This is a genomic window from Acinetobacter sp. ANC 5045, from assembly GCF_004331005.1.
GTDB lineage: Bacteria > Pseudomonadota > Gammaproteobacteria > Pseudomonadales > Moraxellaceae > Acinetobacter > Acinetobacter towneri.
In genome coordinates this window covers 1-115,343 of the sequence record NZ_SJNS01000002.1, presented here as the reverse complement: position 1 = coordinate 115,343, position 115,343 = coordinate 1, and the positions used below count along the sequence as shown (strand labels likewise).

96 protein-coding genes and 1 pseudogene (1 of these 97 running past the window's edge) are annotated in these 115,343 nt (G+C 40.7%); 39 read left to right on the top strand and 58 right to left on the bottom strand.

The window, feature by feature from the left end; translation table 11 throughout:
* From E0H79_RS03495 to E0H79_RS03420, 16 genes are all read right to left on the bottom strand, one after another.
* Positions 1 to 390, bottom strand: partial view of an esterase/lipase family protein gene (locus tag E0H79_RS03495; protein WP_004973116.1) — the 5' end (the start) only. 1,605 nt of this gene lie to the left of the window's left edge; only the first 390 of its 1,995 coding nucleotides appear in the window; its start codon is at positions 388 to 390; its stop codon lies off the left edge, out of view.
* Positions 391 to 518: 128 nt separating this feature from the next.
* The gene (locus tag E0H79_RS03490; RefSeq protein WP_004973117.1) at positions 519 to 1,421 is read right to left on the bottom strand and encodes an ABUW_2363 family tetratricopeptide repeat lipoprotein; all 903 of its coding nucleotides are present in this window, start codon (positions 1,419 to 1,421) and stop codon (positions 519 to 521) included.
* Between the two features lie 174 nt (positions 1,422 to 1,595).
* The gene (cysE, locus tag E0H79_RS03485) at positions 1,596 to 2,393 is read right to left on the bottom strand and encodes a serine O-acetyltransferase (protein ID WP_004973118.1); all 798 of its coding nucleotides are present in this window, start codon (positions 2,391 to 2,393) and stop codon (positions 1,596 to 1,598) included.
* A complete protein-coding gene (locus E0H79_RS03480) occupies positions 2,386 to 3,234 on the bottom strand; it encodes an RNA methyltransferase (protein WP_004973119.1) in 849 nt (282 codons plus the stop codon). The genes cysE and E0H79_RS03480 overlap by 8 nt, the downstream gene beginning before the upstream one ends.
* A gap of 28 nt (positions 3,235 to 3,262) precedes the next feature.
* Complete coding sequence (gene dnaE, locus E0H79_RS03475) at positions 3,263 to 6,826, bottom strand: DNA polymerase III subunit alpha (protein WP_131260819.1); 3,564 nt, start codon at positions 6,824 to 6,826, stop codon at positions 3,263 to 3,265.
* Between the two features lie 244 nt (positions 6,827 to 7,070).
* The gene (locus E0H79_RS03470) at positions 7,071 to 7,766 is read right to left on the bottom strand and encodes a methionine ABC transporter permease (protein ID WP_004973122.1); all 696 of its coding nucleotides are present in this window, start codon (positions 7,764 to 7,766) and stop codon (positions 7,071 to 7,073) included.
* A complete protein-coding gene (locus E0H79_RS03465) occupies positions 7,763 to 8,788 on the bottom strand; it encodes a methionine ABC transporter ATP-binding protein (protein ID WP_004973123.1) in 1,026 nt (341 codons plus the stop codon). Before E0H79_RS03465 ends, E0H79_RS03470 begins: the two co-directional genes overlap by 4 nt.
* A 74-nt stretch (positions 8,789 to 8,862) precedes the next feature.
* A complete protein-coding gene (locus E0H79_RS03460; protein WP_004973124.1) occupies positions 8,863 to 9,735 on the bottom strand; it encodes a MetQ/NlpA family ABC transporter substrate-binding protein in 873 nt (290 codons plus the stop codon).
* A gap of 785 nt (positions 9,736 to 10,520) precedes the next feature.
* Positions 10,521 to 11,804 carry a phosphoribosylamine--glycine ligase gene (gene purD, locus E0H79_RS03455; RefSeq protein ID WP_004973125.1) on the bottom strand — a complete coding sequence of 428 codons (1,284 nt, stop codon included), beginning with the start codon at positions 11,802 to 11,804 and terminating at the stop codon, positions 10,521 to 10,523.
* 171 nt (positions 11,805 to 11,975) lie between these two features.
* A complete protein-coding gene (gene purH, locus E0H79_RS03450; RefSeq protein WP_096900914.1) occupies positions 11,976 to 13,550 on the bottom strand; it encodes a bifunctional phosphoribosylaminoimidazolecarboxamide formyltransferase/IMP cyclohydrolase in 1,575 nt (524 codons plus the stop codon).
* Positions 13,551 to 13,642: 92 nt separating this feature from the next.
* Complete coding sequence (fis, locus tag E0H79_RS03445; RefSeq protein ID WP_001086304.1) at positions 13,643 to 13,912, bottom strand: DNA-binding transcriptional regulator Fis; 270 nt, start codon at positions 13,910 to 13,912, stop codon at positions 13,643 to 13,645.
* 389 nt (positions 13,913 to 14,301) lie between these two features.
* Positions 14,302 to 15,156 (bottom strand): DUF3426 domain-containing protein, encoded by an 855-nt coding sequence (locus E0H79_RS03440; protein ID WP_004973129.1) that lies wholly within the window; start codon positions 15,154 to 15,156, stop codon positions 14,302 to 14,304.
* A 16-nt stretch (positions 15,157 to 15,172) separates the two neighbouring features.
* Positions 15,173 to 16,075 (bottom strand): 50S ribosomal protein L11 methyltransferase, encoded by a 903-nt coding sequence (gene prmA / locus E0H79_RS03435; RefSeq protein ID WP_004973131.1) that lies wholly within the window; start codon positions 16,073 to 16,075, stop codon positions 15,173 to 15,175.
* A 255-nt stretch (positions 16,076 to 16,330) separates the two neighbouring features.
* Positions 16,331 to 17,212 (bottom strand): bile acid:sodium symporter family protein, encoded by an 882-nt coding sequence (locus tag E0H79_RS03430; RefSeq protein ID WP_131260818.1) that lies wholly within the window; start codon positions 17,210 to 17,212, stop codon positions 16,331 to 16,333.
* A gap of 83 nt (positions 17,213 to 17,295) precedes the next feature.
* On the bottom strand, positions 17,296 to 18,207 hold the full coding sequence (locus E0H79_RS03425) for a bile acid:sodium symporter family protein (protein WP_004973134.1): 912 nt from the start codon (positions 18,205 to 18,207) through the stop codon (positions 17,296 to 17,298).
* A 184-nt stretch (positions 18,208 to 18,391) separates the two neighbouring features.
* Positions 18,392 to 18,748, bottom strand: a complete 357-nt coding sequence (locus E0H79_RS03420; protein ID WP_131260817.1) for a hypothetical protein — start codon at positions 18,746 to 18,748, stop codon at positions 18,392 to 18,394.
* A 242-nt stretch (positions 18,749 to 18,990) separates the two neighbouring features.
* On the opposite strand from E0H79_RS03420, the gene mnmG reads away from it, so the two are divergent.
* Positions 18,991 to 20,871 carry a tRNA uridine-5-carboxymethylaminomethyl(34) synthesis enzyme MnmG gene (gene mnmG / locus E0H79_RS03415; protein WP_131260816.1) on the top strand — a complete coding sequence of 627 codons (1,881 nt, stop codon included), beginning with the start codon at positions 18,991 to 18,993 and terminating at the stop codon, positions 20,869 to 20,871.
* A 340-nt stretch (positions 20,872 to 21,211) separates the two neighbouring features.
* Here the strand turns inward: mnmG and E0H79_RS03410 are convergent, their stop codons facing one another.
* Positions 21,212 to 22,210: a helix-turn-helix transcriptional regulator gene (locus E0H79_RS03410; RefSeq protein ID WP_131260815.1), complete on the bottom strand. Its 999-nt coding sequence runs from the start codon at positions 22,208 to 22,210 to the stop codon at positions 21,212 to 21,214.
* Between the two features lie 395 nt (positions 22,211 to 22,605).
* On the opposite strand from E0H79_RS03410, the gene E0H79_RS03405 reads away from it, so the two are divergent.
* Entirely contained in the window at positions 22,606 to 23,205 is a 600-nt protein-coding gene (locus tag E0H79_RS03405; RefSeq protein ID WP_131260814.1) for a hypothetical protein, read from the top strand.
* A 168-nt stretch (positions 23,206 to 23,373) separates the two neighbouring features.
* On the opposite strand, the gene E0H79_RS03400 is transcribed toward E0H79_RS03405, so the two are convergent.
* The 5 genes from E0H79_RS03400 to alr all read right to left on the bottom strand — a co-directional run bounded on the left by E0H79_RS03400 (position 23,374) and on the right by alr (position 29,282).
* Positions 23,374 to 24,552, bottom strand: a complete 1,179-nt coding sequence (locus E0H79_RS03400; protein WP_131260813.1) for an acetyl-CoA C-acetyltransferase — start codon at positions 24,550 to 24,552, stop codon at positions 23,374 to 23,376.
* A gap of 82 nt (positions 24,553 to 24,634) precedes the next feature.
* Positions 24,635 to 26,407 carry a class I poly(R)-hydroxyalkanoic acid synthase gene (locus E0H79_RS03395; RefSeq protein WP_131260812.1) on the bottom strand — a complete coding sequence of 591 codons (1,773 nt, stop codon included), beginning with the start codon at positions 26,405 to 26,407 and terminating at the stop codon, positions 24,635 to 24,637.
* 125 nt (positions 26,408 to 26,532) lie between these two features.
* A complete protein-coding gene (locus E0H79_RS03390) occupies positions 26,533 to 26,877 on the bottom strand; it encodes a phasin family protein (RefSeq protein ID WP_131260811.1) in 345 nt (114 codons plus the stop codon).
* A 51-nt stretch (positions 26,878 to 26,928) separates the two neighbouring features.
* Entirely contained in the window at positions 26,929 to 27,675 is a 747-nt protein-coding gene (locus E0H79_RS03385; protein WP_131260810.1) for a beta-ketoacyl-ACP reductase, read from the bottom strand.
* Positions 27,676 to 28,205: 530 nt separating this feature from the next.
* A complete protein-coding gene (gene alr / locus E0H79_RS03380) occupies positions 28,206 to 29,282 on the bottom strand; it encodes an alanine racemase (RefSeq protein WP_004973145.1) in 1,077 nt (358 codons plus the stop codon).
* Positions 29,283 to 29,749: 467 nt separating this feature from the next.
* On the opposite strand from alr, the gene E0H79_RS03375 reads away from it, so the two are divergent.
* A complete protein-coding gene (locus tag E0H79_RS03375; RefSeq protein WP_026438364.1) occupies positions 29,750 to 30,316 on the top strand; it encodes a hypothetical protein in 567 nt (188 codons plus the stop codon).
* Positions 30,317 to 30,337: 21 nt separating this feature from the next.
* Here the strand turns inward: E0H79_RS03375 and dnaB are convergent, their stop codons facing one another.
* The 11 genes from dnaB to ppsA form a co-directional block, all read right to left on the bottom strand.
* Positions 30,338 to 31,783, bottom strand: a complete 1,446-nt coding sequence (gene dnaB, locus E0H79_RS03370) for a replicative DNA helicase (protein ID WP_004973149.1) — start codon at positions 31,781 to 31,783, stop codon at positions 30,338 to 30,340.
* Positions 31,784 to 32,016: 233 nt separating this feature from the next.
* Entirely contained in the window at positions 32,017 to 32,463 is a 447-nt protein-coding gene (rplI, locus tag E0H79_RS03365; protein ID WP_004973150.1) for a 50S ribosomal protein L9, read from the bottom strand.
* 9 nt (positions 32,464 to 32,472) lie between these two features.
* Positions 32,473 to 32,700 (bottom strand): 30S ribosomal protein S18, encoded by a 228-nt coding sequence (gene rpsR / locus E0H79_RS03360; protein ID WP_004719336.1) that lies wholly within the window; start codon positions 32,698 to 32,700, stop codon positions 32,473 to 32,475.
* An 11-nt stretch (positions 32,701 to 32,711) separates the two neighbouring features.
* Positions 32,712 to 33,101, bottom strand: coding sequence for a 30S ribosomal protein S6 (gene rpsF, locus E0H79_RS03355; protein WP_004973153.1), 390 nt, complete (start codon positions 33,099 to 33,101; stop codon positions 32,712 to 32,714).
* Positions 33,102 to 33,455: 354 nt separating this feature from the next.
* Positions 33,456 to 34,334, bottom strand: coding sequence for a heme o synthase (gene cyoE, locus E0H79_RS03350; protein WP_004973155.1), 879 nt, complete (start codon positions 34,332 to 34,334; stop codon positions 33,456 to 33,458).
* 10 nt (positions 34,335 to 34,344) lie between these two features.
* Complete coding sequence (locus E0H79_RS03345; protein WP_004973158.1) at positions 34,345 to 34,671, bottom strand: cytochrome o ubiquinol oxidase subunit IV; 327 nt, start codon at positions 34,669 to 34,671, stop codon at positions 34,345 to 34,347.
* Positions 34,671 to 35,288 (bottom strand): cytochrome o ubiquinol oxidase subunit III, encoded by a 618-nt coding sequence (cyoC, locus tag E0H79_RS03340; RefSeq protein ID WP_004973159.1) that lies wholly within the window; start codon positions 35,286 to 35,288, stop codon positions 34,671 to 34,673. Before cyoC ends, E0H79_RS03345 begins: the two co-directional genes overlap by 1 nt.
* A gap of 3 nt (positions 35,289 to 35,291) precedes the next feature.
* Positions 35,292 to 37,280, bottom strand: a complete 1,989-nt coding sequence (cyoB, locus tag E0H79_RS03335; RefSeq protein WP_096900904.1) for a cytochrome o ubiquinol oxidase subunit I — start codon at positions 37,278 to 37,280, stop codon at positions 35,292 to 35,294.
* 3 nt (positions 37,281 to 37,283) lie between these two features.
* Positions 37,284 to 38,357 (bottom strand): ubiquinol oxidase subunit II, encoded by a 1,074-nt coding sequence (cyoA, locus tag E0H79_RS03330; RefSeq protein ID WP_004973169.1) that lies wholly within the window; start codon positions 38,355 to 38,357, stop codon positions 37,284 to 37,286.
* Between the two features lie 303 nt (positions 38,358 to 38,660).
* The gene (locus tag E0H79_RS03325) at positions 38,661 to 39,458 is read right to left on the bottom strand and encodes an RDD family protein (protein ID WP_004973172.1); all 798 of its coding nucleotides are present in this window, start codon (positions 39,456 to 39,458) and stop codon (positions 38,661 to 38,663) included.
* A gap of 74 nt (positions 39,459 to 39,532) precedes the next feature.
* Positions 39,533 to 41,911 (bottom strand): phosphoenolpyruvate synthase, encoded by a 2,379-nt coding sequence (gene ppsA, locus E0H79_RS03320; RefSeq protein WP_004973175.1) that lies wholly within the window; start codon positions 41,909 to 41,911, stop codon positions 39,533 to 39,535.
* 155 nt (positions 41,912 to 42,066) lie between these two features.
* Here ppsA and E0H79_RS03315 point away from each other — a divergent pair, with 155 nt between their 5' ends.
* Positions 42,067 to 42,903 (top strand): pyruvate, water dikinase regulatory protein, encoded by an 837-nt coding sequence (locus tag E0H79_RS03315; protein ID WP_004973178.1) that lies wholly within the window; start codon positions 42,067 to 42,069, stop codon positions 42,901 to 42,903.
* A gap of 114 nt (positions 42,904 to 43,017) precedes the next feature.
* Here E0H79_RS03315 and E0H79_RS03310 read toward each other — a convergent pair whose 3' ends face one another.
* The 4 genes from E0H79_RS03310 to E0H79_RS03295 form a co-directional block, all read right to left on the bottom strand.
* Entirely contained in the window at positions 43,018 to 43,572 is a 555-nt protein-coding gene (locus tag E0H79_RS03310) for a hypothetical protein (protein ID WP_004973179.1), read from the bottom strand.
* 244 nt (positions 43,573 to 43,816) lie between these two features.
* Positions 43,817 to 44,821, bottom strand: a complete 1,005-nt coding sequence (locus E0H79_RS03305) for an LLM class flavin-dependent oxidoreductase (protein WP_004973182.1) — start codon at positions 44,819 to 44,821, stop codon at positions 43,817 to 43,819.
* A gap of 223 nt (positions 44,822 to 45,044) precedes the next feature.
* A complete protein-coding gene (locus E0H79_RS03300) occupies positions 45,045 to 45,569 on the bottom strand; it encodes a hypothetical protein (protein ID WP_104852121.1) in 525 nt (174 codons plus the stop codon).
* A gap of 245 nt (positions 45,570 to 45,814) precedes the next feature.
* The gene (locus E0H79_RS03295) at positions 45,815 to 46,240 is read right to left on the bottom strand and encodes a glycine zipper 2TM domain-containing protein (RefSeq protein ID WP_004973189.1); all 426 of its coding nucleotides are present in this window, start codon (positions 46,238 to 46,240) and stop codon (positions 45,815 to 45,817) included.
* Between the two features lie 385 nt (positions 46,241 to 46,625).
* Between E0H79_RS03295 and prfA the strand changes: the two genes are divergently transcribed.
* Both prfA and prmC read left to right on the top strand, forming a co-directional pair.
* Positions 46,626 to 47,714 carry a peptide chain release factor 1 gene (gene prfA, locus E0H79_RS03290; protein WP_004973192.1) on the top strand — a complete coding sequence of 363 codons (1,089 nt, stop codon included), beginning with the start codon at positions 46,626 to 46,628 and terminating at the stop codon, positions 47,712 to 47,714.
* Entirely contained in the window at positions 47,714 to 48,544 is an 831-nt protein-coding gene (prmC, locus tag E0H79_RS03285) for a peptide chain release factor N(5)-glutamine methyltransferase (protein WP_131260809.1), read from the top strand. Before prfA ends, prmC begins: the two co-directional genes overlap by 1 nt.
* Before the next feature lie 114 nt (positions 48,545 to 48,658).
* Here the strand turns inward: prmC and E0H79_RS03280 are convergent, their stop codons facing one another.
* The 3 genes from E0H79_RS03280 to E0H79_RS03270 form a co-directional block, all read right to left on the bottom strand.
* On the bottom strand, positions 48,659 to 49,570 hold the full coding sequence (locus E0H79_RS03280) for a bestrophin family protein (RefSeq protein ID WP_004973196.1): 912 nt from the start codon (positions 49,568 to 49,570) through the stop codon (positions 48,659 to 48,661).
* A 203-nt stretch (positions 49,571 to 49,773) separates the two neighbouring features.
* A complete protein-coding gene (locus E0H79_RS03275; protein ID WP_004973198.1) occupies positions 49,774 to 50,124 on the bottom strand; it encodes a hypothetical protein in 351 nt (116 codons plus the stop codon).
* 260 nt (positions 50,125 to 50,384) lie between these two features.
* Positions 50,385 to 51,410, bottom strand: a complete 1,026-nt coding sequence (locus tag E0H79_RS03270) for an AraC family transcriptional regulator (protein WP_213072757.1) — start codon at positions 51,408 to 51,410, stop codon at positions 50,385 to 50,387.
* 142 nt (positions 51,411 to 51,552) lie between these two features.
* On the opposite strand from E0H79_RS03270, the gene E0H79_RS03265 reads away from it, so the two are divergent.
* From E0H79_RS03265 to E0H79_RS03225, 9 genes are all read left to right on the top strand, one after another.
* Positions 51,553 to 52,323, top strand: coding sequence for a 3-hydroxyacyl-CoA dehydrogenase (locus E0H79_RS03265; RefSeq protein ID WP_004973201.1), 771 nt, complete (start codon positions 51,553 to 51,555; stop codon positions 52,321 to 52,323).
* 148 nt (positions 52,324 to 52,471) lie between these two features.
* Positions 52,472 to 53,608: an acyl-CoA dehydrogenase family protein gene (locus tag E0H79_RS03260; protein WP_004973203.1), complete on the top strand. Its 1,137-nt coding sequence runs from the start codon at positions 52,472 to 52,474 to the stop codon at positions 53,606 to 53,608.
* Positions 53,609 to 53,884: 276 nt separating this feature from the next.
* Positions 53,885 to 55,531 (top strand): AMP-binding protein, encoded by a 1,647-nt coding sequence (locus E0H79_RS03255; RefSeq protein ID WP_131260808.1) that lies wholly within the window; start codon positions 53,885 to 53,887, stop codon positions 55,529 to 55,531.
* A 255-nt stretch (positions 55,532 to 55,786) separates the two neighbouring features.
* Positions 55,787 to 56,275, top strand: coding sequence for a hypothetical protein (locus E0H79_RS03250; protein WP_131260807.1), 489 nt, complete (start codon positions 55,787 to 55,789; stop codon positions 56,273 to 56,275).
* Positions 56,276 to 56,283: 8 nt separating this feature from the next.
* Entirely contained in the window at positions 56,284 to 56,526 is a 243-nt protein-coding gene (locus E0H79_RS03245) for a hypothetical protein (RefSeq protein ID WP_131260806.1), read from the top strand.
* Positions 56,527 to 56,658: 132 nt separating this feature from the next.
* On the top strand, positions 56,659 to 57,387 hold the full coding sequence (locus E0H79_RS03240; protein ID WP_131260870.1) for a HesA/MoeB/ThiF family protein: 729 nt from the start codon (positions 56,659 to 56,661) through the stop codon (positions 57,385 to 57,387).
* A 58-nt stretch (positions 57,388 to 57,445) separates the two neighbouring features.
* Positions 57,446 to 58,744, top strand: coding sequence for an ABC1 kinase family protein (locus E0H79_RS03235; RefSeq protein ID WP_131260869.1), 1,299 nt, complete (start codon positions 57,446 to 57,448; stop codon positions 58,742 to 58,744).
* A 152-nt stretch (positions 58,745 to 58,896) separates the two neighbouring features.
* Positions 58,897 to 59,277: a dihydroneopterin aldolase gene (gene folB, locus E0H79_RS03230; RefSeq protein ID WP_004973210.1), complete on the top strand. Its 381-nt coding sequence runs from the start codon at positions 58,897 to 58,899 to the stop codon at positions 59,275 to 59,277.
* Positions 59,234 to 59,671 (top strand): 2-amino-4-hydroxy-6-hydroxymethyldihydropteridine diphosphokinase, encoded by a 438-nt coding sequence (locus E0H79_RS03225; RefSeq protein ID WP_026438245.1) that lies wholly within the window; start codon positions 59,234 to 59,236, stop codon positions 59,669 to 59,671. The genes folB and E0H79_RS03225 overlap by 44 nt, the downstream gene beginning before the upstream one ends.
* Before the next feature lie 315 nt (positions 59,672 to 59,986).
* Here the strand turns inward: E0H79_RS03225 and coq7 are convergent, their stop codons facing one another.
* Positions 59,987 to 60,622, bottom strand: coding sequence for a 2-polyprenyl-3-methyl-6-methoxy-1,4-benzoquinone monooxygenase (gene coq7 / locus E0H79_RS03220; RefSeq protein ID WP_131260805.1), 636 nt, complete (start codon positions 60,620 to 60,622; stop codon positions 59,987 to 59,989).
* A gap of 4 nt (positions 60,623 to 60,626) precedes the next feature.
* Complete coding sequence (locus tag E0H79_RS03215) at positions 60,627 to 61,946, bottom strand: MFS transporter (RefSeq protein ID WP_131260804.1); 1,320 nt, start codon at positions 61,944 to 61,946, stop codon at positions 60,627 to 60,629.
* 175 nt (positions 61,947 to 62,121) lie between these two features.
* Here E0H79_RS03215 and E0H79_RS03210 point away from each other — a divergent pair, with 175 nt between their 5' ends.
* The 6 genes from E0H79_RS03210 (at position 62,122) to E0H79_RS03185 (ending at position 74,580) form a co-directional block, all read left to right on the top strand.
* Entirely contained in the window at positions 62,122 to 64,926 is a 2,805-nt protein-coding gene (locus E0H79_RS03210) for an autotransporter assembly complex protein TamA (RefSeq protein WP_131260803.1), read from the top strand.
* Positions 64,927 to 64,947: 21 nt separating this feature from the next.
* A complete protein-coding gene (locus E0H79_RS03205) occupies positions 64,948 to 69,459 on the top strand; it encodes a translocation/assembly module TamB domain-containing protein (RefSeq protein ID WP_131260802.1) in 4,512 nt (1,503 codons plus the stop codon).
* A 114-nt stretch (positions 69,460 to 69,573) separates the two neighbouring features.
* Entirely contained in the window at positions 69,574 to 69,933 is a 360-nt protein-coding gene (locus E0H79_RS03200) for a hypothetical protein (protein WP_004973219.1), read from the top strand.
* Positions 69,934 to 70,135: 202 nt separating this feature from the next.
* A complete protein-coding gene (locus E0H79_RS03195) occupies positions 70,136 to 70,405 on the top strand; it encodes a hypothetical protein (protein ID WP_004973220.1) in 270 nt (89 codons plus the stop codon).
* A gap of 296 nt (positions 70,406 to 70,701) precedes the next feature.
* Positions 70,702 to 73,341 carry a bifunctional aconitate hydratase 2/2-methylisocitrate dehydratase gene (locus E0H79_RS03190; protein WP_096900892.1) on the top strand — a complete coding sequence of 880 codons (2,640 nt, stop codon included), beginning with the start codon at positions 70,702 to 70,704 and terminating at the stop codon, positions 73,339 to 73,341.
* Positions 73,342 to 73,848: 507 nt separating this feature from the next.
* The gene (locus tag E0H79_RS03185; protein ID WP_004973230.1) at positions 73,849 to 74,580 is read left to right on the top strand and encodes a hypothetical protein; all 732 of its coding nucleotides are present in this window, start codon (positions 73,849 to 73,851) and stop codon (positions 74,578 to 74,580) included.
* Between the two features lie 114 nt (positions 74,581 to 74,694).
* Here the strand turns inward: E0H79_RS03185 and E0H79_RS03180 are convergent, their stop codons facing one another.
* Positions 74,695 to 75,852 (bottom strand): hypothetical protein, encoded by a 1,158-nt coding sequence (locus E0H79_RS03180; RefSeq protein WP_004973232.1) that lies wholly within the window; start codon positions 75,850 to 75,852, stop codon positions 74,695 to 74,697.
* 371 nt (positions 75,853 to 76,223) lie between these two features.
* On the opposite strand from E0H79_RS03180, the gene pepN reads away from it, so the two are divergent.
* Complete coding sequence (gene pepN, locus E0H79_RS03175) at positions 76,224 to 78,833, top strand: aminopeptidase N (protein WP_131260801.1); 2,610 nt, start codon at positions 76,224 to 76,226, stop codon at positions 78,831 to 78,833.
* A 78-nt stretch (positions 78,834 to 78,911) separates the two neighbouring features.
* Here pepN and E0H79_RS03170 read toward each other — a convergent pair whose 3' ends face one another.
* Positions 78,912 to 79,166 (bottom strand): hypothetical protein, encoded by a 255-nt coding sequence (locus E0H79_RS03170; protein WP_004973239.1) that lies wholly within the window; start codon positions 79,164 to 79,166, stop codon positions 78,912 to 78,914.
* 329 nt (positions 79,167 to 79,495) lie between these two features.
* Here E0H79_RS03170 and gorA point away from each other — a divergent pair, with 329 nt between their 5' ends.
* Together gorA and E0H79_RS03160 are read left to right on the top strand one after the other, a co-directional pair.
* Positions 79,496 to 80,848: a glutathione-disulfide reductase gene (gorA, locus tag E0H79_RS03165; protein WP_096900890.1), complete on the top strand. Its 1,353-nt coding sequence runs from the start codon at positions 79,496 to 79,498 to the stop codon at positions 80,846 to 80,848.
* A gap of 490 nt (positions 80,849 to 81,338) precedes the next feature.
* The gene (locus E0H79_RS03160) at positions 81,339 to 81,557 is read left to right on the top strand and encodes a hypothetical protein (RefSeq protein WP_004973244.1); all 219 of its coding nucleotides are present in this window, start codon (positions 81,339 to 81,341) and stop codon (positions 81,555 to 81,557) included.
* A gap of 63 nt (positions 81,558 to 81,620) precedes the next feature.
* Here E0H79_RS03160 and E0H79_RS03155 read toward each other — a convergent pair whose 3' ends face one another.
* The 3 genes from E0H79_RS03155 to E0H79_RS03145 all read right to left on the bottom strand — a co-directional run bounded on the left by E0H79_RS03155 (position 81,621) and on the right by E0H79_RS03145 (position 85,183).
* Positions 81,621 to 82,499, bottom strand: a complete 879-nt coding sequence (locus tag E0H79_RS03155) for an IS982-like element ISAba4 family transposase (protein WP_004972700.1) — start codon at positions 82,497 to 82,499, stop codon at positions 81,621 to 81,623.
* A 228-nt stretch (positions 82,500 to 82,727) separates the two neighbouring features.
* Positions 82,728 to 84,056 carry a hemolysin family protein gene (locus tag E0H79_RS03150; RefSeq protein WP_104852324.1) on the bottom strand — a complete coding sequence of 443 codons (1,329 nt, stop codon included), beginning with the start codon at positions 84,054 to 84,056 and terminating at the stop codon, positions 82,728 to 82,730.
* A gap of 137 nt (positions 84,057 to 84,193) precedes the next feature.
* Entirely contained in the window at positions 84,194 to 85,183 is a 990-nt protein-coding gene (locus tag E0H79_RS03145; RefSeq protein WP_004977282.1) for a LysR family transcriptional regulator, read from the bottom strand.
* A gap of 645 nt (positions 85,184 to 85,828) precedes the next feature.
* Between E0H79_RS03145 and E0H79_RS03140 the strand changes: the two genes are divergently transcribed.
* A complete protein-coding gene (locus E0H79_RS03140; RefSeq protein WP_004977281.1) occupies positions 85,829 to 87,430 on the top strand; it encodes an isocitrate lyase in 1,602 nt (533 codons plus the stop codon).
* A 127-nt stretch (positions 87,431 to 87,557) separates the two neighbouring features.
* Here E0H79_RS03140 and E0H79_RS03135 read toward each other — a convergent pair whose 3' ends face one another.
* Entirely contained in the window at positions 87,558 to 88,388 is an 831-nt protein-coding gene (locus E0H79_RS03135) for a copper resistance protein NlpE N-terminal domain-containing protein (protein WP_131260800.1), read from the bottom strand.
* A 356-nt stretch (positions 88,389 to 88,744) separates the two neighbouring features.
* Between E0H79_RS03135 and E0H79_RS03130 the strand changes: the two genes are divergently transcribed.
* Positions 88,745 to 89,371 carry a 1-acyl-sn-glycerol-3-phosphate acyltransferase gene (locus E0H79_RS03130; RefSeq protein ID WP_104852321.1) on the top strand — a complete coding sequence of 209 codons (627 nt, stop codon included), beginning with the start codon at positions 88,745 to 88,747 and terminating at the stop codon, positions 89,369 to 89,371.
* Positions 89,372 to 89,418: 47 nt separating this feature from the next.
* On the opposite strand, the gene ykgO is transcribed toward E0H79_RS03130, so the two are convergent.
* The 3 genes from ykgO to mrdA form a co-directional block, all read right to left on the bottom strand.
* Positions 89,419 to 89,541: a type B 50S ribosomal protein L36 gene (ykgO, locus tag E0H79_RS03125; RefSeq protein WP_131260799.1), complete on the bottom strand. Its 123-nt coding sequence runs from the start codon at positions 89,539 to 89,541 to the stop codon at positions 89,419 to 89,421.
* A 105-nt stretch (positions 89,542 to 89,646) separates the two neighbouring features.
* Positions 89,647 to 90,204: a 16S rRNA (guanine(966)-N(2))-methyltransferase RsmD gene (gene rsmD / locus E0H79_RS03120; RefSeq protein ID WP_004970724.1), complete on the bottom strand. Its 558-nt coding sequence runs from the start codon at positions 90,202 to 90,204 to the stop codon at positions 89,647 to 89,649.
* 3 nt (positions 90,205 to 90,207) lie between these two features.
* A complete protein-coding gene (gene mrdA, locus E0H79_RS03115; RefSeq protein ID WP_131260798.1) occupies positions 90,208 to 92,298 on the bottom strand; it encodes a penicillin-binding protein 2 in 2,091 nt (696 codons plus the stop codon).
* 255 nt (positions 92,299 to 92,553) lie between these two features.
* Here mrdA and E0H79_RS03110 point away from each other — a divergent pair, with 255 nt between their 5' ends.
* The 4 genes from E0H79_RS03110 (at position 92,554) to E0H79_RS03095 (ending at position 95,525) form a co-directional block, all read left to right on the top strand.
* Complete coding sequence (locus E0H79_RS03110) at positions 92,554 to 93,072, top strand: hypothetical protein (protein ID WP_004970721.1); 519 nt, start codon at positions 92,554 to 92,556, stop codon at positions 93,070 to 93,072.
* Positions 93,073 to 93,135: 63 nt separating this feature from the next.
* A complete protein-coding gene (locus tag E0H79_RS03105) occupies positions 93,136 to 94,452 on the top strand; it encodes a hypothetical protein (protein ID WP_004970719.1) in 1,317 nt (438 codons plus the stop codon).
* Positions 94,453 to 94,533: 81 nt separating this feature from the next.
* Positions 94,534 to 95,193, top strand: a complete 660-nt coding sequence (adk, locus tag E0H79_RS03100; RefSeq protein WP_004970717.1) for an adenylate kinase — start codon at positions 94,534 to 94,536, stop codon at positions 95,191 to 95,193.
* A gap of 128 nt (positions 95,194 to 95,321) precedes the next feature.
* Positions 95,322 to 95,525: a hypothetical protein gene (locus E0H79_RS03095; RefSeq protein ID WP_004970716.1), complete on the top strand. Its 204-nt coding sequence runs from the start codon at positions 95,322 to 95,324 to the stop codon at positions 95,523 to 95,525.
* 328 nt (positions 95,526 to 95,853) lie between these two features.
* Here the strand turns inward: E0H79_RS03095 and nth are convergent, their stop codons facing one another.
* Together nth and E0H79_RS03080 are read right to left on the bottom strand one after the other, a co-directional pair.
* Positions 95,854 to 96,543, bottom strand: a complete 690-nt coding sequence (nth, locus tag E0H79_RS03085; protein ID WP_131260868.1) for an endonuclease III — start codon at positions 96,541 to 96,543, stop codon at positions 95,854 to 95,856.
* Positions 96,544 to 96,635: 92 nt separating this feature from the next.
* Positions 96,636 to 97,430: an RnfABCDGE type electron transport complex subunit B gene (locus E0H79_RS03080; RefSeq protein WP_131260797.1), complete on the bottom strand. Its 795-nt coding sequence runs from the start codon at positions 97,428 to 97,430 to the stop codon at positions 96,636 to 96,638.
* 356 nt (positions 97,431 to 97,786) lie between these two features.
* Between E0H79_RS03080 and gdhA the strand changes: the two genes are divergently transcribed.
* Positions 97,787 to 99,130 carry an NADP-specific glutamate dehydrogenase gene (gene gdhA / locus E0H79_RS03075; RefSeq protein ID WP_004970711.1) on the top strand — a complete coding sequence of 448 codons (1,344 nt, stop codon included), beginning with the start codon at positions 97,787 to 97,789 and terminating at the stop codon, positions 99,128 to 99,130.
* Positions 99,131 to 99,201: 71 nt separating this feature from the next.
* Here gdhA and E0H79_RS03070 read toward each other — a convergent pair whose 3' ends face one another.
* The 3 genes from E0H79_RS03070 to rlmH form a co-directional block, all read right to left on the bottom strand.
* On the bottom strand, positions 99,202 to 99,984 hold the full coding sequence (locus E0H79_RS03070) for an META and DUF4377 domain-containing protein (RefSeq protein WP_004970709.1): 783 nt from the start codon (positions 99,982 to 99,984) through the stop codon (positions 99,202 to 99,204).
* A gap of 139 nt (positions 99,985 to 100,123) precedes the next feature.
* Positions 100,124 to 100,900 (bottom strand): dioxygenase, encoded by a 777-nt coding sequence (locus tag E0H79_RS03065; RefSeq protein WP_096901485.1) that lies wholly within the window; start codon positions 100,898 to 100,900, stop codon positions 100,124 to 100,126.
* A 150-nt stretch (positions 100,901 to 101,050) separates the two neighbouring features.
* Positions 101,051 to 101,533: a 23S rRNA (pseudouridine(1915)-N(3))-methyltransferase RlmH gene (gene rlmH, locus E0H79_RS03060; protein ID WP_026438445.1), complete on the bottom strand. Its 483-nt coding sequence runs from the start codon at positions 101,531 to 101,533 to the stop codon at positions 101,051 to 101,053.
* Positions 101,534 to 101,690: 157 nt separating this feature from the next.
* Here rlmH and E0H79_RS03055 point away from each other — a divergent pair, with 157 nt between their 5' ends.
* Positions 101,691 to 102,656, top strand: coding sequence for a M28 family peptidase (locus E0H79_RS03055; RefSeq protein ID WP_416224534.1), 966 nt, complete (start codon positions 101,691 to 101,693; stop codon positions 102,654 to 102,656).
* Between the two features lie 354 nt (positions 102,657 to 103,010).
* On the opposite strand, the gene lon is transcribed toward E0H79_RS03055, so the two are convergent.
* Together lon and E0H79_RS03045 are read right to left on the bottom strand one after the other, a co-directional pair.
* Positions 103,011 to 105,437 carry an endopeptidase La gene (lon, locus tag E0H79_RS03050; RefSeq protein ID WP_131260796.1) on the bottom strand — a complete coding sequence of 809 codons (2,427 nt, stop codon included), beginning with the start codon at positions 105,435 to 105,437 and terminating at the stop codon, positions 103,011 to 103,013.
* Between the two features lie 147 nt (positions 105,438 to 105,584).
* Complete coding sequence (locus E0H79_RS03045) at positions 105,585 to 106,181, bottom strand: 5-formyltetrahydrofolate cyclo-ligase (RefSeq protein ID WP_171458205.1); 597 nt, start codon at positions 106,179 to 106,181, stop codon at positions 105,585 to 105,587.
* Positions 106,182 to 106,935: 754 nt separating this feature from the next.
* Here E0H79_RS03045 and lldP point away from each other — a divergent pair.
* From lldP to E0H79_RS03005, 7 genes and pseudogenes are all read left to right on the top strand, one after another.
* On the top strand, positions 106,936 to 108,606 hold the full coding sequence (lldP, locus tag E0H79_RS03040) for an L-lactate permease (protein ID WP_171458203.1): 1,671 nt from the start codon (positions 106,936 to 106,938) through the stop codon (positions 108,604 to 108,606).
* 24 nt (positions 108,607 to 108,630) lie between these two features.
* Entirely contained in the window at positions 108,631 to 109,380 is a 750-nt protein-coding gene (lldR, locus tag E0H79_RS03035) for a transcriptional regulator LldR (RefSeq protein ID WP_004970689.1), read from the top strand.
* On the top strand, positions 109,377 to 110,531 hold the full coding sequence (gene lldD / locus E0H79_RS03030) for an FMN-dependent L-lactate dehydrogenase LldD (RefSeq protein WP_016659249.1): 1,155 nt from the start codon (positions 109,377 to 109,379) through the stop codon (positions 110,529 to 110,531). Before lldR ends, lldD begins: the two co-directional genes overlap by 4 nt.
* A 90-nt stretch (positions 110,532 to 110,621) precedes the next feature.
* Positions 110,622 to 112,337 (top strand): D-lactate dehydrogenase, encoded by a 1,716-nt coding sequence (gene dld, locus E0H79_RS03025; RefSeq protein WP_131260793.1) that lies wholly within the window; start codon positions 110,622 to 110,624, stop codon positions 112,335 to 112,337.
* 48 nt (positions 112,338 to 112,385) lie between these two features.
* Positions 112,386 to 113,285: a LysR family transcriptional regulator gene (locus tag E0H79_RS03020; RefSeq protein WP_004970549.1), complete on the top strand. Its 900-nt coding sequence runs from the start codon at positions 112,386 to 112,388 to the stop codon at positions 113,283 to 113,285.
* Positions 113,286 to 114,314: 1,029 nt separating this feature from the next.
* A complete protein-coding gene (locus E0H79_RS03010) occupies positions 114,315 to 115,202 on the top strand; it encodes a cache domain-containing protein (protein ID WP_228258763.1) in 888 nt (295 codons plus the stop codon).
* Between the two features lie 17 nt (positions 115,203 to 115,219).
* A pseudogene (locus E0H79_RS03005) lies at positions 115,220 to 115,343 on the top strand (helix-turn-helix domain-containing protein); the annotation flags it as partial.

Sequence of the window (115,343 nt, the reverse complement as noted above, 5' to 3'; positions counted from 1 at the left end):
ACATTGTTCATAATTGGCCTGATGAATTTTTTGTTGTTCTTCCGATCTTTTACTGTTCAGAATACTGATTTTACAGGACGATGAATTTTCCAGTTCAATCGCTTTCGCTAAATATAATTCACTGGCGGTTGAGAGCAGTTGTTCATCTTGAATTTGCGGGATTTGTTTGAGTGCACTTACACATTCTTCAGGTTTTTCGGCACAAATATTGGCTTCACGTCCTGTCATCGACAAGACATTTAAACTGGCTTCACTCAGTTTTTTGCGCGATAAAATACTATCACGTTCATTGGCAATACTAACTTTTAACGCCTGATTTTTAACACTGACCACCTGACAACCAGACAGCAGTGTTGTACTGAGCAATGCAGCAATCACAATTTTATTCATGGAAAGTCTGGCTTAATTTTTAAGATTTTTTTCCATCATACGTTTTTTTAAAGCTTTTTCAATTGCGTAGAAAGCAAAATAGACCGTCGAAACGGTCTATTTTTAGGTATTTTTGTATCGATTTTTTATTAAGTGCGTGGTGCGATCACTTGCCACACATTCCAGCGACCTTGCTTTTCAATTTCAGCAATCAAACGGTCAGCCACTTCGGCTTCTTGCGGGTATTTGATTTTATAGTTTTTCAAAGTTTGTACTGCATTTTTCTTTTGTTCCATGGCAATATAATTGTTTGCCGCAGACAAATAAGCTTCCTGCACACCTGCTTTCATGGCTTTGTCTAAATAAGGAATGGCTTCACGATGACCGCCACCTTCAGACAGACCGAAACCAAACCAGAAATTCGCTTCGGCATCTTCCTGATTAATTTTTAAGATACGCTGCGCATAGTTAAGTGAGCGTGTGGTGTAAACAGAGCCTAAGTCTAGGTTACGTGCCATAACACTGGCTTTAAATGCACGCATCAAAATATCAAAAGAGGCATTTTCATTGGCTGCCAAAGTGTCTAATTGTTGAGTCACTTCTTTGAGCTTTGCCTCGAAACCACGACGTTCCTGACGTTCGCTAAAACGTGGTGGATAGTGACGTGCTTTGCCTTCGACCAATTGTAAGAAGTCATCAATTTCGGTGATGTCAATTTCGTTTTCACCTGCCAAAACTGCAAACTTCAAGCTACGGGCATTGTTATTGACCGTAGGTACAATCAATTTGTTTTGATCTAAGGTAATGCTTTTGCTTGGATCATTTGGGTTAGTAACCACCATTTTAGTCACAGGCTGTGCTGCTGCTTTTTGTAGGTTAATTTCAAATGGTGGTGGGGCATCATAATTAAATGGATTTAAGGCATAGAATGGTGCACTTAATTCAGGTTCGGTAAATACGATAGGTGGTTTTACTTCTTGTTTTGGTGGTGCAACACAGGCGCTAACGAGCGTTGCGGCTAGAATACTGAGTGCCAAAGGCTTAAGGGTCATGGTGTTCTTCCGTTCAATTTATTTTAAAAGTGAGAGGTGATTGTGTCGGATTAAAATATTGCATGTCGGTCAGTCTAAGAAATCTGTTCCGAACATGCAATACAATTGAGGGGGCTTAGTTACACAGTGATACGAAGTTTTTTTAAGTATGTAGGATTGATCAAATAAACAGCCCTATTTACTTTGTGCTTCACACTCACGTCTAACATCTTCAATTATTTTTAATTCTTCTGCACTATAAGGTTGTTCATTTTGCTGTGGGTTTTTAAAGCTTGGGTCAAGTAAAGAGAGACGCTGACATAATAAATTCATACGTTTTTCATTTTGTTCCAAGCGATCTAGTAATACTCGCATGCCGTCCAATACTGGGTCAGATTGGTCCTGCGTTGCTGCATAAGGTTGGAAACCAATACTGGCAGCATAATCACGACGACGTGCTTCCTGATCATCGGCAGGTTTATTTTTCATAATAAAGCGCGCAGGGTTACCCACAGCAGTTGCGCCTTCAGGTACTTCTTTGGTCACAACCGCATTAGAGCCAACTTTGGCATTTTTATGTACGGTGAATGGGCCTAGAATTTTCGCGCCTGCACCGACTACTACGCCATCTTCCAAAGTTGGATGACGTTTGCCTTTATTCCACGTTGTGCCGCCTAAAGTCACGCCATGATATAAGGTGACATCATCACCAATTTCAGCAGTTTCACCAATCACCACGCCCATGCCATGGTCAATAAAAAAGCGACGACCAATTTTTGCACCGGGATGAATTTCAATTCCTGTAGCAAAACGGCTAAATGACGAGAGTAGACGTGCCGACCCCTTGCAGTCTTTGTTCCATAATTCATGCGCCACACGATGCATAATTAAAGCGTGAATTCCTGGATAAGTGGTTAAGACTTCAAGTGTATTTCGAGCAGCAGGATCGCGCGCGAAGACAGCTTGAATGTCTTCTTTGAGCTGTTTAAGCATTAGTTTGATCCTCGTCCTGTGTTGATGTAGATTTTTTCCATGAACCGTTATTCATTGCTTGTACGCGGCTAAAAATACCGCGAAGTAAATGGTATTCCATACGATCTAATTGTATACGTCCGAAAAGCCGACGCAAGCGCAAAGGCAATAATCGTGGATTTTTTGGATCCATAAATTCAATTTCTGCCAGCATTTTTTCTAAATGTGGATAGAACTGTTGCATTTGTTCATGGTTGACCAAAGGTTCATCCCATTGCATCGCTTCAGAATCTGTCACTTGCATCGTCGCTGCAGGATCGGCAATTTTTCCGACAATATCGATGGCAGCCATACGCATTTCATAGCAAATCACTTGAATGGCTTGAGCAACATTGAGCACACCATATTCTTCATTGACAGGAATCGTCACGTGATAATTCGCCAAAGCCAGCTCTTCATTGGTTAAACCACGATCTTCACGTCCAAAAATAATGGCAACATTTTGCCCATGCTGTGCCACAGCATTTAACGACTTTTCTGCCGCAGGGCGTGCATCTAAGAGTGGCCAAGGAATAGTACGACTACGTGCACTGGTGCCAAAGACCAAATGGCAGTCGGCAATTGCATCTTCGAGCTGTTCAACCACTTCAATCTGTTCAATTAAATCGGTTGCACCTGCCGCCAAAGCATCAATATCTGGATGCGGATAGGTTTTTGGATCAACCAAAACCAATTTACATAGCCCCATGGTTTTCATGGCGCGTAAGGCGCTACCGATGTTGGCAGGCAGGGTGGTATTCACCATGACAATACGCACGTGGGAGAGGTGTGCGGCAACAGCTGCATTGTCGGTTTGACTCATAACAAATCCAGATGGGTTAAATTTTTAATTAAGAATATTGATCAACTTCGGTATGGTATAAATCCATAGCATCATCCATGCTCATATCAGCAGGTGGTGGAGCAATCGATGCAGGTTTCGCCACATCGACAGCTTTCGCGGCTTTGGATTTCACTTGATATTCGATATGCAGGCTTTCTTTACCAAAATAGTCACGCAATTTGACCAAGGCTTCATCTAAGGGTGCGATTTTCCACTGAATGCCCAAATGTAATTCTGCAGTGGCATAAGCATAGTCAAGGTGCAATAAAACAGGAATATGCGTGCATAAATCCACATTACAATAAGGCAGCAACATATTTTGTAAGTCTTGACTCAAGGTCTTGCTTAAATGTTCTGCATGCAAGTGAATTTGAATACTATTGGCGCGTTTTTGACGAATTTCATTCAAGCTAAACGCTTTGGTTAAGCGTCCCATTGGGCGGTCAAAACCTTCACGTTCGTAAATTTCGCCTTCAATCACCACCACTTTTTCAGTTTGTACAATATCTTTAAAGCGTTGGAAGCGCTCATGGTTGGCAGATACTTCAATACGTGCCGTACCATCATCTAAAGTGACCACCATCCGATTTGGGAAGTTGGCGACATCCACCACCAAGCCTGCAAAGACGGTGGTCACGCCACGACGGGTTGGCGTCAGTTCATTAATTTTACTTGGAATAAAGGCTTTTAATTCATTGCGATAGACATCAATCGGGTGACCAGTGAGGTAAAGTCCAAGTGTGTCTTTTTCACCTTTAAGTCGGACTTCATCTGACCATGGTTTTACAGGTTTGGCAGGCTTACGTTGCACTTCTTCAACTTCGCCAAACAAATCCATGATGCCTGTTTCACGGTTGGAACGCGCTTGTTCCGCCGCTTGTACCGCTTCTGGTAATTGAGCCATTAAACTAGAGCGTTCGATGCCTAAGCAGTCTAATGCACCCGCACGAATTAAGGCTTCAAGGGTTCGTTTGTTGATTTTTTTCAAATCAATACGATGACAGAAGTCAAATAAATCGCGGTATGGGCCTTCTTTTTGGCGAGAATCAATCACCGATTGCATGGCTTGTTCGCCCACGCCTTTAATTGCGCCAAGTCCGTAGACAATGGTGCGTTCATCGCTGGCGTGGAAATGATACAAAGACATATTTACCGAAGGTGGTAAAACTTCCAGACCATTGTGGCGACAGTCATCAATCAGGAACACCACGTTATCGGTGTTTTGCATTTCCGACGACATGACCGCAGCCAAGAATTCGGCAGGGTAATGTGCTTTCAGCCATGCCGTCTGATAGGCAACGAGGGCATAAGCAGCCGCGTGGGATTTGTTAAAACCGTAGCCTGCGAACTTTTCCATATAGTCGAAAATATGGTTGGCTGTGGCGGCATCAATGTCTTTTTTCGCAGCACCTTCAATAAAGATTTGGCGCTGTTTCACCATTTCTTCAGGTTTTTTCTTACCCATAGCACGACGTAGTAAGTCCGCACCACCGAGGGTATAGCCTGCACAATACTGTGCCGCCTGCATTACCTGTTCCTGATAAACCATAATGCCGTAGGTTGGCTCAAGCACACCTTCTAGCAATGGATGCAGATATTCAAACTCGCCACCGTGCATACGGTGAATAAAGTCAGGAATCAGATCCATCGGGCCGGGACGATACAAGGACACGAAAGCAATAATTTCTTCAAATTTGCTTGGACGTGCTTCTTTCAGCATCTTTTTCATGCCCACGGATTCAAACTGGAATACCGCTGTGGTGTTGGCATTGGCAAAGACTAAATAGGCATCTTTATCGTCCAGTGGAATATGGGCAATATCTAGCGGTGTATCGGCTTGGATGCGTTTATTGATATTTTGTACAGCATCTTCAATAACTGTCAGGTTACGTAAACCCAAGAAGTCAAATTTGACCAAACCTGCCGATTCAACATCGTCTTTATCGTATTGTGCAACACGGGCGGTTCCATCAGCATCGCACATAACCGCAGAAAAGTCGGTGATTTTGGTTGGTGCAATGACCACACCACCTGCGTGTTTGCCTGTGTTGCGGGTAATGCCTTCAAGTTTTAAAGCCATTTCCCAAATTTCTGAAGCATCGTCATAGTCTGGGTTAGATGGATTGGTCACCACATCTTTCAGCTGTGGTTCGGCTTCAATTGATTCTTCCAAACTAAGCCCTAAAGGTTTAGTTGGAATCAGTTTAGAAATACGGTCTGCCAAACCATAAGACTTGCCCAAAACCCGTGCGACATCTCGAATCGCACCTTTGGCGGCCATAGTACCGAAAGTGGCAATTTGTGATACCGCATCACGTCCATAGGTGCGTGCCACATAATCAATGACTTTATCGCGTCCTGCAATACAGAAATCGACGTCAAAGTCGGGCATGGATACACGTTCTGGGTTTAAGAAACGTTCAAAGAGTAGTTCATAACGCAATGGGTCTAAGTCGGTAATTTTTAAGCTATAAGCGACCAATGAGCCTGCGCCTGAACCACGACCCGGCCCAACAGGTACGCCATTATTTTTAGACCATTGAATAAAGTCCATGACGATGAGGAAGTAACCCGGGAAGCCCATCGAGTTAATAATATTAATTTCGTATTCAATTCGTTCATCATAAGGTTTGCGAATTTCTGCCCAGTCTTCATCGCGCTGTGTGACAGGATAGAGCACATTTAGACGTTCTTCTAAACCTTGTTTGGATAGGTGCGCGAAGTAGGTATCAATGGTGTGTCCGTCTGGAATTGGATAATCTGGAAGGAAATATTTACCCAATTGCAGCGTGACGTTACAGCGTTTGGCAATGTGATAGCTGTTTTCAATAGCACTTGGAATGTCGGAAAATAATTCCGTCATTTCTGCAGTAGTTTTAAAATATTGCTCAGGACTATACGTTTTAGGACGACGGTTATCCCCTAAAACATAACCATCGGCAATACAAACTCGCGCTTCGTGCGCTTCATAATCTTCACGGCGGACAAAGTGCACATCATTATGTGCCACCACGCCAATATTATATTTTTTAGCTAATTTAACCGCTTCGGCAATAAAAGCATCTTCATCGGGACGATCTGTACGGGTCAGCGCCAAATAGACCCGATTACCAAATTTTTCTATCCATTCTTCTAGCAACGGTTCGGCTTTTTGTGGATTGGACGTGATCAGCATTTTGCCGACATCACTTTGAATGCCGAGTAACAGAATCAGATCATCGGCTTGTTCTAAAATCCATGCTTTATTGACGCAAGGGATATTGAGTTGCTGACCTTCAATATAGCCACGCGACACCAGTTCGGTCAGATTGCGCCAGCCGTGATTGTTCACCGACAATAGCGTCACACGATGATCGGCATCATTTAAACGCAGCACTGAACCTAAAATCGGTTTGATGCCTTGCCCCAAACATTTGCCATAAAACTTTACGGCAGCGTGCAGGTTAGAGAGATCGGTCAATGCCAAAGCAGGCATTTCTTCATTGACTGCAGCTTTAATCAAGTCAGGTACGCGTACAATCGACTCGGTAATCGAAAATTCTGTATGTATACCTAAATGAACAAAGCGCATGAATCAGTCCCTTAAAAAATCACGGGTTAGTTTAGCATGCTCTGCTCAAGACAAAACATGCTGCAAAGTTTTTCCTACGGTTTTCGATGATCTTGACCGTATATCAAAATTTCAGTTTTTTGGATGTTGATATGGCGTGAATCACGTATGCATGGAGAAGGAGTGTGGTTTTAACCCCTTACACACTCATACGAGTAGCAAGGAGTTAAATGGTGAATCTATTTCTGATGTGTAGATGAAAGATTTATCTGAGTTTAGATAACCAATCGCCTAAACTTTGCACCAATTGCACTAAAATTAATAAGACCACCACGGTTAGCATCACGACACTACTATCAAAGCGTTGATAACCATAAGAAATAGCAAGGTCACCAATGCCGCCTGCACCGACTGCGCCTGCCATAGCAGTTGCGCCAATTAAGCTAATGGTGGCTGTGGTTAGGTTCAAAATGAGTGAGCTACGTGCTTCAGGTAAAATAAATTTGAAGATAATCTGTAAGGGTGTAGCACCCATTGCCTGTGCAGATTCGACAATCCCTTCATTGACTTCAAGCAGTGAAGTTTCTACCAAACGACCAATATACGGGCCGACATAAATGGTCAGTGGAACAATGGCTGCCCAAGTTCCGATGGATGTACCCACTAACAATTTAGTCAGCGGAATCACCGCAATCAATAAAATAATAAAGGGTAGGGAGCGCAGTGCGTTTACAATCGGGTTAAGCCCGTGATAAATCACACGGTTTGGCAAAATACCTGTCGGACGAGTCACTACAAGGGTAATGCCCTGAATAAAGCCCCAGATACAACCAAACAACATGGCAAAGAACACCATGTGAAAGGTTTCTTGTAAGGCTGTAACAAACTGGTCAATAGATAAAGAGCTTTTCCAGAAAGGCGCAGTTACTGAGGTCAGCCACTGTACAATTAAATCTCTCATGCTTGTACTCCTGACTGTTCAACTTCAACACCATTGGCTTGCAGAAATTCAAGTGCTTGTTGAATGACGCTTGCATCACCGAGCAATTGTATAAACATTTGCCCAATCACAGCGCCATCAATTTCGGTCATATTGGCAAATAAAATATTCAGGCTGATATCAAACTGTTTAATGACGGCTTGAATTACGGTTTCCTGAGCTGATTTACCTAAAAACTTCAGACAATAAATGCTGTGCTGATTTTGATTTTCCAGATTATTCAAAATATTGATAGGCAATTGCTGCTGCAACACGGTTTGAATAAAGCTTTTGGTGGTCGGATGTTGCGGTTGACTAAATATTTCTAGGGTTGAACCTGTTTCAATGACTTTGCCTTGTTCCATCACCGCCACATAATCACAAACCGATTCAATCACATCCATTTCATGTGTGACCATTACAATGGTAATGCCTTGTTCGCGGTTAATTTTTTTCAGTAATTCCAGCACAGATTTGGTGGTTTGTGGATCAAGTGCTGAAGTTGCTTCATCGCAGAGTAAAATTTTAGGATGATTGGCTAGCGCACGCGCAATACCGACACGTTGTTTTTGTCCGCCTGAAAGTTCATCAGGGTAGGCGTCTTTTTTATGTTTTAAATCAATAAACTCAAGTAATTCATTTAAACGCTTTTCGCGTTCGGCTTTGTTCCAGCCTAACAGTTTCATCGGCATTTCAATATTGGCAGCCACAGTTTTGGTCTGCAATAAATTGAAGTGCTGAAAAATCATTCCAATATGGGCACGTTCTTGACGTAATTCGCGGGCATTGAGTGCAGTAAAATCTTTTTGATGAATGATGACTTGCCCAGCATTTGGACGCTCCAACAAATTGATCAAGCGGATTAACGTACTTTTACCTGCACCACTATAGCCAATAATGCCAAAAATACTGCCTGTTGGAATTTGTAGGTTAATTTGATCCAACGCACGCAGTGTTTGACCTTTGAGCTGATAGTGCTTTGAAATGTTTTTAAATTCAATCATATCGTCAAGAAATGTCCATAAATGAAAAAACAGGCAAAGTTCGCTTTGCCTGTTTTGTTTAACGCATTATATTACTATTTTGCTGCTTCAGTGAAATAGCTGACAGGTTTATTTACCGCAACTTTTGTTCCGCCAAAGTGCTGATCAATATATTGCTTCACCGCTTCGGTATGATACAACGCAGCTACTTTTTGCAAGATTGGGTCATTTTGACGATCTGCAGCAGTCGCGAGAATGTTGACATTCATTTTTGTGCTCTGGTCAATTGGCTCGTAATAAATTGAATCTTTAAGTACGTTCAAACCACCTTCCATTGCAAGAGTGTTGCCCAAAACAATTGCATCGACTTCATCTTTTACACGTACAGCCGTTGCCATTTGAATCGGTTTGATTTGAATTTGCTTCGCATTTTCTACGATGTCTGCAGGCGTGCCTTGAACATTGTCAAAACCATCTTTCAGTTTAACCAAACCAGCCGATTGAAGTAATAACAACGCACGTGATTCATTGGCACCATCATTTGGAATAGCAATGGTTGCACCTGTTTTGAACTCATCCAACTTTTTCACTTTGCTTGAGTAAATACCCATTGGCTCTAAGTAAGTTGTCGCTACTGGTGCAATTTGATCTTTATTGTTGGCATTAAATGCCACCATATAGGCATAAGATTGGAATGCGTTAAGATCAATTTCTTTATTTGCTACCGCCGTGTTCATTGACACGTAATCGGTGAAGTTTTTCACTTCAAGTTGAATACCTGCTGCTTTGGTTTCAGGTAAGTCGGCAATAAAACGCCAAATATCTGCATCTGAACCAGTCGATGCCATAGTGACAGTGTGTAGAGCAGAAGAATCTTTTTGTGCCGCGTCAGTCGCAGGCGCTTCTTGTTTGCCACAGCCAGCCAAGCCAACTGAAAGACCAAGTACAAGACCAAGGAGCTTTTTCATGAATATATCCCGAGCAAGTTTAAGCCGTGCCTAAAGTTGCCAATGATTGAGAAGAATCAAATCAGCACGATGGATGGAATCGCATGATGATGATTTTGTATGTTTCTCAAATATGTTGTAGGTATTGTTTGAGTACTGAAAAAGTCAGCCCACAGCTCAATCAATAATTTTGAGATGGATGGGCAATTCACTTTTTCAAAAGATGCACCATCATAACAATAAAAAATAATTCTATATAGTGCTGTGTATGTTATGCATATCACTGTTTTTACAACAGAAAGCGAATAAGTCAAAATAAGTTCTTATAAATAAATATATTCTGTAAAGATTAAGGATTTGAACAAGTGTTTAAATATTTAGGTGCTTTAAAATTTATTCTGCAATCGATAGTAAAAAACGAGATATGAAATTGTCGGTATGAAATCGGCTTAGTTACAAGAATCAGAACATGGCTGTAAATACATAAAAGAAGTTATGAATGATTTTTCCAACGATAATATATCGCCCATATATAAGGCAAACAGAGTAACAATGAACCTATCCCTATAAAAACATAAGCCAAATATATTAATCCTGCAAAAATAAAAAGTATTTGCAATGTAAACTCAACGAATATTGAAATTAAAAATTCTTTGAAGCTTTTTATTTTTTGCATGTTTATTGATCTAAAGTATTTTATAAACGTAGATCATCACAATGTACATGGGTTACAACCTGATAAACAAAAAGCTCGTACAGTGACGAGCTTTTTTATGGACTTAAATTTTTAGGCTAAACTAAAAATTTTAAGCATTTTCACGAGCAATGGCACGATAGCCAATATCTTTACGATATTGCACACCATCAAAGGTAACTTTTTCGCACAGTTCAAGGGCTTTAGCTTGCGCTTCGCCAATGGTATTACCGAGCGCAGTTACACACAGTACACGACCACCATTGGTCACAATCTCACCATCGGCATTGCTTGCTGTACCTGCGTGGAATACTTTCGCATCTGCCATTTGTGTTTCTAAACCAGAAATCACATCACCTTTGCCTGAAGTTTCAGGGTAACCCGCAGTCGCCAATACAATCCCGACAGTTTTGCGTTCATCCCAGTCTGCTTCGGCAGGTAAGTTGCCAGCAATACCTGCTTCAACCAAATCTACCAAAGATGACTTTAAGCGCATCATAATTGGCTGCGTTTCAGGGTCACCAAAACGGCAGTTAAACTCGATCACTTTTGGTTGACCTTTGTCGTCAATCATTAAGCCAGCGTATAAGAAACCTGTATAAACATGACCGTCTTTTTTCATACCTTCAACGGTAGGACGCATCACTTCATTCATCGTTTTTTCAAATACGTCTGCAGTCACGACAGGGGCAGGAGAGTAAGCACCCATACCGCCAGTGTTTGGACCTTGGTCGCCTTCAAAAATACGCTTGTGGTCTTGTGAAGTTGCCATAGGAAGGATGTTGTCGCCATCAATCATACAAATGAAAGAAGCTTCTTCACCGGCAAGGAATTCTTCAATAACTACACGCGAACCCGCATCACCAAATTTGTTGCCTGCTAGCATGTCATCAATTGCATCAAATGCTTCTTGATTGGTCATCGCCACGATCACGCCTTTACCTGCAGCAAGACCGTCCGCCTTGATCACGATTGGAGCACCATTTTTTTCAACAAATGCTTTTGCCGCATCAACTTCGGTGAATACGTCATAGAATGCAGTTGGAATGTTGTGACGTTTTAAAAAGTGCTTGGCAAAGGCTTTAGAACCTTCAAGCTGTGCAGCAAACTGGGTTGGGCCCCAAATTTTTAAACCCGCTTCACGGCAGGCATCTACTACACCATTGACCAGTGGTGCTTCAGGGCCAACAATGATTAAATCAACAGCATTATTTTTGGCAAAGTCGATGATTGCAGGGTTATTTTGAATATCTAACGCTACATTCTCGCATTTGTTTTCTGTTGCCGTACCTGCATTACCCGGTGCAACGAAGACTTTAGCGACTTTGTCATCTTGTGCGATTTTCCATGCCAACGCATGTTCACGACCGCCGCTACCTAAAACTAAAATATTCATCTAAAAATCCCTCAAAGAATAAAATCCCCCTAGCGAAGCTATGCTTTTCACCCTTGAAAAGGAAGGAGATTGTGCATAAAAACACAGTTCCCTTACGTGAAAAGTCCCCCTTTTATAAAAAAGGGGGATTTCGGAGGATTATTAAATACGACTTCTAATTAATGAGTTTAATTAGTGACGGAAATGACGCATGCCAGTGAAGACCATTGCAATACCAGCTTCATCTGCTGCTGCAATCGTTTCTTCATCACGCATAGAACCACCCGGTTGAATAATGCATTTGATACCAGCTTTAGCTGCGTTATCAATACCATCACGGAATGGGAAGAATGCGTCAGATGCCATTACTGCACCTTCAACCACTAAACCTGCATGTTCTGCTTTAATGGCAGCAATACGAGCAGAGTTTACACGGCTCATTTGACCTGCGCCAACACCAATGGTCTGACGGTTTTTCGCATAAACAATTGCGTTCGATTTTACGTATTTCGCAACTTTCCAAGCAAAGATCATATCGTCAATTTCTTGTTCAGTTGGTGCACGTTTGGTCACAACTTTTAAGTCATCTTTCGTGATCATGCCCAAGTCTTGGTCTTGAACCAATAAACCGCCGTTGACACGTTTGTAATCCATTTGTGGAGCGCGTGCATCAATCGCAGGAAGCTCACCACATACCAATACACGTACGTTTTTCTTCGCGCCAGTCACTTCAAGTACGCCATCTGCAATGCTAGGCGCAATGATTACTTCAACGAATTGACGGTCTACAATCGCTTGTGCAGTGGCAACGTCTAACTCACGGTTAAACGCAATGATGCCACCAAATGCAGATTCAGGGTCAGTTGCATAAGCAAGGTCATAAGCCGCTTGAATACCGTCTAAAGATACAGCAACACCACATGGGTTCGCGTGTTTTACGATCACACAAGCAGGTTTTGCAAATGATTTCACACATTCAAGTGCGGCATCAGTATCTGCAATGTTGTTATAAGATAATTCTTTACCTTGAAGCTGTTTCGCTGTAGAAACAGAAGCTTCAGTTGCAGCAGGGTCTACATAGAACGCTGCAGATTGATGCGGGTTTTCGCCGTAACGTAAATCTTGCGCTTTGTTCAATTGTGTATTGAATGTACGTGAAAATTGGTCAGCAGTACCTTCTTCTTTACCTACACGTGCACCTAAGTAAGAGGCGATCATGCCGTCATATTGTGCAGTGTGTTCAAATGCTTTCACTGCCAAATCAAAACGAGTTTCGTAAGACAATGCACCGTTGCTTTTCATTTCTGCAATAACAGTCGCATAGTCAGAAGCATTTACTACAATACCTACAGAAGCATGGTTTTTCGCTGCAGCGCGAACCATAGTAGGGCCACCAATGTCGATGTTCTCAATCGCATCTGCAAGTGAACAATTTGGTTTTGCAACAGTCGCAGCAAATGGATAAAGGTTAACAACAACCAAGTCGATGGCATCAATATTGTGTTCTGCCATGACTGCTTCGTCTAGACCACGACGAGCCAAGATACCGCCATGAATTTTTGGGTGTAACGTTTTTACACGACCATCCATCATTTCAGGGAAACCAGTATGCTCTGATACTTCTACGACAGCAATATTGTTGTCTTTAAGCAACTTATAAGTACCGCCAGTAGATAAAATTTCTACCCCAAGAGCAGCAAGGTCTTGTGCAAATTCAACAATACCTGTTTTGTCAGAAACAGAGATTAAAGCGCGTTTAATAGTCATGATCTTCGTCACAGTTTTCAATTACAGATTAAAACAAACTAGCAAAATGCAGGTAAAAAAAATGCCTGCGGAGGTCGCAAGCATTTTATCACTTATTCACTCATTAAACCGTGAGCTTTTAACTTTTTACGTAAAGTACCACGGTTTAGTCCAAGAATTTCAGCAGCGCGTGTTTGGTTACCGCGAGTGTATTCAAGAACAACAGATAAAAGAGGTTTCTCCATTTCTGCTAACACCATGTCATACACTTGTGAAGGTTGTTCACCTTGTAGTTGTGCAAAATAATGGCGAACTGCGCGATCTACGTGAATACGTAAAGCAACATCAGATTGTGCAGTAAAAATAGGAGATTTGCTATTCATGCGAATTAATCCGAAAATCAGATATCACTGGGATAAAGTGATATATCAATGTGGTCTATAAATTAAATGAACTCCGTTTTAGATCCTAAAACGGGAAGTTCTAAAACTGGAACATTTAGCTTGCCACAACTCTAGGCATTGGTCGAAATTTAAGCGTAACAATACATTAATAATTGTTACAGACCAAAATCAAAACAAAAAATCTACTCTGTACGCGATATATAAAAATAAAGCGCATTAGACAGATCTATATTTGTTGTGAATCTTGCGAGGAGTTTGCAGCACAAAGCTTTCGTGGCGCGTATGATACCATTGTATGAGAAAAAGTGAGCAAGAAAACTGCAATTTTTTTAATTTTTTTCGCTATTTTTTCACTATTTTTTTGTGAATTAAGGCTTGATAATTTCTAAAGTATAGGCATCGAAGTCGTTTCGTGATATTGGAACTAAAATGTCAAACTTAAATGGACTGTTTTTAGGAATACGTTGAATACTCGAAAGACTTTCGACCAAATACTCCTGTGGGGAATAGATGTAAGTCGATAATGTTTGTTGTTTTTCTTTTAAAGTGACTTTGATATTAGGCAAAGCCAAGCTTTTATCATAGTAATTGATCAGCTCACCCGTAAATTGTGTATTCATACGATCTACACGTTTAACCTTCACGCGATTTGCTGAAATTAAGCTATAGCGTTCTTCTAAACTGCTACAGTTAAAAAATTGACAGACTTGGGTAAACACAGAATTCAGTGCAGGGCTGCTGTTTAAAAACTTTGGGTTAAACCACAAAATTTGGAAGATCAACAAGCCAATCAATAAAAGATTAATAATTCCCCAAAGTAAGTAGTAACCATTGCCATGCTTTTTTTCACTTTCAAGATCAGGCGCAGACAACTTCATGGCAGGAATGTTGCCAATCGGTTCAGTACTGAAATAATTGAGGTTATTCAGATAGGTTTTCAGATCAATATTGGAATGTTCAACTTTACGCTGAAAAATATCTAAAATATGTTGCGGTTGCGCAAGTTCAGCAGTTGCCTGCATAAAACTGCGGTTTTGAATGTGATGTAATTGTGATGTGACTGAGTTTTTATTTTGAGGAAAGGCAAATACCAAATGCGAAAGAGCATTAAAGGTATTGTCGCATTTAGGACAACAAACCATCCCTTGCGCAACGGTCAGCTGCGCAACGGATACTTTATAAACAGTTTGGCATTCAGGGCACTTGGTTTGCTTGTCACTCATAACTCAAAAATTACAGTTAGTGGGGATGGCGTTTCCCAGAAATTCGACACCAGTTTTCTTCACGTTTTTCGACTTGTACTATATCAAAAAATTCAGAATAAACACTAGAAACTTCAGCAACTTGCTCTTCAATTACACCTGCAAGTGCGAACTCGCCCTCAGATTTAATTAAAGTTGCAAACTCTGGCGCAAGCATCATTAATGGGCCTGCCAAAATATTGGCAACCAAAATGTCTGCTTTTTCATTGCCAATGGTTTCATTGAACTCTTCTGGAAGTCCAACATATAAGTTTTTAAGTACACCGTTGAGTTCAGCATTTTGTTTGGTCGCTAAAACTGCTTGCGGGTCAATATCAGTCGCATAGACTTTTTTTGCACCGAGCAACAAAGCCGCTACTCCTAAAATACCTGAACCACAACCGTAGTCGATCACGACTTTATCTTTTACATTGGTTTTACCTAACCATTGCAGGCACAGGAACGTACTGGCATGGTTACCTGTACCAAAAGCCAAACCTGGGTCAAGTTTGATATTGACTGCATCTGCCTCAGGTGGTTCTAACCATTCAGGTACAATCCAGAATTTCTCTGCAATCTGGATTGGCTCGTAGTAATCCATCCATGAGCGTTCCCAAACCTGATCTTCCAAAAATTCACTGCGTAAAGGGGCATCTGGCATTTGCGCACGAATAAAGGTTTCTAAGGCTGCAACATCAATTTCTTCACCTTCGTCTTGTGCATAAATACCTGTCACAATGACTTTGTTCCAAAGTGGTGTTTCACCTGGTAGTGGCTCAAGTAAGTCCTGATTTTCCGCATCATCTAAGGTTACGCTGACTGCGCCCAATGAACTGAGCAGGGTTTCAGTAAAATCGACTTGCGCTTGATCAACAGTAATATGTATTTGTAACCACTTCACGGAGATAACCTAAAATTTAATGCGTAAGCGCTATTGTAACTGAACTGCTGCAGGCGCTGTTATTTTTTATTAGGATTGCGAAAGGGAAAACTCTATACGATTGGAAGTTTCAAATTCGCTTTATGCTTATAGTCGAATAATGTGACAAAAATATAACTCTAAAAAATATAAGTTAAGAATTTGTTTGAACCATCATCGCTCAATCATCCCCAAAACAGTCAAATTGCTGGATTGGGGATGATTGAGAGACTTGTTTTAGGATGCAGATTGCTCCGATGCAGGAGTCGGCACAAATTTATTTAGTAATGTGCCTAAAATTGCGGCAAAAATATACATGAAAATAGAATAAACCGCAGCAGGCATGGCAATGGTTGAGCTTGCCATAACGGTTAGGGCGATGGTCATTGCAAGGGTACTGTTGTGAATGCCAATTTCAAAGGCGCAGGCACGGGCTTGTTGGCTGTTCACACCAAAGAAACGCGGGACAAAATAACCAATCAATAAACTGCAGGCACAGAACAGGGCAGTGGCAAGTCCTACATCTGCCAAATAAAGCATGATGTTATTTCGCTCTTTGGCAATCGCGCCAATAATAATCACTATCAGAAAAACCACAGCAAAAATACGCACAGGTTTGTTTAAACGGTCTGCCGTTTGCGGGCTAAAATGGCGTACCAACATCCCCAAAGTGACAGGGATAATAATAATTAAAAACACCTGTAATACTTTGGCAAACTGTAAGCCGACTTGTTGCCCATCCTGCATAAAATGTTGAATGGCAAAGTTGACAATCAGGGGCAAGGTAAATGCTGCAATCACGGAATTCACGGCAGTGAGGGTGATGTTTAGGGCAATATCACCTTTATATATGTAGCTAAATAAGTTGGCTGTTGGCCCACCTGGAGATGCTGCTAGTAGCATGAGTCCGACTGCAAGCAGTGGTGGTAAATTCAGCAGTTTACAAATAAAGAATGCAATTGCTGTCAGGACGACCAATTGACAAAATAAAGCAATAAACACTGCTTTGGGGTGTTTGCTCACCCGTTTAAAGTCGTTAGGAGTGAGTTCTAAGCCAAGTCCAGCCATGACCACGGCCAAAGCCAGCGGCAAAAATATTGTGATTAATCCTGAATCCATAAAGACTCCTTTGTTTTTACATCTACAATAATTTATTTGATATTTAACTGTTTGTTTAATATGTAGTTAATTTTGCTCACGTTTTAAATTGTATTTTTATTGTGGTTTAAACTCTGCTCCTGTTTGTGTTGATGGGCAAGTTTGGCCGATTGTCTAGCTAACATACTCCCTAAAATAAAGCTGAACATATACATAAAAATTGTGTAAATCGCAGAAGGAATGGCAATTTCAGTGCTTTGCAAAACCGATAGCGCAACGGTTAAAGAAACAGCAGTGTTATGAATGCCAATTTCAAAACAACAAGAGCGTGCTTGTTGATCAGGCACACCCGCCAAATACGGCACAAGATAACCAATAAGTAAACTTAAAAAGCAAAAAAGCGCTGTGGCGATACCAATCGCACTGAAATAGTCAAAGACATTGGCGCGTTCGCGGAAAAGCGCATAAAAGAATAAAGCGAAAATGAAATAAATGGACATCAAACGCATAGGTTTGCCCAACTGTAATGCAATTTGTGGCATTGCATTACGCACCGCCATTCCTACACAAACAGGCACAATAATCAGTAAAAAAACCTGTGCCATTTTTTCAATTGGCATGCCAATTTGTTGTTGATCGGTCATAAAATACAGAAAAGACAAATTAACAATAAAAGGCAGCGTAAAGGTCGCCATCACAGAGTTCATTGCGGTTAGGGTAATATTTAGGGCAACGTCACCTTTATAAACATAGCTAAATAAGTTAGCAGTAGGCCCCCCTGGTGAGGCAGCAAGCAGCATTAAGCCAATTGCCAAGAGCGGTGGCAATTCTAAAAATAAACAAATTGAAAATGCTAAAACAGGCAAAATGACCAATTGTGAAAAAAGCGTTAAAAAAATGACTTTAGGAAATTGATTGACCCGAATAAAGTCTTTAGGCGTGAGTTGTAAGCCTAAGCCCATCATCATCACAGCTAAGGTCAGTGGTAGAAAAAAGGTAAAAAAGCCTGAATCCATAGCACATCCTTTATTTTTTTCTTATGGGTATAATTTTCCCTCTCTTTGCAGTGTAATTGTTTTTTGAGCTTGTGCAATAAACAAAGCAGTCACTTCTTATAAATGACTGCTTTGGTGTTATTTTCATGCTTTCAGTTTGAATGAATACCCGATCTGTTCATGAAAATATAGATTAAGTGATTGATCACATTGCAGCAGGGCGTGGTGGCGTAAAGCCTAAGGCACATTTGCCTTTTAACTCAGTACTATTGACTGTAATGACGGTGCTTTGCGCATCTGCCATACAAGAACGGTATAATTCAGGCTCATTGCCTTGTAATTGCACTGCTTTAGATGAACTAAAGAATTGTGGTTCACAGGTACCATTCCAGATAATCCCACGATAAGCAAAGCTTACAGGTGCGCCCTGAGTTTTACCTTTACAGACTTGCTGGAATTTTTGCGCGTTATAGACGGTTTCTACTTTATCATTTGCCTGCACTGCAAATGGACTGAAAAATAAGCCACAAAGCATAGAGGACAGCAAAATTTTCTTATTCATGATGTTTCCCTTTGTTTCTCATATCTGTGTTATTAGGATAAAAAATAGACAAATTAAAACAACGGTGATCTGGTTAATTTTTAGGTCTAAATGTTTTTATGTACAGTAAAAATGCAAATTTGGATTACAAAATATTAATTTTGTAGCGCGGTTAAGCCAATAAAATCGACTGAATCTGTCAACTTATGCCACAAGTTTTGCTATAATATTCCGTCTTTATTTTTTATCTCTCATTGACCATTATGCACTATCCTAAAGTTTACGATGTCATTGTTATTGGTGGCGGTCACGCAGGCACCGAAGCGGCGCTTGCAGCAGCACGTATGGGTCGTCAAACCTTACTCTTAACTCATAACATTGAGACTTTAGGGCAGATGAGCTGTAACCCTGCAATTGGCGGGATTGGTAAGTCGCATTTGGTACGTGAGATTGATGCCTTAGGCGGTGCAATGGCATTGGCTGCCGATAAAAGCGGGATTCAATTCCGTATTTTAAACTCGCGTAAAGGTGCTGCTGTTCGTGCAACACGTGCGCAGGCAGACCGTGTTCGTTTTAAAGCTGCGATTCGTGCCACTTTAGAAAACCAAGCCAATTTAGATATTTTCCAACAAGCAGCCGATGACCTGATTGTAGAAGGCGATACTGTAAAAGGTGTAGTCACTCAAATGGGGATTCGTTTTGATGCGAAAACCGTGGTATTGACCACAGGTACATTCTTGGGTGGTGTGATTCACATCGGTTTAGAAAAATCGAGCGGTGGTCGTGCAGGCGATCCTCCATCAATTGCTTTGGCGGCACGTTTACGTGAATTAAATTTGCCTGTAGGGCGTTTAAAAACAGGTACGCCACCACGTATTGATGCACGCTCAGTCGATTTTTCGGTCATGATTCCGCAGCCAGGTGATTTCCCATCACCAACCATGTCATTCATGGGTGATGTGTCGATGCACCCTGAACAAGTGAACTGCTATATCACCCATACCAATGAACGTACTCACGAAATTATTCGTGGTGGTTTAGATCGTTCACCGATGTATACAGGTGTGATTGAAGGTGTTGGCCCACGTTACTGCCCATCGATTGAAGATAAAATTCACCGTTTTTCTGATAAAGACTCGCATCAGGTATTTTTGGAGCCTGAAGGTTTAGATACACATGAATTGTATCCAAACGGGATTTCAACCTCTTTACCGTTTGATGTGCAGTTCGAGTTAGTTCGTTCAATTCGTGGTATGGAAAATGCGCATATTTTGCGTCCAGGTTATGCGATTGAATATGATTACTTCAATCCACAAGCCTTGAAATTCACTTTGGAAACCAAAGCCATTAATAACTTGTATTTTGCAGGTCAAATTAATGGTACGACTGGCTATGAAGAAGCGGGTGCGCAAGGTGTGTTAGCTGGTTTGAATGCGGCACGTCGCGCTTGGGATCAGGAACAATGGACACCAAAACGTGACGAAGCTTATATTGGTGTATTGGTTGATGATTTGATCACGCTAGGTACTAAAGAACCGTACCGCATGTTTACCTCACGTGCGGAATACCGTTTGATGTTGCGTGAAGATAATGCCGATCAGCGTTTGACGCCAATTGGTCGTGAGCTTGGTTTGGTGGATGACACTCGTTGGGCGGCTTACTGTGAAAAAATGGAAGCAGTAGAACGTGAAACAGGGCGTTTACAGCATTTGTGGGCTGCACCAAACAACCCAATGGGCAAAAAATTTGTTGAAATGACAGGTGCAGATTTATCTAAAGAATGTTCTGCGATTGATCTGTTAAAACGTCCAAATATCAGTTTTGCGCAAATTGCAGAATTAACAGGCTCAGAAGTTTCTGCACAAGTGGGCGATCAAATTGAAATTGCAGTGAAATATGCTGGTTATATTAACCGTCAGCATGAAGATGTCGCACAGTTAAAACGCTTGGAAGAAACTAAAATCCCTGCCGATTTTGATTATGATGCAGTGTCAGGTTTATCGCGTGAAATCACGCTAAAATTGAAGCATGTTTTGCCTGAAACTTTGGCACAAGCCAGTCGTATTCCAGGTGTGACACCTGCCGCAGTTCAATTGGTGATGATCACCATTCGTAAAAATGCACAGTCACGTAAATCTGCTTAAGGTTTGATGGATTGATGAAGAAGCCCACAATTTAAATTGCGGGCTTTTTTATGCGCCAAAGTAAATCAGATGCTAAGCAAAGAAGAAGTTGCGTATAAGAATAAATCTGATTTCGACTGCATATCTTATGATTTCACAGCTAGATCAGGAGCATTTAAAGTGACACTTATCAACACAGATAGGAGCAAAATATGACTTTAAAAACCATTCGTTATAATACAGCCGAGCTAGCATGCCTACGTTGTATGATGCCGAGTCAATGTTAACTTTAACTTCAATCACAATAATTAGATTTGAACAAGAACGATAATGCGATTGCCCCAATATCTTTGGGGCTTTTTTATTCCTGAGTTTGATTCACCACATTGGCAACGTCTACAGGTTCAATCTGAATCAGCTTTTTGCCAAAACTACGCAACCACCAGACCAATTGTGAGGTAAAAGGTACAGTGGCTGTCACCAACACATCACCATTTTCCAGCGTTTCCATAGTTTGATCTTTGCTTAATTGGCTTTCATCGAAGTAAATGGCATCAGCTTTTTGCATGGTGAGTTTGAGCTGAATATTTTCTGTGGCTTTGCTGAAATCGACTCTAAAACCTAATTCGCCAGATTCAATATAAGCATCAATATCAAAATTAACAGGATGCAAGGCGCGTGAATCTAAAACTTTGGCTGCTTTAAAACGATGCAGAGCAAAGGTTTGAATGTCGGTTTTATCAAATCGGGTACAAATTAAATAAATCACCGCACCTTTTTGAACTAAAGCCAAAGGATTCAGCACATAAGTTTTTTCTTCGCCTGAGCTGCTGCGTGATTGATAAATACATTCCAGTTGTTTGTCTTGGAGTAAGCCTTCATAAATCGCCTGTTGTGCATTGCGGTCTACGACTGGTGGAATTAAAGGTTGTGTTGCAGGCACAATCCGCACACGGTTAATCCATTGACGGACATTGTTTTGGGTCGATAGACTGCGTCGAGCCAAATCAAACCATGGGTTCATTTCTTCAATTAGACTTGGCGGTAGCAGATGTTTTAAATGTTCCTCGACCATCATAAACGTTACCGCTTGAGAGCTGGTCATGTGCGGTAAACTTTGAATCGGTGCATCTGAACGCCAGCGCCAACCTTGTGGCACGGTACCATTACTTTCAATTGGAAAGCGCTGAGAAATTTGATTTAAGTCACGTTGAATCGTACGCAAACTAATGTCGATACCTTCACGTTGCAAGACATCGTGTAATTCGCGTGTGCCCATCCATTTACCTGTAGAAAGGCACGATAAAATTTGCCATTGGCGATATAAACTATTCGATGTTTCTTTTTCTTGTATAGACATATTCAATATTTACTAGGTCAATTCATACGGATGAAAACTTGTTCTTCCACACAATAAGAAAACTCGGAATGATTAGCAAGTTTTTTACTGAAAAGGGCAGCATATCACTGCAGATTTTGCAGTAAATATCACAAAATTTGGACAGGCAAAGTTAATCAAATAATAGAAACGAATCAAAAGCCATGACTTCAAACCATACTTGGATCAATTAGAAAAGCAAGACCTAACAGTTATATTTAAGTGAAAACACGTCAGCATTTTGTATGGTAGATACAGGTTTATGTAAATAAAAGCGGTCTGAGTGGATGAGTGCTGTAGGTTAATTAGGCAAGGCGATTGAGGTACTTTATCGTGATGAATTGTCAATAGACTAGAATCCGGAGGATGAAACAACCATGAATTTATCTAGCAGCGATGCGCGAGAAATTTTTTGGTTAGCCCGTTATTTAACCCGTATTCAATATGTATGTCAGCAATTTCCGTTTAAACAAAATGATGCTGCTTTGACTTATGCACATGCCTTTTGTTTGCCTGCATTTGATGCAGCTTCTTTAAATGAATTGATTTTAAACGAAGAACAGCCTGCCTCATTTGCGATGCAGTTTGAGCAAACACGGACAAAAATTCAAAACTTGGCACAGGTTTTCTCTAAAGCCACTTATGTTGAATTACAGCAATGTATTCAAAATGCGTGCGATAACGCGAGTTATATTTGTGATGTAGTACAAGACTGTGAAGCATTATTAGATGCTGAACCACAGCAGATATATTTATTTTTCCAGTTGGGGCAAAAAATTGAACAATTAGACCGACAAATTCGGTTAAAACAATCGACTGAAAAGACTTTGTCGCAATTGGAAATGATTGTGCAATGCCTAAAAGATTTAGGTTGGACGTCGCTTGTAGATGCATGGCAACAACTGAAACAGCAACCCGATACCATGCATTTTTATCACTTTAGTGATCATATTCAGCACTTGCTTTCGGTGGATTAAGTCGTACTTGTCATATAAAACTGATCGGCAACAATGTTATTTATAAGCTCTGCGTAGCTAAAAAATAATGGAAGCCGAAGCTCCCATTAGGTCTAAAATTTATTGCTGGCATTGAGTAGCTGCCAAATTTTACAGATTTGACTCGTGCTGTACTTTCGGCTCGGTTACTTAGTCGCGTTCAACCGCAAGTGCAACCTCCATGCCACCGCCTACGCAAAGCGTTGCGATGCCTTTTTTCGCATCACGGCGTTGCATTTCGTGTAGTAACGTCACGAGGATACGGCAACCTGAAGCACCAATCGGGTGACCGAGGGCAATTGCGCCACCATTCACGTTTACTTTATCTAGGTCTAAGCCTAATTCTTTGGCAACACCTAGTGCTTGTGCGGCAAAGGCTTCGTTGGCTTCAATTAAATCGACCTGATCTAAGCTCCAGCCTGCTTTATTTAAGGTTTTCTTAACCGCTTCAACAGGGCCAAGACCCATAATTTCAGGCTCAATACCCGACATTGCATAGGCTTTAATACGTGCTAAAGGTTGTAGGCCTAATGCTGCAGCTTTGTCTGCGCTCATCATTAACACTGCTGCTGCACCATCGTTAATACCAGAAGCATTACCTGCGGTTACGCTGCCATCTTTTTTGAACGCAGGGCGCAATTTATTCAAGCTTTCAAGGGTGGTATTGGCTTTGATGTATTCATCTTCAGCAAATACAATTGGGTCGCCTTTACGCTGTGGAATGCTTACAGCTGCAATTTCATCTTTAAATTTACCAGCCGCTTGTGCTGCAGCCGCGCGTTGTTGTGAAGTCAGTGCCAATTGGTCTTGTTCTTCACGGTTTAAACCAAGCTTTTCTACAATATTTTCTGCAGTAATACCCATGTGATATTGGTTATAAGCATCGGTTAAACCATCAGCCACCATACTGTCGATCAACTGGGCATTCCCCATTTTTTGACCGTTACGCAACTGCATATAGTGTGCGCTTTGTGACATTGATTCTTGACCACCAGCAACTACAATTTCTGCTTCATCACACTGAATCGCTTGTGCAGCCAAATGTACGGCACGTAATCCCGAACCACACACCACGTTTAGCGTTGATGCAGGCACTTGTACAGGAATACCTGCAGCAATTGCGGCTTGACGTGCAGGGTTTTGTCCTACACCTGTAGTGAGTACGTTACCCATAATCACCTGATCGACTTGTTCAGGCTGTACTTTAGCACTGTCTAAGACTGCACGAATTGCTGTTTGCCCCAATTGTGGTGCAGATAAAGAAGCGAGACTACCTAAAAAGCTACCAATTGCAGTACGTTTTGCAGCAACAATGACAACATCTTTCATTTTATATCCTTAAATTTTATGTTTACGTTTCTGTGGATGCACATGATATATAGCATGTGCATTGCTGTTGTTATATGACTGATTAAAATAAATTTACCAAAACATAGCGACCTGGTGCTGCTTCTATCATTGGATATTGCGCATTACCTAAGGCGCGGGCAGGGACTTGTTCGCCTGCATACGGTGTGACCCAAGCCTGCCAGCGTAGCCACCAAGATTCAGGATGATACTCTGCACCATCAAGCCATTGCTTGGTATTTTCAAACTTGGCAGTATTGGTATAGCAACCGTATTTATTACGACTTGGCGGATTCACAATGCCTGCCACGTGTCCAGATTCACCAAGTACCAGTGTAGATTCACTACCTAAGTAATCTGCACCACGGAAGCAGGTATCCCAAAGCGCGATATGATCTTCCTGCGTAGCAATAAAGAAGCTTGGAGTTTTGACACGAGAAAGGTTGAGTCCAACACCGTTCACTTTTACTGCATTTGGTGAAATCAATTCATTATTCAAATACAAATTACGCAATAAGAAATTATGAATTTTGGCAGGAATATTGGTGCCGTCGCTGTTCCAATACAAAATATCGAAATCTGAAGGCTCTTTGCCTTTTAAATAGTTCTCGATGTAGTAGTTCCAGTACAGGGTATTTTCACGTAACAAACTGAACGTGACTGCCAACTGGCGACCATCAAAATAACCCAATTGATTATTTAAGGTTTCTAAACCACTAATCACAGGTTCATTAATAAATACGCCTAAGCTGCCTGGGTTTTCAAAGTCGATAATGGTTGCCATATACGTGGCAGATTTCACATGACTTTTCAGGCGTTTTGCCAGGTAATAAGCCTGCGTTGCAGCAAGTAAAGTACCACCAATACAATAGCCGATACAGTTGGCTTCTTTTTCGCCTGTAATTTCTTCAATAACACGCAAAGCTTCAACTGCACCTGCGGTAATCAGATCTGCGAAAGTGAGTTCTTTTTGTTCAGCATTTGGGTTACGCCAAGACATTAAAAAGACCGTATGACCTTGCTGACGTAACCAGTTCACCAACGAGTTTTGTTCGCGTAAATCCAGCACATAATATTTATTAATAAATGGCGGCACGATTAGAATCGGAGTTTGATATACATTTTCTGTGGTTGCTTCATATTGCAACAACTGGAAAATTTCATTTTCAAATACCACTGCACCTGGCGTGTAGGCTAAATCTTTACCCAAGCTAAAAGAGTCACTATTGACCATGCGAATAGATAAATATTTTCCGCTATTGACCACATCATCATGGAAAATTTGCATGCCACGGACAAGGTTTTCACCTTGTTCGGTAATGGTTTGCTGAATCACTTCAGGGTTAGTCCAAAGAAAATTGCTTGGTGATAAAGCATTAATCATTTGGCGGGTAAAAAAGTGAAGGCGGTAACGCACTTTGTCTGGAATGCCTTCTACGACATCCACCATATTTTGTACCAGTTGGCTAAACAACAAATATGACTGCGATAACAGGTCAAAATTGGGTTGTTCTTGCCATAATGGGCTGTTAAAACGACGATCACCACTTTCAGGTTGAATGAATGGTTCGATGTCTTTTGCCACACTGCGCATCATCACATTTTGGTAGATTTGCATTTGACCTTGCCACCAGCTCCATTGCATTTCCATCAAGCGTGCTGGATTTTTAGACAAAGCTTCAAAGAACATCGACATATCTTCTTTGTTGAGCTGTGTTAAGGCGTCATTAATAGGGCTTTGCCCATAATAAAATTCTTGTAGTTTTTTCCAGATATCATCGTGGCTAGAGAAAAATTGTAATATATTTTCTTTGAATTGAAATGAGTTCTGTTTCATTTCATCGCTCCATGGCACATGGCTTTTAGCAATCAAATTGAGTGCAAGGCTGAAACTAAAACGGGGAAATTTTCACACTTCCCCGTAACATTCGTCCTGATAACGCATGGTTTTCAGAGCAGTGTTTATTTGTTATTTGGCATTGAATCGCTGACTAACTTTTCAAATTCAGCTTTGAATTCTGAAGTCAGTGTTGCTAATTTTTTGCCATCTTCAATCATTTGCTGACTGAGTTTGTTCATGGTTTCTAATTGCTTCGTGGTGCAGTTCACCATGCTTTGCATGTCTTTCACTTCGCTATTGGCAAACATTTGTGCTAAACCAATGTTGGCATAGTTGCGTGCTGCTTCTAATTGTAAGTTGGTTAAGTCAGCAAAATTTTTTGCAACTAAACTGTTGAATTTGGTGTACGGTTCAAACACGTTTTTGTATTGAGCATTCATGTTTGAAAATAAGTCGCCGTATAGCATGGGTGTCACTCCAGTAAATAAACTTGTAGATTCAAATGAGGTGTTACACGCTTAGTGCATGTATAAGCCGCCGTTGATTGATAAGGTTTCGCCTGTTACGTATGCAGCATGATCACTCACTAAATACATAACTGCTGCCGCAATTTCGGTAGGGGCGGCAAGACGTTGCAGAGGAATTTGTGCTTCAATGCTTTTAATTACTTCTTCGCGCATGGCTGTGACCATCGGGGTTGCGGTATAACCTGGTGCAACGACGTTCACGCAGATATTTGAACGTGCGCCTTCTTGCGCCAAAGCTTTGCTAAAGCCGATGATGCCTGCCTTAGTTGCAGAGTAGTTGGCTTGACCAAATTGACCTTTTAAACCGTTCACCGAACTAATGTTAACAATCCGACCAGATTTTTGTTCTAACATTTTGTTAAATACAGGCTGAGTCACTGTAAAAAGTGTTTTTAAATTGGTATCAATCACTTCAGACCACTGCGTATAGCTCATTTTTTTGAAAGTCGCATCGCGGGTAATACCTGCATTGTTGACCAACACATCTACACGACCTTCAGCATCAATCGCTTCTTGAATGGCTGCTGTAGCCGCTTCATGCTCATTTAAGTTGGTTAAAACAAAGCGCACATCGCTTTCTGTAAAGCCTTTGCTTTCAAGCCATTGTTTTTCGCGATCTTCTTCTCTTGGTACAACCGTTGCAATAATTTTATAGCCTGCTGTAACCAGTTGATGGCAAATCTCACTGCCAATACCACCTAATGCACCCGTCACTAAAGCTACTTTTTGTTCAGACATATTCTTTTCCTAAGCAGAATAAGGTTATAAAAATTAAGGAGTTTTTCCTCTTTATTCTTGTTTAGAAATTAAGCGTTTTATATTTCAAAGAGGCTGCAGTTTGATGATGCTTTGAAGTCAAAAGTAAACAAATATTGGTAATAGATTATTTTCTTATCATGTGGATGCTTTTATAAATGGCTTAAATAGTCGTGAAGTCATTGATTCATCGTAGCGCGCAGCACAAACTTCTGAGAACTGGTGAAATGTGATTAATCCATGAATTTGAAGCGATGTGGCAGTTTAAAGACAGTGCGCGAGCATATTGTTTTTTCTTGAGATTTTGAGTGTGATTTTCAGCTAAATATTTGGATGACTGTAAAGCGCTAAATGCAAATGTGGGTGACCACAAATTTTTATCAATATGAATGGAAATAAAGTGAATTTAAGAAAATAAAAAGCGAAAAGAAAAATATAAGAAAGAAAAAGAGAATGGCTTAGACGATTGCATGCAGCAAAACTGCTACATGCAACAGATCGAAAAAAGAAAGTTAAATGCTGGTTGCCTTGCGCTGTGGGCGAGGGCTTAAACGACACAACAACTCATAGCCAATCGTACCATTGGCTGTGGCAACATCATCCACCAAACGGTGTTTGCCCCATAGTTCAACTTGTGTGCCTAATTCAACGTCTAAACCTGTGACATCAATGGCAATCATATCCATAGACACACGACCAAGCACAGGCGTTAATTTTGCACCAATCGCAACAAAATTTGGCTGAACAAATGTACGTGGATAACCATCGCCATAGCCAATTGAAACAATCGCAATTTGCATGGCTTGTTCTGCAGTAAAGGTTGAACCGTAGCCGACGTGTTCGCCTGCATCAATTTCATTTAGTGCGATCACTTCTGCGCTTAAAGTCATCACAGGCTTTAAGTCGAGTGTATGCACATTATGTGCGGCAAAAGGCGTTGCACCGTAAAGCATAATGCCTGGGCGTACATAATCAAAATGCAATTCGGGATAACGATAGATTGCAGCAGAGTTGCAGCAAGAAGCAAGAATAGGGCTGCAATTGTCTTTGACATGCAAAAATTGTGCGACTTGTTGATCATTCAAAGCATGGTCGCCATCGGCATTGGCAAAATGCATGGTCAACACACAGGTAAAACCTTCGGCTTTGAGCATGTGAATCACATCAATAATTTCAGGAATTTTAAAACCTAAACGATTCATGCCGCTGTTGAGTTTGACCCAGACTTTTAAGCCTTGTGCGATATAATCAGCTTTATGTTGTAGTAGCCAATCGAGCTGTGCTTGATGATGCACTACACATTCCAATTTGTGTGCCAACACACTTTGCATTTCATCGGCAGAAAAAACACCTTCAATCAGGGTGATGGGCTGCGTATATCCCAATTCACGAATTTCTAAGGCTTCTTCAACGCAAGCGACACCAAAGGCATCGCTGTCTTTTAAAGCTGCTAAGCAGTCTTTTACACCATGTCCGTAAGCATTGGCCTTGACCATGCTAACAATTTTTGCTGTTGGGGCAAGTTGTTTGACACGGTTTAAATTATATTGCAGTGCCTGACTGTCAATATAAACTGTTGCTTGGCGCACCCTAAATACTCCTTGGGAATGACAATTGGTAATTTGTGTTAGATACACTGTGGAGTGATAAATAAATACTAAAAATAGTTCTATTTAAAAATATTCACTATTGTAGACCTATCAACCTCAAATAGACATGAACATTTAAGTTTTTGATCATAAATTAACTTAAGATCGAAAAATCTATTAGGTTATTGATTGCAAATAATTTGTAAAAGTTTCAGGCTTTATTTTTCATATAAAACTATACGTTCTAAAAGCTATTATGGCGTTAGATGCTCTCACTTAGGAAAATTCTGAACTGTACGAGTTATGGCAAGACTCAGAAGATTGTGGAGAGTGGGTTCGTAATTTAAATGAACTCAAAGAGAGATTAAACAATGCATTTTAAACTTGGATATGTTGAATAAATGATGAAAATATTTTGTTATCTGGGATGGAGTACTTTATTTTTTTGTCAGTCAGTTATGGCTTGTATGCCACATTCACCCAATGACGTTTTTATTGCCCGTTACCAAGGTTCACTGGCAGTACAGGAGAGTTCAGACTTCATTTTTGAACTCAGTTCAGGTCAATTTATTTTTCGCTCAATACTAGATGAGGTTAAATATAAAAAGCCTACTCAATGGTACAGTGGATTTTCAGGTAAAAGTACAGCTAAAAACCAATTAATTATTGGTTTAGCTTATGCACCAGATGGTGCTAAACCCCAGCAATATCAAGTAGTTTCATTTGCAACATTAAACTGTAAGAATGACCAGCTTGTTTTATCTAAACCGATTGTCCCATTTTTAGCTTGGAATAAGCAGACCTCAAATTGTTCTACAGTCGATAGATCAGAGGTTGGGATTTTAGATGGTTTTATAGACTATGATCAGACACATTATTTGGCGCAACTGCAACAAAAGTATCCGACATGCAAGCAATTAAATAAAGCATTTCCATCACTTGAAATGGAAGAAAATAGTCAAGATTATAATTTACTCTCAAGTTGGAAACTATGGTGGGCAAAGTTAATAAGTCAGATTAAAACATGGTTTTAATAAAAAAGAGCAATGCAAGCATTACTCTTCATCATCATACTGAGCATAATACTCAGGAGATAAGTTACTAAAACGCGTATATTGCCCTTCAAAAGCAAGACGTACCGTACCAATTGGGCCGTTACGCTGTTTACCAATAATAATTTCGGCAGTACCTGCTTCTTTAGATTCTTTATTGTAAACTTCGTCGCGGTAAATAAACATGATTAAATCCGCATCCTGCTCAATTGCACCAGATTCACGCAAGTCAGACATCACAGGGCGTTTATTAGGTCGGTTCTCTAATGAGCGGTTGAGCTGTGACAAAGCAATCACAGGGCAGTTCATCTCTTTGGCCAAGGCTTTTAAGCTACGTGAAATTTCTGAGATTTCGCCGACACGGTTATCGCCCATGCCTGGAACTTTCATTAACTGCAAGTAATCGACCATGATGCAGCCAATTTTACCGCCATGTTGTTTGGCAATGCGTCGTGCACGTGCACGTACTTCCGTAGGTGGTAGGGCAGATGAGTCATCAATATACAAATGCTTTTCTTGCAGTTGTAAAATCGTGCCTGTGACTTTTGACCATTCATCGCCACTGAGTTTACCTGAACGTAAGTTCCCTTGATGCACTTTGCCGTATGCAGAAATCAAACGCATTGCAATTGAGTCTGCAGGCATTTCCATAGAGTAGACAAGGGCAGGTAAGTCATTGTTAAACAAAACACTTTCAACCAAATTCATGGCAAAGGTGGTTTTACCCATAGATGGACGCGCAGCGACAATAATCAAATCACCCGCTTGCATGCCCGAAGTTTTATTATCTAACTCCACAAAGCCTGTGGTTAAACCTGTAATATTGCCTTCCATTTTAGAAAGTTCATCAAGTTTATCGAATACATCGGCAACCACACTCGAAATGGCTTTTGGGCCTTGTGCTTTGGCATTGTTATTGTGTTGTTCGGCAATTTGGAAAATATTAGTTTCAGCCAAATCTAAAATCTCACTTACACTACGCCCTTTGGTGTCATAGGCATTTTGTAAAATTTCAGAACTGACTTTAATCATGTTTCTGAGGGTTGAGAATTCTTTAATTTTCGTGGCATAGGTTTCTAGGTTATAAAAACTAGAAGGTGAGTCTGCCATGAGCTGCATTAAATATTCTTCACCGCCCGCAGCTTCGAGTAAATTTTGTTTAATCAGCCAGTCATTCACCAAAACAGCATCATAAGGTGAGTTTTCTTTAGATAAAGAATCAATAGCGCGGAAAATATATTTGTGGCGTGTCGCGTAAAAATCAGATTCTTGTAATACATCACCCACTTGTTCAAAAGATTCGGCTACAGTCATCAACGCAGCCAAAACAGCTTGTTCGATGGCTAAGTTATGCGGTGGGGTACGAAACTCTTTAAGCGGGCTGTTCTCATTTGGTTTTAGATCAGACTTTGCAGTATGTTGCTTTGCGCTAGCAGTCGCCTGTGACATATAAATCCCTGATTTTTAAAACAGTAAATGCTGAATAATGCACGGGGGATAGAACTTGAAACTCATATTCTTTCCACTTCCCGATGATACGCCCTCTAGAAAAAAAAGCGAGTAGATTTTGGTGAAGGATAAGTCAAAGCGTATAGATCGATTTAGGAAAATTGTACTAACTGTATATTCTAAAGACAAAAAAAGAGCATGCGATTAGGCATGCTCTTTTCTTTTGCAGAAAATTACTCAGATACGATAGTAACGAGAACTTCAGCAACAACATCATGGTGCAATTGGATTGCGATGTTGAATTCACCAGTGTGACGAAGCGCACCGTTTGGTAAACGAACTTCTGCACGGTCAACTTCAAGACCAGCATTCGTTAACGCGTCAGCGATGTCACGAGTACCGATAGAACCGAAAAGTTTACCTTCATCACCAGCTTTAGCAGTGATTACGATGTTAACTTCGTTCAATTGGTCAGCACGTGCTTGAGCAGCAGCTAAAATTTCAGCTTCTTGCTTCTCAAGTTCAGCACGACGAGCTTCAAATGCTGCAGTGTTTGCTTCAGTTGCAGCAACTGCTTTACCTTGAGGGATCAAGTAGTTACGGCCGTAACCAGCTTTAACTGAAACTTTATCGCCTAATTTACCAAGGTTCTTAATGCGTTGTAATAAGATAATATCCACAGCTCAACCTCACTTATGATTGTCAGTGTAAGGGATCAACGCTAAGTAGCGAGCTTGTTTAATAGCAAGCGCTAATTGACGTTGGTAACGAGCTTTAGTACCTGTAATACGGCTAGGAACAATCTTGCCATTTTCAGTGATGTACTGTTTTAGTGTATCGATATCTTTGTAGTCGATGTACGTAACGTTCTCAGCTGTAAAGCGGCAGAACTTGCGACGACGGTAAAAACGTGCCATTGATGTTCTCCTTAAGCTTCAGCAGAGTCTTGGTTAGCGTGTTGTGCTTCTTCACGTTGAGCTTTACGCGCACGTTTTTCTTCAGCACTCTTAGCCAATAATGACTCTTCAGTGATAGCGTTTTCACGACGGATGATCAAGCTACGAAGGATCGCGTCGTTATAACGGAACAATTCTTCTAACTCGTCAAGCGTAGTTTGACCACATTCAACGTTCATAAGAATGTAGTGCGCTTTGTGAATTTTGTTAATTGGGTAAGCCAATTGACGACGGCCCCAATCTTCTAAACGGTGAATTTGACCTTCAGCTTCTTTGATGTGAGTTAGGTAACGTTCTACCATACCCACAACTTGATCGCTTTGGTCTGGGTGTACCAAAAGTACGATTTCGTAGTGACGCATTGTCAGCTCCTTACGGTTTATGCAGCCCCTGACTAAATTGAGCCAGAAGCAAGGAGTCACAACCGAAGTTGTGTCGCAAAATTGCGAAGCGTGAATTTTAGAGCTTTTACCAAGTAAATACAAGGCTTGGTCTAAGAAAAGATCGGCTTGGGTAAAAAGGGAATGTAATATTTTGCATCTATGATTGGAATTTAAATTTTATACTTTGTATTTGTATGTCACTAACTTTTAGAGTGTTTAATTCGAAAATTATTAAGGACGAATAAATCAAAGACAGATAAATTGTTATTATTTAAATATTGAAGTGTGGAGAGGGTAGGCACTCCATTAAAAGATAGAGCTAAACTCTATCTTTTAAAAAAGTATGATTTGCGTGCTTGGTGCGGTTGCTGTAAAGCTAAAACATAAACTCACAACAGTAATTAAAATAACCGAAAATAGGAAAAAGCGTTTTGCCCATAATTGATCATTTTCTGCTTTGAAGCCAATGACGCCAATATAGAACCAATAAATACAAAGTGCATTCAAAATAACCAGATATAGCCAGTTTGCATAACCAAATACAAACAGTCCATTCATGGCAACGGTAAATAACACCACATAAATTAGTGATTCAATTTTCGTTCGTAAAATTGAACGAGCAACTGGCAAAATTGGAATCCCCGCATTTTTGTAATCATCAAAACGGTAAATTGCAATCGCCCAAGAGTGGGGCATTTGCCAAAGTGCATAACCTAAAAAGATAAGTAGTGCAGCTAAGTCAAATTGATTTGCAACAGCGGTATAACCAATGACAGGTGGGCTTGCGCCTGAAATACTGCCAATAATGGTTTGATGAATTGTTGTGCGTTTGGTCCATAGACTGTAAAAGCCGACATAAACCACGAAACCAATCAGTGCAAAAAGAAAAGCGTATGCGTTAACTCCAAACCATAAAATGCTAAAACCAATTATGCCCAATACCACTGAATAAATCAGCGCAATAGGAACAGAAACAGTTTTTTTCACTAAAGCACGGTTTTGTGTGCGTTGCATTTTTTGGTCGATGTCTTGGTCAATAATATTGTTGACCACACATCCTGAGGCGACAACAAGCGTTGTACCAAGCAGAGTAAGCAGTAGGAGAAGGAAATCTACAGAACCTTGGGCAGCTACAAAGTAGCCACCCAAAGTGGTAATAAAATTACCAAAGAGAATTCCTGGCTTTGTCAGGAATAAATACTTTTTCAGCATGACAACCAGTTTAGATCATCATGTTGTAGTGTAGGTAGTTCATGATCCATACAGAACCAACCAAAAGGATGGCAATGGTCAGAATGGTATACACGAATGCAATCACGTTCCAACGTTGCTCTGAAGAAGAATTCATATGCAAGAAATAAATTAATTGAATAAGAATCTGAGCAACTGCTGTAATCGAAATAACAGTAATCAAAATACCACGGCCAAAACCACCTGCCATAACCATACCAAAAGGAATAATGGTAAGGATAACAGAAAGGATAAAGCCAATCGTATATTGCTTAGTGTTACCGTGTGATGCACCAGCAGAGTTGTGATCGTGACTCATTAGAGAACTCCCATCAAGTAAACTACGCTGAATACACAGATCCAAACGATGTCAAGGAAGTGCCAGAACAAGCTTAGGCAAGCTAAACGACGCATGTTCGGAATAGTCAAACCATATTTCTTGATTTGAACCATTAACACGATCATCCAAACTAAACCTGAAGTTACGTGAATACCGTGCGTACCAACCAAAGTAAAGAACGCAGATAAGAACGCACTCGCACTTGGACCATGTCCAGCGTGAACTAAATGGTTGAACTCATAAAGTTCCATACCAATAAAGATCGCACCGAAAACCCAAGTCACGCCTAACCAAGTTAGAACTTTAGCAACATCTTTCTTGTAAGCAGCTAAAACGGCAAAACCGAAAGTTACAGAAGAAATCAACAGGGCAAAAGTTTCTGTTAAAACGAAGCCTAATGACTCGCCAAACAAATCTTTAGCTGTTGGAGTGCCTACTGGAACGTGGCTACTTAATACAGCGAACGCGATGAAAAGTGTACCAAAAATTACAAGGTCACTCATCAAGTAGGTCCAGAAACCAAAGACGGTGATGTCTGTATCATCGTGGTGATGATCATCATGTCCGTGGTTGTCGTGATGAAGTACTTCAGCCATGTCTTAGTCCTTCTTCAAGTGTTTTTCAAGGATCGCATAGCGTTCGTTTTCAATACGCTCAACTTCAGCAGCAGGAACATAGTAGTCCACTTTCTTCGTGAAAGAACTCACGATGAAGCTGATGATTGCCGCAATGAACGTAACGATTGCTAGCCACCAAATATGCCAGATTAATGCGAAGCCCATAGTTGTAATAAACATTGCAATTATGAAGCCAGCTGCACGGTTAGTTGGCATATGGACATCTTCATACTTAGTTGGACGAGCGTATGCAACACCATTTTCTTTGTCAGTCCAGAAAGTATCAATACCATTGATCTTTGGAAGGTGAGCAAAGTTATAGAACGGTGCTGGAGAAGAAGTAGCCCACTCAAGCGTACGGCCATCCCATGGATCTCCAGTAAGGTCTAAGCGTTGGTTGCGTTGTAGGAAGCCAACCACAATCTGCATAACGAAGCAGAATAGACCAATAGCAATTAACACAGAACCGAAGAACGCAATTGCCAAGTATGGATCCCATTCTGGGTTGTCATATGTATTCAAACGACGAGTCATACCCATGAAACCAAGGATATAAAGTGGCATGAATGCAAAGTAGAAACCGAAGAACCAGAACCAGAATGCTGCTTTACCCCAAGTTTCATTGAGTCTCCAACCAAACATTTTTGGCCAGTAGTAAATGATACCTGCGAACATCGCGAATACTACACCACCAATAATTACGTTATGGAAGTGAGCAATTAGGAATAAAGAGTTGTGTACAAGGAAGTCCGCTGGTGGAACTGCCATTAATACACCTGTTAAACCACCGATACCAAAAGTCACAAGGAAGCCAAGTGTCCAAAGCATTGGGGTAGTGTAGGTAATACGACCCTTGTACATGGTGAATAACCAAGAGAAGATTTTCACACCAGTAGGAATCGCAATAATCATGGTCATGATACCGAAGAACGCGTTAACGTTGGCACCTGCACCCATGGTAAAGAAGTGGTGAACCCATACAACAAGTGATAACACACCAATTGCAACAGTTGCGTACACCATTGATTTGTAACCGAACAATGTTTTGCGAGCAAAAGTCGCAGTTACTTCTGAGTAAATACCAAATGCTGGTAATACTAAGATATAAACTTCTGGGTGACCCCATGTCCAAATCAAGTTTACATACAACATTGGGCTACCACCCATGTCGTTCGTAAAGAAGTGGAAACCGAAGTAACGGTCAAGCGTTAACATTGCAATTGTCGCAGTTAAAACTGGGAATGTTGCAATGATAAGTACCGCAGTAACTAATGTTGTCCAAGTGAAAACAGGCATGTCCATAAGTTTCATGCCAGGCGCACGCATTTTGATGATGGTAACGAAGAAGTTAACACCAGTAAGAAGCGTACCTAGACCAGAAACCTGAAGTGCCCAAATATAGTAGTCAACACCAACACCTGGAGAATATTCGATACCAGATAGAGGAGGATAAGCCATCCAACCTGTAGCAGCGAATTCACCTAATGCAAGTGAAACCATCATTAAACCTGCAGCACCAGCGAATAACCAGAAGCTTAAAGAGTTTAATAACGGGAAGGCTACGTCACGAGCACCAATCTGTAATGGTACAGAGATGTTCATTAAGCCAACAACAAGACCCATTGCCACGAAGAAGATCATGATCACACCGTGTGCGGTGAAAATCTGGTCATAGTGTTCTGGGTGTAAATAGCCTTCACCACCACCTTTCGCAAGGAACTGTTGAAGACGCATCATGATCGCATCTGCGAAGCCACGAAGTAACATGACTACAGATACAAAGATATACATGATACCAATTTTTTTATGGTCTACAGATGTGAACCATTCGTTCCACAAGTAGCCCCATTTTTTGAAGTAGGTAATACCAGCAATCGCTGCAAGACCACCTAAGATCATCGCTGCAACAGTTACCAATACGATTGGATCGTAAGGAATTGCATCTGGACCTAACTTACCTAATAAGCTCATGTCTTATTCCCCTTGAGAAGCAGTCGCATGTTCAACTGCTACATGAGTTTCAGAAGCAGGCGCTTCACCAGCCACTACAGGAGCTGAATGGTCAGCACCATGGTAGTTACTCATATAGTTATTGATCACTGATTCAAACAAGCCTTGCTCAACAGAAGAGTAATAAGTCACAGGATGTGGCTGAGTCTTATATGGACCTTCTTTTAAAGCCGTTGCAGCAAGTTTTTTCTCTAATTCAGTTTTGGCGTTACGAACCATTGCATCAATTTGTTTCTGTGAACGGTTACCGTCACGTAAAGAAGCAAATTCAGCTTGATCTAAAACTGTTTTTTGAACAGCTTGAGGATTGATAGTCGTACCTTGACCTGCTTTAACAGCTGTTACCCATTGCTCAAAATCAGCTTGAGTTACAGAGTGAGCTTTAAAGCGCATTTGCGAGAAACCATAACCTGAGTAGTTAGATGAGAAACCACGGAATTCGCCCGTGTTGTCTGCTAAAACGTTCAAGTGAGTTTGCATACCCGCCATTGCATAAATCTGACCAGATAATGCAGGGATAAAGAACGAGTTCATTGTGAAGTTAGATGTTAAACGTAAGCTTACAGGCGTTTGCTCTGGGAAGCGTAATTCGTTAACAGTAGCAATGTTCTGTTCTGGGTAGATGAAGATCCATTTAAATTGTTCAGCAATAACTTGAACAGTTAAAGGAGCTTTTTCGGATTCTAGCGGACGGTAAGGGTCGTACTTGTGGGAACCCCACCAAGTTAACCAAGCTAAAATACAAATAATAATAACAGGTATACCCCATACTACAATTTCAATTGCAGTAGAGTGTGACCATGTTGGTTGATAGTCTGCGTCTTTATTCGATGCGCGATATTTCCAACCGAACCACAATGCCATAATTGCAGATGGAATAACCACCAATAGCATTAGGTAAATCGCAGTCATCATCAGGTTACTTTGACCTGCTGCAACTGGACCTTTTGAGTTCAGAAGTACTAAATCACCGCCACACCCAGTTAAGAGTGCAGCCATCGTAGATAAAGACAATACAGCTAAAATCGTTTGTCTCATTTTACAACCTCGGTGAAGAGTCCCATTCCCTAATTTAATATGGGATAGCGATTAAAGTGTCGCATGATTAAAAAGACATCAAAAAAGATGAAAAAGTCTTCTTAATCATCGGACACCGCTACGTTGTAGGGCATTATGCCTGATATCGACAAACTAAGCTACACATAAAGCGGCTTTAAGTGGAGGGAATAAAAACCAATTTTTATACTCGGAATTATTTGTGTTAATTTTAATTTATTTATATTTATCAATATTATAAGAAAAAAGGGATGATCAATCATCCCTGAATAAATAAAAATCAAATTATTGCTTTACGACTTTGGTTTTGGCGAGTTTATCGTGCAAAGCCTGTCGTTTTGCACCAAATGCAAAGCCATAATCTAAAATTGTGATGAAGGGCATAAACATCATATTCAAAATAATGAAAATGATAGAGCGAATAGTAAACACACGCATTAGGCTGACTTTTTCATCGGTTTCAGCATCGACAATCTTAATTTTAGTCAGACGTTTGCCAATACTTTGTCCAGTTTTAGCCAGCAGGAAGGCTTGTATGCCCAGCATAATCAATAAATAAATTGCCACCGCTTGCCAAGCTTGCATTGGAATGAGCTGAAAGAGTTCAGTTTGCAATTGCATGGCTTGATCAGACGTTGTCGCTGCCTGCATTTTTTGTTGTAAACCAGACAATTGTTCAAACTGGTCCGCATTTAAGAAAAAAGAGGGAAGTGCTGCTGCAGGCAACCATAACAACATGTCTATAATTTTGGCTAAAGCACGTTGGTTAATGCTCGCCAATTCATTTTTTGTTGCCTGTGTTCTGGAGTTTGACGATGCTGAGCTTGGTCGTGATGTGTTTGTAGCCGTGTAATCTGTATTTTGAAAAGGTGAATGTTCAGGGGCAGGTGGTGTGCTGACGTAGCCTTGTGGTTCATATACAAGTTTACCTTGGGTGAGTTCACCTAAAGCTTTCCATTCGCTCATGCCTTGGTGCCAAGCCAAATCTGTCAGCAACACTTGTTGGCTGGCGAGCATTTGGTTGAGCTGCTCTAAGGTGTATGGCCCAGCTTGTTGATTATTTCGTGCCAAGTAAATTTGCATAAATATAAAATCTCAAAAAATGAATTTGAAAAAAAACCCACGCAGGTGCATGGGTTTTCTTTTAACACGTTTTACTATGCTTGTTGAGCTTTTTCTTCAGAAAGGAAGAACCAAGTGTCTAAAACTGAGTCTGGGTTTAAAGATACAGATTCAATACCTTGTTCCATTAACCAACGTGCAAGGTCAGGGTGATCTGAAGGGCCTTGACCACAGATACCGACATATTTACCTGCTTTACGGCATGCGTGAATTGCCATAGAAAGTAATGCTTTCACTGCAGGGTCACGTTCATCGAACAGGTGAGAAACAATGCCTGAGTCACGGTCTAAACCAAGTGTTAACTGAGTTAAGTCATTTGAGCCGATAGAGAAACCATCGAAATGCTCAAGGAATTGTTCAGCCAACAATGCGTTGGTTGGTAATTCACACATCATGATCACTTTCAGACCATTTTCACCACGTTTTAAACCATTCAGCGCAAGCAATTCGATCACACGTTTTGCTTCAGCAACGGTACGTACAAATGGAATCATAATTTGTACGTTGGTTAAGCCCATTTCGTCACGTACTTTTTTCAAGGCACGACATTCAAGCTCGAAGCAGTCACGGAAATTGTCAGACACATAACGACTTGCACCACGGAAGCCCAACATTGGGTTTTCTTCTTCTGGCTCATATAACTTACCACCAATTAAGTTTGCGTATTCGTTTGATTTGAAGTCAGACATACGCACAATCACTGGTTTGTCAGCGAATGCAGCAGCAAGGGTAGAAATACCTTCAACCAATTTTTCTACATAGAATTCGATTGGCGATGAATAGCCCGCAGTACGCGCCATAACTGCTGCACGTGTTTCACGTGGTAAGCTGTCAATATTAAGCAATGCTTTAGGATGCACACCAATCATACGGTTGATGATGAATTCTAAACGTGCAAGACCAATCCCTTCGTTTGGAATTTGAGCAAAGTCAAATGCGCGGTCTGGGTTACCAACGTTCATCATGATTTTGAACGGAAGTTTAGGCATAGATTCGATTGAGTTCTTTTGAACTTCAAAATCTAAAGCACCTTCATAAATGAAACCTGTGTCGCCTTCGGCGCAAGAAACTGTAACTTCCTGACCATCAGTCAAAACTTCAGTTGCATTACCACAACCTACAATTGCAGGTACGCCTAATTCACGGGCAATAATTGCAGCGTGACAAGTACGACCACCGCGGTTAGTGACAATTGCAGCAGCACGTTTCATCACTGGTTCCCAGTCTGGATCAGTCATGTCTGAAACAAGAACGTCACCTTCCTGAACTTTGTCCATTTCTTTAATAGACGTTACAACGCGGACTCTACCAGAACCGATACGCTGACCAATTGAACGACCTTCACAAATGACCGTACCTTTTTGTTTCAATAGGTAGCGTTCCATAGTACCGACGTTTTCACGGCTTTTTACAGTTTCAGGACGTGCTTGAACGATGTAGATTTGACCGTCATCACCATCTTTTGCCCATTCAATATCCATAGGCGCTTGATAATGTTCTTCAATAATTAACGCTTGTTTCGCTAATTCTTGCAGTTCGTGATCATTTAAAGAGAACTGTTGGCGATCTTGTTTTTCAACATCGACCACAACTACAGATTTACCAGCCGCGCCTTCTTCACCATAAATCATTTTTTGGTGTTTAGAGCCAAGGTTACGACGTAAAACTGAGTGTTTGCCTGCTTTTAATAAAGGCTTAGAAATATAGAATTCATCTGGGTTAACTGCACCCTGAACCACCATTTCACCCAAACCATAAGAAGCAGTAATGAATACAGCATCACGGAAACCAGATTCTGTATCTAGGGTAAACATTACACCAGCAGCGCCAGTTTCTGAACGTACCATACGTTGTACGCCTGCAGACAAAGCAACGACATCGTGGTCAAAGTTTTGGTGTACACGGTAAGAAATCGCGCGGTCGTTGTACAAAGATGCAAAAACTTCTTTAATGGCAATTAATACGTTGTCAATGCCACGGATGTTTAGGAATGTTTCTTGCTGACCTGCGAAAGATGCGTCTGGTAGATCTTCTGCAGTTGCAGATGAACGAACGGCAACCGCGATGTTTGGGTTGCCGTTAGAGAGTGCTTCAAAAGCAACTCGGATTTCTTGTTCTAGTGATGCAGTAAGCGGAGTGTCGACAATCCATTGACGAATTTTTGCACCAGTTTCAGCAAGCGCATTCACGTCATCTACATTGAGTGTTTTTAGCTCTGCTTGAATTTTAGCGTTTAGGCCACTTTGCTCGAGAAATTCACGATAAGCAGCAGCTGTTGTTGCAAAGCCACCTGGTACCGATACACCAGCATTAGATAAGTGGCTGATCATTTCGCCCAAAGATGAGTTTTTCCCACCCACGAGCTCAACATCGTGTTTCCCTAATTTTTCCAGACCAATTACGCGCGCTTCCAAAGTTGTTACTCCACTTTTGCAGTATTAATCACTATCTTGTCATGAAATTATAATAAATCTACTTAGCAATTTGGTTTTACTAAGCGACAGTCATGTAAGATCGGTTTACTATAAAGATTATATAGCACTAAGACAAATGTTTAAGGAGAATTTTAATGTCAGATGGTAAACAAATTAAGCGGAGTGTTTTTTTTATTTCCGATGGAACTGCAATTACGGCTGAAACACTTGGACATTCACTCTTAGCGCAATTTCCAAATGTGGACTTTGATATTCATATTCATCCTTATATTACGTCTGAAGAAGCGGCTATGAATGTGGTGGCAGAGATTAATGCCCGAGCACAAATTGATGGTCAATTACCTTTGGTGTTTGATACCTTGGTTGACCAATATGTGCGTGACATTATCAACACTGCCAAAGCAATTAATTTAGATGTATTTGAAGGCTTAATTAGTAAGCTTTCTGAAGAGTTAGGAACACCACCAACCACTTTGGTCGGGCAGACGCATGCCGTAACAGATTCTGAATCTTACAAGGCACGTATTGATGCGGTGCATTTTGCCTTAGATAACGATGATGGCGCACGTACACGCCATTACGACAAGGCCGATCTGATTCTGATTGGGGTGTCGCGTTCGGGTAAAACGCCAACTTCCATCTACCTTTCTTTACAGTTCGGGATTCGTGTGGCGAACTATCCATTGACTGAAGAAGACCTCGATGACAACCGTTTGCCAGCCGTATTAAAGCCGCATAAACATAAGTTATTTGGCTTGATGATTGATGCTGAACGCCTTGTGGCAATTCGTACTGAACGTAAAGCCAATAGCCGTTATGCAAGTTTTAATCAATGCCAAATGGAATTGCGTGCGATTGAAGGTATTTATATTTCAGAAGGGATTAAATATTTAAATGTTTCAGAAATGTCGATTGAAGAAATTTCAACACGTGTTTTACAAATGACAGGTTTAAAACGTCGTATTGGTTAATGAAACTATATGTATTAAAAGAGCCAAAATTTTATTTTGGCTCTTTTTTATTGGATTTAAATAGAATAAAAATCAAGCTACTATTTATTTAAATGATAATGCTTTTAGTGTGACTTAAAATGTAGTGATAATGGTATCAATTGGATGTTCTTGTCCATCAATACTATGCACGCTATGTGCACAGACTTTGACAATTGGCCAAGTAATCAAATGGCAATTTTCGCGTTGTAAAGCTGAATAATAATGATCAGATTTAAAATAGCGTTGATGTGTATCTGCAATGTTTGGTGTGAGTTGACGTTTAAGCCACGTGTCTTTGACTTGAGCATCTAAAAAGCGTAAAGCCAAAATATTTTTGACGCGGTTATTAAACAAACGTCGATTTTTAAACACCAAAGGATGGCTAATTAGGCGATGGATGCCACGTTCTGTACTTGGCAGGACAAAATGCGGTGCAATTTGAAAGACTTGAACAGATGTTGCTTGCTGACAAATTCTATCGAGTTGTGCCACGCTGTCCTGATTTGCACCAATAACTGCAACGCGTAAACCTGTGAAGTCATGCTGTTTGATTTCAGTTGCAGGAATGCATTCGCCTTGGAATTCTTGAAAATCTGCCAAGCAGTTTTGAAAAGCGTGTCTATGTACGTCGTGTTTAGGACTGACCATGCTGAATCTCTTGATATATTCATTTTATAAATTAGAACATTTACTCTATTTTGTTGGGGCAGTACTGTTTGGTAAAGTCTTTTGTGCAGGCGAGCCAGTCATTCCTAAAGATTGAAAATTAATTCAACTGAGATTACTGAGATTTAAGCGAAAGAGAACAAGAAAACGGATTTAAGTTATTTATTTTAAATGTTTTTAATTGATGAAACCTTGTAGCTCAATAGAACTACAAGATCGGAGCTAATTAAGTATCTAACTTCATTTGCATGAGCAAATCAAAGTTATGTAAGCGTTTTTCTGTGTCATAGATGTCACAGGTAAAAATAAACTCATCGACATCATACTTCGCCAATAAGTTTTCCAATCCTGCTTTGACAGTCGCCTTTGAGCCAATTTGCGCCATGGCATAAAAACTATCAACTGACATTTTTTCTGCAGGTGACCATAAGCCATCCATACTTTCGACTGGAGCTTTGAGTTTTAGGCTTTGTCCACGCATTAAACCTAAAACACGCTGATAGGCACTAGTCGCCAAAAATTCTGCTTCTTGGTCGGTATCTGCAACCACTGTTGGCACACCCATAGACACATAAGGCCGCTCTAAATATTCTGAAGGCTCAAAATTGTCACGATATAACTGAATGGCTTGAGCAAGCATACGCGGGGCGAAGTGTGAGGCAAATGAGTAGGGTAGTCCTAATTTTGCAGCAAGTTGTGCGCTAAATAAACTTGAACCAAGCAACCATACAGGAACGTGTGTCCCTTGTCCTGGCGTAGCAACAATACGTTGTTGTGGTTCAGCATCTTTAAAGTAATGCAAAATTTCTAAAACATCTTGCGGAAATTGATCTTCAGTTTCCTGTCGCCCACGACGCAGCGCACGCATGGTCACTTGATCTGTGCCTGGTGCGCGACCTAAACCGAGTTCAATACGGTTAGGATATAAAGTCGCTAAAGTTCCAAACTGTTCAGCGACCACTAACGGTGCGTGGTTGGGGAGCATAATACCGCCAGAACCGAGTTTAATTTTTTGCGTATTTGCTAATAAATAACCCAAAAGAACTGCGGTTGCTGAGCTGGCAATGCCATCCATATTATGATGTTCCGCCAACCACAAACGGTCATAGCCGAGTTGTTCTGCGTGTCGTGCTAATTCAAGTGCATGATGCAGTGAAAACTGTACTGATTGATCATCACGTACAGGTGCGAGTTCAAGAATGGCAAATTTTGTGTCTTGCAGGGAACGCATCATTTATTCCAGCTTGATTAAAGAGAGTTTTATCATACGATGCTGCACTGATTTTGTATATCGAAAATTTTCGATATATGGGCGAGTCATGAGATATTGCCATTTAACAACGCGCGACATTCATCCAAAAAGCACGCTTTATAAAAAAACATTTATCCAAGCAAGTAGTCAGCAAACAAAAAGCACCCGAAGGTGCTGAAGAAGTTAGAAGTATCGTGAGAAATTAACGACGTTTACCATTTTTATAGTGACCTAAATGTAAGCCATTGTCTTTGCGGTAACGGTCATTATAACGGTAGTCATTGTAGCGATAGCCACGGCTATCATAGCGGCGGTCATAACGATCATCGTAGCGTTTGTTGTCATAGCGGTCATCTCGACGGTCTTCGCTAACTTTTTGACCTAATACTGCACCACCTGCAGAACCGAGTCCTGCACCGACATAGCCACCATTGTTGCCTGCCATATTGCGACCAACGCTATATCCACCTGCACCGCCCAAGGCAGCACCAATCATGGCACCGTTACGGTCACGTTTATTGGCAGAAGCTGCAGCACCGCCCGCACCACCAATGGCTGAACCAATCATCGCGCCTGTTTGTCCACCCATTTGTTGACCAATTGCTGCTCCGACAGCACCACCCAAGGCAGAACTTACGGCAACACGTGTATCGTTTGCATGCGCAGTACTCATAAGCAAGGCAGAACTTGCGATAACGCTACCCAATAAAATACGATTAAGTTTCATGCGGATGCTCCAAATATTGATTAATATGTTTTGTAATGAAGATATAGAAACAGATGGCAAAGATCGTGAAGGGCAATGAGGTAAATCTGCAAAGTTTGGTAAAGACTTTGTAATTGCACTGCTAAATTTCTTCATATTGATTATGGTCGTTTTTTTGAACTGATATATGAAGAAAAATTAATCCTATAAAAAAGCATCAAACCTGTGTTGATGCTTTTTTGCTGCTCTATGCCTATCGTTCAAGATTAACGACGGTTGCGTTTTTTCTTCCATTTACGTTCTTGATAGCGGTCATATTCTTTATCTTTCGAGATTTTATTGCCGAGTGCTGCACCACCTGCTGCACCTAAAGCTGAACCAATATAACCACCATTGGTACCGCCCATATTTTTACCTACGGTATAACCCGCACCACCACCCAAAGCACCACCAATTGCAGATTCAGTACGATGACGCTTATCACTCGCCACGGCTGCACCACCAGCACCGCCTAAGGCAGCGCCTAGTGTTGCACCCGTAGTACCACCCATATTTTTACCAATAGCTGTACCTGCAACACTGCCTAAAGCACTGGCTGCGGCAACGCGCGTAGTATTGTCTGCATAAACGTTGGCACTGAGCATTGAAGCTGTGGCTAAAGCTGCTGTCATTAACATTGCATTAAGTTTCATGTTGAACTCCATGTCCATTTACAGGACTTATTTATGATCAATTTTGATGGGCTCAATTTAACAAAGCGCCGCTTTTAAAATGTGGAGAGTGCAGACGAGATTGGTGTTCTTTGGTGTGGGCTTTGTATGAGTTTGATTAAAACTGCTAAAAAATGTCCAAATGCGGATGCTAATTGCGGTACTTGGTGAGTTGTACATTCACCGCAATGCACAGCATCATCAAGCAGAAATACTGCTAGAACATCTGCAGATAGGCATTTCAAACATCGTACAGACTTAATAATGATGTTATTTGGGTGGTAGAATCGGTAAACTATGCGCAATTTTTTATTTCGCTGTGCTGCGTGTTGCATGTAACAGCCTTTGCATTGAGATTTTTTAAACAATGAAAGAATCGTTACGTTTACGATTAGATCAGCTTTCTGACCGCCATGAAGAATTGACTGCTTTGTTGGCAGATGTTGAAGTGATTTCAGATAACAAGCGTTTTCGTCAATTATCACGTGAACACAGTGATTTAGACGAAATTACGGCAGTGTGGTCACAATACACACAAGCCGAAGCCGATATTGAAACAGCCGAAGCAATGTTGTCTGATCCTGACTTTAAGGAAATGGCGCAAGAAGAAATTAAAGACAATAAAGCGCTGATTCAGCAACTTGAAGCTGACTTAAATATTTTAATGATTCCAAAAGACCCGAATGATGCCAACTCGGCTTATTTGGAGATTCGCGCAGGGACAGGTGGCGATGAAGCCGCGATTTTCTCGGGTGACTTATTCCGCATGTATAGCAAATATGCCGAAAGTCAGGGCTGGAGAATCGAAATTTTATCTGAAAATGAAGGTGAACACGGCGGATATAAAGAAGTCATTTGCTTGGTGAATGGCGAAGGCGTGTATGGTCGTTTGAAGTTTGAAAGTGGCGCACATCGTGTGCAACGTGTTCCAGCGACTGAGTCACAAGGTCGTGTGCATACATCAGCATGTACCGTTGCAATTTTACCTGAAGTAGATGTAGATACCACGGTAGATATTAACCCTGCCGATTTGCGTATCGATACCTATCGTGCTTCGGGTGCGGGTGGTCAGCACGTTAACAAAACCGACTCTGCAGTGCGTATAACCCACATTCCGACGGGTACTGTGGTGGAATGTCAGGAAGAACGTTCACAGCATAAAAACAAAGCGAAAGCGATGGCGTTGTTGGCATCACGTTTGGAAAATGCCAAACGTGCTGCAGCAGATGCAGCAACTTCAGAAATGCGTCGTGATTTGGTGGGTTCGGGTGACCGTTCTGAGCGTATTCGTACCTATAACTATCCGCAAGGACGTATGACAGATCATCGTATTAACCTGACTTTATATAAGTTGGATGCGGTGATGGAAGGTGATTTAACTGAACTACTAGATAGTCTGCATCGTGAATATCAGGCAGATCAGTTGGCGATGCTTGCTCAGCAAAACGGTGGTTAATGAATATTGCACAAGCCTTGGCGCTACGTGGTGAAGTCGATAGCTATGAGCGTCAAGAAAATATTTGGTTGTTAGAGCATTTTTTAGGACTCAGCGCGCTTGAATTAAAATATCGTGCAGATCAGGAATTGAGTGCCGCGCAAGAGCAGATGTATGTGCAGGCTTTGGCACGTATAGCAGCAGGCGAGCCTTTGGCGTATATCACAGGTTCACAGCCATTTTGGACACTGGATTTAAAAGTCACGCACGATACTTTGGTGCCACGTCCTGATACCGAGGTTTTGGTCGAAACTGTGTTGGCTTTGTCATTACAACGTGATGCTGTAATTGTCGATTTAGGCACAGGTACAGGGGCGATTGCTTTGGCTTTAGCATCTGAACGTCCAGATTGGCAGGTAACCGCAACCGATATTTACCTGCCAACGCTTGCAGTTGCTCAAGAAAATGCAAGCAAGCATGCTTTAAATCAGGTGCAATTTGCCTGTGGTGCATGGTTTGAGGCATTGGGTTCAGCAGCCGAGCCACGTTTTGATTTAATTGTATCTAATCCGCCGTATATAGATGCTAATGATGCACACATGTCTGCTTTGGCAGCAGAGCCTGAACGTGCATTGGTGGCAGCAGATCAGGGTTTGGCAGATATTCTGCAGATTATTTCGCAGGGTAAGCACTGGCTGAAAGCAAATGGATGGATTGCACTAGAGCATGGCTATGACCAAGCTTTAGCAGTGCAGGCGATTTTTGCAGAACACGGTTTTTCTGACATTCGTACAGTCAAAGATTATGCAGGCAATGATCGGGTGACTTTAGCACAATGGCTTGCTGGCTGATGTGTTATATCAGTTAAAAATCTTGTGAGATCTATTTATCAGCTTGCAAACATAGACGAATGATTAGCAAAGTTTAAGTGCAAGACCAATTTATGAGCCTCAACTCAACTGATGTCAGCTTAGGTTGCCTTTCACTGCCAAAATTGCAGGTGGCAGTTCTTCGCCAAGTGAACTCAGCATTTCCCGTTCAATTAATCGCACCATGGAGTTGAGCGGTAAATCATTGTCTTGCAGGCCAAAAGGTTCTTCAAGTTGTTCGCTGAGAGCATCTAAACCTAAGAATAAATAGGCAATTAAACCCACCAAAATTGGTGTCCAGATTCCTAAACTTGCTTCTAAACTAAAAGGCAGAATAAAGCAGAAGCAATACACAGTGCGGTGCAACAAGACTGAATAAGAAAAAGGCAAGGGTGTGCTGAGAATTCGATCGCAACCTGCTTGCACATTACCCAATTCAACAATATGTTGATTCAAGCCTTGATAAATAATATCGGAAATTTCACCTGTTTTCAGTGCGCTGACTAACTCTTTTTGAATGCTTTCTAAAATAAACTGTGCGGCATTAATATGCGGAAATAATGCTTCATAATCTGCAGATGTGAGGTTGACTTTGTTTTGATAAAAATCGATAGGTTGGTTTTGATTGCGTAAACGGTTACGCAATAAATTACTAAACAACATGACCCGATACATCAAGACCCGACGCTGTTGATCTGGCAGTACGTATGAGTCACGTGAAATATGCCGTGATGTTGCAATTAACGTCCCCCACAATTTTCGACCTTCCCACCAACGTTCATAACTGGCGTTATTTCTAAAACTGAGGAAAATAGACAAAATAATACCGAAAATGGTAAAGCCAATGGCAGGTACGCTAGGGACTTGAAAAAAGTGGTGAGAAGACAAATACACTAAGACCGTAGAAAGGAAGACCACAATTGCAAGTGCAGGTAAGACCGTGGGTAAAATTGTCCCATACCATGCAAACAGTAGGGTAAAACTGTTGTTTTTATTGCGAATAATCATCTTGATGCATCCTTGAAGCTGTCCTTAGTGTTTCATAGACAAACAACGCTTGGCAAGATGATAGCTAGCTTTTGATTCAAAAAGCAGCAAGCGGCTTAAAGTCAATTTTTCTTATTTATTATTGCAACAGCCAATAAAAAAGTGATGCCATGAAGACATCACTTTTTAAATACTTTCAGCAAATGAATACCCGAAGTTTTAGTTTACATCGGGTAATCTTGCAAACAGTCAGGAATTTCAACTTGTGCCAAACTGTCTGTTTCTAAAGCCAAACATAGCGCAACAATTTTAGCGGTATCGCACAGGTGTTCATCTTTGAGAGCCAAACCCGCTTGCAAAGATTGTAAATCTTCTTGGCAAATATCTAGGGCTTGCGCTGCTTCAAGTGCATCTTCACGTTTGAAAAACGCAGACATGACATTACGTAACTGCTCTTCTGAGGTATTTAGAATACTTTGATTGAGTAATTCATCTAATTGTTCAGAAGCTTGGTTGAGGGAGTGAGAGAAATTTTGAACTAGATTGTGTTCAAGTACATCCATCATCTTAAGCATGGGGAAACCTCCAAAGATGCTCGTACATTTAATATTACAGGGGGAGTATGACAGCCGAATTGCATAAAATTTATGCTTTAAATTGATTGAAAAGTAAACTAAATTTAATACTTTGACAATGCTGTGCCGATGAACGACCAGTTCACTGCTAAACCTTGAAATCACAGCTTTGAGTTTTCTTTTATAATTAAGTTATTTGTAAAATATACAAGATAGTGGCTGAGTAGTAGGTGATAAGTCACGCAATTATGAGCGTTCAGTTATGTGCTTTCAGTATATTGTCGATATGCCCCAGGATTGACCCCTGTCCATTTTTTAAAGGCACGATGAAAAGCACTAGGATCATGGAAATTTAATTGATCGCTAATTTCTTGAAGTGATTGTTGGGTTTTGCTCAACAATTCGATTGCCGTATCTCGACGGATTTCATTTTTTAATTGCTGATAGCTAGTGCCTTCCTGCTTTAAACGCCGTTGGAACGTCGCTTCAGACATATTGAAATGCTGGGTTAATTCGTTCAGCTCTAACCATTCACTCGGCGGCAATCGCATTAATTGTTTACGAATTTTATGACTCAGCGCATGTGGGTTTTTATAACGCACTAAAAGATTAAAAGGCGTTTGTTTTAAAAAGCGTTTCCAGCTTTTTTTATCCTGCTTGATTTTTAAATCAAGATGTTTTGCCTCAAAATAAATCTTATGCGTTGTACACGCATATTCAATTTGGTCACAGAAACGGACACGATAATCAGCATCATCCTGCGGAGCAGCACATTTGAGTTGCATGTTTAAGATAGCAATACGTTGTCCTGTCAGCCAGCACATCAAGCCATGAATCAGCATTAAATATGTGGCATAACTAAACATCGGTTTCACTTGATATTTATCGTGAATGGTTAAGATTGCATATTCACCATCTACGTTTAATTCACCTGAAAAATCATCCAGTATTAAATTAAAGAAATTTAAAATGTCCTGTAATGCGGCCTTTAAATGCTCTGCTTGGTACACCCATTTAGACAAGAGTTGATAACTGCCACGACGCATAGCATGGCTGTCCATGCCAAAAAATTCATCATTCATGGTATCTGCCAGTGCAATCCACAATTGACCATATTGCAGAATTGACACCTTCGCTTTGTTGGAATGTAACAGCTCTGCAGGAATACCCGCCGTCTGCAAAATCGCATGCGTATCCATACCGCGTTGCTGTGCAGTATGCAAAGCTTCATGGACTAAAGCAATTGAAATTGTACCTTTGCTGTAAGTGAGCTGAGTTGCATTCATGGGATGGCGTGGTATTCCATTTACAAGTTGAGTGTTCAAATACATCATAGTCGATGCAGGGTTTGGAAATTGTACTCTAGCTTGAGTGTGATTAATCTGCTTCTTAAGTTGTATCAACCTGAAAATTTATAAGGAAAATAAAATGAAAATTCAAGGAAAAGTCTGTGTGGTCACGGGTGGTGCATCGGGTTTAGGCGCTGCGACTGCACAACATTTAGTTGCGCAAGGTGCAAAAGTTATTTTGGTTGATATGAATCAAGAACTTGGGCAGCAGCTTCAACAGCAATTGGGCGAAAATGCAGACTTCGTAGCTGTAGACGTGACCGATGAAAACCAAGTACAGCAGCTTTTTAACCATATTGAGCAAAAATACGGACAGTTAAATGGCTTGGTGAATTGTGCAGGCATTGCACCGTCTGCCAAAGTCTTGGGACGTGATGGTTTGCATGATTTGGCAATGTTCCAAAAAGTGCTGAATATTAATGTCACGGGCAGTTTTAATATGATCCGTTTTGCGGCACAACTGATGGCGAAATATGACTTAGCCGCCGATGAAGAAGAGCGTGGTGTGATTGTGAATACTGCTTCGGTTGCAGCATTTGATGGGCAGATTGGACAAAGTGCGTATTCTGCATCGAAAGGTGCAATTGTGGGGATGACGCTGCCTTTGGCACGTGAATTGGCACGTGAAGCCATTCGGGTGATGACGATTGCCCCCGGTATTATGGAAACCCCGATGCTGAAAGCATTTCCACAGCATGTGCAAGATGCTTTAGGGCAAATGGTGCCATTTCCACCACGTTTGGCAAAGCCTGAAGAATTTGCGCAATTGGTGGGTCATATTTTTGAAAATGGTTATTTAAACGGTGAAGTGATTCGTTTGGATGGCGCAATTCGTATGCAACCGAAATAAGTTATGACGATGCTATATCCATAAAATAGCCTAAGCAAAAATTCAAGTATTGAAAAACTGGATACTAAAAAACCGTTGCAATACAGAACAAGGATGTTGCGCGCATTCCTGACAAAAACAACATCTACCATATAAACAGAGGGTCACCATGATTTTAAGCCATGAACAAAAAATGATTCAGGATATGCTGCGCAGTTATGCACAGGAAAAGCTTAAACCAACTGCAGCAGCACGTGATAAAACTGCTGAATTCCCTGCAAAGGAGTTAAAGGAGCTAGGTGAGCTAGGTGCTTTGGGCATGACCGTTGCAGAAGAATGGGGCGGTGCAGGTTTAGATTATGTATCTCTCGTTTTAGCCTTAGAAGAAATTGCTGCGGGTGATGGTGCAATTTCAACGATTGTGAGTGTGCAAAACTCATTGCCATGCGGAATTACACAACGCTACGGCACAGAGGCGCAAAAACAAAAATATTTAACTAAACTGGCAACAGGCGAATGGTTAGGCTGCTTTTGTTTAACTGAACCACAAGTCGGCTCTGATGCCAGCGCGATTGAATGTAAAGCTGAAAAAGATGGCGAGGATTGGGTTTTAAATGGCACCAAGCAGTTTATCACCACAGGCAAATATGCAGATGTTGCTTTAGTTTTTGCTGTAACGGACAAAACTGCGGGTAAAAAAGGCATTTCCTGCTTTTTAGTCCCGACGAACACACCAGGTTATATCGTGGCACGTTTAGAAGACAAAATGGGACAGCACTGTTCCGATACCGCCACCATCGTGTTGGAAAACTGCCGTATTCCTGCAGAAAACCTATTGGGGCAAGAAGGTGAAGGCTACAAAATTGCACTCTCTAATTTAGAGTCGGGGCGTATTGGTATTGCCGCGCAATCGGTGGGTATGGCGCGAGCAGCTTTAGATGCAGCCGTGGACTATGCCAATGAGCGTAAAGCTTTTGGAGTTGAAATTGTGCAACATCAGGCAGTCGCGTTTCGCTTGGCAGATATGGCAACACAGATTGAAGCTGCACGACAGCTTATTCTACATGCCGCAAGCCTCAAAGATGCAGGCTTACCGTGTTTAAAAGAAGCATCTATGGCCAAGCTTTTTGCTTCAACCATGGCAGAGCGTGTGTGTTCAGATGCGATTCAAATACATGGGGGCTATGGCTATGTATCTGATTTCCCAGTTGAACGTATTTACCGCGATGTGCGCGTTAGCCAAATTTATGAAGGTGCATCCGATATTCAGCGTTTGGTGATTGCACGTGAAGTGACTAAGCGTTAAAGCTGAGTATCTAAAACTTTAGTCGGTGTCCAAAGCTTGCAAGGTTATTGCAGGATGTGGAAATTGAGAAAATGTTCAAATCATGTTTAGCTAACTTGATTGAAAAATACGCGAAGATCATGTCGTGATTGCGTTGCATGATCGACTTCAACACAGCAAACCTAATTTAAATTTTAAAGAGCGATTCAATCCTAACTTGTAAAAACGGTTAAAACAATAACGCATATTGCTGCAAATGAATTGCAGTGTCATCAGTTTAAGACGGAGCTTAAAAGAATGAAAACTTTGCAAGAGGCATATCAACAGTTTGATATTGAGCAACTGATTCAAACCCAATTGGCAGGAACGCCAACGGCACTTAATGCCTATGAAGAATGTTGCGGACGCTATACGGGTACTCAACAAACTGCCTTAATTTGGGAAGGCAAACACGGTCAAACTGCATCGTGGACATTTGATCAACTGGCAGAAGCATCTGGAAAATTGGCAAATTATTTTACTCAACTGGGCTTAAAAGCAGGTGATTGTATTGCAGGATTATTGCCGCGTACGCCTGAATTGTTAATTACGGTTTTTGCCACATGGCGCATTGGGGCAGTGTATCAGCCTTTATTTACAGCCTTTGAATCTAAAGCGATTGAGCACCGTATTCAAACTGCAAAGACGCAGCTCATTGTGACCAATACTGAGCAGCGTCCAAAACTAAATGCCTTGTCTAATGTGAAAATTTTAACTGTGGACGCAGCAAATCAAGCTCAAAACCATGATACAGATTTTTGGCAAGTTCTAAGCACTCAAGACACTTACTTTGAAACCGTGTATCGCAGTTTTGAAGATGATTTTCTGATGATGTTTACATCAGGCACTACGGGTTTAGCTAAATCTGTACCTGTGCCTTTAAAAGCCATTGTGGCATTTAAAGGTTATATGCAGCATGCAGTCGATTTAAGAGCAGAAGATTCATTTTGGAATTTAGCCGACCCTGGTTGGGCTTATGGCTTGTATTACGGTATTACAGGGCCACTGAGTTTGGGGCATAGCATTATTATGGATGAACGTCCATTTAGTGTTGATCATGCACTGGAAATTATCCGTAAATATCAGGTGAGTAATTTAACAGGTTCACCAACCGCATTTAGAATGTTCTTTGGTTTTAAAGAAAAGTTTGATGGTGATATTCAACGACATCTGCGTGTGGTTAGCAGTGCAGGCGAGCCGCTCACACCAGAAGTGATTCATTGGTTTAAGCATGATTTACAAGTTAATATTTATGATCAATATGGACAAACCGAATTGGGGATGGTGATTGCCAATCATCATGCACTGGAACATCAGAAAAAAGTAGGTTCTGCGGGTTATGCTATTCCCGGACATCGTTTCGCGGTTTTAAATGCACAGCATCAGGAAGTCGCTCACGGCGAAATTGGCACACTTGCACTGGATGAATCACAATCGCCTTTAATGTGGTTCAAAGGTTACGATGGGGATGACCGTAAATCATTTGTGGGACAGTATTATTTAACGGGTGATACGGTACGTTTAAATGAATTTGGTGGGATTGATTTTATTGGTCGTGCAGACGATGTCATTACAACTTCGGGTTATCGTGTCGGGCCTTTTGATGTAGAAAGTACTTTGCTTGAATGTGAGGAAGTGCTTGAATCCGCAGTAATTGGTAAGCCAGACCCAGAGCGTACAGAAGTGGTAAAAGCCTTTGTGGTGTTAAAAAATCAATATCAACCAAGCACTGCATTGCAGGAAAAGCTGCAACAGTATGTGCGTTCACGCTTATCGAAACATGCCTATCCTAAAGAAATTGAATTTGTCAGCAGTTTGCCTAAAACATCCAGTGGAAAAATTCAGCGTAATTTATTGAAGCAACAAGAAATTGCAAAACAAAATGCTTTTAAAAAAGTGAGCTAAATTCAGCCAATAGGCCCTGTTAATTATTGCGCCATAAGAAAAACGCCATTCATACAGATTGGCGTTTTTTTAAATCTGTATTCTTTATTTAAACCACCCGATTATGCAAGCACGAACTCAATCGATAGAAAATGTGTGCATCATATTGGTGATGTGATATTTTCAACTTTATGCTGACACAATGAACAAGGCTGCATGTACTTCGATTACGATAAAAGCATGTAGGCAGCGCAATACATATTGGGGGAGAACATCATGGTAACAGCTCATTTAAATTTCACGCAGCCGTCAAAGCGGATATTTACGAAGTCGATATGGATGGGCGCAGCTTTACTGTTGTGTGCCTCTGGCAGTTATGCACAAAACTGGAACCCAGCGCCAACTGCTGAAAGTACAGCCTATTCCAGCTATCCAGCAGCAAAAACGCCACAAAAAAATTATGCAGTCTTTGCCGAATACGCCAATTTTGAAGCAGATTTTGACAGTGGCGATACAGTAGAACTAGATGGTTTTGCTTTGGGTGTTTCCACCACGCCACATCGCTCAGGTTTTTATGGCAGATTAGAATTCTTAAAAAACAATGAATACGATTTGGATTATTATGAATTCAATATGGGTGGGAATTTAAACCTGATCAGCTATCATGGTTTTTATTTCAATACATACGCAGGTCTAGGTTATAGCGGCGCAAGTTCAAAGCTGCTTGCCAATGATGTCAATTTTGTCACTTTACCTGTGGGGTAGAAGTCGGTTTGAACTTTGTTCCTGATTTCTCGATTTACGCCACTGCCGGTTATAAATGGTTATATGACAGCACCTCGAATACCACCTGTAAAGATGGGACAACCTCAGACAAAGTCGGGAATACGGCATGTTACTGGAATGGTGGAATTGCCTATTATAATGAATATATAGGCGATGCCGATGGCGTTACTTATAACGTAGGTTTGCGATGCACTTTTGAGCAAGTCGCTGAACATTGCGTATCTGTTTAAATACAGAACAATTCAACCACCAGCATGACGGTTTGCTTTGAATAGCCGTTATACTTAACGTTTTGGTTAGCAGCATAGGGCATTTTCTTGGAAAGCATATTCGATACTCAGTTAGAATTGAGTGATGCAGAAATGCATCTATATAGCCGACAAATTTTATTGGATGGCTGGGATATTGAAGCACAAGAAAAATTAAAACTTGCCAATGTGCTGATTGTTGGTTGTGGCGGGATTGGCTGTTTAAGTGCAGAATTACTAGCACGTGCAGGCGTGGGTAAAATCACACTAATTGATGCCGATGTGATTGAAACCAGTAATTTACAACGACAAATTGCTTATACCTCCGCAGATTTAGGCTTTTATAAAGCTGAAATTCTTGCAAAAAGACTAATGCAAATTAACCCTTATATCGAAATTGTTAGTTTAACCTCGCTGTTAGATGCGCAAAATGCGGGTACTTTAATTACCCAACAAGATCTGGTTTTAGATGGTTGCGATAATTTCAGCACCCGCTATCTAGTTAATCAATATTGCCGACAATTGAATGTGCCTTTACTCAGTGCCTCTGCCATTGGTTTTCATGGACAAATGTTTATGGTTGAAGGGGACTCAGCGTGTTATGAATGTCTGTTTCCGAAAGAACAACATGCCAATGAAAGTTTGCGCTGCGCCGACAGTGGCGTATTGGCAACCACTCCCAACGTCATGGCCAGTTTACAAGCCCATCATGCTTTGTTGTACTTGGGTTTAGGAAACACCGCGCTGAAACAAAAGTTATTACTTTGGGATGGTTTAAGCATGAAACAACGCTTATTGTCTTTTGATCACGATCACAACTGTCCAGTTTGTCAGGCAAGATAGCCTTTTTACTTGGCAATTTTTTGTTAAACTCACACTACTTTAATATGACTCAGACATGATGAAAAATAATATCTGGTTAGATGGTTTACGTTCAGTTGCTCGCATGGGTGAAACTGCCGTAGTGGCAGCCAAAGCAGGCATTAAATATGCCACTGAAAAGCCAAGTAATGCCAAACTCATGCGCGAAACATTTGAATCTTTAGGTTCAACCTACATTAAACTTGGGCAGTTTATTGCTAGCACACCGTCATTGTTCCCACGTGAATATGTCGAAGAATTTCAAGGTTGTTTAGATCAAACCCCAACTTTGCCGTTTAGTTATGTGCAGCAGGTATTGGCATCTGAATTTGCAGGGCGTAATTTAGATGAAATATTTGCCTCAATAGATGAAAAGCCTTTAGCTTCAGCATCCATTGCACAGGTACATGCTGCAAAATTGGTGAGTGGCGAAGATGTTGTAATAAAAGTGCAAAAACCAGGTGTAGAAACCATTCTCTATACCGATTTAAATGTTTTGCACTGGGCGACAAAACTGCTCGAAAAAGCTGTGCCTAAAGTCAAATTTGCGTCATTGGCCGATATTGTCGAAGAAATCAAAACCCGTATGGTGCGTGAAGTCGACTTTATTGAAGAAGCGCGTAACCTAGATGATTTTATTAATTATCTGAATTTGACCCAAAACAAAAAAGCCACTGCACCTAAGGTTTATCATCAATATTCCACCCGTCGAGTATTGACCATGCAGCGTTTGTATGGTGTACCTTTGACCGATTTTGATGTGGTGAAAAAAGTATCCAACGATCCATCGCAAGTGTTGATTACTGCCATGAACACATGGTTCGGTAGCTTGATGATGTGTAACAGTTTTCATGCTGATTTACACGCAGGCAACCTGATGTTGCTTGAAGATGGACGTGTCGGCTTTATTGATTTTGGTATTGTTGGACAGCTAAATCCTGAAGTGTGGACCGCATGTATGGCATTTATGGATGCTCTGCAAAATACCAACTACACACTTATGGCGGAAAATATGCTCAAAATGGGCATGACCGACAAGCAAATTGATACTCAGGTTTTAGCAGCAGATTTAGAGCGTTTATTTAGTGGTGTATTGCTGGCCGATCCTCAAGAATTGCTGACTTCTAACCCCGCTGATTTAAATGACATCATGCTCGATATGGTTGCTGTGGGTGAGCGTCACGGAATCCGTTTCCCACGTGACTTTGCTTTACTATTCAAGCAAATGTTGTACTTTGACCGTTTCATGCGCGTTTTAGCACCTTATACCGATATTTATGCCGATCAACGATTGCAGATGGTACAAAGCATTGATCCGAATTTGTTGTTAAAGCATTAATTATCGATATTGGTCGAATCAAGCTTTCTGGTTGCATATTTTAAAGCCACCGATCTTTTGTTTTATGAGTTCAGTGTGGCTTTAAAATACGGCAAATATGCCTTTCAATAGACAGAGATAGAAGGATTTAAAATGAAATATAGAGTGTGGTCATGGATGCAATTATCATTGAAGGCTTAAAGGTAGAAACAGTCGTCGGCTGTTTTGCATGGGAGCGTCAAATTCAACAACCACTCATGTTGGATTTGATTATTGCCACCAATTTAAGCCAAGCTGCAGCTTCAGATGAGTTGCAAGACACGCTCAATTATGCAGAAATTTGCAGCATTTCAGCGCAAGTGATTCAGCAGGCTGCGCCCAAATTGATTGAGCATGCCGCACAATTGGTATTGGATGCACTTTTTACGACTTTTGCCGCCATTGAATCCATTACCATCACCATTCGCAAACCTGCCATTATTCCAGAAGCCAATTCTGTAGGAATTCGTCTTGAACGCCACCGAAACGATTTTTGCCCTCGCTCTGGCGAGTAACTGCGAAGCACCACGTCAGTTTAAAAGTGCCTATCAGCAAATTGCTGCATTGGGTGAAGTGCAATTTTCGCATATTTATCTGATTCCATGCCGTGATGGGATTGGTGCAGACTATTGGAATTCTGCTTGTTTGCTAAAAAGCCGTTTAAGCTTTGAGCAGCTGAATATCATCCTCAAAGAATTGGAAGTTGCAGCAGGGCGTGTGCGTCCATCGCATGATATTCCGCTGGATATTGATATTATTGCGTGGGGTGAAAATTTAGCTCAAATGCAATTCAATCCGAAAAAACTGCCACTGGCTTTAGATGTTAAAATTCCAATGTGGGATATTTGGCAAGATGAGGCTTTTGTGCATCCAGAGCATGACTACCCAATTGTGAGTTGTGAAGAATAAATCAGCCAATAAAAGGGGTAGATTCGTACTACACATCTTTAAATTTTGGCTGTGATCTGTGATCTCGTTTCGGTTAACATCACCGTGTCATATCTTTCTGATATATTTGTATGAAAAACCATCAAAAACAATATTTTTCTGTATTTATACGGCTTTGCACTTAAAAAATATCCACAAAATCTGCGGATAAATCTTGGGATAACTCAAGATCGGCTCTTTCTCTGTTATTTTTTGATCGTTTTAATCGAGATGTTTTCTATTCCAATGACATAAAAAAACGCCCACAATTGTGAGCGTTTAAGTGTTATCAATTCATTAAATATAATAACTGGTCTTGGTCATGAGCTTGGAAATCGCAGTCATGGTCAAACGTACAGGTACAGGCAAATCTACACCACCTGCTTTGAGCGCCGTATCGCGATGATGCAATTCATCTTCATTCATTTGGACTAGAATTTTACGTGAACGATCATCTTGTTCAGGCAATTGGCTAATATGATGTTCTAAATGCAAGCTGACTTGACGTTCAGTTTCTGCCACAAAACCCAAACTGTATTTATCGCCCGCAATACCTGCAATTGCACCCATCCCAAAAGACAAGCCATACCATACAGGATTAAGCAAACTGGTGTGACTGTCTAACTCTTTTAAGCGGTCTTCGCACCACGCCAAATGGTCTTGTTCTTCAATTGCAGCCTGTTCTATTTCACGACGTACATTGGGCAATTTCGCAGTTAAAGCTTGACCGTGATATAAGGCTTGTGCACAGACTTCACCACTATGGTTTACTCGCATTAAGCCTGCAACATGACGTGCTTCACTCACAGCCAATTTGGTTTCAACCGTATTGCCCGGGTTTTCACGTTGAGCCGAAGTTGTGCCAGGTACTAAACTACGTAAGGCTTGGTCAAATGAATGAATAAACTTGTCGATGCCTGTGTAATGACGCATGAAATTAATCCTCCAAAGAGTCCTGTGCAGTATCTAACATTGGCTTGAGCTTTAACAAGAGCCAAAAGGTGAAAACAGCACTTAAAACAGCCGTAATACTAAATAAAATTTTTAAATCAATTTTTAAAATGCTTAAAATTAAAATCGAAAAAATGGCAGATGACACCATAAATACCGCATTTAAAATATTGTTGGCTGCGACCACACGTGCGCGGTGCGAGCGAGGGGAATAGGCTTGCATCATGGCATACAAGGGCACAATGTAAAAACCGCCACTAATGCCGAGTAAAGTGACTGCGCACATGACATGATAATAACTCCAGTCTTGCTGAAAGACTTCGGCTAAGCCCAATAGCGCACCTGTTTTTTCTGGTACAAAAGCCAATGCGCCTGCCAAATAAAAAGCAAAGACGGTTAAACCGACTGCGCCAATAGGCACCATTTTAATATTAACGTCTGTACCGCCTATTTTACGGCAGAGCAAAGAACCCACACCGATACCGACAGAAAAGAGCGTCAGTAATAAACTCACCACGTTTTCAGAAGCATGCAAGTTTTGTTGAGTGAGTTGTGGAATTTGGGTTAAATACGTTGCCCCATAAAACCAATACCAAGAGTTTCCAAGTAAGATCAAAAAAATCATCGGCAGGCTTTTGGCATATTTTAAAGTCTGGAAACTGGTGCGGAAAAAATTCCAGTCAATTTGAATGTCGGGTGCCGTGACGCGCTGCGTCAGCACAAAACGACTTGAGGCATAACCAATTAGTGCAATAATCACCACAGTTAAGCTAATCCAGACTAAATTGCCTGCAGATACCGAAATCACTGCACCGCCTAAAATCATCCCCAATAAAATTGCAATGGATGTACCTGACTGGAAAATTGCATTGCCCGACATCAGTTCATGCGGTTTGAGTACTTCAGGCAAAATGGCATATTTGATTGGGCCAAAAAAGGTCGATTGTGCACCCATTAAAAACAAGGCCATCAGCAACAGCCACAAATTTCCTAAAATAAAACCAACGGTACCAATCAGCATGATGACAATTTCAAGCAGTTTGATGGCACGCACCAATTGGGCACGTTCATACTTGTCTGCTAATTGTCCTGCGGTGGCAGAAAAAATAAAATACGGCAAAATAAACAACAAGGCTGCTAAATTATTCAAGGTGCTGACATTTGCAGATTGCTGGCTAATCAGACCATAGGTAAAGACTAAAAGCAGCGCTTGTTTATACACGTTATCATTGAGTGCGCCAAAAAATTGAGTGAGAAACGTCGGCAAAAAGCGACGACTCCTCAACAAATGTTCATTTTTTTCCATGCGTGATTAACTTCGTTTAGTTTTATTAAGAAATGTGACCGCTTGATATAATAGTACAGAAAATCATGTATGATGTTTCAAGTCTTTTCACTGATGAAAAAATCAAATAAATTGGTGTTTGTACGCGGGTTCATTGGGGTTTTTCCATAAAAATTAAATCAGTTTAGAGTTTTTTATGCTTGTAAATACAAACTTTAAAAAATCAGTACTGTGTTCCAGTATGCATGCAATTTTATGCTGGAATATGCCGAAAAAGCTCGGACTAAGTCTGTTTTTAGGTTTAGTTGCATCTTCAAGTTTTGCAGAAAGTCTTACTGTACCCAATTCAAACGCTCAGCTTGCTGAAAATCCTGTACCGCTACAGACTCCAACTGCAGAAGAAGTACAAAATTTAGCTGCAGAAATTAAACAACTGGCAGCAGCACTAGGTAAAGACAGTGCCCAAGATCTACAAAAAATAGAAGAAGCTTTAGAGCAAGCGCAAACACCTGAATTTAATAGTCTAGAAATGCTGCAACAGCAACAACAGGCAGGGGCATCTTTTGCTGAATTTCAGCCTATCGAATTTGAAGACTTAGAAGATTTACCCATTGCACCTGTAGATCAGGGGCTTGCCAATGAAATTTTTCAGGTGGCAGAACAAGCCAAACAAGAAGCGATGCTAGACCGCAATGGTCAAGTGCCAGAAACGTTGGTTAAAGACGCAACACAGCAGGAGCTACTGCAAATTGATCAAGCGCCTGTAAATGTCGATCAGCTCATAACCAATATTCAGGCAGACAGTAATTTTGTAGTGGAAGCCAATCCTAACGATACCTTAATGGCTGAATTGGGCTGGATGACGCAGGTGGAAAATGCCGATAAACCCGGTTTTTTCAGACGTTTACTGTATAAAGTCCGTCCACCGCGTGAGCTAAATACAGCCAAAGTGCCGCGTATTAGTGCAGATGTGGTCATTACCGCAAATGGTGTCAATGGTACACAAAACTCAATTGGAGAAGTGTCGCCCGATGCTTATCGTACAGCGGTGGATCATTTAAGTGCCAATATTAAGGCCAAACTGTCCAGTTTTACCCAGGAGTCTTTTGCAGATTTTCCATCGGCATTGCCGCAACTGCGTACGTTGTCAAATCAGGCTGCGCAGGCGGTGGGTTTTTATAATGCCGAGTTTAAGTTTGAAAAACTCAGTGATAGCCGCGTGCGTGTGCAGGTTGTGCCAAATCCACCTGTGGCGATTAAACAGCAAAATATTGAATTTACAGGTGAAGGACAATACGAGGCACAATTTCAGGTTATTGGTGTCTTGCCTGATCAAGAAGTAGATGATGTGTTTAATCATGGTTTGTATGAGCAAACCAAAAAACGAATTACCGATGCCGCTTCAGATAACGGTTATTTTGACAGTTACTGGCGTTTGCATGACGTTAAAGTCGCTCAACCTCAAAATACAGCCGATATCAATTTACGTTATGAAACAGGCGAGCGTTATAAACTCGGAAATGTTGAATTTCGTATGAGCGATCCAAATCAAGAATTCCCTTTGGATATGGATATTCTGCAAAGTATGGTCACTTGGCAGGACAATGCTGACTATACTTTTTGGCGTGTAAATGGTTTGGCCAATAACCTCACCAACTCGCGTTATTTCAACTACACCTTAGTTGATACGATCCGTCCTGATCCTGTAGAGCATCCTTTGGAATTGCCACCTGATATTCAGGCTTTGGTCGATCAACAAAAAATCTCAGTTTACGATGCCACAGTCGTCGATCAAAAACGGGTGGTGTCATCTCAGGAAGTGACGCAATCTGTGGTGAACGAAGCTGAATTTGCTGGCACAGAAGAAGGTGCGAGCAACGATAAGCTGCGCATGCTACAAGCACAGCAAGAAGACAAACAATCAGAAGAAGAACGCTTAAAACAGCAAGCACGCATAGACAAAAAAATTCCTGTGATTGTGACTTTAAATGCAGACCGCTTAAATAGTGCCGAAGTCGGTGCAGGTTACGGAACTGACACAGGCGTGCGTTTGCGTGGGCAATATCGCCGTGCCATTGTCAATAAACGTGGTCACTCTTTCGATGCCAACTTAGAGCTTTCGCAAATTCGTCAAGCCATTGATGGACGTTATAATATTCCTTATAACCATCCCTTGAATGATTATGTCGCGTTGGTTGGCGGTTATGAGCGTGAAGAACGTGACGATGTTGCACAAGGTGGCGGCTTGATGATTGAATCTGCGGTTGCAGGTGTAGACCGTGTGATTAAAAACCCAATGGGCAGTTGGCAACATACTTTTGGCTTGCGTTATCGACTGGATCGCTTAACTGAAGATGGCACTGTATTTTTGGAAAAAGTGCCTGATGCGTTTATTGCCAATGGTGATGTCGAGCAACAATCGTTATTGCTTGGCTATGAAGTTTCACGTACCGACAGTAACCGTCGTGTTAACCCAAGCAAAGGTTTCCGCCAAATTTATAAAATAGAACTGGGGAGTGAATCACTGCTCAGCGATGCAGATTTAGCCATTCTAAATGCAGGTTGGCGTTTTATTTATTCATTGGGTGAAAATGACGATCATCAGTTTGTCGGACGCAGTGACTTAGGTTATATCTACACCGAAGATTTTAATAAAGTGCCTTATAATTTGCGTTATTTTACTGGTGGTGACCAGTCTTTACGTGGCTTTGACTACAAGTCTTTAACACCACAAATTGAAGGCTTTAAAATTGGAGGTCAGGCTTTGGCGGTTGGTTCATTAGAATATAACTATCAATTTAAAGAGGGGTGGCGCGCAGCAGTATTTAGTGATTTTGGTAATGCTTACGATAAAGACTTTAGCAACGACACCGAATATAGCGTAGGTTTGGGGGTACGTTGGGCATCACCAATTGGCCCAATTCGGATTGATGTGGCTTCTGGTATTTCAGATGATAACCATCCAATCCGTTTACATTTCTTTATTGGCTCTCAACTATAAATTTAAGACTTAGAGAACATTATGGCTGAAGTTGAACAGCAACCAGAAACTCCAGTAACGCCACCTAAAAAGCGTCGAATACTCAGGAGTGTTTTACTGTCACTGCTGTTGATGCTGGTTTTATTGGTGTCCGCTTTGGTGGTGATGTTCTCAACAGACCGTGGCTCAAAGTTCTTATTAGACAGCGTATTGCAGCGCCAAGAAATTATTCATTATGAATATGAAGGCGGTAATTTATGGCGCGGGATTATTCTGCGCAATATCATCGTCAGTTTAAAACCTGTTGATGTCAAAATTGACCGTGCCGATGTCATTCTTGGTTGGCGTGCCATTTTAGATAAAGAAATCCATCTCAATCGTGCCGATGTGCGTAATCTGCGGATTTATCCGAAAGGCCCACCAAGTGATGATCCATTCAAATTCAATGAAATTCGCTTACCTTTTGTTTTGCGTTTAGATACTGCCGATGTCGATCATTTATTGATTCAAACCGCTTCTGGTACGCAGGTCGATTTTTACGATATTCATTTAAATAATGCCTTATGGTCAGGTACAGAACTGAAATTTGAAGATTCCAATATGGATATGGGATATTTGAATGTACGCAATGCCACAGGCGATATGAAATTTGAAGGTAAATATCCGCTTAATGTGGTGGGTGATTTAAATATTCCATCTTTACATAACAGCTTAAATATTCACGATATTAAAGTGGTGGGTAAAGGCACACTCGACACGATTCAGGCGGGTGTTGCAACAAATACGCCTGACTTGCTCACGGGATGGGTGGTGCTGCATCCAATGCGTAAGCAAGTGCCAATGTTTGGTGAGTTACAATTTAAAAACTACCGTTGGCCTATTTTGACCGAGCAGGAGCTTTTTACCCAAGCAGGTGCAGCCAAATTTAAAGGTGATATCAAGCGTTTAGATATTGATGTCAATACGGATTTGAGCGGTAAACACATCCCTAAAGGTCAATATACAGGTTTGATGTATACCGACTTAGTTCATCAACTGAATATCAGCAATTTAAATGCACAACTTATGCAAGGTGCTGCCAATGTAGCGGGCATTGTCAGTTGGGATAAAAAAGTCAATTGGGATTTAACAGGACGTCTGGATAAAATTAATCCTAAAGATCCACTAATTCCTCAAGTGGTCAAAGACTTTTTACCGCCAAGTTTAGATGCCAATTTAGCATCTAAAGGTCATTTGGAAAAAGGCACACACTTAACTGCACAAGTCGATTTTGACCAATATGAAACTTGGAATTTAAAACTCGATCAAAAACCTGCGCAGGGCAAAGCGGCAAATCCGATGTTGCTTGATGTGCGCTGGAACAACATAGACCGTGCTGTGCCGTATGTGGGTTGGTTAAAAAGTGAATTGGGTGATGTGCAAATGGCCTTGGTAGAAGGTCAGCAAGATATTTTTGTGGCGAGTAAAGTCAGCACACATGAAAAAACCATGTTACCTGCGGGCATGTACCAAGCCAAATTGAATTTAAAGAATAATCGTTTAAATATTCCTAATTTTAAATTTGATACTGCAGATAGTCATTTGGCAGGCAGCGCCGTCATTGATTTACCAACTGATAAACGTCAGTTGAAATGGAATGCGGTATTGGCTGCGAAAAACTTTAATCCGCAAAGTATCAGCACCGCAGCACCTGTTAATGTGTTAAATGGGCAGTTTAAAGCCAATGGTTTTGCATTGCCGAATCAGCAAATTATTCATTTGAAAGATATTAATTTGACAGGGCGTTTGGTCAATCAAAATGAAAACGTACATTTAACTGGGCAAAGCACCATCGCTTTATTGTTCCATGATGTGAAAGCTGGTGGTGGCTTTAAAAGTTTTGCCGTGAATTATGATGGTGGGTTAAATGCCAGTGCCATTCAAGGCAGTGAAGGACATTTAAAACTAAAATTATCGGGTACGCCGGAACTAATTAAAATTAGCGACTTACGCCATAATGGTGTTGCAGGGCAAATTGTGGCGGATGGTTTGCTGCATTTGAATAATGGCATAGGTTGGAATTTAAATGCCTCATTAATTCGCTTTAAGCCGCACTATTTTGTGTCCAGTGTGCGTGGTGAATTATCGGGCAATATCCGCACTCAAGGTATTTGGTCAGACACTCAAAAACGGATCAACATTGAACATCTGAATTTGGCAGGCATGCTCAATAATAAACCTGTACGTGGTACGGGGAATTTAGCCATGTTGATTGATGCCAATCAAAAAGGCTTTTTACCTCAACAGTTTGAAGCCAATAATCTATTTTTGTCTTATGCCAAAAATCAGTTACAAGCAACGGGCAATGCACAAAATCTGCGTATTAAAGTCAATGCGCCTGCTTTATACGAAATCTATTCGGGTTTGCGTGGACGTGCTTATGGCTATATCAATGTGCAGTCGCAGCCACGCTTACAAGCCACCGCCAATTTTGCAGTTGATCAGTTCAGCCTCAATAATATTTTCAGCGTGCGTAAGTTGCGCTTACAAGGTGAATTGCCAACTTCTGAAAATACGCCAACGCTGATGACGGCATCCATGGAAAATTTACGCAGTGGTAACCGTGGCATTGAGCAAGGGCAGATTTCTTTAGCAGGCACACGTCAGGCGCATATTTTAAAACTGGAAGCTGAAAATAAGTTGAGTAAGTTTTATGTGCAATTGGCGGGTGGTTTAAATGCACAAAATGATTGGATGGGACAAATTCAGAAAGGGGATTTTGACTCCTTAAGAACCCATTTGGCACAGCGCCAAAACGCGGCCGTGATTTATCAACACAAAACCAGTGAGCTGTATGTTGGTGCGCATTGTTGGATGAGTCAGCAAAGCCAATTGTGTTTTGATCAACCTATTCGTGTGAGTAAAACCAAAGCCAATGCATCATTTGTGACTCAAAACTTAGACTTAAATGACTTTTCTGCATTTATGCCTGAAGGTTTGGCGATTACAGGCAAGGTTAATGGGTATGCCAAAGCGGCGTGGGCAAAAGGACAGAAGCCAAAAATTGATGCACATTTGGTCACGCGTGATGGCGTCATTGGACTTGCTGCGGACGATCCACAAGATATAGGCTCAACCTTGCGCTATGAACAAGTGGCTGTGGTCGCAAAAAGCATTGCCGAAGGCTTGAAATTACGCATAGATGTGAAAACACCTGAAATTGGTACAGGTTATGCCAATGTGCTGATTGATCCTTACACTAAAAACATGCCAATGCGCGGTGAAATTGCCTTTGATCAGGTACAACTTAAAGTTTTTAAACCGTTTATTGCCGATGTGCGCTCAATGGCAGGCATTTTGTCCTTTGCTGGCAAGATCAATGGGACTTTAACTTCACCATTGCTCACAGGTGAAATGCGCCTGAAAGATGGTGCGATCAGCATGATTTCGTTACCTGTAAATCTGACCAATGTGCAGGTCTATTCCTCTATCCGCCAAGATCAAGCCAGCATTAATGGCGCATTTAACAGCGGTGGTGGTGTAGGGCGTTTAACGGGCAGTGTGGATTGGAAAAATGATCCGCGTATTCAGTTAAATTTAAACGGTAAAGACTTATTAATTCGTCAAGCACCGCTAATTACTGCAATGATTACGCCAGATGTATCCTTAGATGTTTTACCTTTCCAGAAAAAACTGAGTTTAAAAGGACGTGTAGATGTACCTCGGGCTTTAATTTCTATGCCTGAAGTGTCTGCACCTGTGGTTAACGTGTCTTCGGATGTGCGTGTGGTACATGAAGGACAAGATCAACTGGCATTATTACGTTCAGCTCGTCCATGGGATATTCGTGCCGATCTTGAATTGAATTTGGGTGATCGGGTCATTTTCCAAGGTTTCAATAGCCGTATTCCACTGATTGGACGTTTGTATTTATCTCAACGTGGTTTAGAAACTGCGATGCGTGCCAATGGTGCGATTGGGGTCAGCCAGCGTGTGAAAATTGAAGCCTATGGACAAAGTCTGGATTTGAACCGTGCCATTGCGCGTTTTAATGGCCCAATTTCTAACCCAACTTTAGATATGGATGCCAATAAAAATGTACAGGGCAGCATGGTCGGCTTTAGAGTTACAGGCACAGCCAGCAGTCCGAACATTCAGGTCTATAACGATGCAGGCTTATCTGAACAAGAAGCATTAAATGCTTTGATCACAGGTCGTATCAATGAAGGTACCAGTGGTTTAAGTCAGACCGAAAGCTTTAAGTCAGACGTCAACAATACTATTGCAGCGGCAGGTATTAGTATGGGATTGGGTGGTACACGTGCCTTGACCAATCAAATTGGACGTACATTCGGTTTAAGTGGTTTGGCACTTGATGCCCAAGGTACAGGCGATGATACCCAAGTCAGTTTGACGGGTTATATCACCCCAGACTTGTTTATTCGTTATGGTGTGGGGGTTTTCACACCTGTCAATAAATTGACTTTGCGTTATCAAATGAATAAGCGACTGTACTTAGAAGCCAGCCAAGCTTTAGAACGCGCAGTGGATATTTTCTATAACTGGCGCTTCTAACGGCAACCTCACTTAAAAATGCGTTCTATCAGAGCGCATTTTTTAAGCTTGTGCATGGATAGTTTCGTATTTATGTCAACTTTTGATTATCATAAGCACAACAGGAGAGCTTCAATGAAAAAGATTTTGGTGGTGACTGCAGTGCTTGCATTAATGGGTTGTGCAGAAAAGAAACCCTTAACCCCTGAAGAACAATGGCAAGGCTATTGCCGAAGTGTTGGCAATGCTGCGCGTACCATCATGCTAGATCGTCAAAATGCGATTGAAAAAGAACGTGCCATTGAGCATGCCAATAAAATTGAAGATGACATTACTCGTAATTTTATTTTAGAGATTATTGAGCAAGTCTATGCATTGCCACTTGAAGAAATTAATGGTGATGTTGATGCTGCACGTGAAAAAGTCCGTACGCAATTTACTGAAAAATGTATCGCGACCCCGCATGATAAAATGCCTGATTACAAACCGTTCTAAAAGAACGGTTTTTTTATGAATTAAAATCGAAATATGTTTTAAGGTTTTACTGTCTTTTATCAAGAAATAGCCTAAGTAAATCAAACGTCTAAAACTAAAATAATCAACAAATAAATTGTGACAAGTTCTAAATCTTAAAACTGGCAAAGCTTATCCTTTTCATGAATAATTAAAAAGATAACAAAAACAGTAGGAGCGCATAATGGAAGTGGTTGCTTACCTGCATAATGCAGATTTGCTCTTAGAAGATGAACAAGGTGTCGCGGTAATTGGCGGTAGTCATTATGTTTTAAGTTTAGGTGATCGGGTGTATTTACGTCAGCAAATTGATGCACCTGCAAAGATATATCAAGTTCAAATTTCATTTACCAGTGCAGAACACTGTATGCTGCATGAAGATGAAATTCAACTCAAGTTTGAAGGTAGTCGCGAACAATTACAGCACTATCTTCAAGCCACAACAGTACACTAAGGTGGAATATCATTCATTCATTAGAACAGGCAACATGAGTGTTGCCTTTTTTACGAGTTAAACTTTAGGCGAAAAGTTAGTGTACATACAGACAAAGTTAAAATTAAGTCGTGTTTTGCCTGTAAATTGAACAATATGCGCATCATTTAGTTATAAAATAATGGGCATCACAAAGAAACACTCTAGTTGCATTAACTTTTAACCAGAAGTTTAGTAAAATTTTGCAGTCCATATTGTTTGTGATGCTTTAAAAGCAGGAATTCACAAATAATTTTTTAAAAAAGAGGAATAACACCGTGCTAGAAGCTTACCGCCAACACGTTGAAGAACGTGCCGCACTCGGAGTCCCACCGAAGCCACTTGATGATGTGCAAACAGCTGCATTAGTTGAATTATTAAAAAATCCACCAGCAGGCGAAGAAGCTTATTTGGTTGATTTGATTGAAAACCGTGTACCTGCAGGTGTTGACCAAGCGGCATACGTTAAAGCTGCTTTCTTAGCTGCTGTAGCAAAAGGTGAAGCAACCTCTCCACTCGTTTCTAAAGAGCGCGCAGTTTACTTACTAGGTACAATGCTTGGTGGTTATAACGTAGCACCTTTAGTAGAGCTTTTAGACAATGCTGAATTGGCTGGCTTAGCAGCTGAAGCATTGAAAAACACTTTGCTTGTATTTGATGCGTTCCATGACGTAGCAGACAAAGCAAAAGCAGGTAACGAAAACGCGAAAGCAGTTTTACAATCTTGGGCTGATGCTGAATGGTTCACTAGCCGTAAAGATGTACCTGAAGAAATCAAACTTACAGTGTTCAAAGTTACTGGCGAAACCAACACTGACGACTTGTCACCTGCACAAGACGCTTGGAGCCGTCCAGACATTCCATTGCACGCAAATGCAATGTTGAAAAACGTACGTGATGGCATCAACCCAGAAGTTCCTGGTGAAGTTGGTCCATTAAACCAAATCAAAGACCTTATCGCGAAAGGCAACCAAGTTGCTTACGTAGGTGACGTTGTTGGTACAGGTTCTTCTCGTAAGTCTGCAACTAACTCTGTACTTTGGTTCTTCGGTGACGAAATCGCGCACATTCCAAACAAAAAAGATGGCGGCTACTGCTTAGGTGGTAAAATTGCGCCAATCTTCTTTAACACAATGGAAGATGCGGGTGCTTTACCAGTAGAAATCGACGTTTCTAATATGAACATGGGTGATGAAATCACTCTTAAAATCGACCATGCTGCTGCTAAAGTAACAGCGTTCAAAGACGGCGCACAAATCGCTGAATCTGAACTTAAAACTCCAGTGCTTCTAGACGAAGTACGTGCAGGCGGTCGTATTAACTTGATCGTTGGTCGTGGTTTGACAGCTAAAGCGCGTGAAGCTTTAGGTCTTGCACCATCTACTTTGTTCCGTACTCCAGTACAACCTGAAAACACAGGCAAAGGCTTCACTCAAGCTCAAAAAATGGTAGGTCGCGCTTGTGGTCTTCCAGAAGGTCAAGGTGTTCGTCCAGGTACTTACTGCGAACCTAAGATGACTACTGTTGGTTCTCAAGATACAACAGGTCCAATGACACGTGACGAATTAAAAGATTTAGCTTGTTTAGGTTTCTCTGCAGACTTAGTAATGCAATCTTTCTGTCACACAGCTGCGTATCCAAAACCAGTTGACGTTCAAATGCAACACACGCTTCCTGACTTCATCATGAACCGTGGTGGTGTTTCTTTACGTCCAGGTGACGGTATTATCCACTCTTGGTTAAACCGTATGCTTCTTCCAGATACAGTAGGTACTGGTGGTGACTCGCATACTCGTTTCCCAATTGGTATTTCTTTCCCAGCGGGTTCTGGTCTTGTAGCGTTCGCTGCAGCAACTGGTGTTATGCCACTTGACATGCCTGAGTCTGTACTTGTGAAGTTCAAAGGTAAAATGCAGCCTGGTATCACTTTACGTGACCTTGTACATGCGATTCCTTACTACGCAATTAAAGAAGGTGACTTAACTGTAGAGAAGAAAGGTAAGAAAAACATCTTCTCTGGTCGTATCTTAGAAATCGACTTAACAGAAATGGAAACTGACTTAACAGTTGAACAAGCATTTGAATTGTCTGATGCTTCTGCTGAGCGTTCAGCTGCAGGTTGTTCTATCACACTTTCTGAAGAGAAAGTTGCTGAATACCTTCGTTCAAACATCACCATGCTTAAGTGGATGATTTCTGAAGGTTATGGCGATGCGCGTACTATGGCTCGTCGTGTTGAGAACATGGAAAAATGGTTAGCGAACCCATCACTTCTTAAAGCTGATGCTGACGCTGAATACACTAAAGTGTATGAAATTGACCTTGCAGACATCAAAGAACCAATCCTTTGCTGCCCGAACGACCCAGATGATGCAAAACTTCTTTCTGACGTTCAAGGCGACAAAATTGATGAAGTATTCATCGGTTCTTGTATGACAAACATCGGTCACTTCCGTGCTGCTGGTAAGTTATTAGACAAAGTTCCTGGTGGTTCTTTATCTACTCGTCTATGGTTAGCGCCTCCAACTCGTATGGACGAGCGTCAACTTATGGAAGAAGGCTTCTATAACACTTACGGTAAAGCGGGTGCGCGTACAGAAATGCCAGGTTGTTCATTATGTATGGGTAACCAAGCACGTGTAGCACCGAACACAACTGTAGTATCTACTTCTACACGTAACTTCCCGAACCGTTTAGGTCAAGGTGCAAACGTTTACTTAGCTTCTGCTGAGCTTGCATCTGTTGCAGCGGTACTTGGTAAGTTACCAACACCAGAAGAATACCAACAGTACGCTTCTCAAATCGACAGCATGTCTGCTGACATCTACAAGTACTTGAACTTTGACCAGATGGAAAGCTACACAGACGCTGCTGCGAATGTAGACACCAAGAAAATTGCTGCTGCTCAGTTGACCTAAGTTAGGAAAAGCAAACGCAAGAGCAAATCTATGATTTGTTCGAGTGTTGAGCGATAAGCAAGATCAAATAAGGGCTGATTATTCAGCCCTTATTTTTATGTGTAAAATTTCAATCTAATAATGAATGACATTTAAAACAGCATAGATTGTGATATTTCAGCTTGCCTAGCTGATTTTAAAAATAGGGGCGTAAGCTATGAAATAAATTAGGATTTAACTTATTAAAACAGTATAAATTTGCCTATCAATACCGTTCGTCATAAAATAATGTAAACTGCGTCACAAAATATAATGGATTAATGCTGGTATTCAATTTTAATTATAATTTTTGGTAAAAACTTTATTGAAATGAACTGCTTAGTTTTAATTTTAATGAAATTGGATATTTTTTAATAACTTACTATAATGATTGTAAAATTATGTAATTAAAATGTGTCATATTATTAATGCATTGACCAATTAAAAAAATTTTGCGTCTCTCTTTAAATATGAAACTGGGTTGTTTTTATGAATTTAATAGAAACAGTTTTTGACTTTAAAGCGCTTTCAATGCAGCAGCAATCGTATTTTTTTGAAAAAATTTATCAATTCGATCAAAAAATCTTTCCAAATTCTAGTTTAGAAGAATTTAAAGCCTTTGTTTATGACCCCGATGCAATCGCAGTCACGGTTATTCAATATCATGATCGAGATCAAGTGGTTGGGCAAAATGTTATTCCTTTTATTTTGATTCATTATAATGAACAGCCTATGCATGTGGTCAATTCACGAGCGGGTTTTTTGTCTGAATATCAAAAACAAAATTTGACGATTCCAAGTGCAGTCAAAGCCATGTTGAATCGACGCTTAAAAAATCCATTTATTCCATTGTGGTTTGTGATTAGCATTAATCAACCGAAGATTTATTCTTTGTTTGCTTCGCGTTCTAAAAGTTTTTTCCCAAGAGTCGGGAAAACTATGCCTAAGGAATATCATGAAGTTTTGCAGCTTATGGCGGCACGGTATCCTGAAATTCAAAAGCGCGGTGAAGGCGTATATGTGCATGAAACTCATTCTCCAGCACGAAGTTTTGAGCAACTGATGCATTTGAGAATTCCGCAAGATGTACATTCCAATTTCTTTTTGCAGCACGCGCCTGATTATTTTGATGGTTGGGGCATTATGTGTATTTGTAAATTAGACGGTAAAACTTTATCTGAAACGGCACTCAATTTAGCACTAAACAGAAAAGTGGATTAGGTGCTTATCACATCGAAAAACTGTAATCCTCTGTACGTATCCTGTTGACTCTATACTGCAGTAGATGATGAATTTGGGCAGTGATGGGGTGTAACCATCATCTTCACCAAAGTTTTATTGAGTGAAATAATGATCTTGATGTTTGCAGTTGCGACAAAATAAGGACACATAATTTTCTGCGTCATAATCGACAGTCAGTTCATCCGATCCGCAGTGCATACAGCGTTTAAGTGAATAAAATTTAAGTCGTGCTTCAATTTTTCGCCAAGAACGCCACACAGGTTGAAAGAAAATCCTTTCGTCATAACCCAAAAAGCGGAAGAATAAAATTTCGCTCATATAGCTGAAAGGCAAATTAGGCGGGCGTGGCAGGGTAGAGGTCTCCCATTTTTCAGCCACTGACCGTTCTCGGTATTGCTGCACAGTCTTTTTCAGTAAATTGGTATTAATAAAGTTTTCATTACGCGGTTTGAGTGCTTTTTGTTGGTATAAAAATTCCAAAGCAGTTTGCACCAAGTAATAAATTTGCCCAACCGCCAAGACATCTAAAAGTCGGTAGCAAAAGCTCTGAAAACTATGGTTGCCCGCAATTTGTATTCCCCAAGTCCGACAATAAAATTGCATAAACTGCACAATCTCTTGATACAGCAATAAATACAGCGCATCTTTGACTTCATCTGCTGTTTTGAACGGTGTGCCCATACTCAGATTTTCATAAAACCAATAACGTAATTGTTGTGCAATGCTGAATAAGCTTGGTTCAGAATAACCATCTAAACGGACATTGATATAATATTGCTGCGCATTTTCCGCAAAATCTTTGGCAATTAATATTTGCTCTTTTAGCAAATGTTTGATCATGCCGTGCTGGAAAAAATAGTTGGGGGTAATATTTAAATACTTGATTTTTTCCCAATCTATAAATTCTTCATGTGGAATATGTTCCTGTGCATGCTGATCTAAAATACTCAATAAAAATAATTTATCTATAAAACGCAGCTGATTTAATTCGCGTTCAGGTGCATCCTGTTTTTTGAATTTTTGTTGTTCTTGCAAGCGGGTTTCCGCCATGATTTTTTTGCGTTGTTGGGTACAGCTTGCGCAATGACAGTTTTGTTGTTGGCTATTTTGAAAGATGCGATGTTCACAATGACTACATTGGTGAAAATTTAATTCCTGCTCATATTGTTCTGCTTCTACCCAATACATAGATGCCTGACACAAAGGGCATAATGTGCTTTCATCTAATTGTTTTTGCAGAATTTGTAGCATTGTGAAATAGAAGCTCAAGTAAATCGTGATATGTCATTATACATGGCTTGTGTACTGAAAGGTGGAAGCTTCTGTGCTTTTGATCATCATCAAAATTAGCCTGTGTTGGTCGTATTTGAAGTGAAGTTGCATATCAAAATATTAAATTTACGCGTAATAGCAATACAGGTATTGATTTAAACAGTCTGCTTTTATGTTACTTGTACAGGATTAATCCAGATAGGATTGAAAAGCTTGGGTTGAGCGCCCATATAAATCAGCATTGTTGAACAAGACTGAAATAGATTGTGCGCAGACAGATGTTGAAAGTTGTCGTATGATCATTGCAACTTTACAAAAACAAGCGCATCGCCACAAAGAATGAGGACAAGATGAATATTGCAGCAAATCCTATGGTTGAAGCCAGCCAAACTATCTATTTAAAAGACTATCAAAAACCTTCATTCTTGGTAGATGCTGTAGAGCTAGATATTCAAGTCTATGCAGATTACACCCAAGTGGGTGCAACATTGAAAATGCAGCGTCAGACTGCAGGCGATTTGGTGTTATTGGGCCGTGATTTAGAATTGAAATCTATTATTTTGAATGGCACGGAATTATCGGAAAGTGACTATCAATTAGATAGTGAGCAGCTTCGCATTGCAAATGCACCTGATCAAGTCACGTTAGAAACCATCGTGATCATTCATCCTGAAAGCAATACGCAACTTGAAGGCTTATATCAGGCAAGTTCTGATTTATTTGTTACCCAAAACGAGCCTGAAGGTTTCCGTAAAATTACCTTCTATCCTGACCGCCCAGACGTATTGTCGGTATTTACCACACGTGTTGAAGCCGATAAAAAATATCCTGTGTTATTGGCAAACGGCAACTTGTTAGAAACAGGTGAAGCAGGCGAAGGTCGTCATTATGCGATTTGGCAAGACCCGACCAAAAAGCCAAGCTATTTATTTGCTTGTGTGATTGGCGATTTGGCAGTCATGAAAGACCATTATGTGACATCTGAAGGGCGTAATGTTGCACTGGAAATTTATGCAGAAGAAAAAGACATTCCAAAATGCAAAATTGCTATGCAAGCGTTAAAACATTCGATGCGTTGGGATGAAGAACACTATGGTCTGCCGTATGATTTAGATAATTATATGATTGTGGCGACCAGTGCCTTCAATATGGGCGCAATGGAAAATAAAGGTCTGAATATTTTCAATACGTCATGTGTATTGGCCGATGAAGAATACACCACAGATGCCGCAATTATGCGCGTACAGTCCGTGATTGCGCATGAATATTTTCATAACTGGACAGGTAACCGTATTACTTGCCGCGATTGGTTCCAGTTGTGTTTAAAAGAAGGTTTAACGGTGTTCCGTGACCAATCTTTCTCTGAAGATTTACAGTCTGCCGCAGTACAGCGTATTGATGATGTGGCGGTGCTCAAAGCACATCAATTCCCCGAAGATTCTGGCCCGTTATCGCACCCGCCACGTCCAGATCATTTTGTAGAAATTAATAACTTCTATACCGCAACAGTCTATGAAAAAGGTGCGGAAATTAACCGCATGATGTCGACTTTACTCGGTAAAGAAAAATTCCGTAAAGGTAGTGATGAATATTTCCGTCGTCATGATGGACAAGCAGTCACGGTTGAAGATTGGGTCAATGCTTTAAGCGCAGGTTCAGGTGTCGATTTATCTAATTTCCTGACTTGGTACAATCAACCAGGCACACCAAAGCTTGAAGTGCAAGGCGAATACGATGCGGCTGCGCAGGTTTATCGTTTAAATTTAAAACAAAGTCTGAAAAGCAATGCCAAATATCCAAACTTAAAAGCATTGCCTATTCCTGTTGCATTGGCATTGTTCAATGCAGAAACAGGCGAGCAATATATTTTGCAGTCTGAAGCTTTGGTTGAAAACTCAGTAAAAGATGGTGTGTATTTGTTTGATCAGGCACAAGCAAGTATTGAATTTAGCGGTATAACTGCGCATCCCGTTGTTTCTTTATTGCGTAATTTTTCTGCACCTGTGAATTTAGAATTTAACTATTCTAATGATGAATTGGCATTTTTAATGCAGCACGAAACCAATGGCTTTAACCAGTGGCAGGCGACTCAGACTCTATTGGAACGTATTTTATTGGAAGAACATGCAGCAGATACTTATTTGCAAGCCATGAAAAATACAGTACCTGCTTTAATTGAAAAAGATCCTTTGTTGGCATCACGTATTTTTGATGTACCTTCTGAAGGCTATTTGGGCAGCCGTATTGATCAAAATTATCAACCTGAAAAAATTCAGCAACAACGCAATGCGCTGTTAGATACATTGGCGCGCGAACTTGGTGCATTCTGCAAAGAAACCTATTTAAGCCTTGATCCAGACATGCAGCAAGATTTCTCTCAGGCAATGGGTGTACGTGCTTTAAAGAATATCATGTTGGCGTTAATGGCACGTCAGGGCGATGCCGAAGCGTTTGAGCTGGCAAAGCAGCAATACCAAACAACTCGAAATATGTCTGAGCGTTTAGGGGCATTGCGTGTCTTGGTGTGGAATGATGCACCGCAAGCCAAAGCTGCTTTGGAAGATTTTTATACACGTTTTAAAGATGAAGCTTTAGCACTTGATCAATGGTTTATGGTTCAAGCTTCACATCCAAAAGCGACAGCTGAAACCATTCAGGCTTTAACTGCACATCCTGATTATGATTTGGGTACACCTAACCGTATTCGTTCAGTCAGTGGTGGTTTAAATAGCAACCCTGTGAATACATGGAGTTTTGGTGTTCAGCATTTTATTGACTTAGCCAAGTATTTAGATGAGAAAAACCCAATTGTAGGTTCGCGTTTATTGCAGGTGTTGTCGCGTTGGTACACTTTGGCAGAGCCACAACGTAACCAAGTGCAAGCAGCGTTGCTAAATTTGCAGTCTGTGGTGAAATCTAAAAACGTGGTTGAAACCCTAAATAGTATGTTAGAGGTTTAAGTTAAAAAACTAAAAGCCATTTCATCAATTCGTTGAAATGGCTTTTTTGTGGCTGGAATACATTAAAAATAATCTAGCTTAGTCACAGCGAATTTGATATTCATTTTTATAGTTGGTGTAAGTTTCATTTAATTCAGCAAGTAATTTTTTCTCGTTATATTGCCGATCTTCAGGTTTAGAATTTTTAAGTACAATTGGCATATATTCATGTTTGTAAATCTGCGTATATTCTTCACAAATAATATGTTTGCGCTCATCTGCAGAATAGTTATCTAAATCGCGAAGCAAGATTTCATTCATTTTGGTATTGATGAGATCGAGTTCATCAAACATGCTTGGGGCTTGATCTGACGGTTGGGATGGGGAACAGCCGAAAGTGATAAAGCTACATATCAGAACGTAAACCCACTGCTTCACATTGACCCCAATGATAAAAAATCAAATTTATATTATAGCCTTAAAAGCGTAAAATTTAAGTGAATAGTCAGTTTTATTGGCAGTGAAATCAATTGAATGACAGTGTGTCGATTTTGTGTATTTAGACAATATGGCTGACTTGGGAAATGCAGTTTTATGTGTTAGTTTTGATGAAAATGAATGTTTTTCTGCGCTGAATTTCTGCAGATGAGTATCTAAAAAATCACGAAAAATTGAGGCATGAAATGGCTAAACATTATGACTATTTGGTAATTGGGGCAGGAAGTGGTGGTATTGCTTCGGCCAATCGCGCGGCGCAATATGGTAAAAAATGTGCATTAATTGAAGTTGCAGATTTGGGCGGGACTTGTGTCAATGTGGGGTGTGTGCCTAAAAAAGTGATGTGGTATTCTGCGCAAATCGCCGATGCTATTCAAAAATACGGCCCAGATTATGGTTTTAATACTGAATTAAAATCGCATGATTGGAATACGTTAATTCAAAATCGTCAAGCTTATATTCAGCGTATCCATGCATCGTATCAATCAGGTTTAGCTAAAAACAATGTTGATGTGATTCAGGGCTTTGCTCGTTTTGTAAATGAAAAAACAGTTGAAGTAAATCAGCAGCAATACACTGCAGATCACATTTTAATAGCCACAGGAACTGAGCCAACACGTCCAGATATTGAAGGGGCAGAGCTAGGAATTGATTCAAACGGTTTCTTTGAATTGCAACAATTACCAAAACGCACGGCAATTGTCGGTTCGGGTTATATTGCCGTAGAGTTAGCAGGTGTTTTAAATGGGTTGGGTTCAGAAGTTGGATTGTTTATTCGTAAACAATTGCCGCTGCGTAGTTTAGATCAATTTTTAGGTGAAACATTACTTGAATGTATGCGTGATGAACATATCCAAGTGCATACGCAAGCCATTCCAAAGAAAGTCACTCGCCAAGCGGATCAGTCTTTGTTATTACATCTTGAAGATGGTTCACAGCATGAGGTCGATTGTCTGATTTGGGCAGTTGGACGTAAACCAAATACACAAGCATTGAACTTGGCTGCTGCAAATGTGCAGATTGATGAAAAAGGATATATCGCAGTAGATCAATTCCAAAATACCAGCCAAGCAGGTATTTATGCGGTGGGCGATATTATTGGAAAAATTGAGCTGACACCCGTTGCTGTTGCCGCAGGACGTAAATTGTCTGAACGTTTATTCAATCACAAACCAAATGAATATTTAGATTATCAAAATGTTGCCACGGTGGTCTTTAGTCATCCGCCTATTGGTACGGTGGGTTTAAGTGAAGCGCAAGCCATTGAACAGTTTGGGCAAGATCAGGTCAAAGTCTATCAATCTTCTTTTACCTCAATGTACACGGCTGTAACTCAGCATCGTCAAGTGTCTAAAATGAAATTGGTCTGCGTTGGTGATGAACAGAAAGTCGTGGGCGTGCATGGTATTGGCTATGGCATGGATGAAATTTTGCAAGGTTTTGCAGTCGCGGTCAAAATGGGCGCGACCAAGCAAGATTTTGACAATACTGTCGCAATTCATCCAACTGCTGCAGAAGAATTTGTGACTATGCGCTAATGGAGTAGCGTAGTCGCACACAAAGAGTATGGGTTAAAAAAATCCATACTCTTTTTTATTTTTGAAATTTGTAGATAAAAAATCAGAAGATAAACGTCAGAAAGATAAAGTTTGTTATCGTTATTTAGTTAGCCTAATAAGAAACCCACCGAAGTGGGCTTGTGCGATCAAACACCATCCATTGTGTCTGGGGTAGATTATCTCACGAAAATGATTAAGGTTTGATTAAGAAATTTTTGTTTTATTAAGTTTATCTTTACAAATTTGTAGCCGATGCTGCAAAGACTTTAAATCTATGTTATAGTGTAACTTGTACAATAAAAATATCTCTATTCTCTCGTAGTTATTCATCATCATGCTGTGCTGCATTTATTTTATGCACTGCAAATTAAGTGTGATGAATGTTGTTGTATTAAAAAAACTATGCTCAAAATTTTAATTTGAGCTTGATGTGTAAGTTATAAATGAATTGGTGTAAATATTGAAAAAAATGCAAACAATGCTTGCGAAAGCAGTGAATGGTCGTGAAATTATGGTGTCTTTGGTGGCATCAAAGAAAAAGCAAAATACCCGTGATGGTTTTAAATGGGTCGAAGTCGGAAAACATGTGTTGTTGGAATGTGGTCAGGAAATCGAACTGAATTTAGATGGTCGCAGTTTTTATACCGATACGCATGAAATGTTCCGTTTACCACATCGGGTTAATTAAGTTTTAGTCTGAAATGACTATTCAACTCAACTAGATTGCATAAAATATGTAATTTAACCCCAGTTACGGATAAGCCAAAGATTTAATCACATGAATTTTAGGCTTATTCTTTTGGCAAAGTTGATACGCACATAGTGAAGAAAATACGCCTGCTAAAAAACCAGCAATCGAACGATGTTTACTCGTAACTAAGTGATATTTTTCTTTCAATAATCCTATCAATGTTTCAATTCTTTTACGTTGTCGTAGATGAAATTCATCAGAAAATGGCAATAAGGTCACTCTCATATTTTTTCTTGGATAAGTAATTAAATCAATGCCTTGCTCTTTAAGTGTTTCTTTCAATGGTTGGCTAATGTAGCCTCTATCACCATAGACCGTTGCTGATAAGCCATTCACTAAATCCTCAACTTTTTTAAGATCAGCAATATGTCCGTTTGATAAATCTGAATTTACAATTTCACCCTCTTGATTCATCAGCAAGTGTAATTTGCAACCATAAAACCAGCCCATCGTACTTTTACCACGAGAACCAATCTCATCTAAAGCATGATGACCTTTAGGGATTCTTTTATTTTTACAAACAGGTAAAGGTGTTGAATCAATCCATAAATATGAACTTTCATCTTTTTGGCTCAACGCATAAAGCAAAGCATGAATAGCAAGTTGGTGCTGATTGATGAGGGTAATCAGGTTTTTATAACAAGGCAAGTCTTTAAAGAGTTTGCTTTCAAACTGACAAAGCAAGTTAAAAAACATCTTAAAATTATGTACTTGAGATGTTTTATAGTAGATGGAGATAGCCACAATTTCTGATAAAGATAGCGTTGCTTGTCTGATACGTTGACGTTTGTTTTCTTGCTTGAGAAATTGCCAATAGATGGGTTCAAATTTTTTGAAAAAATCATCAACAATACAAAAAATTTCTGTAAAATCGTACATGGTAGTTAGAGCCTTTGGGTTGTGTCGTAACTTTCTAAATGGCTCTAACTACCTTTTTTTCAAGGGCTTTTCTTATCCGTAATTCGGGTTAAATAGATATTCAGCTGAATTTCAGATGTATCTGTTCAGGTTTGAAAAAAGCACCACTTCATTTTGATGTGGTGCTTTTTTTATGAATGCTAGAAAATCTGGATGCAGATCAAGCCCACACGAATACAGTGAATTTCACTATCCATCTGCTTCAGTGTTGTTTTGTATTTCCTGTGTTTCTACAATTCGTGTTACTAAAAGTTGGTCAATTTTAAAATGATCGACATCGACCACTTCAAATTTATAACCATCAAAAAGTACAGAATCGGCAGGGCGAGGGATTTTACGCAGCTTATACATCATAAAACCTGCAATGGTTTCATAATTTTCATCATCTGGCATTTCATCAATTTGCAGCGCGTGTTTAATGTCTTCAATTGGCGTGCTGCCATCAATCAGCCAAGAATTGTTATCACGTTTAATAATTTGCTGGTCTTCTTCAATAGGTGTTACCCAATCGCCCATCACAGTAATCATAATATCAGACAGGGTAATCACGCCCACAACCAAAGCATATTCATTAATCACCACGGCAAATTTTTCTTTTGTCGAGCGGAAACGATCTAAGACTTCAGACAGCGTGAGTGTATCTGGAATGGTCAATACATTGCGGATGGTGCTTTCATTCAGTTGCAGTAAAGATTGATTATTGAGGATTCTGACCAGAATATCTTTGGCATCGACATAGCCAATAACATCATCAATATTTTCGCTACAGACCAAAAATTTGGAATAAGGATATTCTGCAAGTTTTTGACGAATACTGGCTTCAGATTCCTTTAGGGTAAAAAACACCACATTTTCACGTGTAGTCATACTCGAAGGCACGTTACGTTCTTCAAGTTCAAACACGTTTTCAATAAAGTGATGTTCCTGCTTTTGTAAAACACCTGCTTGAGCGCCTGCATCCATGACTGCAGAAATATCATCAAATGTAATATTGTCTTCGCGCGTGGTATTTACTTTAAATAAACGGAACAGCACGTTGGCAATCGCATTAATCATCCATGCCAAAGGCTTGCATATCCGAATAAAAATTTGAATCGGATTAATCACCGATACCGCAATTTTTTCAGGGGCGATCATTGCCAAACGCTTAGGCATTAGGTCGGCAAATAAAATAAACAGCGAAGTCACTAAGGTAAATGACAAGGCAAAACTAAGCGTTTCAGCCCATGGTCCTTGATAGAAGCGCACAACTAAGTTGTAAAAATAAGGACGGAATGCGCCTTCACCTAAAATACCACCTAAAATGGCAACTGCGTTTAAGCCAATTTGTGAGGCAGCAAAAAAATCAGCTGAGTTTTCTTGTAGGTCTAAAACTTTTTGGGCACGTTCATCGCCTGATTCGGCTAGAATTTTCAGTTTAACTTTACGTGCACCAGCCAACGCAATTTCAGTCAGCGATAAAAAACCAGCTCCGACAATGAGGATGAGGATAATAACAATATTCTGGAAGAGGCTCACGAATCCACCTGTGGATTATATTATTTTAAATATAACAATTTGAATCTTTATTAAATCATGATTAAACAATGAGGAATATCGAAATATTCCTCATCTGAGTATAAGCGTTTGTGCCAATAAGTTCAGTGAATTTTTAATTAATAGGCTGAAAATTGAGAGTTATTCAGTAAAAACTCACGGTTTTCTTCTTCAATCATTTGGCGCGCTACATATAAAATCAATTGGCGTAACCAACGGTGTGCAGGGTGATGATGTAACAACGGACACCATGCCATCTTTAATTCAAATTCTGGAATATAAAATGGTGGGTCTTTAATCAGTAAACTTTGGCTTTTGGCTTGTAAGCGCGCAATACGTGTAGGTAAGGTTGCGACTAAATCTACATTAGACGCGAGTAGTGCAGGCATTTGATAATGACGGGTAAACACCGAAATTTTACGTTTTTGTCCAATACGCTCTAAAGCTTGATCAATCCAACCCAGTCCCGCTTGTTTCTCTGGATTCACACCAAAACCAACGCCCATACCTGTTTTAGAAACCCAAATATGTTGTGCATCTAAGTAACTTTTTAAATTCAGGTTATTGGCAGCAGGGTGTTTGTGATTGAGCAGGCAAGAAAAACTATCACGCCAAACTAAAACCTGATGGAAACTTTGTGGAATTTCATTAAAACGGTTAATCGCCAAATCGACTTTACCTTGTTCCATGTCGCGATAAGACACATCACTCGGGGTTAAAAAGTCTAATACCACATTAGGTGCTTCAGAGCGTAAAGCTTTAACCAAGCGTGGGACTAATGTGGCTTCTGCGTAATCGGAGGTCATAATCCGAAATACACGATTTGAAGTATAAGGGCGGAACTCAGTACGCGGCTCCAAAATCATAGAGAGGTCAGATAAGGCATCGCGGATACGCGGTTGTAATTCTAAGGCACGTTCAGTTGGCGTCATGCCTTCAGAAGAACGAATCAGCAGGGGATCATTAAATAAATTGCGCAAACGACGTAAAATGTTACTCATCGCAGGTTGGGTAACGCCCAATTGTTCTGCAGCACGGGTTACATTTTTTTCACGAAGTAAGACGTCAAGATAAATTAATAGATTAAGATCAACCCGCTCCAGATTCATAAAATAAATACCGAAAATAAAATCACTAAATTATTGGAATTATGCCATAAGCCGTAAGGCTTGTGTATAAATTATGATGAAAAAATCGACGAGATAAACAGCAAAAAATCTGAATAAAAACAGCCAGCCCCATCATTATTTCCTAAAGAAATGTAGGTTGCCTAGTACTGCATCTATACTTTTTAATCTTAAATGCAAAAACACTTAAAAGCATTGGCAGAACTGATAGCAGATTCTATTTTGTATGAAACTTATGCACTTACATTGCGCTGAAAAGCAGCAAAATTTTGCTAAAAAATGGCAGAAATCGCCAATGCAAGCATTTTTTATGAAATGCAAGACTTAAGTCTAATGCAGAAAATATCGGCACAGAGATGAATTTGTAAGCAAAGATATTTGATTAATTTTCTAAATAAGGTTTTTAAAATCAATATGTTGTGTTTTTATTGTTTTTGTGAATTAAGACTTTGATCTATACATTTTTTTAAAAAATACCGAGAATTACACGAGAATATTGGATTAATTCATTCAGTCACTCTACTCTGTATTCATCGTAACGAAGTGCTCTAAATCTGAGCAATCAAGCATAAGCGCGATTTAGCCTTCGATTGATAAATCCTAAATAATATTACAGGGTACAATATCATGACTACATACCAAACAGCGATTGATGCAATCCGCGAATTAAAAGCAAAATTCGGCAACACTTGGGCAGACATCAGTCCTGAAGATGCTGCGCGTATGCAAATGCAAAACCGTTTCAAAACTGGTTTAGATATTGCTAAATATACAGCTGCGATTATGCGTCGTGATATGGCTGCTTATGATGCTGATTCAAGCAAATACACTCAATCTTTAGGTTGCTGGCACGGTTTTGTTGCGCAACAAAAAATGATTGCGAACAAAAAATACTTCGGTACTACTGAACGCCGTTATATCTACCTTTCTGGTTGGATGGTTGCTGCACTTCGTTCAGAATTCGGTCCACTTCCTGACCAATCTATGCACGAAAAAACTTCTGTTCCTGCATTGATCGAAGAAATCTACACATTCTTACGTCAAGCTGACGCGAAAGAATTAAACGATTTGTTCCGCGCACTTAAAAAAGCACAAGACGCTGGTGATACTGCTAAAGCTGCTGAAATCACTGCTCAAATCGACAACTTTGAAACTCACGTTGTGCCAATCATTGCGGACATCGACGCTGGTTTCGGTAACGAAGAAGCAACTTACTTATTAGCTAAGAAAATGATCGAAGCGGGTGCATGTGCACTTCAAATCGAAAACCAAGTTTCTGACGCGAAACAATGTGGTCACCAAGCTGGTAAAGTAACTGTTCCACACGAAGACTTCATCGCTAAAATCCACGCGTTACGTTATGCGTTCTTAGAAATGGGTCTTGACGACGGTATCATCGTTGCACGTACTGACTCTGAAGGCGCTGACTTAACTCAAAAAATCCCAGTAGTTAAAGAGCCAGGCGACATCGCTTCTCAATACATCAGCTACTTAGACACTCAAGAAATTGACATCTCTGAAGCGAAAGAAGACGAAATCCTAATCAAGCGTGATGGTAAATTACACCGTCCTAAGCGTTTAGCTTCTGGCTTGTACCAGTTCCGTGAAGGCACTCAAATTGACCGCGTTGTACTTGACTGTGTAACTAGCTTACAAAACGGTGCTGACCTTCTTTGGATCGAAACTGCGACTCCAAACGTAGAAGAAATCGCTCACATGGTTAACCGTGTACGTGAAGTTGTGCCAAATGCGAAACTTGTTTACAACAACTCTCCATCATTCAACTGGACACTGAACTTCCGTCAACAAGCGTACGACCGTTGGGTTGCTGAAGGTAAAGACGTATCTGCATACGACCGCGCTAAATTAATGAGCGCTGAGTACGACGATTCTGAATTGGCTGCTGAAGCTGACGAAAAAGTACGTACATTCCAAGCAGACGCTTCTCGTGAAGCAGGCGTGTTCCACCACTTGATCACTCTGCCTACTTACCACACAGCTGCTCTTTCTACTCACGAGCTTGCTCAAGGTTACTTCGGTTCTGAAGGTATGTTGGCTTATGTTGCTGGCGTACAACGTAAAGAAATCCGCGGTGGTATCGCTTGTGTTAAACACCAAGCAATGGCTGGTTCTGACATCGGTGACGATCACAAAGAAATTTTCTCTGGTGACAACGCGCTTAAAGCAGCGGACGAAGCTAAAAACACAATGAACCAATTCAACGCGTAATCGCTTGATGGTTTAAAAGAAAACCCTGCTGATGCAGGGTTTTTTTATGGCTATTTAAAATAGTCAAAGAACTTTGAAACATCCTTAAATTGATGTTCCTTCATTTATGAAATGCAGCAGCTGTAACCTATTTAATTTTGATCACATCTGCCTCTACAGAAGCAGGGTAATGGAAAGACACCTTAATCCATTGTTTTTGTTGTGCAGGAATTGGTTCTAAAAAATGCGGATCGACTACGGCTGCATATTCTTGATATTGCTGATCGACCAAAACTAAGTCATTGGCATGTAATTGTAATGCTTGATCAGATTGATTGTGAATTGCCAGAAAATAATCGTGTGCCATCACAGGGTCGTTTAATTCTTTGACCTCAACATTTTGTACGTGTTCAGCCTGAATATCGACATGCTTCAGGGCATTACTGACTTGCATATTTTCTACAGGATGTAAGAAAACCTGAGTTTCATTTTTCTGCTGATTTTGTGTCTTTTTCTGATTGTATAAGCTGAATTGAAGACCGTGAGCTGTGAGTTGAATACGTGCATAGGCTTGCCCATTTTCTGTATTGAGCAACCATTCATTTGCCGTGTTTTGCGATGGGTGTTGGTTCTGTTTGTCTTGCTGATTGTTGCCCTGAGCAGCTTGAATCGTTCCCGCCACTTGGTTTTCGCGCTGCCGCTGTTTCGAGCGTTTAATGTCGATGAGTTGAAAGGTTTGATCATCATTCAGGCGTAAATGAATCACATGCTGTTCACAGTTGTCACAAGGCAATAAGGCTCTAAAGTTACCTGTAGCTTGTCCTGTCCATGAAGTTGCTGAATTTTGAACTTCAGTTTTGGGCGTAATTTGTGGCTCAGAAGGCAAAGCGGATTGATATTCCCTGCTTGGATCAGTTGATCCGCAAGCTACTAAAAATAAGCTAAGTGTACTGAGTGCAATCGGATAACGATTCAGCATAAATGTTCTGAACTTCAAACTTGTCTTGCTGCCACCTTAAACTTTCACCTTGTATCTGAAAAGCCAATTTGCCTTATTTTTAATGAAGATTTGTAGCAAATCATAACAAGCCCGATGTTTTAAAGTTTTAAGTTTCACTTCAAGGATTACATCGGATTAGACCGTAAATAACTCAGCAAACTGTGCGTAAATTTATATATTTACCATTTTAAACTTGCTTGAATCTAGCAATGAATAAGCGCAAAAACAGTATGATTTTGCATGGAATGACAAAAATAAGATGAGTGCAGGAAATTTTTATACATTTATAAAGTATTTGTTTATTTATTCGTCGTTTTAGACTTTTGTATTTGTCGATGCTTGCTAAAATTCGCACACTTTATTTGGGGTATGCGGTTGTGTTTGAAAAGTTAGCTGAGCGAAGCTTAAATTTAATGGGTTGGGAAATCGACAATCATTGTCCGTTGGAATTAGACCAATATGTGATGATTGCTGCACCGCATACCAGTAATTGGGATGCCTTATATGCACGCTTAGGGCTTAAAGCTTTGGGCGTTAATGTTCGCTTGACCATTAAAGACAGCTATATGAAATTGCCGTTTGGGCCATTTGTCCGTGCGATGGGAGGTATTGGTATAGACCGTCGTCCGAAAGCACCAGGCGAAGCACGACCTAGTATGGTTCAGCTCATGACGGACTTATTTAAAAACCATCCTAAATTGGTGATGTTGGTGACGCCTGAAGCCACACGTGCGCGTCAAGAACAATGGAAAACAGGTTTTTATCATGTTGCGTTAAATGCAGGTGTGCCAATTGCTTTGGCGTATATGGATTACGCAAAAAAGAAAACGGGTGTGGGAAAAATTGTGCATCCAACCGGTGATTTTGAAAAAGATATGGCTGAAATCATGGCATTTTATGCGCAGGTTCAAGCAAAATTTCCTGAAAGTTTTAGTGTCGATACACGTTACTATTCAGAATAAGCACACTATTTCAGTGTAATAATCTATCAAAACTAAAAGACAGGGGATTATCCCTGTCTTGCTTTAAGACGTGGATTGGATTTGCAAATCACAAATAATTTGCCACGACGTTTCACAATTTGACAATCGGCACGCGATTTTGCACTTTTTAAAGATGAACGAACTTTCATGAAGATAAACACTACAATATGTAATGTTATAATATTACATTAATAGATGACTCTTGAAAAGTGTCGATAGTCATAAAATTACCGCGTATCTTTTAAGGAGAAAATTTAAACAACAATCTTTTGGTATAAGCCCGCACGTACAGTTCCCGCTTTGCTCTCTTTAACTTTTTGCCAAGTCTGCGGTAATTTTAACAGGTTTAAATCACGATCTGCTTCAACATAAATCAGACCTTGTGCCGCAATGAGTGGATCAGCCAACCCTGCCAATTCTTCCCATAAATCTAAACTATAAGGCGGGTCTAAAAATACCAAATCAAACTGATCTTTTAGTGTCGCCAAAGCATGTTGTGCGGTAGAAACTTTTAATTGTGCTTTGCTTTTATTGACGCGTAATAATTCTAAATTTTGCTGTAAAAACTGTGCTTGTGTACGGTTTGGCTCAATCATGACCACGTGTGCCGCACCGCGAGACAGGGCTTCAAAAGCTAAAGCGCCCGAACCTGAACAGAGGTCTAACACTTTGGCGTTTTGCACATCCCACATTAACCAGTTGAATAAGGTTTCGCGCACTCGGTCGGGCGTAGGGCGTAATCCCTCAATTGAAGCAAAAGCCAACTGACGACGTTTCCATTCTCCACCAATAATGCGTAGTTGATTTTTCATGGCTTAGTCGCTCTCAATTGGGTTAGTGGGTACAACTGCTGTTGGCGCAGTTGCAGGTGGATTGGTTGGAGCTGAACTCAGAGTAGTTTGCGAAGGATTTGGGTTGAGCGCAGGGTGATTGGTTGCTGTATTCGGATTATTCACGTTATTCGTATTTGGTGCAGTAGATGAAGGGACTTCACCACTTGGCAATTCACTTGGTTTTAAACCTGCAGTCATTAAGCCACCACTCACTTGTGCGGCAGATGGACGAATTGGCTTTTTATTTTTATTCAGTAACCAATAGTCTAAAATTGGACGCGCCAAAGCCGTTGCTGCAGAACCACCGCGACCATTTTCTAGAATGATGGCAATTGCGATTTCAGGGTTTTCGGCAGGAGCGAAGCCAACAAATAAACCGTGGTCAAGCTGACGGTCGGTCAATAAGGCTTCGTTATAGCGTTTACCTTGCGCAATACTTTTAACCTGTGCTGTACCTGTTTTACCTGCAACTGAATATTGCAAGCCGCCTTTAATCCCTTTACCTGTACCTGATTGAATCACATCAACCATGGCATCACGCATTTTAATCCAGTCTTCTTCTGTGCCGTTAAAGTCAATTTTTCCGTTGGTACCATTGTGAACTTTAAATGGTTTCGCGCCACGACTTTCACGTAACACGTGCGGTGTGACTTTAAATCCTTTGTTGGCGGTGATGGCGGTGGCCATTGCTAATTGCAATGGTGTCGAGGTAAATGCACCCTGACCAATACTGACGGAAATTGTTTCACCTTTCATCCATTTGGCTTTGCGCGTACGCATTTTCCAGTCCGGGTTTGGGTAGAGTCCTGTGCTTTCACTTGGTAAATCGACCCCAGTTTTTTCACTAAAGCCAAATTGACGCATCCAGTCGTTCATTTTTTCAATGCCCATGCGATACGACAATACATAGAAGTAGGTATCACACGACACGACTTGAGCTTTGTGCATATCGACAATGCCATGCCCAGTTTTTTTATGGTCACGGAAACGGTGGCTGTCGCCTGGTAAAGTGAAATAACCATAATCCTGAATGGCGGTTTTCCAATCGACATAGCCATAATGAATACCGCCTAAACCAAACATCGGCTTAATGGTAGAACCCGGTGGATAAACACCTTGTACTGCACGGTTATAGAGTGGTTGATCTAAATTATCGCGTAAGGCAGAGTAGTCGGTATGGCTAATACCTGTGACAAATAAGTTAGGGTTAAAACTCGGACTGGAGACTAAAGCTAAAATTTCACCTGTACGTGGGTCAAGTGCCACAATTGCACCACGGCGTTCTGCCAGTTGTTCAGAGGCGACCACTTGCAAGCCATAATCCAATGACAAAAACAAATCATTGCCACGTACAGGGTCTTTACGTCCTAAATTGCGCAGCACATTACCATGTGCATCGGCTTCTACAGATTCGTTGCCGGGTACGCCATGTAGCAAGTGCTCATACGATTTCTCCACCCCAATTTTGCCAATCAAGTTGGTGCCTGCATAAGCATCTTTGTCAATTTCTTTCAGTTCTTTGTCGTTAATGCGCCCGACATAACCAATCACGTGCGCAAATAAGTCACCATGCGGATAGTAACGTGTCATCTGGGTTTCAATATTGACCCCAGGGAACTGAAATTTAACTTCACTAAAACGGGCAATATCCGATTCATTTAAATTCAGCTTGATCGATACACGTTCAGTTTTACGTGAAGTTTTAATCCGACTTTTAAAGCGATCGATATCTTCTTCTGTCAGTTGTAAAACAGGTGTCAGTCGCGCAATGGTGTCATCAATATCTTCAACATCTGCTCGGCTTAAGGTAGCAGAGAATACAGGGTAGTTATCGGCCAATAACACGCCATTGCGGTCATAAATATAACCACGTGCAGGCGCGAGTGGTTGTAATCGAATGCGGTTTTTATCTGATGCAGTTGAAAATTCATCGTAGCCACTAATTTGTAAATAAGCATAACGTGCCACCAAAAGCAGCAAGAAAAAAACCACAACACCCACCGAAAAAAAGATGCGATTGCGAAAAATACGCTTCTCTTGCTGAGCATTTTTTAACGGATAGTGTTGTTTCATACAAAAATTGGCTTAACTAAAATGAGGGAGAAAGAATTTGGACTATTCTAGCGCATCTATTGGCAATTTTGAGTAACCATGTTTGACTGAATTGCCCGTTTTAACCGAGAAGTTGGACGCAATCTTAATTTTTTGACTTTAGCGACATCAAAATTGTAATTTGCTGTATATAAGAATCCTGACAATTCTGCTAGAGTCAAAACACGAAAACAGGACTGTTTTTAAAATTAAAACAAATGGACACTGGTGACAATAATGACAAAAGTCTATTCTTTCGTGGCATTACTTGCCTTTTCAAGTTTTAGCTTTGCTGGGAACACTACTTTTTTACCTGAAGCAAAAATTAGCGCAGATAGCGCAAAAACCTGGAATGTAGGGGCGGGTATTACCCAAAAATTACTGCATTTGAATGGTGAATGGGTCAATCCTTATGGCATTGCCTATCTAAAAGCGGGGGCTTTTTTAAATGGTGACCATGAAGTCGGTGGGCAAACAGGTTTTCGTTACCCATACCACCTCACAGGTAAAGACAAAAATGGTTATTATATTGGCGCTTACGCAGGACACCTAGAATCTAAATGGGTGGATGGTGAAGAAAAAGCGCGTTTAGGTGCAGGCATTGATCTGGCTTATGTATTACTGAGCCCTGAACGCATCAGTAGCTTTAGTGTTGGCATTGGCGCAGGTGAAAAATTGGAAGATCGACAAGGGCGAGTGATTGCGGAAACTGAGCCTAGACTACAATTTTCCTATACGCTCAGTATGGGTTTGTAGTCAGAATAGTGACTTTTAACTACTTTAGAATCTTGTAATTAGAACTAAATATGGAAAAAATGCATGCTTGAGTACGTCAATCAGTTGTGGCAAACCTTTTTGAATCGTCCAGATTTTTGGGCCGTGCTCAGTATTATTCCTGTGACTGCTTTTGTGACTTGGGCGCACGTGTGGATGGCACTAAAAATGGTGTTCTATCCAATTAGCTTTTGGGGCTTTCACCTTGGGCCTATTCCTGTGGGATGGCAGGGGATTGTACCGCGTAAAGCAGGGCGTATTTCAGGTATCATTACCGATAACACATTGTCAAAATTAGGTTCATTGCGTGAGTTTCTCAATGCTATGGACCCTGAAGATATGGCGCGTATTATTGGTGAGCAAGTGGGTTTTGAACTTGAGCACTTAATTGATGAGGTCATGTTAGACCGCAATGCTGTGCTTTGGGAAAACCTACCGTATTCGATTAAACGCCGTATTTACGCACAGGCGCATAAACAATTGCCAGGTGTGCTGCGTGAATTGGTGACTGAACTGACCTTGAATGTTGAATCCTTGGTGGATATGCGTGAAATGGTGGTCAGCCAAATGGAAGGTGATCGCCGCTTAATGGTGCGTATGTTCCTAAAAGTCGGTCAAAAAGAAATTAACTTTATTTGGCATATCAGTGCATTGATTGGGATGTTCTTTGGTATTTTCCAAATGATTGTTTGGTTTCTTGTACCATGGCACTGGACGGTTCCATTTTGGGCGGCAATTTGGGGCTTCTTGACCAACTGGATTGCGATTTGGATGGTATTTAACCCAGTCGAACCACATTACGTGAAATATCCGCAGTTCTTTAAATTGACTGAAAATCGTCAATTTCCATGGATTAAGCCAGTGATTCCACGCATTGGGACTTATAATATTCAGGGTGCGTTCATGAAACGCCAAGAAGAAGTCTCGGATGTGTTTGCAACGGTAGTCACAGAAGATCTGATTACGTTAAAATCGATTATGACTGAAATGATGTATGGCAGTAAAAAAGACAAAACCCGCCGTATTGTCAAACGCCACATCAACGAAATTATGGAAACACCATTGGTTCGTACCTCTTTACAGTTGTCTTTGGGGCCAAAAGAGTATGCCAAACTCAAGACTGACTTGATTGATCGTTCGATTGAAATTACGATGGTGCCTGTATGCGACCCTGCCTTTAATGCGAGCCGTGCACAGAAAATTTATCAAATGTTCAGAGATCGTATTCGTGAACTGACGCCAAAAGAATTCCAGAATCTCTTGCGTCCTGCCTTTCAGGAAGATGAGTGGATTTTAATTGTCTTGGGTGGTGTAACTGGTTTTATTGCTGGTTTAATACATTTGTTTGTCGCTTTCTTATAAGAGGATGCTGGCTGCGTAAAGGGCGATGGCTCTGATATGCAACGAGTGTCAAATACATTGTTAAAATGAGGATGTTTTTTTATGCGCATTATCTTACTCGGACCACCTGGAGCAGGTAAAGGTACACAAGCTCAGTTGATCTGTAAGCGCTACAATATCCCACAAATTTCAACCGGTGATATGCTCCGTGCTGCAATTCGTGAAGGTACTGAATTAGGTCTACAAGCCAAAAGCGTCATGGACGGTGGCGGTTTGGTATCTGATGAACTGATCATTGGCTTAGTGAAAGAGCGTATTGCGCAGCCAGATTGCGTGAATGGTTGTATTTTTGATGGTTTCCCTCGCACTATTCCACAAGCTGAAGCCTTGGAAAGCGAAGGCATCAATATCGACCACGTGATTGAAATTGATGTTGCAGACGAAGAAATCGTACAACGTTTGTCTGGTCGTCGTCAGCACCCTGCATCTGGTCGTATTTATCACCTTGTTTACAATCCACCAAAAGTGGAAGGTAAAGATGACGAAACTGGCGAAGATTTGGTTCAACGTCCAGATGACCAAGAAGAAACTATTCGTAAACGTTTAAAAGCGTATCACTCAGAAACTGAGCAATTGGTTGGCTTCTATCAAGGTCGTGCTGCTTCTGGTGAAAATGCACCAAGCTATAACAAATTGAATGGTCTTCGTCCAATTGAAGAAGTTCAAGCAGATTTGTTTGCTATTTTAGACCAAGCAAAATAAGTCTAGGTCTTAGACCAAGTCTGTTTAAAAGAAAATAAAATCGTTTAAACAGGCTGCTTGTTTTGACTTTAAAAGAGTCCTGATTCATATTAGGGCTCTTTTTATTTGTTTCAGTTTGGGAGAGTGCTTTGCAACATGCTGCTGTGATCATCATGTTATTGGCAAGTATTGCCGTTTTAGGCTTTCTTGTTTTTGTGAGCTATAAGTTGTTGCGCAACACACAAGCTCAGAATTCGGCTGAAAAAAAATCAGGCAAGCACTATCAATTGCATCCGAAACTTAAACAACAGCAAGAGCAACAACGTCAGTCTGAAGATTCTCAGGATAAATAAACCATCACACATCTGCAAAAGATTGCAATTTTAAATTTGGGCAGTTTTTATAAAACCTTATGAAAAAGAATAAAATTCTATTAATAATTCTTGTGGTTGGTATTATTACTTTAGGTATTGTAATTTTTATAAAATCTCAAGCAGTTACAGAGACAAAAAGATTAGGTAACGGTGAAAATACCAACCATGAAGAAACAAGTTCATCTCTGTACAATCTTGTGCATAGATTGCACAGTTATCCACACTATTTTGGATGATCCACATTGCTTTGATGATCTAGCTTGTCTTCAATAAGTTTAGATCACTTTGCAAAACTCTACCGAAGCACTTACTTAGATACGGGCTCGTGATGAATTTCATGCAGCGTGATATGCCGATGCGCGCCAAATTCAAAGCGATCAGGCCAGTTACACACATCTGACACCACACATTCACCACATTTAGGCTTACGCGCAATACAACAATAACGGCCATGTAAAATCAGCCAGTGATGTGAGTCAATTAAAAACTCTTTAGGAATGACTTTAATTAAACGGTGTTCGACTTCTAAAACATTTTTACCCACAGCTAAACCTGTGCGGTTACCTAAGCGGAAAATATGCGTATCGACCGCCATGGTTGGCTGTCCAAACGCGGTATTTAAGACCACATTGGCAGTTTTACGTCCCACGCCAGGCAAGGCTTCTAAATCGGCACGATTATCAGGCACGATGCTGCCGTGTTTTTCGATGAGAATTTTGCAGGTTTTAATGACATTTTCTGCTTTGGAATTATACAACCCGATGGTTTTAATATATTCCTTTAAACCTTCCACACCTAAGGCATAAATCGCTTCGGGCGTATTGGCAACAGGAAACAGTTTGTCGGTGGCTTTATTGACGCTGACATCGGTCGCTTGTGCAGATAAGGTCACCGCAATCAGCAATTCAAATGGATTGGAAAAATTCAGTTCAGTGGTCGGATTTGGACGTTGGTCACGTAAGCGCTCAAAAAAAGTCTGAATTTGCTTTTTGGTCATATTTTTAGACGGCTTTTCTTTGAGCGTGGTGCTTTTGGCAGCCGTTGTTTTGACCGCTTTATTGGTCAGACGTGTATTTCTTTCGGGCATGTTTATGCTCCTAATTCACGTAACTGTTGTTGTAAATTGTCAAGTAATAGCCGTTTTTTCTCATCGTCACGCACACTGAGTTGTTTTTCGAGTTTTTTAATTTGTGTGCGTAATTTTGCCAGTTCGATGGTGGTTTGTGCATCGGCAGTGGAAATCTGTTCATTTTTTTGCACAGGCAATTCAATCACAGGCACAGCAGCATCGGCTTGTGCAGAAAATTGAGCAAACAGTTCGGTATCAATTTCTGCACGTACCACAGGGCCTTTACGGTGCAGACGACGTTGTTCTTCACGTTGTATGTGGGCGTAGTAGCGTTGGCGTAAATCATTCTGTTCTGCCACTCGTGCGCTATCAGAAAGCAGGGGTTGTGTATCTTCTACCAAGTCAATGCAATCGACAGGGCAAGGTGGAATACACAATTCACAGCCAGTACATAAATCAGTCAAAATGCTGTGCATGAGTTTGCCTGAGCCTAAAATGGCATCGACAGGGCAGGCATTAATACATTTGGTACAACCAATGCACTCATCTTCACGAATTAGCGCTTTCATACGCTGTGGGCGTCCATCTGCCTGCACAGGCCAAACACTGGCTTCTGCGGTCAATACAGGGCGTTGCAGTAAGTTTGCTAGTGCATCTGCAACAGGTTGTCCACCGGGTACGCATTTATTGGCTGCTTCGCCTTCCGCAATCGCTTTGGCATAGGGTAAACAGCCATCGCGGTGACCACATAAGCCACATTGAGTTTGAGGGAGCAGCGCATCAATATTTTGAATCAGAGCAATTTGCGAATTCATGGACAAACCAATGCCACTTTAACAGCAGCAGAAAAACGGAAGATAAGTCTAGGGGAAAATTCTAGGTCGATGATTTTAGCACGATTTTTGCTTTTAGGCTTGTGCGCAAATTAAGAACAACAATTGCTAGCTTTTTGGGCAAAAATGCTCAAAACTATGAATTAATTTGTTACATTAACTTATGGGCTTAACACGCTAAAAAATAAGTTAAATTTATGAAAATACAAATGTTTTAAAGTTTTTTGAAAAAAACTATTGTAGATTGTTAACAAAAGATATTTAATATTTTGCGCCAAAATATATCATTGATTGAAATTTTGACCAATTTTGATCCATTTTCTGCTGAGGATTAAGCGTTGAAATACAACAGCCTTAACGAATTCCTAGATTACGTTAAAACACGTGATGCACATCAACCAGAGTTTCTACAAGCTGTAGAAGAAGTAATGACCAGCCTTTGGCCGTTCATTGAAAAGAACCCTCAATATGCAGCACATGGTTTGCTTGAGCGTTTGGTTGAGCCTGAGCGTGCAATTCAGTTCCGCGTTTCTTGGGTAGATGACCAAGGTCAAACCCACGTAAACCGTGCATTCCGTGTACAGTACAACTCAGCAATTGGTCCATTTAAAGGTGGTATGCGTTTCCACCCATCAGTGAACCTTTCAATTTTAAAATTCTTAGGTTTTGAACAAACCTTTAAAAATGCTTTGACCACATTGCCAATGGGCGGTGGTAAAGGTGGTTCAGACTTTGACCCTAAAGGTAAGTCTGAAGGCGAAATTATGCGTTTCTGCCAAGCCTTAATGATCGAGTTATATCGTCATTTAGGTTCTAACACGGATATTCCTGCGGGTGATATTGGTGTAGGCGGTCGTGAAGTGGGTTACATGGCGGGTATGATGAAGAAGCTCAGCAATGACACTTCATGTGTATTCACAGGTAAAGGCTTGTCTTTCGGTGGTTCTTTGGCGCGTCCAGAAGCTACAGGTTACGGTACTGTGTATTTCGCTGAGGAAATGCTCAAGACTCGTGGCGATTGCTTTAAAGATAAAGTCGTTGCGATTTCTGGTTCAGGCAACGTTGCACAATTTGCTGCAGACAAAGCAATGTACTTGGGTGCGAAAGTAGTTTCACTTTCTGACTCGAATGGTACTGTGTACGTGAAAGAAGGTTTCACGCCAGAATTACTTGCTGAAGTGATGGAACTTAAAAACGTAAAACGTGGTCGTATTTCTGAATTTGCGTCTAAGCACGGTTTTGAATACCTTGAAGGTCAACGTCCTTGGGGTATTAAATGTGATATCGCGCTTCCATGTGCGACTCAAAACGAACTTGATGCGAATGATGCAGCAGCGCTTCTTGCAAACGGCGTAATCTGTGTTGCTGAAGGTGCGAACATGCCTTCTACACTTGAAGCGGTTGAGAAATTCGTTGAAGCGAAAATTCTTTATGCGCCAGGTAAAGCATCTAACGCCGGTGGTGTAGCAACTTCTGGTCTGGAAATGTCTCAAAACGCATTGCGTTTAGGCTGGACTTTCGAAGAAGTTGATGAGCGCTTACACGCAATCATGAAAGAAATTCACCGCAACTGCGTAAAATTCGGTACGAAAGAAGACGGTACCGTGAACTATGTAGACGGCGCAAACATCGCTGGCTTCGTAAAAGTTGCTGATGCAATGCTTTCTCAAGGCGTATTCTAAGTCTGACTGAGTTTAAGCTTGAAAAAAAACCGAGGTGAATGCCTCGGTTTTTTTATATTGCGATTTTATCGTTATAGAGTGCCTTTGACTGCTTCACGCTCTACGGTCATGTCGAATACATAGGCATATTTAGACTGGTCAGCTGCCGGATTTTTAATTTCATAACGTTTTACCCGAATAATCTGACGCTCATTCGATGAATGCTGAAAACCTTCGATCTGATCGTAAAATAAAGTCCAGTCTTTATCGACCTGAGTCTTTAAGCCTTTTTCATCATATTTGATTTCTTTCACCTGTAAGCAGGTTTGCTGAGCTACACCCGTACAGGCTTTAGTCTGTGACGAAACTTCCAGGAAAATGGTTTCTGCCTGACCTTGGTATTTGGTTTCCGGTGTCATTTTTCCGGTAAAGACATATTTTTGACCATCAGCTGCAGTAATACTCAGTTTTGGCTGATTGGCATCATTTAGATCCAGACTAAACGGAATATTACGCTTTTGCAGAAGCTGGCTGATAAAACGTTCCTGTTCCATTAATGGTGCATCACATGCCATCATGGTGCCCATCATGTCACCCGTACTCAGGGTATTATCTTTAACAGTCCAGCTCGTGCCAAGGCCATTACAGCCAGAAGCTACACTTAGTCTGCCTCGTTGATCAAAGCTCAGAACAATCGGGCGTTGCAGCCCACGATCAAGTTCCCAGGTATAAGCGGGCAAAATTTGTGTAGGCGTTTTTAATGTGGTGGATAGAGTAGAAATAGCCGGATCTCCTGAAGTGGCAGGAAGATGTGAAGATTGACATGCAGTTAAAGCCAAAGGGAGCAGGGCAAGCGCAAAAATACTGAATTTCATTGGTTTATATTCTATGTGCTAAAGTTTCAACGTGATTATAATCAAGAGATTAACAAAAAATATGGATACAAATCGTAGCTTTTGCTAACAAAATGTATCCAAATTAAAAAGTCAGATTTTAAATAAGCGGAGCTATCGGTTAGTCAAAACGATAAATATCCATACCGAGTGAACCCATGCTAAAGCTGCTATGTACAATGTTAAATCGATCTCCCGTACCCATTGCAAAAAACAGCGGTGCAAAGTGTTCTAGGGTTGGGTGATTACGTGCTACATGTGGCAATTGTTGCCAATCTAGTACTGCATCATAATTGCGATGACTTAAATGCTGCACCACACGATTACGGAAACTAGATGCCCATTCAGGCACAGCCGCATTGGGTGTATTCCATGATAATTCACGTAAGTTATGGGTGATACTGCCTGAGCCAATCAGTAAAATTTGCTGTTCACGTAATGGCGCTAAACTTTGCCCAATGTGATAAATCTGTTCGGCGCTCATATTCATGGGCAAAGAAATGGTAATCACTGGAATATTGGCATCGGGATACATGTGTAGTAATGGCATCCATACGCCATGATCATGCGGGCGTGTGCTGTTGGCATGGGCAGCAAAGCCCGCATCAGCCAAACGCTGCAAAATATCTTCTGCCAGTTCAGGTAAGCCAGGTGCAGGGTAGCGCAGGGCGTACAAGGCTTCAGGAAAACCACGGAAGTCATGCCATGTTTCAGGGCGAATACCTGTGTTGACCTCCAGTGCATTACTTTCCCAATGCGCCGACATCACCACAATGGCTTGCGGTGTTGGCAAATTTTCACTTAAACGGCTGAGTGCAGGCCCGACCTGTTCAGGATTGAGTGCCAACATGGGCGAACCATGTGAGATAAATAAACCGGGTAATGTCTGTAAGTTCATGCCTAGATCCCTAAAGCCTGCTGTTCTACAGCATCGCAAAAAAGTGTGTATAGCGAAATGTACTTTTGTTCAACGCTATGTTGCAGCTTTGCAACGTCGTTTGAGTTGAAGATATTTTGATAACTCAACGTACAAATTGAATAAGTTGATTTAACCTGCACGATGATAAGGATGGTTGTGGTTGATGCTCATAGCACGGTATAGCTGCTCAATCAGCATCACGCGAACTAAAGGGTGTGGCAAAGTTAGTTTGGATAATGACCAATGCCATGCTGCTGCTTTACGTACTGCTTCAGAGTGACCATCTGGTCCACCAATCGCAAGCACGACATCATTGCCTTCTAGCATCCAGCCTTTCATGGTTTCTGCAAGTTTTTCGGTGCTGAACTCTTTGCCGCCCACTTCCAAGGCAATTAACAGCTCATTGTTTTTCATGGCATTTAAAATGCTATCACCTTCAATTTGGCGATATTTTAGAATATCGGCCTCAGAATCATTTTTGCCACGTTTCGCCATTGGCAGTTCGACAATTTGAGTCTGCACAAAAGGCTGAATCCGTTTGAAATAATCTTCAAAACCAGTCAGCACCCAAGCAGGCATTTTTTGTCCAATGGTCAGAATGCGAATTTTCATAGGCGAGTTCATGTAGCGATCAATCAGAATCTCGCATTATAACCATGATTCAACACAAGCGCTGTGTAACGACACAATTTGCAATTGAATTTGCCAACAGGCTGTTGCTTTAATACTCAGCAATCTTATTGGTCTTTTTTGTCTTGGAATTATCAGCATGCGCGCGTTTCAAAGTCAGCAGTTATATTCATGGATATTGGGCGCGGGTATGGGATTGATGACCACTGCTACATTTGCTGTGCCTGAGGCTCAATGGGCAGAACCAAACAATTTGCAAGTCTATATGCAGCAAGTGATTGGGCAGCAGGGTTTGGGTAATTCCGAACAGTATCGTCATTATAAAAATGTGATTGAACTGAATCGGGTTTCGGCATGGATTCGGGAACAAATGCGAGTATTTGGAATTCCGTGTCAATTTCAAAATTATGTGGTCAATCAGCAAAGCTACCGCAATGTGGTGTGCAAATTGAATATCGGTGCTGCGCAAAAAACGATTTTTGGTGCGCATTACGATGTTTATGGGCAGCAGCAGGGGGCAAATGACAACGCTTCTGGCGTTGCAGGTGTAATCGAAACAGCACGAATTTTGGCGCAGGAAAAGAATAAACTTAGTCAAAATGTTGAATTTGTTTTTTATACCTTGGCAGAGCCACCATTTTTTAAAACCGAGTCGATGGGCAGTTTTATACATGCCAAATCTGTGCAGGCTGAGAAGGAAAAAATCCGTGCGGTGTATGTGCTGGATATGATTGGTTATTACGATAAAAATTTGGTGCAAAATTACCCAATCGGTTTAAAGTGGATTTACCCAAGTCATGGCAATTTTATTGTGGCATTGAGTAATATGCAATCACGTGAAATGAGTGCAAGCTATTGCAATACGATGCAGCGTTTGAACCAGTTGCAATGTGAGCGTGTGGTCGCACCGACTTTCGTCAAGGGCATGGATTTTTCAGATCATTTAAATTATTGGAAATATGATATTCCTGCCATTTTAATTACCGATACAGGCAGTTATCGCAGCACACTTCGCCATACCACAGGTGATACTTTAAAAACAGTAAATTTTGAAAAAATGGCACATGTCGTGAATGGCTTGGTTGCACAGATTTTATCACCTTGATGATTGATCGCAGCGCATAAAAAACGCAGCCCTGAATTGAAATAGGACTGCGGTTAAAAGGTCATCCACCTGGAGATATGGATGACCAGACCATGAAGCACGCTTCAATCAAAAGCGTCTGATCAATTTATCGGTCTAAATAGACCAAACAAGAAACATACAGCGCGATGTATCTTAAATTTATATATGTGGATGGTTTGCCTATTTTTCAAGGAAATTGAATTGAAAACAGACTATCCATTTTAAAAATAATTAAAAAATTATTCAATTATTTTAAATCCAGAATCTAAATACAACAAAAGAGCACCGAAGTGCTCTTTTGAGATGTTCTATGCTTAAAGCAGAGTAACTTGCTTAATGACGTGCGGCTTTGCCTGCTGCTACTGGCTTCACAATCGGTGCCTTGGTTAAAGGCTTAGGCATACTGGTCAGTGCCAAAGGCAAGATTTCATCAATGCTTTTCACAGCCTTGATTTCCAAACCTTCTTTGACATTGTCTGGAATTTCAGACAAGTCACGCACGTTTTCCTGTGGGATAAATACCAGTTTTATACCACCACGATGTGCCGCAAGAAGTTTCTCTTTCAAGCCACCAATGCGCATTGCACGACCACGTAAGCTGGTTTCGCCTGTCATGGCAATATCAGGACGAATTGGAATATCTGTAAATGCAGATACCAATGCCGTAGTCAATGCCAAACCTGCAGATGGACCATCTTTAGGTGTTGCACCTTCTGGCAAGTGTACGTGTACATCGGTTTCGGCAAATACATTGGCTTCAATGCCTAAACTGTCGGCACGGGTACGCACAACGGTCATCGCGGCTTTGATTGACTCTTGCATCACATCACCCAATGAACCTGTGGTGATGAAATTACCTTTGCCTTTCATGGTTGCCACTTCAATGGTGAGTAATTCACCACCCACTGAAGTCCAAGCCAAGCCATTTACACGACCCACTTCGGCTTCTTCTTCTGCCATACCATAGTCAAATTTGTGTGGACCAAGGTAGTCAGGCAAGTTTTGTGAAGTCACATCTACCTGTAGGTTTTTGGCTTTTTTGCTGACTGCTTCTTTCACCACCTTACGGGCAATTTTTGACACTTCACGTTCCAGACTACGCACACCTGCTTCACGTGTATAGCGCTGCACAATGTCACGAATCGCTTCTTCATGAACCGTCAATTCTTTAGCACGCAAGCCATTATTTTTGATGGCTTTAGGGACAAGATAGCGTTCTGCAATATTCACTTTTTCATCTTCGGTATAACCCGGTAGACGAATTACTTCCATACGATCTAACAGAGCTTCTGGAATATTCATGCTGTTGGCAGTACAAATGAACATCACTTCAGACAAGTCTAAGTCTAGATCTAAATAGTGATCATTAAACTTGTTGTTTTGTGATGGATCAAGTACTTCTAACAAAGCAGATGCAGGGTCGCCACGGTAATCCTGTGCCATTTTGTCAATTTCATCGAGCAAGAACAGTGGGTTCTTCACACCAACTTTAGTCAATGACTGCACAATTTTACCCGGCATCGCACCAATATAGGTACGGCGGTGACCGCGAATTTCCGCTTCATCACGTACGCCGCCTAGCGCCATGCGCACGAACTCACGTCCAGTGGCTTTTGCAACCGATTCACCCAGTGAGGTTTTACCTACACCCGGAGGACCGACTAAGCACAGAATTGGACCTTTGAGTTTTTTCACGCGCGACTGCACAGCAAGGTATTCCACAATACGGTCTTTGACTTCATCTAAACCGTAATGGTCGGCATCTAAAATTTCTTGTGCTTTCGCCAAGTTAATGCTGACTTTGCTGGCTTTGTTCCATGGCGTATCTAAAATTACTTCCAGATAGTTACGTACCACAGCCGCTTCGCTAGATGCAGGTTGCATGGCTTTTAGCTTACGGAACTCAGCTTCTGCTTTTTTGCGGACATGTTCTGGCAAGTCTGCTTCGGCCAGACGTTTTTCAATTTCAGCGACATCATCTTCCGCACCGCCGTTCATATCGGACAGTTCGCGTTGAATGACTTTCATCTTCTCATTCAAGAAGTATTCACGCTGATTTTTTTCCATCTGACGTTTAACAGAGTCATGCAAGGTTTGCTCAATCTGCTGTTCTTCAGACTGTTGCAATAAATAAGTCATTAACTCGGTCAAGTGAGCTTCAAACTCATCGTGCTCAAGGAATTTTTGTTTGACATCAATATTCAATGGCACACGGGTTGCAACAAAGAACAGCAACTGCAATAAATCTTCAATTTTATTGGCAGCAGCAATCAGTTCACGTGCATTGCGTAATTTTGCTTCTGCATATTGCGCAAATAAGGCACGTAATTCTTGCAAACGTGTTGCTTGGGTATTTTCATCCATCGCAACAGTCATTGGGCTCAAGCTGTGTTCTGCAGTCAAATACGCGTCTTCATCAATAATTTTTTCGAGTTTGGCGCGGTATAAGCCTTCAATCAGCACTTTGATACAGTTTTCATCATTTTCGTGATTCACAACTTGCACAATCTTCGCGACAGTACCGTATTGATATAAATTGTCGTGATCAATTTCTTCTGTAAGCGAATCTTTTTGCGCAACTACAAATACTAGATTGTCACTGTTACGAGCCACATCAACTGCATTGATCGATTTTTCACGACCTACAAATAGCGCGATTTGCATGTGCGGATAAACCACCACATCACGTAGCGCTAAAAGTGGTAATACACTTGGAACCTGAGGCTCTAAGGTTTCTTGATTCATAATAATTTCAGACATGGGCACTCCTAATGAGTGACAACGGTGTTGCCATGTTTTTATAGTGATGGGTATTTTAAAAAATACAAGGGCAGGTCAACATAAATTGTTTAATAAAGTAGCTAAGCATTTGATTTTAAATTGACCTGTCCAGTCAAAATGATCAATTTAGCGTTTCAAGTTGCGTTTAAACTGTAAAAAACACTCTGGTGTCAGTAAGGCATCTAGAGGTTGATCCCAATTTTCACGTGGCAAGTTTGCATGAATCAGCTGAAAATCATGTGCAATACCTAAGCGATAAGGGCGCTGTGGAGCAGATGCCAGCGTGCGGTCATAATAACCACCACCCATTCCAATTCGAGTGCCGTACTTGTCGCAAGCCAGCAAGGGCATGATTAAAAGGTCAAGATGAGAAACATGCTTCCCACGACTTGCCATCGGCTCTTTCATGCCCAGTGGGTGATGAGAAAAACGTTTATTGATGTATTGATGACGTGAGATTTCAACCCAAACCAGTTGCTGATTCATGTTGCAAATCATGGGTAAATACACTTGTTTGCCTTGCACGAAGCAGTATTCAATGATGCGCTGTGTATGAATTTCACCAAATGCATCTAAATACACCCCCACTTTTTTTGCGTACTGAAATTTTGGCAACCGTATTAGGCGCTGCAAAACAGCTTGCTGCGCTTGCTGCTGTTGATTAGGCGTGACTGCTCTGCGCTGTTGTCGAAGCTGTTTACGCAAGGTGTTAAGTCTCAACAACTGCATCTGGGCACATCCTTATATTCCTGAGTTTAAATGCTTGAGTGGGTATGAAATGACTATCATTGCATCGACAAAAAACAAGCTTTTATCATGCTTGGCATTTTAACAGGATGTAATGTTATATTTCTGATTATCTTAACCTGACCTACTATGGGATAGTTTGGCTTGAATCTAGATGTAAAATTAAAAACACACTGATGCTATAGCGCAATGAATGCCGCACTAAAAATCTTCACGGTCGCTACGAGATAAATTGGGCCGAGTTAAGTTAAAAACAACAATTATGTAAAAACACGTGCCAAAACAAAAACAACACTCTCATTTTGCGGTTATACGAACTGAAAAACGCTTCCGACACGCGTTAGATGAATTTGGACGTAAAAACTTATCAAGCGTTCAATCCATCTTGCTAGAAATCACACTGATTCTATTGTATTGGACTAAAGTTGTATAAAGCTGTGCGAAATAAATTTGGTTTTTCCTTCCTTTTAAAAACTCGAGAAAAAACAAAGTTTAAATATTTCTTTGGCGTATTTTTTTATGCTGTATATAAAGAAAACCTTTACCTAAATTGGTATGACCATTTAAAATAAACAATCAGACCAATCTTGACTTTTTCTTGTCTAAAACTATCATTTGTTGCATATATTGAGGGAATTTTGTTTTTCACCTCAATATTGGTCAGACCAAAATTAGAATTTTACCTCTATGCTTAGACCTATGTTTACGTTTGAGTGAGCATTTCAAGGAGATGACAATGCTTCAACATTGGCAACAGATCTATGATCCAATGGCAAATATTTGGATTTCGAGTCTTATTGCATCAATCCCGATTATTTTTTTCTTTTTGGCACTGGCTGTATTTCGCTTAAAGGGAAGTATTGCGGGAACAATTACGGTGATTTTGGCGTTATTAGTGTCTTTATTCGCCTATGGCATGCCTGCACCAATGGCTTTTGCTTCATTGATCTATGGCTTTTTTTACGGTTTGTGGCCAATCGCATGGATTATTATTGGCGCATTATTTTTATATAAAATCTCTGTAAAAACAGGGCAATTTAACATTATTCGCTCATCTATTCTTTCGATTACAGAAGATCAGCGTCTCCAGATGCTATTAGTCGGCTTCGCGTTTGGGACATTTTTAGAAGGTGCAGCGGGTTTTGGGGCGCCAGTGGCAATTACTGCAGCTTTGCTAGTAGGTTTGGGTTTTAAACCTTTATATGCTGCGGGTTTATGTCTGATTGTGAACACCGCACCAGTTGCGTTTGGCGCAATGGGGATTCCAATTATTGTGGCGGGTCAGGTTTCGGGTGTAGAAACCATGGAAATTAGCCAGATGGTTGGACGTCAGTTGCCATTTATGGTGCCTATTGTGCTGTTCTGGATTATGGCAATTATGGATGGCTGGCGCGGTGTGAAAGAAACTTGGCCTGCAGTGTTGGTGGGTGGTGGTGCTTTTGCCATTGCACAATACTTGACCTCTAACTTTGTTGGGCCTGAGTTACCTGACATTACAGCCGCAATTGCCTCTTTGATTAGTTTAACGGTCTTATTTAAATTCTGGCAGCCAAAACACATTTTCCGTTTTAGCGATGCAGACACCAAAGTGGATGCCAACTTAGTTGCAGAACAACAGCAAAAATACAGCATCGGGCAGATTGTTAAAGCATGGTCACCTTTTGCAGTGTTAACGGTGATGGTCACCATTTGGAGTATTAAACCGTTCAAAGATTTATTTGCAAAAGATGGGGCAATGCATGACTGGGTAATTTCCATCAAAGTGCCATTTTTACATCAATTGGTGCAAAAAATGCCGCCTGTGGTTGCTGACGTTAAAGACTACGATGCAATCTTTAAGTTCGATTGGCTGAGTGCAACAGGGACTGCAATTATGATTGCGGCTGTCATCACCATCATTTACTTAAAAATGAAACCGCGCGAAGCTGTTAAAACTTTTGCAGAAACCATCAATGAGTTAAAAACACCAATTTATTCGATTGGGATGGTGTTGGCTTTTGCTTTTATTGCCAATTATTCAGGCATGTCTGCGACTTTGGCATTGGCTTTGTCACACACAGGCAATGCTTTCACATTCTTCTCGCCATTTTTAGGTTGGATTGGAGTGTTCTTGACAGGTTCAGATACATCAGCCAATGCCTTATTTGCTGCCTTGCAAGCCACAACTGCACAGCAAATTGGTGTACCAGAAGTCTTGTTGGTTGCTGCCAATACCAGTGGTGGAGTAACAGGCAAAATGATTTCACCGCAATCTATTGCAATTGCCTGTGCGGCTGTTGGTTTAGTCGGTAAAGAATCGGATTTATTCCGCTTTACCGTGAAACATAGTATCACGTTCACCGTTATGATCGGTATTATTATCACTCTACAAGCTTATGTGTTCCCATGGATGATTCCATAATCACATGCACAAGAGGATAGCCGCATGAAAGTCTCCGACAAAGTTGTACAAGACCTGCGCACACTGGTTGAAAAAAATCAGATGCAAGTCGGAGACCGATTGCCTGCCGAAAGAAAGTTATGTGAACAACTCGGGGTTTCCCGTTCCTCTTTGCGTGAAGCCATTCAGCAATTGACCAGTCAGGGCATGCTGGTCAGCAAAGTTGGAGCGGGTACTTTTTTGCAACAGCTACCCACCAATTGGTCGCAATATCAAATTGTGCAGCCTTTAAGTAACCTGATTGATGAAGACCCTGCTTATCGTTTTGATGTGCAGGAAGCTCGAATGGTGCTTGAAGGTGGTACGGCATGGTATGCCGCACAGCGGGCAACTGCTGAGGATTTGAAAAACATCCGTGCCTGTTATGAGCAAATCGCCCATTTTCAAATTTTAGGTGATGACGATCAGGCAGCAATTGCCGATGCCAAGTTTCATTTGGCAATTGCCGAAGCATCGCACAATTTGGTGCTCATTCAAATGATGCGTGGCTTATTTGATTTGTTGCAATACAACGTAGTTTTGGGCAGACGCAAAGTCTATACCGAAGCCCACCGTTTCGATCAGTTGCACGATCAACACTTTCAAGTGATGGATGCAATTGAACGCCAGGATCCAGAAGCTGCCCGTTCGGCAGTGTGTGGACATATTGAATTTGTAGTTCAACAAGTACGCATGATAGACGAGGAAGATGCGCGTCGTCAGCGTGCGAGTCGATTAAACAGGATAGCGCCATGATTATTTCTTCTGCGAATGATTACCGCGAAGCAGCGAAACGCCGTTTACCGCCATTTTTATTTCACTATATTGATGGAGGTGCGTACGCGGAACAAACGCTGAAAAGAAATGTGGAAGACCTTTCACAGATTGCCTTGCGCCAACGTGTTTTGAATGACATGTCGGCTTTGAGTTTAGAAACCACCTTATTTAATGAAACCTTGTCAATGCCTGTGGCTTTGGCACCTGTGGGTTTAACGGGCATGTATGCGCGCCGTGGTGAAGTGCAGGCTGCAGTTGCAGCTGACAAAAAAGGCATTCCGTTTACTTTATCTACCGTGTCGGTATGCCCAATTGAAGAAGTGGTGCCTGCCATTTCACGGCCAATGTGGTTTCAATTATATGTATTGCGTGACCGTGGTTTTATGCGTAATGCTTTGGAACGTGCTAAAGCAGCAGGCTGTTCAACTTTGGTCTTTACAGTAGATATGCCTGTGCCTGGCGCACGTTATCGGGATGCACATTCGGGCATGAGTGGTCCAAATGCTGCTATGCGCCGCTATATGCAGGCAGTGATGCATCCAAACTGGGCATGGGATGTTGGCTTACTAGGTCGTCCACATGACTTGGGCAATATCTCTAAATACTTAGGCAAGCCAACAGGACTTGAAGATTATATTGGCTGGTTAGGCAATAACTTTGATCCATCTATTTCATGGAAAGACTTGGAGTGGATTCGTGAATTCTGGGATGGCCCAATGGTCATTAAAGGCATTTTAGACCCAGAAGATGCTAAAGATGCTGTGCGTTTTGGCGCTGATGGAATTGTGGTGTCTAACCACGGTGGTCGTCAGTTAGATGGTGTGCTCTCGACTGCACGTGCTTTACCGCCAATAGCCGATGCAGTAAAAGGAGATCTAAAAATTCTAGTGGATTCAGGTATTCGTAATGGCCTAGACGTGGTGCGCATGTTGGCGATGGGTGCGGATACTTGTATGCTCGGACGTGCCTTTATTTATGCACTAGGCGCTGCAGGTGGGGCGGGTGTGAGTAATTTACTCGAATTGATTGATAAAGAAATGCGAGTCGCAATGACCTTAACGGGTGCTAAAAACATTCAAGCGATTAACTCAGATTGTTTGGTACAACTTGAGCGTGAACTGAAAGGCTAAATTGCCAGCAAGAGCGATCAATCCATCAACCGATGTGTTTGGCTGAATCGCTCAATTGTATTTTTCACCTTGTTTCAGGACTTGCACACCATGCCACAGACAATTTCTTCTGCAGCACAATTTGATGCTGCCGCAACCCTCAAAAACTTGGTTGATATTGTGGGAAAAGCGCATGTATTGACCCATGAATCGGATACTCGTTTATATCGTCAAGGGCGACGTTTTGGCGAGGGACAGGTTTTTGCCGTGGTCACGCCAGGTTCTTTGTTGCAGCAGTGGCAAGTGTTACAAGTGGCTGTGGCGGCAGATTGCATTATTATCATGCAAGCCGCCAATACAGGGCTTACGGGTGGTTCTACACCATTTGGTGATGACTATGACCGTCCTGTAATTTTGATTAATACCCAACGTTTAAAAGGTATTCAGCTCATCAATGATGCCAAGCAAGTGATTTGCTTACCTGGTGCAACGCTAGATGCTTTGGAACAACAACTGGCGCCGCATCAACGTGAGCCACATTCAGTCATTGGTTCATCTTGTATTGGTGCTTCGGTGTTGGGTGGGGTGTGCAATAATTCAGGCGGTGCATTGGTCAGACGCGGCCCTGCCTATACTGAGTTGGCCTTATATGCACAAGTCAATGAACTGGGCGAGTTGCAACTCATCAATCATTTGGGGGTAAATTTAGGAAGCTCGCCAGAAGAAATTTTAACCAAACTTGAGCAACAACAATATCGTCCTGAAGATATTGAATATTCAGAACATTGCTGTGCTTCAGATCAGCGTTATGTACATGATGTTGCGCAAGTCGATGCCGATACTCCTGCACGTTTCAATGCAGACCCGAGTCGTTTGTTTGAAGCTTCGGGTTCTGCAGGTAAAGTCTGTGTGTTTGCGGTGCGTTTGGATACGTTTGAGAAAATTCCGAGTCAGGTGTTTTATATCGGCAGCAATCAGCAAGAGGATTTAACCGCAATCCGCCGTTTTTTATTGCGTGATTTGCCGCGTGTACCGATTGCTGGCGAGTATATTCATCGAGATGCCTATGACATTGGTGCAGAATATGGCAAAGACAGCTTCTTGTTTATCGAGAAGTTTGGCACCAGTAAAGTACCTGCAGCTTTTGCCATGAAAGACAAAGTTGATGGTTTTCTAACCCGTTGGGGCATGCGTGGATTGTCGGATAAAGTTTTGCAAATGTTCACGAAACTACTGCCAAATCATTTACCAGAACGCATGAACCAATTTCGTGATTTGTATGAACATCATTTAATTTTGCGCATTGAGCAGCAAGATGTTGCGGCAGTACAGCAGTTTTTAATGGATTATTTTATCACGCGCAATTCCGGCAGTTTTTTTCTATGTAATGAAGATGAAGGACGCAAGGCATTTTTGCATCGTTTTGCTGTGGCAGGTGCTGCAATTCGTTATCGTGATACACATCGAAATGAAGTGGAAGACATTGTTGCTTTAGATATTGCGTTAAGACGTAATGATCAGCAATGGGTTGAAACCTTGCCCGAAGAGTTGGAGCAGGCGATTATACATAAGTTGTATTATGGTCATTTTTTATGTCATGTCTTTCATCAGGACTATATTATTAAAAAAGGCGTAGACCCGTTGGCGATGGAACATCAAATGTGGTCATTGCTTGATGCACGTGGGGCAGAGTATCCTGCAGAGCATAATGTTGGGCATTTATATGTGGCGAAGCCTGCCTTAAAGCAGCATTATCAAAAATTGGATCCGACCAATTGTTTTAATGTGGGCATTGGGCATAGCTCTAAATTAAAAGCTTGGCGTTAAATAAGGATGAAAACTGAGCAGTGAAACTGATTCTAAGGAAAGATGGATATGTTTAAGTTAGATAGCAAACTGCTACAGATTTTTTACTATGTATATAAATTAAAAAATGTGTCTGCAGCAGCAGATGCATTGGGCATGAGTCAGCCTGCGGTTAGTAACTGTTTAAATAAAATTCGTCAGCATTTTAATGACCCATTATTTTTAAGGGTTGGCAATGAAATGTTGCCTACAGAGTTGGCGAAACAGATTTTTTCACCGATTAGTGAAATTATTAATAAAATTGAAACGGTCAATAATTTTAAAGTCGATTTTGATCCGACACATTCCGATCAATTATTTACCTTGGCAATGACCGATGTTTCGCATTTGGTTTTATTGCCAAAACTGACCAAGTTTTTAAAAAAATATGCACCTTCAGTGCGGATTAAAATTCGTCCTATTACCCGTGAAACCAGTTATCAAATGGCAAATGGTGAAATTGATTTTGCGATTGGTTTTTTACCTGAGTTAGAGCAGGGTTTTTATCAGCAGCAATTATTTTTACAATATTATGTGGTGATTAGTCGTAAAGATCATCCACGTATTTGTGAAAAAAGTTTAGATGTTGAAGCTTATATTCGTGAATCGCATGTCGATGTGGATACCAGTATAGGTCACTACCATATTGAAAATGAATTAAGCAATCGCGGTTTAAGACGTAATATTTTAATGAGTATTCCAAGTTATTTAGGGGTCGGTTTAATTGTGCAAGAAACCGATATGATTGCGACAGTGCCTTATTATTTAAGTGAGGTGTTATTGGCACGCGGGAATTTACAAGTAGTGAGTGCGCCTTTGAATTTTCCAACCTATCCTGTACGACAATATTGGCATACGTCTTGTCATCACCAAACCAGTCATCAGTGGTTAAGAAAAGTGATTTTTGATTTGTTTAGCCAGCATCCTTAATTAATGGTGTTTAAATTTTTTTAAAGTTGTTTTTAAATCATCATTCACTAATTCCCCCATCTTTAAATGAAAAGACTAGGTTAATCGGATGAGTGATTTTTATTTGTAATGCAATAAAATTGAATTTCTGACCAGGATTTATATTGCAGCTATACATTTTCATTTTTCCATATAAATGTCTAAACATTCGCTTGTATCAGCACTACGAATACACTGACCATCGAGATACCATTTTGGTTTCTTTGTCCATTACAGTTATAACCAATAACTTCAGCATCATCATGTTTCTGTTTTCCTGCCATATTTAGGCATTTGCCTTGCACGCTAATGTTTTGATCAGGATGGAAAATAAAATGCGGATGAGTAGTATCATGACAATGCGAAGTCTGAAAGCTAAGTTGATTTCTATGACTAAAATCGAAGCAGCGACCATTTTAGGTTTTAATATTGAAATTTTTGTTACTATGTTTGTGTAGGATAAGACCAGGGTATTGGCACATAAATGGTTTGTTGAGCAGCGCATTCCATAGGTGTACTGGGTAGAGTGTGAGGTTGAGTTATGATCATGGGAATCTGCCCTGATGCTAATGAGTCCACACAAAAAAGACTGTTAAAAATGAGCAACCGCCTAAATTAAAATAGTGCTTAAATATAAGAAAAAACCTATTTATTAAGTGGTTATGTAAATTTAAAGCAAAAAAAGATAATAGTTTTTTGTAATTTTATGAGTAATTGACCCTAAAAATTTATCGAATAGACAAGGTTTTTAGCAAAAAATAAGAACGAAAAAATTCAAGTTGTCTTTATTTGTTATTAGTCGGTGCATTCTTAGGAAGTGTGTGGTAGAAATTGTATTTAGAGGATATATTTCTGATTTAGTTTGTGGTCAGCAACAAGCGAATTATCCAATTTGTTGAATTGAACATCAAAAATTCAACTCTATTGCTTTAAAATTATGTGATTGAGTTGTAGAATTATGTGTTAAAATTGGCAATTGTCACAGTTTTTGAATTTTTGGGGTAGGAACTGTTGAAACATTTTTTACTACGACTTGGATTGGATCTGCGTAAACTTATTTTAATTTCCACAATTTTAAGTGTATCAGGCTTATTTGTCGTAAGTATTTTTATTTTAAATTATGTAATTAAACAACAATTAATTCAAAATTCACTTTCGATCAATGAAAAATATGCAGAAAAAATTGCCACCAGTGCCAATCAACATTTTTCAGATATGCTGCAAGAGTTGGATTATAGTGCACGTTTATTAGAAAAAAATTTTTATAATACACAAGTTAGAAAAGAAGAAGTAAAACGCTTAAAAAATCAATCGAATAATTTTAATAGTGTTTTATTGGTAGAGCAGAATAAACATATTTTAGCTTATGCACCTAATACATTAAAACTTAATTTTAATCAGGCTTATAGTACCATTGGTATTGATGGATCTATTGAAAAAAAGAAAACTTATATTTCATCTCCCTATTGGTCTATAAGTAATAATTTAATCGTCATGATGTCACAACCTATTTATAATAAAACACATCAATATTTAGGCTTAATCAGTGGTACGATTTATTTACAGGAGCAGAACTTGATTAATACCATGCTCAATACTCAGTATGATTATAAAAAAAGTTATATGTATGTGATTGATCAACATAATCGTATTATTTTTCATCCAGATAAAAAGCGAATTGGTGGAAAAATTATCAATAATACAGGTTTGGATTATATTAATAAGAATACAAAGGGATCAATTCGTTTAAAGAATAGTTTAGGTATAGATAATTTGGCGGGTTTTGCACATATTCCAAGTGTAAATTGGATTGTAGTTTCTCAGCAGCCCACAGATGATTTACTTGCACAAGCTAATAAGTTGACAAAAATAACTAATCATGCGAAAAAGTTTTTTTAGTTAACAGATGTTCACACATGCCTCGAATTGTTTCTGTACCACTTAGTTTAGAACAGCGAGAACGACTCATTTTTCTGGCCAAGCATGCAAAACATTGGCGTGAAAGACAACGTGCCCAAACTATTCTCTGGCTTTCTGAAG

What these genes read in the sequence shown, in the direction of transcription:
- E0H79_RS03490 (WP_004973117.1), bottom strand. Translation starts at nt 1,421, where the DNA reads ATGACCCTTAAGCCTTTGGCACTCAGTATTCTAGCCGCAACGCTCGTT.
- cysE (WP_004973118.1), bottom strand. Translation starts at nt 2,393, where the DNA reads ATGCTTAAACAGCTCAAAGAAGACATTCAAGCTGTCTTCGCGCGCGAT.
- E0H79_RS03480 (WP_004973119.1), bottom strand. Translation starts at nt 3,234, where the DNA reads ATGAGTCAAACCGACAATGCAGCTGTTGCCGCACACCTCTCCCACGTG.
- dnaE (WP_131260819.1), bottom strand. Translation starts at nt 6,826, where the DNA reads ATGCGCTTTGTTCATTTAGGTATACATACAGAATTTTCGATTACCGAG.
- E0H79_RS03470 (WP_004973122.1), bottom strand. Translation starts at nt 7,766, where the DNA reads ATGAGAGATTTAATTGTACAGTGGCTGACCTCAGTAACTGCGCCTTTC.
- E0H79_RS03465 (WP_004973123.1), bottom strand. Translation starts at nt 8,788, where the DNA reads ATGATTGAATTTAAAAACATTTCAAAGCACTATCAGCTCAAAGGTCAA.
- E0H79_RS03460 (WP_004973124.1), bottom strand. Translation starts at nt 9,735, where the DNA reads ATGAAAAAGCTCCTTGGTCTTGTACTTGGTCTTTCAGTTGGCTTGGCT.
- purD (WP_004973125.1), bottom strand. Translation starts at nt 11,804, where the DNA reads ATGAATATTTTAGTTTTAGGTAGCGGCGGTCGTGAACATGCGTTGGCA.
- purH (WP_096900914.1), bottom strand. Translation starts at nt 13,550, where the DNA reads ATGACTATTAAACGCGCTTTAATCTCTGTTTCTGACAAAACAGGTATT.
- fis (WP_001086304.1), bottom strand. Translation starts at nt 13,912, where the DNA reads ATGAATAGCAAATCTCCTATTTTTACTGCACAATCTGATGTTGCTTTA.
- E0H79_RS03440 (WP_004973129.1), bottom strand. Translation starts at nt 15,156, where the DNA reads ATGAGTGACAAGCAAACCAAGTGCCCTGAATGCCAAACTGTTTATAAA.
- E0H79_RS03430 (WP_131260818.1), bottom strand. Translation starts at nt 17,212, where the DNA reads ATGGATTCAGGATTAATCACAATATTTTTGCCGCTGGCTTTGGCCGTG.
- E0H79_RS03425 (WP_004973134.1), bottom strand. Translation starts at nt 18,207, where the DNA reads ATGGATTCAGGCTTTTTTACCTTTTTTCTACCACTGACCTTAGCTGTG.
- E0H79_RS03420 (WP_131260817.1), bottom strand. Translation starts at nt 18,748, where the DNA reads ATGAATAAGAAAATTTTGCTGTCCTCTATGCTTTGTGGCTTATTTTTC.
- mnmG (WP_131260816.1), top strand. Translation starts at nt 18,991, where the DNA reads ATGCACTATCCTAAAGTTTACGATGTCATTGTTATTGGTGGCGGTCAC.
- E0H79_RS03410 (WP_131260815.1), bottom strand. Translation starts at nt 22,210, where the DNA reads ATGTCTATACAAGAAAAAGAAACATCGAATAGTTTATATCGCCAATGG.
- E0H79_RS03405 (WP_131260814.1), top strand. Translation starts at nt 22,606, where the DNA reads ATGAATTTATCTAGCAGCGATGCGCGAGAAATTTTTTGGTTAGCCCGT.
- E0H79_RS03400 (WP_131260813.1), bottom strand. Translation starts at nt 24,552, where the DNA reads ATGAAAGATGTTGTCATTGTTGCTGCAAAACGTACTGCAATTGGTAGC.
- E0H79_RS03395 (WP_131260812.1), bottom strand. Translation starts at nt 26,407, where the DNA reads ATGAAACAGAACTCATTTCAATTCAAAGAAAATATATTACAATTTTTC.
- E0H79_RS03390 (WP_131260811.1), bottom strand. Translation starts at nt 26,877, where the DNA reads ATGCTATACGGCGACTTATTTTCAAACATGAATGCTCAATACAAAAAC.
- E0H79_RS03385 (WP_131260810.1), bottom strand. Translation starts at nt 27,675, where the DNA reads ATGTCTGAACAAAAAGTAGCTTTAGTGACGGGTGCATTAGGTGGTATT.
- E0H79_RS03375 (WP_026438364.1), top strand. Translation starts at nt 29,750, where the DNA reads ATGCCACATTCACCCAATGACGTTTTTATTGCCCGTTACCAAGGTTCA.
- dnaB (WP_004973149.1), bottom strand. Translation starts at nt 31,783, where the DNA reads ATGTCACAGGCGACTGCTAGCGCAAAGCAACATACTGCAAAGTCTGAT.
- rpsR (WP_004719336.1), bottom strand. Translation starts at nt 32,700, where the DNA reads ATGGCACGTTTTTACCGTCGTCGCAAGTTCTGCCGCTTTACAGCTGAG.
- rpsF (WP_004973153.1), bottom strand. Translation starts at nt 33,101, where the DNA reads ATGCGTCACTACGAAATCGTACTTTTGGTACACCCAGACCAAAGCGAT.
- cyoE (WP_004973155.1), bottom strand. Translation starts at nt 34,334, where the DNA reads ATGCTGAAAAAGTATTTATTCCTGACAAAGCCAGGAATTCTCTTTGGT.
- E0H79_RS03345 (WP_004973158.1), bottom strand. Translation starts at nt 34,671, where the DNA reads ATGAGTCACGATCACAACTCTGCTGGTGCATCACACGGTAACACTAAG.
- cyoC (WP_004973159.1), bottom strand. Translation starts at nt 35,288, where the DNA reads ATGGCTGAAGTACTTCATCACGACAACCACGGACATGATGATCATCAC.
- cyoB (WP_096900904.1), bottom strand. Translation starts at nt 37,280, where the DNA reads ATGAGCTTATTAGGTAAGTTAGGTCCAGATGCAATTCCTTACGATCCA.
- cyoA (WP_004973169.1), bottom strand. Translation starts at nt 38,357, where the DNA reads ATGAGACAAACGATTTTAGCTGTATTGTCTTTATCTACGATGGCTGCA.
- E0H79_RS03325 (WP_004973172.1), bottom strand. Translation starts at nt 39,458, where the DNA reads ATGCAAATTTACTTGGCACGAAATAATCAACAAGCTGGGCCATACACC.
- E0H79_RS03315 (WP_004973178.1), top strand. Translation starts at nt 42,067, where the DNA reads ATGTCAGATGGTAAACAAATTAAGCGGAGTGTTTTTTTTATTTCCGAT.
- E0H79_RS03310 (WP_004973179.1), bottom strand. Translation starts at nt 43,572, where the DNA reads ATGGTCAGTCCTAAACACGACGTACATAGACACGCTTTTCAAAACTGC.
- E0H79_RS03305 (WP_004973182.1), bottom strand. Translation starts at nt 44,821, where the DNA reads ATGCGTTCCCTGCAAGACACAAAATTTGCCATTCTTGAACTCGCACCT.
- E0H79_RS03300 (WP_104852121.1), bottom strand. Translation starts at nt 45,569, where the DNA reads ATGAAACTTAATCGTATTTTATTGGGTAGCGTTATCGCAAGTTCTGCC.
- E0H79_RS03295 (WP_004973189.1), bottom strand. Translation starts at nt 46,240, where the DNA reads ATGAAACTTAATGCAATGTTAATGACAGCAGCTTTAGCCACAGCTTCA.
- prfA (WP_004973192.1), top strand. Translation starts at nt 46,626, where the DNA reads ATGAAAGAATCGTTACGTTTACGATTAGATCAGCTTTCTGACCGCCAT.
- prmC (WP_131260809.1), top strand. Translation starts at nt 47,714, where the DNA reads ATGAATATTGCACAAGCCTTGGCGCTACGTGGTGAAGTCGATAGCTAT.
- E0H79_RS03280 (WP_004973196.1), bottom strand. Translation starts at nt 49,570, where the DNA reads ATGATTATTCGCAATAAAAACAACAGTTTTACCCTACTGTTTGCATGG.
- E0H79_RS03275 (WP_004973198.1), bottom strand. Translation starts at nt 50,124, where the DNA reads ATGCTTAAGATGATGGATGTACTTGAACACAATCTAGTTCAAAATTTC.
- E0H79_RS03270 (WP_213072757.1), bottom strand. Translation starts at nt 51,410, where the DNA reads ATGAATGCAACTCAGCTCACTTACAGCAAAGGTACAATTTCAATTGCT.
- E0H79_RS03265 (WP_004973201.1), top strand. Translation starts at nt 51,553, where the DNA reads ATGAAAATTCAAGGAAAAGTCTGTGTGGTCACGGGTGGTGCATCGGGT.
- E0H79_RS03260 (WP_004973203.1), top strand. Translation starts at nt 52,472, where the DNA reads ATGATTTTAAGCCATGAACAAAAAATGATTCAGGATATGCTGCGCAGT.
- E0H79_RS03255 (WP_131260808.1), top strand. Translation starts at nt 53,885, where the DNA reads ATGAAAACTTTGCAAGAGGCATATCAACAGTTTGATATTGAGCAACTG.
- E0H79_RS03250 (WP_131260807.1), top strand. Translation starts at nt 55,787, where the DNA reads ATGGTAACAGCTCATTTAAATTTCACGCAGCCGTCAAAGCGGATATTT.
- E0H79_RS03240 (WP_131260870.1), top strand. Translation starts at nt 56,659, where the DNA reads ATGCATCTATATAGCCGACAAATTTTATTGGATGGCTGGGATATTGAA.
- E0H79_RS03235 (WP_131260869.1), top strand. Translation starts at nt 57,446, where the DNA reads ATGAAAAATAATATCTGGTTAGATGGTTTACGTTCAGTTGCTCGCATG.
- folB (WP_004973210.1), top strand. Translation starts at nt 58,897, where the DNA reads ATGGATGCAATTATCATTGAAGGCTTAAAGGTAGAAACAGTCGTCGGC.
- coq7 (WP_131260805.1), bottom strand. Translation starts at nt 60,622, where the DNA reads ATGCGTCATTACACAGGCATCGACAAGTTTATTCATTCATTTGACCAA.
- E0H79_RS03215 (WP_131260804.1), bottom strand. Translation starts at nt 61,946, where the DNA reads ATGGAAAAAAATGAACATTTGTTGAGGAGTCGTCGCTTTTTGCCGACG.
- E0H79_RS03210 (WP_131260803.1), top strand. Translation starts at nt 62,122, where the DNA reads ATGCTTGTAAATACAAACTTTAAAAAATCAGTACTGTGTTCCAGTATG.
- E0H79_RS03205 (WP_131260802.1), top strand. Translation starts at nt 64,948, where the DNA reads ATGGCTGAAGTTGAACAGCAACCAGAAACTCCAGTAACGCCACCTAAA.
- E0H79_RS03200 (WP_004973219.1), top strand. Translation starts at nt 69,574, where the DNA reads ATGAAAAAGATTTTGGTGGTGACTGCAGTGCTTGCATTAATGGGTTGT.
- E0H79_RS03195 (WP_004973220.1), top strand. Translation starts at nt 70,136, where the DNA reads ATGGAAGTGGTTGCTTACCTGCATAATGCAGATTTGCTCTTAGAAGAT.
- E0H79_RS03185 (WP_004973230.1), top strand. Translation starts at nt 73,849, where the DNA reads ATGAATTTAATAGAAACAGTTTTTGACTTTAAAGCGCTTTCAATGCAG.
- E0H79_RS03180 (WP_004973232.1), bottom strand. Translation starts at nt 75,852, where the DNA reads ATGCTACAAATTCTGCAAAAACAATTAGATGAAAGCACATTATGCCCT.
- pepN (WP_131260801.1), top strand. Translation starts at nt 76,224, where the DNA reads ATGAATATTGCAGCAAATCCTATGGTTGAAGCCAGCCAAACTATCTAT.
- E0H79_RS03170 (WP_004973239.1), bottom strand. Translation starts at nt 79,166, where the DNA reads ATGTTTGATGAACTCGATCTCATCAATACCAAAATGAATGAAATCTTG.
- gorA (WP_096900890.1), top strand. Translation starts at nt 79,496, where the DNA reads ATGGCTAAACATTATGACTATTTGGTAATTGGGGCAGGAAGTGGTGGT.
- E0H79_RS03160 (WP_004973244.1), top strand. Translation starts at nt 81,339, where the DNA reads ATGCAAACAATGCTTGCGAAAGCAGTGAATGGTCGTGAAATTATGGTG.
- E0H79_RS03155 (WP_004972700.1), bottom strand. Translation starts at nt 82,499, where the DNA reads ATGTACGATTTTACAGAAATTTTTTGTATTGTTGATGATTTTTTCAAA.
- E0H79_RS03145 (WP_004977282.1), bottom strand. Translation starts at nt 85,183, where the DNA reads ATGAATCTGGAGCGGGTTGATCTTAATCTATTAATTTATCTTGACGTC.
- E0H79_RS03140 (WP_004977281.1), top strand. Translation starts at nt 85,829, where the DNA reads ATGACTACATACCAAACAGCGATTGATGCAATCCGCGAATTAAAAGCA.
- E0H79_RS03135 (WP_131260800.1), bottom strand. Translation starts at nt 88,388, where the DNA reads ATGCTGAATCGTTATCCGATTGCACTCAGTACACTTAGCTTATTTTTA.
- E0H79_RS03130 (WP_104852321.1), top strand. Translation starts at nt 88,745, where the DNA reads ATGCTTGCTAAAATTCGCACACTTTATTTGGGGTATGCGGTTGTGTTT.
- ykgO (WP_131260799.1), bottom strand. Translation starts at nt 89,541, where the DNA reads ATGAAAGTTCGTTCATCTTTAAAAAGTGCAAAATCGCGTGCCGATTGT.
- rsmD (WP_004970724.1), bottom strand. Translation starts at nt 90,204, where the DNA reads ATGAAAAATCAACTACGCATTATTGGTGGAGAATGGAAACGTCGTCAG.
- mrdA (WP_131260798.1), bottom strand. Translation starts at nt 92,298, where the DNA reads ATGAAACAACACTATCCGTTAAAAAATGCTCAGCAAGAGAAGCGTATT.
- E0H79_RS03110 (WP_004970721.1), top strand. Translation starts at nt 92,554, where the DNA reads ATGACAAAAGTCTATTCTTTCGTGGCATTACTTGCCTTTTCAAGTTTT.
- E0H79_RS03105 (WP_004970719.1), top strand. Translation starts at nt 93,136, where the DNA reads ATGCTTGAGTACGTCAATCAGTTGTGGCAAACCTTTTTGAATCGTCCA.
- adk (WP_004970717.1), top strand. Translation starts at nt 94,534, where the DNA reads ATGCGCATTATCTTACTCGGACCACCTGGAGCAGGTAAAGGTACACAA.
- nth (WP_131260868.1), bottom strand. Translation starts at nt 96,543, where the DNA reads ATGACCAAAAAGCAAATTCAGACTTTTTTTGAGCGCTTACGTGACCAA.
- E0H79_RS03080 (WP_131260797.1), bottom strand. Translation starts at nt 97,430, where the DNA reads ATGAATTCGCAAATTGCTCTGATTCAAAATATTGATGCGCTGCTCCCT.
- E0H79_RS03070 (WP_004970709.1), bottom strand. Translation starts at nt 99,984, where the DNA reads ATGAAATTCAGTATTTTTGCGCTTGCCCTGCTCCCTTTGGCTTTAACT.
- E0H79_RS03065 (WP_096901485.1), bottom strand. Translation starts at nt 100,900, where the DNA reads ATGAACTTACAGACATTACCCGGTTTATTTATCTCACATGGTTCGCCC.
- rlmH (WP_026438445.1), bottom strand. Translation starts at nt 101,533, where the DNA reads ATGAAAATTCGCATTCTGACCATTGGACAAAAAATGCCTGCTTGGGTG.
- E0H79_RS03055 (WP_416224534.1), top strand. Translation starts at nt 101,691, where the DNA reads ATGCGCGCGTTTCAAAGTCAGCAGTTATATTCATGGATATTGGGCGCG.
- lon (WP_131260796.1), bottom strand. Translation starts at nt 105,437, where the DNA reads ATGTCTGAAATTATTATGAATCAAGAAACCTTAGAGCCTCAGGTTCCA.
- lldP (WP_171458203.1), top strand. Translation starts at nt 106,936, where the DNA reads ATGACAATGCTTCAACATTGGCAACAGATCTATGATCCAATGGCAAAT.
- lldR (WP_004970689.1), top strand. Translation starts at nt 108,631, where the DNA reads ATGAAAGTCTCCGACAAAGTTGTACAAGACCTGCGCACACTGGTTGAA.
- lldD (WP_016659249.1), top strand. Translation starts at nt 109,377, where the DNA reads ATGATTATTTCTTCTGCGAATGATTACCGCGAAGCAGCGAAACGCCGT.
- dld (WP_131260793.1), top strand. Translation starts at nt 110,622, where the DNA reads ATGCCACAGACAATTTCTTCTGCAGCACAATTTGATGCTGCCGCAACC.
- E0H79_RS03020 (WP_004970549.1), top strand. Translation starts at nt 112,386, where the DNA reads ATGTTTAAGTTAGATAGCAAACTGCTACAGATTTTTTACTATGTATAT.